Source organism: Mucilaginibacter sp. A5337 (assembly GCF_059690695.1).
In genome coordinates, this window is the sequence record NZ_JCAWEC010000003.1 from 749,731 (window position 1) to 865,073 (window position 115,343).

Below are 115,343 nucleotides of genomic sequence, written 5' to 3' on the forward strand. Positions count from 1 at the left end.
ACAATCCCGGCGAAATATTTTCATGCATCACCCTGAATGCTATGGACGATGTTTTTTTAAAGAATATTTCTTTTAACAATGTGCATGTCACTTTTCCGGGCGGGGGTACCGAAGAACAGGCCGCAGTAAGGGATGTTCCTAAAGTGGCGGGCGAATATTATCAGATTGGTATCCCTCCGGCTTATGGTATGTATGCCCGGAATGTGCGCGGCCTATCGCTTCATAACGTCAGGTTTACCATGGAAAGCCCGGATCTGCGCCCTGCCCTTATCCTGGATAATGTAGAAGATGCAGCGGTGAATGGCCTAAGTGCCCAGGGACAAAAAGGTGCTGAATCATTATTACGTTTCATCAACACGCGGGATGTTTTGGTAAGCGCCCTGCGTGTATTGACACCTGTAACAAATTTGCTGCAAGCCGAAGGCAAAGCATGTGCTAATATTAAAATAGAGGGCGGGGATATTTCAAAGGCTGATAAAGCATTGGTTTTAGCCTCCGGTGCATCTGCACAGGCGGTGAGGTTGCGGGAATAATATCTCCTGGTTATCATAACGATTTGTAACAATAATGATAGAGCCAATTGAGTGTATTAATTGGCTTTTCTATATTATTAAACCGCTGGAAAATAGAGCGATGTTAGTGGTATAGCATTCCTTAATCATCATAAAAAATTGTAATAATGTATAAGAAACATCTTCAAAGCTATATAAAAGCAGGAATTACAGGATTGGCTGTAGTACTTGTTACCTTACTGCTATTATCTTCAAAAACCCTTTTGGCAGGCACAGTTACTGTTTCATCCATTGCCGACCTGCAAAAGGCTATTACGCAAGCAAAACCGGGCGATGTTATTTTACTGGCCGATGGGGTATATCCAACCACTGAGGATATTATTGTTAATGAAAAAGGCCTGCAGGGTAAAAATATTATTATAGCTGCCCAACATCCGGGAGCAGCAGAAATTACCGGTAAAGGAGGTTTTAGTTTAATAAGCCCGGCGGCCTATATCACTATCCGGGGATTTAAATTTACGCATGCTGCATCAAGAGCCAAAACAGGTACAGGTACCAGCTTTTGCCGCTTCACGCAAAATATTTTTGAAACTCCTGGTGATGGGGAGGATTTGACCATCGCCGGCAGTGATCAGGAAATTGATCACAACACCTTTCAGAATAAGAATGCGATGGGCAGGTTTATCGCTGTTCGTGGTCAGGATAAGCAAATTGCCGAAAGGTTGCATATCCACCACAATTATTTCAATAGCCAGGCAAGCCAGGGCGGTAAAAATGGTGCCGAGACGCTGCAGTTTGGTTTAAGCGGGTTTAGCTTATCATCAAGCAACAGCATTGTTGAGTATAATTTATTTGAAAAATGCGAAGGCGAAAACGAACTGATCTCGGTCAAAGCCTCGGCAGTAACGCTCCGGTACAATACCATTCGTAACTGCCCTGCGCAGTTCACCCTGCGCCATGGTAATAAAAGCCTGGTTTATGGCAATTATTTCTTCAATACGCCTGGCTTAAGGATTTTTGGCGATGATCACCTGATCTACAGCAACTATTTTGAAAACTGCAGCTCTGCCGTCGTAATAGGTAATGGCGACGGAGAGGTAGCCGACGGGGCCCAGTTAACTTCGCATGACCGGCCCGACCGCGTGCTGATTGCCTTTAATACACTGGTTAATAACAAAGAAAACATTATACAAACTGCCCGAAAAAACGGTATGGGCGCCACTTCAATTACGGTGGCCAATAACATCATCCAGGGTGGTGGGCCTGCTGCCACCATTGCAGGCCCATATCCTGATCCGCAGTGGGCGGGCAATATCTTGTTTAATGTGAAGGACGCCGGCGATATGCCGGCCGGCAGCTATACAAATATCGATCCTAAACTGGCTAAAACATCAGCGGATGTTTATCACCTTGAGGCGGGCAGTCCTGCTGTAAATCATGCTATTGGTTCATATCCCGGTATTAAGTTTGATATGGATGGCCAGCCCCGTACTTTACCGCTTGATATTGGTGCTGATGAACTGTCTAACGCGTTTGTTCAGGCACATGTACTTAACCCTGCCGATGTTGGTTGTAATACTAAATAAAACATGAAAAAAATTACAGCACTTTTGTTAAGCTTGCTGGCAGCGGGCATAGCATCTGCACAAAAAGGGAAAAGTGAGTGGGTATACCGCGGTAGTGATGGCAAGCTGGTTTATAAAACCACACCAGCGGGCGATAAAATCATGGATTTTTCATATGCCGGGTATATGGGGGGCGGTATAGCGTTACCTGTTGTGCCCGTTAAGCGCCTCGTAAAGCCTTCAGGCACAAATGATGATACAAAGATCATTCAAAACGCCATTGATGAGGTGGCCGCAATGCCGATGAAAAACGGTTTCAGGGGAGCAGTTGAATTGGCGTCAGGTACATTCACCTGTGCCGGTCCTCTTATTCTGTCGGAAAGCGGCGTCGTATTGCGCGGCAATGGCAGCGGGGCAGGAGGTACTACCATTAAAATGGTTGGCGATCCGCACACGGCTGTGGTAATTGGCCGGGGCAATACCAAAGTTGCATTGGGCCGGACCGAAAAAGCAGATAGCAGTACGGTGAATACTACCAGCACATTAATAACCGATACCTATGTGCCATCAGGCAGCAAATCTTTTACCGTGGCAGATGCATCCGGGTTTGCGGTAGGTGACGTTATTAATATCAGCAGGCCTGTAACTGAAGCCTGGGTTCATTTTATGGGGATGGATAATATGTATCGTGATGGGAAAAAGCAAACCTGGATTAGAGCGGGGGCTCATGGAATAACCAAAAGAAAGATCACAGTAATTGAGGGTAATAAACTTACGGTGGATCTTCCGCTCGCCGATTCATATGATGCTAAATTTTTAAATCCGCCGGGCACAGTAGTTGCCAAAGTTATACCTGCTTCACGCGTTATGCAGGTTGGTGTAGAAAACATCCATATCCAATGTCCTCCGCTTGAAATTGACTACGGGCATGCGCCCTACGCAGGTGTACGCGTTGGCGGCGATGATTGCTGGCTTAAAGATGTGTATTGTGAGGAAACGATGAATACCACCGTACTTGCCGGCAACAGGATCACAATGGAAAAAGTTATAGTGAAGCATACTTATGCTAATCTTGGTGCATCCAAACCAACAGATTTTAGCCTGGAAGGCAGTCAAAACCTTATTGACAGGTGTGAAATTACCGGGGGCAATATGTATTTCGTATGGACTTCATCATTAATTCCGGGTCCTAATGTTTTGCTCAACTGTACTTTTAAAGGCCTCGGCAGCCGTATTCAGCCGCACAAGCGCTGGGCTACCGGGTTGTTGGTTGATAACTGTACAGTACCGGATGGCGGTATTGATTTCATGAACCGCGGTATTGCCGGCTCGGGCCACGGCTGGACAATGGGATGGGCAGTAGCCTGGAATTGCATAGCCAAAACATATGTAATTCAAAATCCACCCGGAGCGGTAAACTGGGCCATTGGCTGTATAGGCAAGCGTGAACAAACCGCGCGCCTGTTTGACAGCCAGCCTGTTTTGCCGGACGGAAATTTTGATTCGCATGGTTTCCCCGTGGAGATCCAAAGCCTTTACCTGGCCCAATTGACAGAGCGACTGGGCATACAGGGGATTAAAAATATAGGATATGCCGCCAATAATAAAAAAATGTTCCCCAACAAACTGGTAAAAGCGTTGCCTGTAAAAACAGACCGTGATAAAATACTGGGTATAAACCTTGCCTTTGGCCGGCCGACAAATACCAGTAACGTAAAAGGCAGTACCCGCGAATTTGGCGGCGAGAAAGCTGTAGACAGTAACGCTGATACTTATTGGTGTACTGCTGACGGTGTTACAAACGCAACCCTCGAAATTGATATGGAAGGCCCGGTAAATATGAATACCCTGCAGCTTAACGAAGCCATTGGCGGGCATGTTGAAGAGTATAAAGTTGAGGCGCAATTGGATAGTAACTGGAAGCTATTAGCTCACGGAACCACCATAGGGAAAAACCTGATATTGAAATTTCCGGAAACTATAGCCTGGAAAGTGAAACTAACGGTACTTAAAGCCAAAACAAATGTGGCAATAGGCAATTTGGGGCTCTATCTCGCAAAGGACGGCTCAGGTAGTAAGATATAATAGCTACTATAACGTTGTCGTAAATTCTTACCATAGTGTCATGGTACCAAACTCAAAGGTACTTGTATAACAATACAAAAGCGGCAATACCGCGTTGTACATGACCAATTAGCTTGCTAACAAACATTATTATAAACCATAGCAGATATGTTTCTGCTAAAAACACATCCTTATGAAAAAACTTTTTATAGCTTGTTGGCTATTTGTTTTTGTTGCGCATAATGTTTTTGCTCAAAAAGAGCTGTCCCGCGATGAGCGTATGAAATGGTGGCGCGAAGCCCGTTTTGGTATGTTTATTCATTGGGGGGATTATGCCGGGCTGGCCGGTATGTACAAAGGTTATGAGATAGGGCACGGCGGCGAGTGGATTATGAACAGGGGAAAGATCCCGGTAGCTGAATACCAACAGTTTGCCAAAAAGTTTAACCCGGTAAAGTATGACCCTGATGCCTGGGTGAAACTGGCTAAAGAAGCGGGCATGAAATACATCGTGATAACAGCCAAACATCATGATGGCTTTGCCATGTTTAAATCAAATGCCAGCAAGTGGAACATCGCCGACGCTACACCTTACGGCAAAGATGTTTTAAAACCGCTGGCTGCTGCATGTAAAAAATATGGAATTAAACTCGGATTTTATTATTCGCAGGCACAAGACTGGAATAATCCAGGCGGTGCGGCGGCACGTAAAGTAAGCAGCGAAGGCTGGCCAAATCCCGACTCGGCCAAAATAGATGCTTACACTAAAGAAAATACAGGCCATTGGGACCCGGCACAAACCTCGGCTACCATGGCCGATTATATTGACCGTGTAGCTGTTCCGCAGGTAAAAGAGTTGTTAACTAATTATGGAGAGGTCGCTGTAATCTGGTGGGATACACCAACCAACATGACAGATGAGTTTGCTCAGAAATTACACGACCTGTTAAAATTACAGCCAAACATTATCAGTAACGACCGGCTTAAGCGCCCCAATTTTGCAGGCGATTACAAAACACCTGAACAGAAGATCCCCAACCTGAGCGAGCTTGATGGAAAAGATTGGGAGACCTGCATGACCATGAACGGTACCTGGGGATATAAAAGCTATGACCATAAATGGAAAGCCCCTGAAACATTAATTCATAACCTCATTGATATTGCATCGAAAGGAGGTAATTACCTGTTAAATGTTGGCCCTAACGCCGAGGGGGAATTTCCGCAGGAAAGTATAAGTACCTTAAAAAAGATGGGTGAGTGGATGAAAGTGAACAGCGAAGCAATATACGCTACCAAGGCAAGTCCGCTTCAGCCCTTAAGTTGGGGCCGTTGTACGCTTAAGCCAAATGGTAAAAATACTACGCTTTACTTTTCGGTATTTAACTGGCCAACAGATGGTAAATTGACTATTCCCGGCTTAAAGAATGAAGTGGTAAATGCTAAAATGCTGGCCGGAAATACCGTGTTGAAAACTACGCTATCCGGCGATGGGCTAACTATAAATGTGCCTGACAAAGCAACAGATGGTATTGCCACGGTAATTAAAGTAGAGGTAAAAGGAACTATGGGAGCCCAAACTGCCAACCCAACCAGCAGTATGAAAACCGGTGCGCTTGATTAACAAATGAAACAGAAATTAACTATGTTTTTTAAAGGCCTTTTGATAATGGGTTTGCTGCTTTTTAACAACCTGCTTAAAGCGCAGGTTGTTTTAAAAGCGGACGGAAGTGATGACGCGTATCAGCAAATATCGCATGTGTTAGGCGGAGATGCCTGTGAAGTTCCGGATTGTGCACATCACGTTAAACACATTACCGAGGCCTTTGATAAGCAGTTAGGTGAATATGTTTTTGTTTTTCACAGCCATGCTAAAGAGGATAATGACCGCTGCCGAAATTATGACAGGGAACGTATAGAGATTAAAACTTATGGCCCTTCCGCCGCTAAATTGAAGGGTGAACAGGGTGAAACAGTTGTTTATAAATGGAAATTTAAAATAGATAGTGGTTTTAAAGCACAGCCAACTTTTACCCATATCCACCAGATCAAAGCAGGTGACGGAGATGCCGGAGCACCAATTATAACTTTTACGCCCCGCTTTGGTGAGCCTGATCAGTTTGAGATCATTCACACTGGCTCCACAAAAGGGACTTCGCAAGGGGTTTTAATGCGCGTTAACCTGGCCGATTTTAAAGGTAATTGGGTAGAGGTAACGGAAAAACTGCATTATGATAGCCAGGGTGCTTACACCGTAGAGATTAAAAGGATTGCAGATAATAAAGTACTACTCAGCTATGCCAATACCAATATTGACCTGTGGCGAAGCGGTACTTCATTTTGCAGGCCAAAGTGGGGAGTATACCGGAGCTTAAAAAGTCCTGCTTATATCAGGGATGAGGACGTAAGTTTTGCTGATATAGCCATTCTTGAGCAATAGTTACAGCTAATTTATTTAACCAATAAAAAGATCAAGTTGAATGAAGCCACATTTACTAAAAGTATCAGCGGGCCCTGCTCAATCCTTTAGCGTGAGGCAGGACTTTGTTCCCTGTATGAATAACCGCTGGCATTATCATCCCGAAATCGAGCTGATCCATTTTAAAAAAGGTAGCGGAACACAGTTCATAGGTGATAGTATACGTCAATTTAATGAAGGAGATATTGTAATGGTGGGAGCTTATCTGCCACATTACTGGCGGTTTGATGATATGTATTTTTCGCAGCACGATGAAAGAAGCAAGGTTGATATTCGGGTAGCTCATTTCAGTGAAAATTTTTGGGGTAATGGGTTTTTGCAGCTGCCTGAAAATAAGTTGATCAAAACTACCATTGAAAGGGCCAGGCGGGGGATTCAGATTACCGGCAAATCAAAAAAGATCATTGCTGAAATTATGGAAATGATGCTTACTGCCGGAGGGTCAAAAAAAATTATTTTATTGATGGAAGCTTTAGATGCGATAGCCGAGTGTGACAAGGCGGTTTGCTTGTCATCAATTGGGTTTAGCCCCAATGTGGAGAAATCGCAAAATGACTGTATAAATGCTATTTATGAATATTCATTGGCCAACTTCAGAAATAAGATACATATGGATGAACTTGCCGACCTGGTCGGGATCAGTCCAAACTCTTTTTGCCGTTATTTTAAATCGCGTACTAGCAAAACCTATTCTAAATTTTTACTGGAGATAAGGGTTGGTCAGGCCTGTAAATTGCTTATAGAAAATAAGCTGCCCCTGAAACAGCTGTGTTATGAAAGTGGCTTCAATAACTTTACAAATTTTCATAAGTATTTTAAGCTTATCACGGGCAAAAGCCCTTTAAATTATCAAAAAGAGTTTATCCAGGTAAAATCGAATTCATTATATGAATAAAGTAATGGCCATATCTATTTAATTAATAGCATTTCTTTTTATATTTATCAGTTAATATAATTGCATAAAACCATACAGTCCGTATCATTGTATGATGTTAAAAAGGCAGCAATGTTAAATTGATACAAATAATAGGATGCCTCTAAAAAGCTATTTTTTTAAACTTTTAATATTAACCCTGTTTTTACTCCCGTGGCGGTTATTGGCCGACACTCCCTACCAGGTAGTATACCTGAAAAATTATAGCGCACCTGATGGACTGCCCAGCTCACGTGTTAATTATTTGATGCAGGATAGCAGGGGCTTTATCTGGATAGCTACAGATAAAGGTGTTAGCAGGTTTGATGGTCAGCACTTCAAAAATTTCACATCGGCCGACGGGTTGGAAAGTAATGAGTGTTTTCGCATAGCAGAGGATAATTATCACCGGATTTTTTTTTACTGTAATAATTATCGCTTTTGTTATTACGAAAACGGACTTATTCATAAACTTGATTCGCAGCAAAAAATATTGGTGTTGCCTTTTGCCAATTTCTTTTTTAACCGATATAATGAACTTTGCGTAAATTATGCCCTCAGTACCAAAGTTTATCATTTTCCGGAGTTAAAATCAAGAACACATAACATACAGCATTTGGTTGGGTATACTTATGGCCCCCAAGGGGAAGAATTTGTCCTGTCTGAAAATGATCTTAACATGCTCGAAAAGGAGCTTTCGGGAGGGCTATTAAGTTATCAAACAGCCAAAAACAATACTAAACCTTACAGGTTGGCTTTACAGCAAAATCATTTGTTATTGTTAACTAAGGATTGGGTACAGGTTTATCAGATAAAAAAAAATGGCATTGTTCCTGTCAATAAAGTCTATTTTGCAGGCAACGTTACTTCCGTTTATCCTACCGGTAAAAATACTGTCGCCGTTACAACTGTAAAGCAAGGCACATACATTATAAACTATCTTACCGGCGAACGTAAAAACTATCTTAACAATAACATTACTACGGCTACGGTTATTGACCGCGAAAATAATATTTGGTTTGGCAGTTATGATAAAGGCTTTTTTTTAAGTACCAATCCCGAAGTCAGGGTTATTAACAAAGAAAGCGGCCTGGCAAATGAGGATGTTTTGAAACTGGGCATTGCAGGCGGATATCTTTTTACAGGGCATATTTTAAGCACGCTTGGCTACATGAAGCTCGGCGCCAATCAATGGTCATCAATAAGCAGCATAACTATAAAGCAGGACAGGTCCGATTTTAACAGGATAACCAGCCTGGTTACAATTCCGGGCAACAGGCTCATAATTGGTACAGATAATGGCATATTCGCATTAGATGTTTCTAATAATAACCCTTTATCGTGGCATCCTGTAAAATTCTTCTTTGGCCCTATAAAAGGAATTACTCCATGGCCTGATAAAGAAGTATGTTTTATTTCACAAAATTCTGTTCTTGTATCGTCAGGTCAACTCAGACATACGCAAGGCTATGCATTTGAAAATTTAAGATTGACATCTCTTGCCTGGTATAAAAATAACGTACTGGTAGGGTCACTTTACGGGTTATATAGGTTTACACCTAACGGCAAAGATGTTGGCTATTATGCCAAAATATTGGCTGATAAAGGGATAGATATTATTAAATGCCTGGCCTCAAATAATGAAGTATGTGCAATAGGTACCGAAGCAAAGGGGGTTTTTTTGTTGGTAAGAAAAAGAATTGTTCAGTTTAAATCTCCTGTTATTTCTCCTGGCGATATTCGCAAACTGGTATGGACAGATACTAATACACTATGGGCCTGTACGGCAAATGGTGTAAGCATTATCAGCTTTAGTAATAATTATCAAAATTACAAGGTAAGTTTGCTAAATACCAGTAATGGGCTTCCTTCAGATAATGTTGCCGACGTTGTGCAGAATGGCGCTGATTACTATATAGCCACAGATCAGGGGATAGCGGTGACTCAAAATTTAGGGAACACCAACCTGCCCAGACCGGTATTGATTAATGATGGAATACCCGGAACTCAAAACAGATTTACCTATGGCCGGCCCATCGTATTTAATTGCGTTGCCTTATCCTATAAAAGCCTGGGTAAAATACAATACCGGTTCAGGCTCAAAGGGGTTGATAAAAACTGGAGTATCGCGCCATCTGGCGAAAAACGGTTTGACTTGTTGCCGCCCGGTAGCTATGAGTTAGAAGCAGTGGCTGCCGATCGTTTTAACCAATTAAGCCCATCGCTTATTTTTAGATTTACCGTTATGCCTTTATGGTATCAGCAGTTGTGGTTACAGGTTTTGGCTGTGTTAAGTGCTGTAGTTGTAGCTTTTTTACTGGTACGAAAGTATTATCAGTCCATCATAGGCTTACAAAAAAAGGACTACGAAAATGCACTTGCCCTGCAACGTGAACGTCAGCGCATCAGCAGTGAGGTGCATGATGATTTGGGTGCAAGCATATCTGGAATTAAACTGCGGACCGAGCTGCTAAGCCGTAAGACAGCCGATCAGCCTGCTTTTAAGGAAATAGATGCCATTCATGAAGCGATTACGGATATCTCTACCCAGATGCGGTTAATTATATGGAGCCTTGACGCCGAAAATGATGAGGTGAGTAACCTGGCCAGCTTTATTCATAAACAAGCCATTAAGATATTTGAATATAGCAATATTGAACTTCATGTAAATGCATCTGTTAGCGAAACCTCGGTTACCATTAGCGGCGAAAAAAGACGGCAGGTATACCTTCTTGTTAAGGAGGTTTTAAACAACATTGTCAAACATTCGGAGGCGCAAAATGCATTTCTGGACATCAGTCTTTATAAAAACCGGCTGCAGATAAGTATCCGTGATAATGGCCGGGGCTTTGACCCTGATCTGCGCAAATACGAAACTATGGGGATCCGTAATATTTATGAGCGCGCGAAAATATTGGCTGCCGATCTGAAAATTGACACTGCACCAGGCAAAGGCACATCCATCAACCTTAAACTAAACCTTTAGACTACCCCATAATAGGTATAAAGAAAGCCGGGATAATTTAAGATATTAGCATTTTATATTCACCGCAAGCATGCTCCAGATAATTTTGTTAGAGGATAATTTACATTACCGGCGAGGGTTGGAACAGATTATTCACGATATGAGTGGAGTAAGTTTAATTGGGTCATATGCGAATGCCGAATCTGTATTAAAAAAAATAGATCAGCTTAAACCGGATATCTTTATAGTTGATATAAACCTTGAAGGCATATCGGGCATTGAATTTATACGGCAGGCTAAACCTTTGCTTCCAGATACTGAATTTTTGGTGTGTACTATAAATGATGACAATACCAATATTTTTGAATCATTAAAAAGCGGGGCAACAGGTTATATGCTTAAAGAATCATCGGCCGATGAGATCAAAAATGCTATTATCGAAATCGCGGCAGGTGGTTCGCCTATGAGTGCTTACATCTCGCGCAGGGTGATAGCATCTTTTAATAATGCCGCTACAGCAAAAGCAACCCCTGTTGCCACCGAAAACTTGACAGAGCGTGAGGTTGAGGTACTTAACCATCTGGCGCGCGGCTTGCAATACAAAGAAATTGCAGATCGCCTTGAAATTTCAACAGGTACCGTTAAAAAACACATCCGTAATACCTACGTCAAGCTACAGGTGCAAAACAAAGTAGAGGCGATTAATAAATTCCGTGCAATCTGATATACCACTTTTTCAGTATTGCAGAGGTCGGGAGTTACCCCTAATTTAGCGTCATAAAGAAACTAAATGGTGGATATTTAAAATTAGATACCACTTAGTGATTTAAAACCTGGACCTTATCATAAATCTAAACTAATTAACCGGCACGGTTGTGACGGTTTTTTTGTGCGTAATATTGCATGTAACGATATCGCCGCAGGATATATTTTTTAGTTACGGAACTACAGGGGCAACATAGGCTGGGGTGCCGTAACAGGCAATAATGGTTACGCTGTCTGGATAGTAGATCGGTAAACAAGGGCAGTTGTAGCGGCAAGCGCAATGCTGCTACAGCTGCAACGTTCGGTAATATTCCTATAAGCAGTTTTTCAGGTGCTTCCGGTGCATATGTTGTACAGATAAAGGCGCTTGGGGTGCCGGGCACAGCCTACATCATCTATGGCGAATAATCAATAAATATCAATCCGCAAAATAACATGAAACCAACTGTGTAAACAGTTGCTTATGCCAACGTGGCGCAATTCCCCAAGGTATGAAATATGAATGTACGGCTGGTGCCTGGTTTGGGCCGGATGCTTTCTTATGAATTATATGTTTGTGAAACGGCTATTTCGACAGATCAAATAATAGCTTTATACAATAAAAAAAGCCAGGTAACATTAAATATGGTTTATCATGAAATGAGCAGGTAGCCATTATCCGGGATACACTCTCCGGCTTCCTGGTGATTGAGGGACGGATTTTCCAAAAATATGATGATAAAACTTTAAGGATAAAAGTGGATGCTTGCTGTAATTTTCCTTTGTAAAGTGTTCGAAGAAATTGACATAGGAGATTTTTTGAACGCCTCCGTTATTGGTGTTTAGAGCAATATTTTGAAATTTCAACCTTGCTCCATTCAGCTGTGATTTGTTTTCATTCTTTGACCAACTGATACTTTGGACAATATTTTATTTATAATAATGAGTATCATTGCCATTGTGCATTGTCTAAAATAAAATCGACCTAATGAAAAAGAAACATCTCGCACTTATTACATTATTAATAATTATTAAAAGTTTAGCCTTTGCAAATACAAACAACCCTATTGCTGATACGCTTGTACACGGTAAGGTATTAATTGATACAGATGGGAAACCTGTTAATGCGCACGGGCCTGGTGTGATGTATCATCAAGGTGTTTATTATCTTTTTGGCGAAATAAAAAATGGGAAAACCTGGCTTGTTCCGGGGCAAAACTGGGAAGATTACCGGGTGCCGGCGGGCGGGATATCCTGCTATTCATCCACTGATCTTAAACATTGGCAATACAGGGGTGTGGCTTTAAAGCCTACACTTAATGACCCGGACAGCGATCTGGATACAGGCAGGGTAATAGAAAGGCCTAAAGTGATCTATAACGAACTTACAAAAAAGTTTGTGATGTGGATGCACATAGATAAAAATGATTATAACTACTCGCGGGGTGGTGTGGCCGTAAGTGATAGCCCGGCCGGGCCATACCAATACCTGGGCAGCGTAAAACCTAATGATCAAATGTTAAGGGATATGACCTTATATAAAGATGATGACGGGAAAGCTTACCTGGTGTACTCATCCGAGGATAACAACACGATGCATGTTTGCCTGTTGAGTGATGATTATTTAAAACCAACAAAAACATATTCAAGAATATTTGAGAACCAGAAAAGAGAGAGCCCGGCTATTTTTAAGAATGAAGGGAAATACTATTTAATTACTTCTGGTTGTACGGGCTGGTCGCCGAATGCAGCATCATACGCAGTTGCCGATCAGGTTATGGGGCCCTGGAAGCAGCAGGGTAATCCATGCAGGGGGGTAAATTCAGAGGTAACTTTCTTTTCGCAGGGGGCTTTTGTTCTGCCTGTTATTAACGAGCCGGGAAAGTTTATTTTTATGGGAGATGTTTGGAATAAAACCGATCTGGAAAAATCTACCTATCTATGGTTGCCTTTCAATATAAATAATGAGAAAATAGAAGTTTATAATCCTTAACCTATCGTATATAGCTTTTAGAACTAAGCTCCCCGAAAGCAAGAATGTGTTAATATAAATTATTAGTTAAGTTTCGTTGATTTGATAATTGATAAAATTTTAAATGATTTTATGCTATAGCTCTCCAATTGGGACATATTATCTGATTACGCGTACCAATCACACTGCACATTTTTTAAAATATCGTCATGATCAATAACTGCAATAAATTGGTATCTGATTTCAGATAGTTTCACTGCAGGCCGTATTTCTGTATTTTGTTACTAATAGTTTATTTTCTATAACGTTCTCACTGATTTACATACTGCAAACAACTGGCAGGTAGTTACCGATGGCAGTCCGCAGCAGAAATTCAGGCAGGTTGGGGGGATAAAAGTGAATGATTGCTGTAATTTTTCCTTTGTAAAATGTTCAAAGAAATTAACATGGGGATTTTTTGAACACACTCATATTGTCGAACCTATCCGCTATTAAATGATTTAAATTATTTTAATAACTGTGCCAACTAATGCAGCTATGCCGATAATATAAGGCTCCTGCATTTTTTTAATATACAGCAATGCCAGAACTGTTGCTATAGCTATTAGCGCGGTTGGAATATCTGTGATCGAACGCATTCCAATCACAATCACCGAACCGACCAAAGCACCAATCACTGCTGCGGTGATACCATCTACAAAAGCTTTGATGCTGGTGTTTTTGGCGATCTTTTTAAATGAAGGTGCCAGGGCAACAGTAAATAGATAACATGGCAGAAAGGTAGCCAAAGCTGCCACACAGGCTCCCGGAAAACCTGCGACGAGGTAGCCAATAAAACCAACCGTGATCACCACGGGCCTGGGTGTGATCATGGCCACTGCAACCGCATCCACAAATTGATTTTCCGTTAGCCAGCCAAATTCTTTAACTACACCTCCATGCAGAAACGGCACAATGGCCAGTCCGCTGCCGAATACAAAAGCACCGGCTTTGGCAAAGAACCAGCCAATCTCCTGTAAGGTCTTGCCATCATATTTCCAGAAGCCGGTAGTGATCAATATTCCGGCCGGCAATACTGCAGGTTTTTTGATCCATTGCGGTGGTGCTTTGATCAGCATATACAAAATACCACAGCCCAGGAACAATAGTAGCTCCCTTACTGCAAACGGCAGTTGGGGTTAATCTGCTCCGGTTTATGAATATGGCTTACCCTTTTGTTTTTTTTAAGATCTGGATCGTTCCAACCGAATACCCCGCAACCTGCAATGAATCAAGATCAGTTTTTAAATTAGGTACTACAACTTCGAAGCTATTCTGCTGAAAATATAATACTTTACCATCCTGGTTGATTTTCAAAGGGCTTTCGTGGTCATTATTCTCCAATATCACTTTCAGCAACGGATGGTCTTTGCTTAATTCCAGAACCGATTGGCCAATAACCGGCTTTTCGCCCAGGTTTAGGATTTTCTTAGCTTCATGATTGATGAACAGGAGCTCCTGTTTTTCATTGACTCCCAGCACCGCGTCCCGCATTTCTTCAATGAGCATTTTTATCCGTGATTCTGCTGCGATTACTTTAGTTAGGTTATCGTTTTCACGCTCGCCAAGGTTTCCCGCCATAGTATTAAATGCTTCGGCTAATTGGGTAAACTCCTCACTGGTATTAAACTTAAGCCGGGTGTCGTAATTTTTTTCACCAATCTGGTCAAGACCGTCTGCCAGTTCACGAAGTGGGTTCAGTATGAACCCGGGAAAATTGACAATTAAAATGAAAAGAATGAAAAATGTAATAAAGGCTGTACTTCCGAGGTATAAAGTAGCTTTGTTTACTGTTGAATGGGTGTATTCATTCTTAAGCTCAATGGCATGCATGTTTAACCCTTCAATTTGTTTTAGCTGCAAACGGGCATTTCGCTCCGCCTGTTGTTTTTGATTTAAATCTGAAGCCTGATCAGTCAGCGAAGTAAAGGCCTGCCGTAAGCTGTCGGTCGCTGCTTTTTCACCGGGTTCTGTAATATTATTTTCCTGTTTTTGAAGAGCCTGATCAAATACATTTGCGGAGCCGGATGATAATGGTAAATCATTTTCATCCAAAACAGAGCGCATCTCCCGGGTAAATGTTAATGTTTTATAATTATTTTTCAGGGTAACATTTGCAGTTTCGGATATCACCTTAATATAGTAAACAGAGATAGCACCAAAAATTAGCACAATGATAAACAAAAGGCCGAATCCCAAAAGAAGCTTTTTTTTGATTTTCATGATGGTACGATGAGTTAGTGGAAACGCTGTCCTAATTTAGCTAAAGATAATTAAATATCCCTTGTTGTTTTACCTTAAGAATTTAGCCTTGACGTAGCTGTTTGAGCTGAGTATGACCAACCCTGTACTACCTCGAAATCCATCCTTTCACTGCATCAGTCAGGATATAAGACTTTGCCGTTCTTTTTACGGAAGTTAAAAACGAAAAACTGCTGTGATTTTTCTTTCAGAAGGTGCTCAAAGAAATTAGCGTGGGGTATTTTTTGAACACCTCTAATATAAGTTGATATAGTCTTTATCCGGGCAAGTGGCTTTTATCTCATCCCTCTTGCTTGATCTATATAGTAATGCCCCTTTTTGTAGTTTGCTGTTAGTCAGTGGAGTGGAATAATATACTCTTTTGTTTTAAATAGATTTTATCAGGCATAATTGTGAATGATACTAAGCGTTTAGCAAAGTGTTATGGAGAAAATGATCACTATTGGCGGATAACTTTGAAATGCCCGGTCATAGAATTTGTCTAAAAAGAATTACTAAAAGTTTGTCAGATAAATCGAAGTACATGTTTTGCAGTTTTTATTAAAATTACAGTACATTCGTTATTTAAACCAGTTATGTCCCCTAATCAGATCCTTATTGACCAGGAGTTGATCACGTTGCTAAAAAACGATGACCGGGGAGCTTTTGCCACAATTTATAAGCGTTATTGGACCGTGATGTACATGCATGCGCTAAAGATGGTCAGGGATGAAGATGATGCCAGGGACATTGTTCAGGAAGTGTTCACTTCTTTGTGGATTAAACGGCAATCGATAAACCAGGATACCAACTTAGGTGGTTTTCTCTTCGTGTCAACAAAAAACAGAGTACTTGACCTGGTGGCCCGAAAGCGGGTGAAATTTGATTACCTCGATTCGCTTGCCACGTTTGCCAGCACCTACAATAACCAAACGGTGGAAAGTATAGAGGAAAAGGAAATAATGGATGCACTGGACAAAGAAATAGCATTGCTGCCCCCAAAAATGAAGCAGATATTTGAAATGCGCATCTATCAGCACTGTACATATAAAGAAATTGCGGATGAGCTCAACATATCCGATAAAACTGTCAAAAAACAGGTCAGTAATGCGATTAAGATAATTCGGCCCAAGCTCCATCATCTTTCATCAATTGTTTTGATCTTATCGGGCTTGTAAAAATTCTTAATTTTTTTTCATTTCTTCTACTACTTCATCCCGGGTTGGCCGTTTCACTAAATAATAGCCAAAATAAACCATGACCAGGGAACAAGCACAGGAATTACTAGAAAAGCATCAACTCGGTAAGTGTACGCCGGAAGAACAGCACCTTCTTGATCATTGGTATTTAAGTGAGGCCGCTAAACAACAGGTAGCAGAAGAACCAGCCAACCCGCAAAGGGACGAGAAACTGATATGGGACAGGATTACTAAAGAAATTCCTGAAGCAACCAAAATCGTACGTTTTAAAAAACGGTACTCTATTGCAGCCGCGGCAGCCGTTCTTATCTTTGTTTCCTTTGGGGCCTGGTTTTTTGTAAAGCGGCGTCAACCCGTTAAGCAGCTGGCCCAGCAATATTATATCAAAAATGATATTTTACCAGGTGGCAACAAAGCCATTCTTACGCTTGCTAATGGAAAACAGATTACACTAACCGGTGCCCATAACGGAACCCTTGCCGTTCAGGGTACTGTGGCAATTAATAAAACAGCAGACGGACAAATCGCTTATAATTCATCAAAGGGTTCACCGGCGTCGGGCGGTACAGAAAAGGTTGCTTATAACACAATGACTACGCCCCGCGGAGGGCAATACTGGGTTGTTTTGCCCGATGGCAGTAAAGCTTTATTAAATGCCGCTTCTTCGTTAACCTTTCCAACATTCTTTAATGGTAATGAACGTAAGGTTGAGCTTACCGGCGAGGCTTATTTTGAGGTGGCACATAATGCTGCTAAACCATTCAGGGTTTACAGTAAATCGCAGGTAGTAGAGGTATTGGGCACACATTTTAACATCAATACATATGATGATGAACCCAATATAAAAACCACACTGCTTGAAGGAAAAGTGAAAGTAACGTCTGTTGTTAAAAATCAGGTCCGAATTTTAAAACCGGGTCAGCAGGCGGTATTAAATCCTCTTGCATTTAATGTAAATGATGTTGATGTGGACGATGCGACAGCCTGGAAGAACGGGACTTTTATATTTGAAAATAATGATATTCAACAAATCATGCGCATGGTTTCGAGATGGTATGATGTGGATGTGATATATAAAGGCAATCTACCAGCCGACAAATTCACCGGCTCTGTATCCAGGTTCAGTAATGTTTCCGAATTACTAAATACACTTCAGCTTACCCGGAAAGTGCGGTTTAAAATAGATGGAAAACGAATAATAGTATCAGAATAAACTTAGACAAGCAATTAACTAACCAGAATAATTACCTAAAAACCGAGAAAAAATATGAAAAGAACATTACGAACGTAACCGCAAAAAGTGGGTACTACAAAAAACGTGAAAGTGTACCACCACTTTCACGTCAAAAATTTGAGTTAACCCATCAATCTGTCCGCCCGTCTGGCGAATAGAAAAAATTATTGGTCAATAAATCTTGTTTTAACCCAAACTATTCAAAAGTATGAAAATATCTGCTTTTAACATAGGTGTGCCCAAACTACGCATACCCAAAAAGTTATTATTGGTTGTGAAAATAACTACACTTGTTCTTTTAGTTGCAATAATGCAAGTCAGCGCATCTTCCTATGCGCAAAGGATAAATCTTTCTGAAACTAACGCTTCTTTAAAAAAGCTGTTTAAGGAGATCCGTAAGCAAAGCGGCTACAATTTCATTTATACTGAAAGTATGATGAAGGATGCTAAACCTGTTGATATACATGTTAGTAATGCCGGTATTATAGATATCCTCGATAAAGTGTTTCATGATCAGCCACTTTCGTATACCATAAGTAATAATACCATAGTCATTAAAGAAAAAGAAAGTGCTGTTTCGGATAATATCTTATCCTTCATCCCGATAACCGTTACCGGGACTGTTAAAGATGAAAAAGGCGAACCTTTGCCGGGTGTTACCGTAGTTGCAGAGGGATCTTCTAACGCCGTATCAACAGACAATAATGGTAAATACACCATCAAGGCCGATAGTAAGCAAACTCTGGTGTTTTCATTTGTTGGGTATAAAACGGTAAAACGAATTATCAACAATGAGCAGGTGATAGACATTTCGCTGGAGCCATTATCAAAGGATTTGTCAGAAGTGGTTGTAGTAGGCTATGGTACCCAAAAAAAGGTAAATTTAACCGGGGCCGTTGCCAGTGTTGGAGCCGATAAGCTGGAAAGCAGACCAATTACAAATCTTGGCGATGGTTTAAACGGGCTGATCCCTAATTTAAACGTCAATATTAACAATGGTCAGCCGGGTACAGGTGCCAGTTATAATATTAGAGGATATAGTTCTATATCACTGAAGCCAATTATCAATCCTAATCCTTTAATATTAGTTGATGGTGTACAGCGCGATCCTAACCTAATAGATCCTAATGATGTGGCGAGTGTTACTGTACTGAAAGATGCGGCATCGGCGGCAATTTACGGGGGCAGGGCTGCTTTTGGCGTAATTTTAATAACTACTAAAAATGCCAAAAAAGGGGCAACGCAAATCACTTACACCGGCTCGTACACCACATCAAGGCCAACCAAAATCCCTGACTACATTAATTCAAAAGATTATCTGAATATGTTCAACGCTGCGCAGCGGTCGGGGGCGCAAAGTGGCGGGTACACCTCGAATGATCCCTTTACTGCGCAGGACTCCACAAAGATCATGGCGTATTTTAATGATCCGGCACACAATCCTTCAGCATATGTTGATCCGGGTAACCCGCAGCGGTACCGTTATGTGGGTAACACCAATTGGATTAAGGTACTGTATCCGGGCTGGGCCCCCCAGCAGCAGCATTATTTATCAGTATCCGGCGGCGAAGGGAAAACCACCTATTCGGCTAATATGGGCTATTTTACCCAGGACGGTTTGGAAAAAGTGGCCAACCAGGTATATAAACGGTATACACCAAGTTTAAAAGTCGTATCCGAAGTTGCAAAGTGGTTAACGTTCAACTTCAATATGTCCATGACACATACGGATAATAACCAAAGTGCGTATACCAATCAAAGCAACCAGGGCGGAGCCTGGATCCCCAACGATTTAAGGCCTCTGATGCCTGTTTACAACCCCGACGGCAATTATTCGGGCCAGGGAAATTACACCAATCCGGTAGCGGTAATAAAACAAAATGGCAGAGATATTAATTCCGAAAATGATTTCTGGACTACGGGCCGTATTATACTAACGCCGGTAAAGCACCTTACTATAACATCAGATTATACCTGGAACAGCTATACTGCGTTTGACAGGGAACAGGTGATCCCTTTTAATGAATATGGTGTTGACGGTGCGTTTTTAAATATATTTCCGCACACAAATCCGTCACGCGTATCTGAATACAGGCATAACGATAATTACAATGCCTTTAACGCTTACGCTACGTATGAAAACACTTTCGGTACAAAAAATTACTTTAAAGCGCTTGCCGGATATAACCAGGAGTATTTTCACTATGTATTAAGCAACGCCACAGCCAGGAACCTGATAGACCCTACGCTGCCGGCAATTGGTACCAACAATGACCCGAAACCAACTGTTGGTGGTGCAGAAACGCAATCGGCTTTGATAGGTTCGTTTTTCAGGTTAAACTATATCTATGATAAAAAATACCTGCTGGAGGTAAATGGCAGGTATGATGGTACATCCCGTTTCCCGGCCGATCACAGGTATGCTTTTTCGCCATCGGTTTCGGCAGGCTGGAACTTAGCCGAAGAGAGTTTTATGGATGGGTTTAAAGGTACTCTCAATGAGTTAAAAATAAGGGCCTCTTATGGTCAGCTGCCCAACCAGCAGGCATCAAGCGGCGTGTCATCATCGTCACAATATCCTTATATAGCTACACAAAGTGCTGGTACAGTTGACTACTTATTCAATAATCAACCTGGTGTTACCGTAAGTGCGCCGGGCCTGATCAGTACCAATCTTACCTGGGAAAAAGTACAAACTAAAAACCTTGGTTTAGATTACGCTTTGCTGAACAGCAGGCTGAGCGGCAGCTTTGATTATTTTATTACCGACACAAAAAATATGCTTGTTGCCGGGCAGCAATTACCGGGAGTTTTGGGTACTGGAGCACCTTTAAGAAATGCTGCCGATCTCCGGACGAAAGGATGGGAATTGAGCATAAGCTGGAAAGACCGGATATTCAATAATAAGTTATTTTACAGCGCAACCCTGGGCCTTTCAGATTCAAGGAGCACCATAACAAAGTATGACCTTAACCCAACATTGAGCATTGGGGATTATTACCCCGGCCAAAAGCTTGGAAGCGTCTGGGGTTTTGTAAGTGATGGCTTTTACAAAACAGACGCCGATGCGGCAAAGGTTGATAACAGCGCGCTTGCGGGTTACACCTGGCTTGCCGGCGATATAAAATATACCGATCTGAACCACGACGGGAAAATTAGTTATGGCAGCAATACAGTAACTAATCCGGGCGATCAAAAAATTATAGGCAATACAACTCCACGTTACAGGTTTGGGCTCAACTTGAACCTGGCTTATAAAAACTTTGATTTTGCAGCCTTTTTACAAGGTGTTTTAAAAGCCGATTTTGTTCCTAACGATTATGTTTTTTATGGGTTTAAAGGTAACGAATGGAACATTCCATATGCATATGCTACTGATTACTGGACGCCGCAAAACCCCAACGCTTATTTTGCGCGCCCAAGGTTTAATGGTTCGGGAAACCAGCAAACGCAAACTATGTATTTGCAAAATGCCGCTTACTGCCGTATAAAGCAGCTAACGCTGGGTTATTCCCTCCCTTTACCGCTTATCAGCAAAATAAGCTTGCATAAGGTGCGTGTGTATGTTACCGGCGCTAACCTTTTTACCATAACATCCATGTTTAAAGGTTATGACCCCGAGATTGTGAGCAATGGCGGGAATTTCGGCACCTATCCTATTAATAAATCGGTATCGTTTGGCTTGCAAGCCACTTTATAAACCCTCAATCATTAAATAAGATGAAAAATAAGCATATTATATTCATGGTATTTTTTGCGATGATTGCATTGGCATCATGCAAAAAGGATAGCTTCCTTAACCGTTATCCGTTAAGCGACATCAGCCCGGAAAACTTTTTTAAAAATGAAACCGATTTGCAGATTTATTGCAATCAGTATTATGCAACGTTGCCTGTTCAAAATTTTGTGAATGCCGATGACAATTCTGATGATAAGGCAAACGCATCTATCAATACATTTCTTGCCGGCACGTCAACGGTACCTACCACCGGCGGGGGCTGGGATTTTAGCTTTATCCGTACCTGTAATTTTTTCCTGGCTAATTATTCAAAAGCAGCCATTGGCGATGATGTTAAGAATATTTACGTAGGTGAAACACTGTTTTTCAGGGCAAATGATTTTTGGGGTAAAGTAAAAACATTTGGCGATGTGCCTTATATTAATAAATATATTGTTGATACTTCCAAAAGTGTTTTGTACGGAACACGTATGCCTCACAAACAGGTAATGGATTCCGTTTTAAAAGACCTTAATTTTGCAGTTGCCCACCTCCCTGAAGAAGCGCCTGATGGCCGTTTAAATAAGTATATGGCGTTGGCCTTAAAAGCAAGGGTATGTTTGTGGGAAGGAACTTATCGTAAATATTTTGGCGTAGGCGACGAAACAGTTTATCTGCAACAAGCTACCGATGCTGCGGAACAGCTCATGAATTCGGAGAAATTTAATATTTACAGTACAGGCAGTCCCCAAACCGATTATTATAATCTGTTTATACAGGATGAGCTGCAGGGTAATCCCGAAGCAATTATGCCAATGCGTTACATTACAACAGTATTGACCAATAATTTCGACAGGCAGCTGGGCGAGGCCGGTGATGGTTACACCAAGGATTTTGCCCGCTCATTTTTATGTACCGACGGTAAACCAACCTCGCTTAGTTCGCTTTATAAAGGTGATGATACGCCTGATAATGAAGCCGCTAACCGGGACCCTCGGTATAAACAACAGATTGCCACAAGGGGCTTTGATTTCTTAAACGGAGACCTTATTACGCTGCCGCGAATAGGCACCTCAGTTACTTCAACCGGCTATCAGCCTATAAAAGGCCGTTCATCAAGCCTGGCCGCCTGGAATGCAGGTCAATCTACGTTTGATGTGTTTATTTTCAGATATGCCGAAACCCTGCTGATAGAAGCTGAAGCCAAGGCTGAATTAGGCCTTTGTACACAAACCGTATTGGATAATACGATCAACAAATTACGTGACAGGGTAGGGATGCCGCACATGATCATTACCAGCCTGGTTAAAGACCCTAAATCTGATTTTCCAGCCCTGCCTGTGCTGATAGACGAGATCAGGCGTGAAAGAAGGGTTGAACTGGGATCGGAAGGCTTCCGTTTTGATGATCTCCATCGCTGGCATGCAGGTACAATGATCAATAATCCTGAAACGGCCTTAGGTATGAAACTTACGCCAGCCCTAAGGGCCCAATACCCGGCAGACCAGGTTAGCAATATTGTTGTTGATGGAAATTATTACATCAAAGTTTACCCAAGTGTTACCCGCACATGGAATGATAAATTATACCTGAACCCATTACCAATACAGGAATTAACCCTAAACCCTAATCTGAAGCAAAATCCGGGGTGGTAATGCCAGTGAGCTGCATACTAACAAAGTGAAACCGGTTTAACCACAGCTTTACCCGTTTAGGGTAAGGTTGTGGTTATTAAACAAGTTAATTGAAGCTATTAACCATGAACGTGTAAATGAATTTATGCTTACGCGGAGCCAACTTCAAGGTCGGCAATATCAAATATAGGGTTTCAAAAGCCAGAATGTATTGTGCTGTAGATGCCAGATTTAAGCAACGCAAATGGGGCTACTTCAATTATTAACATTATTTATTCTGATGGATTTTAAAAAATTACTCACGTTTTGTTTCATTTTAACAGGCTTAAGTAAAACCTATGGCCAATTGCCTGATTGGGAGAATGAGCAGGTTTTTGGTATTAATAAAGAGGCTACACATGTAACGTATATTCCTTATGCCAGTACCCGGCAGGCTTTAAAAGATGTTACAGAAGTATCGCCATATTATTTTAGTATGGATGGACAGTGGAAATTTAATTGGGTAAAGCAACCATCTGAAAGACCTGTAAATTTTTATCAGCAGGGTTTTGACGATGCTGCCTGGAAAACCATTACGGTACCCGGTAATATGGAAATGCAGGGCTATGGAACTCCTATTTATACAAATATTACTTATCCATTTAAAACAAACCCGCCAAAAGTGATGAACCCTGCGCCGGCTGATTGGACGGTAAGCAAAGAGCCTAATCCTGTAGGATCATACCGGCACAATTTTGATATTCCTGTCAATTGGGGCGGAAGGGAAATCTTTGTCCATTTTAATGGTGTACAAAGCGCTTTTTACATTTGGGTAAATGGGAAAAAAGTGGGTTACAGTGAAAATAGCATGAGCCCTGCCGAATTTGATATTACCAAATACGTAAAGCCAGGTAAAAATTTGATAGCTGTTGAAGTATATAAATACAGCGATGGCAGCTATCTCGAAGATCAGGATATGTTCCGTTTCAGCGGGATCTTCAGGAGCGTGTTCGTATATGCTGCGCCGAAACTGCACCTGCGCGATTATTTTATGCAGTCGAATCTATCAGCAGATTTTACTTCGGCAAAATTTTCAGTAAAAGCGGCTTTACATAACTATGGAACAAAGACGGAAGCAGGTAACCTGGAAATTGCTATCTATCAGCCCAATGGTACATTATTAAATAACCAAACCTTTATTAAGCAGGATATTGCAGCAATTAACGGCGGCGCCGAAAAAAGCTACCAATTGCAGGGGCTGGTAAATAAGCCTGCGCTTTGGTCGGCAGAGGAACCAAATTTGTATAAAGCAGTATTTACGCTTAAAAATAAAAAGGGAGAAATACAGGAGGTAATGGCATCCGAATTTGGTTTTCGCAAAGTGGAAATAAAGGACAGCCGCCTGTTTGTAAACGGTAAACCTGTACTGCTGAAAGGCGTAAACCGACACGAGGTACATCCCAAATATGGTAAAACAATACCAGTGGCTACCATGATCCGTGATATTGAATTGATGAAGCAATATAATATCAATACGGTACGCACCTGTCACTATCCGGATGATCCGGCCTGGTACAAACTCTGTGATGAATATGGTTTATATGTTATTGACGAAGCCAATCTCGAAACGCATGGTATGGGAGATGAGCTTACCAAAAATCCCAATTGGAAACCAGCCTATGTTGACCGGGAAACGCGACTGGTAGAACGGGATAAAAATCATCCCTCGGTAATCATTTGGTCAATGGGCAATGAATCATGGGGAGGAGAGAATTTTGTGGCCGGCCGGGCAGCCATACTGGCGCTTGACCAATCGCGGCCTGTTCATTACGAAGGCCAGAACGATGTGGCTGATATTGAATCAAGTATGTATCCTTCCATCGGTGATTTAACTAAAGAAGGGGAAAAAAGCTCTCCCAAACCATTTTTTATGTGCGAATATGCCCATGCCATGGGTAACGCTGTAGGTGATCTTAAAGAGTACTGGGAAACCATCGAATCGCACAAACGGTTAATAGGCGGCTGTATCTGGGAGTGGGTTGATCAGGGCGTGAATAAGGCAATCCCCGGGGATACAACCGGAAAAACATTTTTTGCCTATGGCGGTGATTTTGGTGATAAACCTAATGACAGCACCTTTAGTGTCAAGGGTCTGGTTACATCCGACAGGCAGATAAAGCCAGAAATTGAAGAAGTAAAAAAAATCTATCAATATATTAGTATCAAGGCCCGGGACCTGTTGCAGGGTAGGGTGAGCATTACAAATAAATACGCTTTTATCAATTTAAACAGGTTCGACTTTGCCTGGACTTTAGCCGCAGATGGCAAAGTGGTTCAATCAGGTACGCTGCCCGCTTTGAACCTTCCGGCCGGGCAAACTGCAATTGTTGATATCCCTTACCAAAAGCCAGCGTTGTTTGCAGGTGCACAGTATTGGCTAACGATATCTTTTAAGCTTCATGAGGATAATTTATGGGCCGAACGAGGGCATGTGGTAGCATGGCAGCAGATGCCTATGTCTTTTGAACAAACAGAAGGCCCGGTAATCGATGTAACTACGCTTCCCGACTTAACAATCATGGAGAGCGATCAGAATTTAAACATTAAAGGCAAGACATTTACGCTGGCATTTGATAAGCATACGGGTACTGTATCGTCACTGGTTTATACAGATAAAACCATTATTAGTAATGCTCAAAACGGACCCATGTTTAACCTTTATCGTGCGCGGATGGACAATGACCGCACGAAGGAGAGGGGGCCTTATATTGAATGGATGAAGGCGGGTTATGACAGCTTGCAATATTCCCTTAAAAGTTTTACAACTGATAAAATTGATAATAAACATGTACAAATAACTACGGTTACAGATGCTATAACGCGCTCAGGGTTTAAGGTGACCACAACCATAATCTATACTGTTTTTGGTAACGGGTTTATCAATGTAGATGCAAAGTTTAATCCGGGAAAAAATGACCTGGATATACCCCGGCTGGGATTGAGATTGTTCTTAAATCCGGGTTTGGAACATGTGGAATGGTATGGACGTGGCCCACATGAAAATTATTCAGACCGCAAAGAGTCGGCTGATTTTGGGCAATATCAAAAAACAGTAACTGAAATGCTGGAACCCTATGAACGGCCCCAGGGAATGGGTAACCGTGAAGATGTACACTGGCTAAAGGTTACCGATGAAGAAAATGCAGGTGTAATGATAGTTGCTAATGGAAAACTGAATTTTACAGCACTTCATTATACCGATCAGGATCTGCAAAAGGCAGATCATCTGTTTCGATTAAAAGCACGCAGGGAAACCGTATTAAGTCTGGATTATAAGCAATTGGGCATAGGCAATGCCAGCTGTGGTCCAATAGCGCTACCTGAATACTATATTCCAGCAACACCGGCAGGCATTTCTTTTAATATAAGGCCCTATACGCCAATTGATGGAGATGCTGATGACTATGCCAGAACTTCAGTAAAATGATAACAAATACATTTATTTCAATTTCCTAACTATCAACCCATATGAATTTAAAACAAGTAATCATCCAAATAAGAAAGCAGATCGGATTAGTCGCGATAACCTGCTGTTTAATGCCTGCTGTAGCTAATGCACAAACAGCGCCGGTTCCGGTTGGCCCTGTACCTAATGCCAGGCAAATTGAATGGTACCATCGTGAAATAATAGCTTTTTTTCATTTCGGGATGAATACGTTTACCAATGTTAATGAAGGCGACGGCACTGCCAGTCCTCAATTGTTTAATCCTACTGCATTAAACTGCAACCAGTGGACAAGTGTACTTAAGGGTGCCGGAATTTCAACAGCTATTTTTGTTGCCAAGCATGCCGATGGTTTTTGCAACTGGCCTACAGCGCATACCAATTATTCGATAAAAAATAGCCCCTGGAAAGATGGTAAGGGCGATGTTGTTAGAGAATTTACGGAGGCCTGTAAATCCTCAGGGATAAAAGCAGCGATCTATTTAGGCCCGCATGACCGGCACGATTCAAGATACGGAACGCCTGATTATAGCGACTATTATGCAAACCAATTATCGGAATTGCTACGAAACTATGGCCCGATTTGGGAAATATGGTGGGATGGGGCAGGTGCCGATCAAATTAAATCGACCTTTTACGACCGTTGGGCCGATACCGTGCGCAAATTGCAACCCAATTGTGTTGTTTTCGGAACCAAAAACTCATACCGCTATGCTGACTGCCGCTGGATGGGTAACGAATCGGGATTAGCAGGAGATCCATGCTGGTCGACTATCAACCCGGTTTCCATTCGGGAGGAAGCAGCACATATCACGGAATTAAACCATGGCGAAGTGGATGGCTCCGCCTATGTACCGGCCGAGGTAGACGTATCGATCCGCCCAAGCTGGTTTTATCATGAAGAAGAAAATGCGCATGTTAAAAGCCTTGCCGATTTGTGGAAGCTTTATTTCAATTCTGTTGGTCATAACAGTGTACTGCTATTAAACTTTCCACCCGATAAACGAGGGCTGATCCCTGCCATTGATTCGGTAAGGGCCGATAGCTTACACCGTTTAATTAAAAGTACATTTAAAAATAATCTGGCAGCCGGCGCTGTTATTAAATCGCTTCATCCGCGCGGCGGTAACTATAAACCGGCCAATATGGTTGATACTAATGAAAATACTTATTATGCAACGAGTGATAATGCAGTTACGGATACTATAACTTTTAACCTTGGTAAAAAGAAAACATTCGACGTACTGATGTTACAGGAAGTTATCGAATTGGGTCACCGTACAACAGGCTGGTCTGTGGATTATTCATCTAACGGAAAAGATTGGGTACCTATTCCAGAGGCAACCGGCAAGCAGTCCATTGGCTATAAATGGCTTGTCAAATTTAAGCCGGTAACAGCATCAAAAGTAAGATTGAAAGTTACCTCGGGTAAAGCTTGTTTGGCAATTCATACTTTTGGTATTTATAAGCAGCCTTCATTAATCTTTAAATGATTCCCTAAAGATTCGGAGCAAATTGGAATGATCCGAGGAATGATAAAAGCAGTTTGATGCATCAGGCGGAATATCTTTTCTGCTTATCAGGTAAGTTGTAATATTGTTGGATCCCGGTTGAACCCACTAAAGAGGCTGTATCATAAATCAAATTGACAGCCCCTGATGTTGGGTTAGCTATAAATTGAAATTTAGCCGATATATTATACAAAAAGGGGGGTTAACACTTTTTTGGCATAAAAATCATTTAACTATTTGATTGTTAGTGATATATATAAATGTTAACCCTGAATTCTGTTAACCCTGTTAACCCCCCTTTTGGTAATAAAGTTAATTAAACAGAAACTATCTATCGCTTAAGTATTTGAAAACGAAAAGAGGCTGATCAGTGTATAGCCTCTTTTTTTATGCAATAGAAAACTGCTTTACAATCCATTGCCTTTAGATTCCTAAAAAAAGGTGTTTGAGATTTTTACACGAGTTTTTACCTTTCAATTTCGGCCTCTAACAAAATGTAAAGCCCGCCCTAACGCAGATCTCGTCTATCGTTTGGTTTTGAGTTGGTTATGTGCAATTTATTCCCTGATTTTGATCTCGCTTAAGTATGATCTGCTTTAAATATTTTGTTACATTTAGTTCATTGTAAATCCCTCTTTCAAAATGATTTGTCCCCCGAGTCCTATCGTTAATAAGATGTCTTATCAAAACATGTTCTGCCGCGCCGGTATTTTGATTTTAGCATTGTTACTGATTGTTTCCTGCAAAAAACAAAAACCTGAACTATCCACTGATAAATATCTTATCCAGTTTCGTTTACCAATATCCGGGAACCCATCTGTATTAGAAGATATCCATATCGGCGATGATACCGTGAGCATCAACATTTCTCCCGGCGTTTCGCTATCTGATATCACTCCAACCATATCGTTTGTAGGAAAAAGCATCAGCCCTTCCACAACCTCAAGTGAAGATTTTACCAAACCGGTTCGCTATACCATCACTGCACAGGATGGTAGTACTAAGACCTATGTGGTATCAGTCCGTTTTTTCTCATCGACAAAAAGCATTACTTCCTTTGTATTCAAAGCGGTGGATAACCCTGGTATATTAAGTAAAGACGTAACTGCTACGATCAAAAATGATTCTATTGTCGCGATGGTTCCGCCTGGTACCGACCTGAGTAAGCTCGTGCCTGACATTGCTTATAATAGTCATGTTATGAGCCCTGTGAGTAAGCAGGCCCAGGACTTTAGTGGAACGGTGAATTATACACTTACTGCCGAAGATCTTAGCAGCGTTACTTACAAAGTTTTTACCGGCGCAGCAGGCACAATATATTTTGGCGACAATAATGGCTATATCTATGCGCTTGATGCCGTTAGTGCCCGCGTTAAATGGAAGTTTCAAACCGGTGGTGCTATCGCCGCTACACCTACTGTTTATAAAAATACGCTGATAGCCGGAAGTAGTGATGCCTACGTTTATGCTATTGACACAGCCAGAGGAAAGCTGGTATGGAAAACATTTTTGGGTGGCGGAGTGGCCGAACCACCTTGTATAGCCAACGATATGATTTATGTTGGCGGAGCTGAGCTTTATGCGCTGGATGCCCGAACCGGCAAACAAATATGGACCGCGGGTACCGGTAGCCCAATAAGTATAACGGTGAATGGCAGTATAGCTTATGTTGCAGCCGGTACGTTGTACTATACACTTGTGGTCTACAATGCGTTAACAGGCGAACGACTACCGGCAAAAAGCGTTTCTAACCTTGGGCTGCCTAATCCGGCGGTGGCAAACGGAAGGGTTTACACACAAGGCAATGAAAGCCTGCTTCAGGTGTACACTGCCGATCCTGTCGAACCTTTGTGGACCTATTTCTTGCCCGGAGTGCTTGGAACTCCTGTTTCCTCCGCTCCGACTGTTGATAATGGCATAGTTTATTTTTGCGGATATGGTCAAAACTTTGGCGACTTCGGGATCTATGCCCTTGACGCCATTACCGGTACTCGAAAATGGTATGCGCCAAACACCTATCAACGTGCGCCACTTGTGCAAAACGGGTCTATCTGGACAACCAACATCAACCGGGATGCCATTTTCATCCTGGATGCTCAAAGCGGTCAGCAAAAAACAACCTTCAAATTGCCGATTACTACCAATGTTGATCCGTTTATGGCGGGCAATATCTTGTTCCAGCCGGATAAAGGGCAAAGCTTATGGGCATTTGATCCGCATAATGGTGCTACCAAATGGCAATTTGTAGCCACAGGAGCGGTTGCCGCAGCTCCGTTATTCATTGATGGAAACGGAAACATCACCCGCCCCGGAAATAGCGGGGAGCAAAATTAAATGGGAGATTAATGCTGCCCCCCGAAAGTTTATTTATTTTATCCGGCACGTTATGAAGGTAAATAAAACAACTGTTCTGCTTTTATAAAATCCGATCCATAATGAAATGTAAAATTTCAATTGTTTAAAACGGTAATTTTGAATAAAGCGGCGGGAAGAATTTCCAAACGTTTACTGAATATAAAACCGGTAGCACTGGCTGCCCCTTTTTTAAGTGCAGGTATTATAGAGCTTTGGAATTTTTCAACACCCTTTATTTGGCATGGCATAAATTACGTTGCCTGATACAGATAAATTGAACCCCTTGTTTTCTACAGAAGGAAGTACCAATTGTTTCCATGTTTTGCCCATGTCTGATGATCGGAATATACTATCTGAACGACTACATATTAAATATTTACCCATTTGTTTAATAGATAAAATATCCGATGAAGATTGAAGTAAGCCTATTTTTTTCATTAATGAACTACTCCAGGAAGGCTGAAGCTCTTCGCCGATAGCACTCCAGTTTTTTCCACCATCCAGTGAAATGTGTATGCTGTTTGTTTGAGTTATTGTGTTGTTTACTATAGCAGCAAATCCGCCATTAATACGTTCCACAGCGATGCCAACACCACCTTCGTTAAGCACATTATCCCAGTTTTGACCATCATCGGTCGATCTTAATATCCCCTTATAGCTGGTGGACAGCAATATGCCATTTGACTCTACCAATTTCATTCTACCGTCTCCAATATGCACTTGTTTCCAGGTTTTTCCACTGTTAACGGATCTAAAAAGCATGTTGTTGGAACCAATGAAAACTGTTCCTCCGGCAGTTTCAAAAACGCTGCGCACCTCCCTCTCTTTATAATTCTTATACATCCAATCTATCGTTTGGTCTATGCGTACGGCTTGCTCCTGGAAATTAGTGTACACGGGCGACCAATCACTCGTTCCATTTATTTTCTTTAAAAATTGACCCCTGAAATTATATGCGAGTATTCCATTCTTACCTGGGGCAATGTTACGTTGTTGACCAGGGAAAATCTCTTTCGTCCAAAAAGGAGTTGTGGAATTGGGGGCACTGTGGTAAACCCCGTTGCCAGCGCGTAAATAGAGCCCAAGGTCGTTTGCAAATAAACCATAACTCCATACACCTTCTCTCTGCAAATTTTCAGGCAGTCCTTCGCTAATGTTCTGCCATGTTTCTCCGCCATCAGTAGATCTGAAAACGATGTTCAAAAGCCCTGATTTTGTCCCTTCTGTTATTTTCTCCCCTGATCCCTTTTCTTTTAGCACAAAAGAATTAAGTAGAAATAATGCCAGGAGGATAGCCGGAACAAATACAAATAATCTTTTCATTTTTTTATTTTTCATATCCTACAAATTTGATGCAGCAAATCTACTTTGATGTTTTTCGGCTTAAGTAATCAGGATTGTAAATTAAAATGTAAACATTGTAAATAAATAGTAAATAGGATGTATTATAGCCGGGAGCTTCTCTCCGTGAAACGTAAATGCCTGTACTGATTGATATTTATGATCCGATTTCGGTATCTTTAATAATTTACAAGTAATGGATACTTTTTTCTGCTTGAAAGCAACCTAATACCACCCCGTCATTGAAAAATGGCGCAAACGATTGTTTAGCCCAATATCATAGCATAAACACATAAATCTTCGTCCTTAACAGGCAAATGGCTTTTGACCGGCTTTTTAACAGTAGACTATATTTTATATTTGTGTGCGCACACACTGATGTCTACTCACTGTTTTCTTATAATTTATAACCATGCTAAAAAAACTGTTGTTTTTAATTTGCCTCAGCCTGGCAAGTGTTTCCAAGGCTCAAAATGTTTTTCTTGCAGATGTAAAACCGGGTAAAGCCGTTGCTTTTGCAAACAAGGGAACTGTGATTTTAAAAAACAATTACTTGTGTATGAGATGGCTTGCCGGCAAAAAAACAATTGCCATAAACGAATTTGTTGCACAGCATAAGAAGATCTCTTTAAAAGGTGCTCCCATTTTCGAGCTTGAGTTAAAGGATGGTACCGTAATTAACTCTGCTGACTTTGAAATGAGCTCCTCATTAAAAATTGTTAACATAAAAGGCAATAGTGGGGCTGTGAAACTTTCAGAAAAGGAAAATGGGAAAGAAATTTTAGCCGGTTTTTCGAATGTAAAATATGGCATCCGTTTAAGGTGGGAGGCCATTTTAAAAGATAACTCCAATTATATCAGACAGGTTCTTACCATTAACAGTGTTACGGATTCTTTACGGATCCGTAAATTAAAACTTATAAAACTCCCTGTAGGATCGGGATTACGGCCGTCAGGAATTGTTGATGGATCGCCAATAGTATCAAAGGATTTCTTTGCAGCATGCGAAAGCCCAATTAGTAAATATGACACTAATGATAGGTGGGTGAGCGGCTATATTGATCGGCAGGAGCCAACACAGGAGCTGACGGCCTCTACAGTTTGGGGAGTGGCTTTACAGGGGCAGTTACGCAGGGCATTCCTTTATTACCTGGAACGGGAAAGGGCTGTGCCATACCGGCAAATGCTGCACTATAATTCATGGTATGATTTATCATGGGCCGACCGTAAACTGACTGAAGCAGGCTGCCTGGACCGTATTCAGGCATTCGGTGACAGTCTTACCGCGAGACGTCATATTTCCTTAAATGCGTTTTTGTTTGATGATGGCTGGGATGATAATCAAACGTTATGGCAAATAAGCAAAACCAATTTTCCTGCAGGCTTCGATAACATGAAAACACTGGCTGATAAATATGGTGCTTCATTGGGTGTGTGGATGTCGCCCTGGGGGGGATATGAGCAGGCCAAGGAGCAAAGGCTACAATATGGGCGAAAGCAAAATCCTCCGTTTGAAACAAACTCACACGGATTTTCCCTATCAGGTACTGTTTATTCAAACAGGTTTAAAGATGCCGCGGCAAGCTTTGTAACCAAATATGGTATCTCGATGTTTAAATTTGATGGCGTTGGGGCGGGGGATAAATCAACAGGTGCAACTCCCGAATACCAAACGGATATGGAATCGCTGTTAAACCTCGTGTCAACTTTGCGTGGGGTAAAACCAGATCTTTATTTCAGCCTGACCATAGGCACCTGGCCCTCACCTTTCTGGCTCAAATATGGCGATGTGATATGGAGAAATGGCTGGGATACAAATACAGAGGGGCAAGGAGATAACAGGCAACAATGGCTTAATTATCGCGATGGCGAAGTATATAAAAATGTTGTTCAACGCGCCTCGCTTTATCCGCTAAGCTCGCTAATGTATCATGGGATTTGTATTGCAGACAATGGTGCACCTGCCAAATTTGACATGAATGATAAAGATATTTCTGATGAGATCTGGTCGTTTTTTGGATCCGGAACAAGTTTGCAGGAATTGTATATTAATCCCCATAAATTAAATACCGCTAACTGGAATTGCCTGGCGGCGGCCATAAAATGGGCACGGAGAAATGAAGATATTATGCCCGATACACATTGGGTAGGTGGCGACCCATCAAAAGGAGATATTTATGGATTCGCTTCATGGTCGCCAAAAAAGGCAATTCTTACTTTAAGAAATCCGTCAAATAAAGCAAAAACCTTCCTTGTTGATACGCGTAAAGTTTTTGAATTGCCTTTAAATAGTAAACCTGCTTATCTTTTTTATAATGCTAAACTTTGCAGCCGGGAAACTAAAAATCCTTTATTTAAAGGAGCTACTTATGCAGTTACGCTTGAGCCGTTTGAAGTGATGGTGCTGGACGCGATGCCAGCTCATTAATGTCTTCATTCTTTTTTAGCCAACTTACATTATGAAAGTAGTGGCTGTATTTAAACAGATGTGCGCGCAAACATATAGCTTCGCCAGATTTTTGCTAATACTTTGTTAACGGCGAATATGCTGGCCGGTTCCGGGTTTTATCTGAAAATAGCCTTTTAATAAATTACCAATGAAACGGATATCAATACTCATTTTATTATTCTTTTGCTTTTTTTGTACTTTATCCTTTTCTCAAACTACTATAACATATAAATGGCTTGACCCGGCCAAAGCAGGTTTCCCTGTTATAGAGGGGCAGGCATGGCCAACGGAAACTGCGGCCACTTATGATAGGTTTCCGGCACGCGCCCAAAAGGAGCTAAATCCTAATGTGTGGAACACATCGCACAGCAGTGCGGGCTTATATATCAAGTTTAAAACAGATGCGGCTAATCTGGTTATTCGCTATAAAGTTAAAGGTGATCTCGCAATGTCGCACATGCCGGCCACAGGCGTAAGTGGCCTGGATCTTTACGCGTTGGATCCTAATGGAAAATGGTGTATGGCCCCCGGTAGTTTTTCATTTAAAGACACTATTACTTATCGTTTTTCTAATATAAAAGTTAGCGCTGCTTTTCCGGGAAGAAGCTATGAATACAGGCTTTTTTTGCCATTATATAATTCAGTATCCTGGCTTGAAATAGGTGTTCCTGCGGGCAATGCATTTAATTTCATGCCTCCGTCTAAAGAAAAACCCGTACTTGTATATGGAACATCTATTGCACAGGGTGCATGTGCGTCGAGGCCTGGTTTGGCATGGACCTCTATTTTACAACGCGCACTTGACCGCCCGCTGGTGAACCTTGGTTTTTCGGGTACAGGGCTACTTGAAAAATCGGTCATTGACCTGATGGCGGAGGTTGACGCAAAAATATATGTACTTGATTGCATGCCCAATTTAATAAGCTTTTCTGACAAGGAAATTGAAAAGCGCTTATTAGCGTCAGTACAAATTTTAAATGAAAAGCATCCACAAATTCCTATCCTGTTGGTAGAACATAGTGGGGGTAATGTTGATGACCTGTTAGATACAGCGAGGAATGCTGATTATAATCGTGTCAATAAAGTTCTTGATAGCATTTATTCAAAGCTAACTACCGCAGGACTAAAAAATGTTTATCTATTAACCAATAAGGAAATTGATCTTGATATCAATTCAACAGTTGATGGTTTGCACCCCAATGATATCGGAATGGAAAAATATGCCGGTGCCTATGAGAAAGCTATACGCACAATCATCAACGAACCAACGGGCAAATATTCAACTACTCAACCTGTTGTACAAAGCAGAGATGGCTATTATGACTGGCGAAACAGGCATAGCGAAATACTAACGCTTATTAAAACTGATTCGCCAAAAATTGTATTCCTTGGCAATTCTATTTTGAATTACTGGGGCGGCTTACCAAAGGCTCCGTTAGCAAGGGGAGGCGATTCATGGGATAAATACCTGGAGCCATTAGGTGTAAAAAACTTTGGTTTTGGCTGGGATCAGGTTGAGAATGTATTATGGCGCGTATACCATGAAGAGATTGACGGTTTTAAGGCAAACAAGGTGATGATCATGATAGGCACCAATAACCTATCTGTTAATAATGACCAGGAAATAATAGAAGGGTTGAAATTGCTGATACAGGGGGTAAAGGTACGCCAACCGGCGGCTAAAATTCTTTTGTCGGGCTTGCTGCCCAGAAGAGCCATGGAAAAACGGGTAAGACTTCTTAACAAAGCAATTTCTGAGTTGGCTTCTCAAACACAGGTCCGTTTTATCAACCCCGGAAAGTTACTACTTAATAATACCGGCAATATAGACGAGTCGCTTTTTGGCGATGGCTTACATCCAAACGGGGCGGGCTACCAAAAATTGGCGATCGCACTTGTTCCTTATCTCAAAAAATAACGGCTCCGCCTTTAGTTAAGTTCACTAAATTGTGGCAATAGTAATGCGATAAACTATATTAAATTTGCTATCTTTTTTACATGTAGATTTAATATGAAGAATAAAATTGTACGCATTAAAGATATTGCCGAAAAAGCAAAAGTTTCAACAGGTACAGTTGACAGGGTATTGCATAAGCGGGGGCGGGTGTCAAAAAAAGTAGAAGAGAAAATACTGAAGATTATTGAAGAAATGGATTATGAACCAAACCTTATGGCAAGGGCTTTGGGTTCAAATAAAATATATCAAATTGCCGCGTTAATACCCGATCATAAAAGCGATTCATATTGGTACGCTCCTAAAGCCGGAATTGAAAAAGCCGAGAAAGATTTGAAGCAATATGGCATAGTTGTCCAGCAATATGTATTTGATCCCTATGATGTTGAATCGTTTATAACCAATGCCAATCAACTAACCAATGATAGCCCGGATGGTATAATTTTATCCCCGATATTTTACCGGGAAACCTTACCGTTTTTTGAGAAATGGAAAACGGTCGGAATTCCGTTTGTGTTGTTTAATACCCAAATTGCCGAGTGTGAGCCCTTGAGCTACATAGGTCAGGATTCATATCAGAGTGGTTTTTTGGCGGGGAAACTTATACACTATGGACAGCCTGAACCTTGTTCTGTTTTAATCGCCCATATTGATGAAGAGATAAGTAATGCGGCGCATCTTTTAAAGAAAGAACAAGGATTTCGTAATTATTTTTCGCAAAATAACCTGGAGCACCAGTACAAAATTTTACGGATTGAATTGAACAGGGCTAATGCAGCTTTGTTTATCACACAGCTGGATGCCATTATTGATAGCACACCAGATATGACCAGTGTGTTTGTTACAACATCTAAAGCTCATGAAATTGCAAAGCATTTGGAGCAGCGTCATATAAAGCATATCAAAATAATAGGATACGATTTACTTCCTGCCAATCTCTATTTCCTGAATAAGGGCGCAATTAGTTTTTTGATTAATCAAAACCCAAAGGGGCAGGGTTATTGGGGCATTTATCAGTTAACAGATTACCTTGCATTCAAAAAAGAAGTGCCTATCATTAAATACCTTCCGCTTGATATAGTTACCAAAGAAAATATGAATTATTACATAGATGATGAAGATACTGTTTATTTAGATATCTAATTGACCGACAATTTTTCGGCAGTGTATTCCTTATATCTTTATCCATGATGAATTGTTACTTCCAGACAATTTATTATGGATTTGTTTTATTACCCCCCTCTTTTTACTGCAAAGAACACTTCAACATATCGGTTGTTGTAAAGCGACGCTGCCTCCCGGTTCATTATAAATTCACAACAGTAAAATCAATAGTCTTTTTTTGAACAAAAAAATCAAAAATGTGTGCGGGCACACAAATATTTTTATATTTGTATTGAAGCATTTATAGAATTTTAGTGTTTACGTATACACTATATATAGAATGCAATATAGTTGCCATAAAGGGGTAAGCATTATCTGGGGGGCTTACCCTATGCTAAGCCGGTAAAGCACTTAAGTGATACGTATTTTAAAAAGTAATTGAAACGAACTAAAACAGAAAATGTCATATAATATACCCGAAATCGTAGCTAATTTTTGCACTGAAGGAAACGTTGAAATTATTGTGCCGTTTGGTTCCGGGCATATCAATGATACATTTCACGTGAAGACTACCAACCCGGAATTGCCCGGCTACTTGCTTCAGCGTGTCAATCACCATGTATTTAAAGATGTACCGGCGCTGATGAATAATGTACAACTGGTAACCAATCATCTTAAAAAAAAACTGGCCGAAATCCCTCATTCTAACCCGGCTAAAGAAGTGCTTACCATGGTTTGGGCAAAGGATAAGCAGTGTTTTTTTTGTGATACAGCCGGCAACTACTGGCGGATGTATTTGTTTTTAAAGGATACTAAAAGCTATGATCTCGTGCTTACCGATCAGCAGGCCTATGAGGGCGGTAAGGCATTTGGTAAATTTCAATTACTGTTATCAGACCTGGATACTAACTTACTTTTCGAAACCATACCGGATTTTCATAACATCGCTATGCGGCTCGATAGGTTAAATAAAGCTGTGCTGGCTGATGTTGAAGGCCGGGTTAAAGAAGTTTTGCCCGAATTAACCTTTGTTGTTGAAAGGGCCGACGCGATGGTCACTATCCTGAATTTAGGCAAAGAAGGGAAATTACCTCTGCGCATTACACACAACGATACTAAATTCAACAATATACTGCTTGATATGAACGATCACGGGCAGTGTGTAATTGATCTTGATACAGTTATGCCCGGCTACGTTGCATATGATTTTGGCGATGCTATCCGCACTATTATAAACACCGCGTCCGAAGATGAAAGCGATATTACAAAAGTCGACCTGAATATTCCGCTGTTTAAAGCCTACACAGAGGGGTATTTTAAAAGCGCCGGTGGCTTTCTATCAGATATGGAAGTTAAAACGCTTGTAATGGGAGTTTTATTAATTCCCTATATGCAAGGAGTACGTTTCCTTACAGATTACATAGAAGGTGACGTTTACTATAAAACGAGCTTTGCCGAACATAATTTACAGCGTACCAGGGTACAGTTTCAACTGCTCAAAAAGCTCGAAGAGCAATATGTTGTTTTAGATCAAATAATTCAGGACGTAGCAAAAACATATACGCAATTAGCATCCAAAGTAGAATGAAAGAATTAACGGTACCATTTTTAGGGCTTGTAAATAAAGTAAGTCCCATAGCGCACGTATCTTATTTGTTAGATAATTATGAAAAAAATCATATCGGAATGGTGCCCTGGCCTGCCAATGGGTATAAGCCGGATGCGCATTTTGCCATAGCCTTTGGTGAGGATAGTATTTTTATAAAATACTATGTAAGTGAAAAATCTGTAAGGGCAATTTACAAGCAGCCTAACGAGCCGGTTTATAAAGATAGTTGCGTAGAGTTTTTTGTATCCTTTGGAGATGAAAAGAGCTACTATAGTTTTGGGTTTAATTGCGCAGGTACATGCATGTTGGGTTTTGGAACAAGCAGGACAAACCGCAAACTATTACCAGAGGCCGCCATAAGAACAATCAGGCACCAAACTAATTTAAAACTGGTTGATAGTTGCGGACAAGGCAGTATAGGCTGGGAACTGACGTTAATGATACCTTTAGAGGTGTTTTGCAATCATTCCATTACATCATTAAATGGCAGGCAATGCCGGGTTAATTTTCATAAATGCGGTGATGAACTGCCCGATCCGCATTTTTTAACCTGGAGCAATATCAAATCAGCAGATACCAACTTTCATTTACCCGAGTTTTTTGGAAAAATGCAATTTGAAAATTAAACCTCAGTACTCATCTAATTTACTGCAACATAGCGAGATATGAAAATGAAACTTACTGTAATCCTGTTATTATTTAGTGCTGTCGTTTCGGCACAGGTTAAAATGAGTGGGGCTTACCAGGAACTTCCGGACCCCAAACCTGTTCAGCAGAAAAGCTGGGATGAATTAAAACCAGGTGTTTATGTAAGTTTTGCGTCGCCAGATATTCGTTATGAGAAACGCAATGCCCCATCAATATTTCCATTGCAAACACAATGGCAAACCAAAGCATGGAAAGGAGAAAAAGTACATACGCAATTCCTGGTATGGACCACCCGTAACCTGGAACAATTAAGTTTTGAATGGAGCAAACTTGAAGATGATAAAGGCCATATAATTCCAAAAAAAAATATCAGCGCAAATTTTGTGCGTTACGTGATGGCCGATGGGCTGAATAATGAGGGGGGCGGCTGCGGTATTCAGGCAGGTCATGATTCCTCTCTTGTAGAGGATGTTATTGATCCTGTCAGATCCCTTTCTGTAGCTAAAAATACTACCCGGCCTGTTTGGTTAAGTGTTAAGGTTCCTGCCGGTGCTGTTAAAGGTACTTATAAAGGTTATGTGAAAATCAGGGAAGGAGGAGGGGCGAATACTTATATTTTGCATTATACTGTAGAAGTACTTAATCATACCCTGCCTGCACCCGAACACTGGAGATTTCATCTCGATCTGTGGCAAAACCCTTATTCGGTTTCCCGGGTGTACGGTGTAAAACCCTGGTCAAAGCAACATTTTGACATCATGCGCCCATATATGAAAATGCTGGCAAATGCCGGTCAAAAATCAATTACTACTACACTTATTTATGACCCATGGAATAGTCAAACATATGATATTTATGGATCAATGATAAAATGGACTAAAAACAAAAATGGTTCATGGACTTATGACTATAGCGTTTTCGATAAATGGGTGACTTTTATGATGTCGCTGGGTATTGATAAATTTATCAACTGTTATAGTATGATTCCCTGGAATTTAAAGTTTTATTATTATGATGAAACGCTGAAAAAGGATACTGCTATTATAGCTAAACCCGGCACAGCAGAATATAATGAGCATTGGCGTCCTATGCTGTCTGATTTTGCTAACCATCTAAAAAAGAAAAGATGGTTTAAAAAAACAACCATCGCGATGGATGAAAGGCCTTTGGAGGATATGCAAAAAGCGATAGCTTTAATAAAAAGTGCAGATAAAGATTTTAAAATTTCATTGGCAGGTAATTACCATCCCGAAATTGAAAAAGATTTAGTGGATTACAGTGTGGCGTCAAACCAGGTAATAGATAGCAGTGCTATCATATCACGTAAAAAGGCGGGCTTTAACACCACCTATTATACCTGCTGCACAGAAGGGAGTCCTAATACGTTTACCTTTTCTGCACCGGCAGAGTCTGTTTGGCTGGGCTGGCATGTAGCTTACAAAGGGTATGATGGCTATTTAAGATGGGCTTACAACTGCTGGACAAAAGATCCTTTACGAGATACACGGTTCGGATCGTGGTCATCAGGGGATGCCTACTTAGTTTATCCGGGGCTGCGGTCATCTATCCGCTTTGAACGATTGATTGAAGGCATTCAGGATTATGAAAAAATTAATGTACTAAGGTCCGGTTTTATAAAAAGAAACCAGCAAGGTAAATTGCGTGAGCTTGAAAAAATTTTAAGCGGTTTTGATATCGGAGGGTTAAGGAATAAAAATGCCGCCGAAATTGTACGCGTTTCCCAAAGCAGATTAAACGGCTTATAGGCGATTTAAAAACCTCTTACTTTGTCGCATTTTATTTGCCGGTGACTTTCATTTGACAGTTTTTTTGACTTTATTTACTATTATAAAATTACCCGAAATAACAAATTGGAGGCCTTAACCCAAGTACCCGCTTAATTGCAGATGCGATATAAATGGTAACAATTGATGGGCAGGCTAAAAAAGATCTCCGTACCGGCGTTGATCAGCAATTTGGATGGGAGCGGGTTTTAGATTAAAAAACAATAAAAAATACTTTCTTTGACGTTGCCAATTAGTTATAATGCGGAATGAATAGCCCCGAAGTTCAGTTATTGTCTGATGACAGACTTATAGCGTTGATTCAAGAGAATGATATTGTGGCATTTGAGCGCATCTATAATAAATATTGGTCAAAACTTTATCTTTCGGCATACAATATACTCAGGGACCGCCAGGTATCTGAAGATATCACCCAGGAGGTATTGGTAAACCTGTGGATGAAACGGGCTAACCTGCAGCTCACTTCTTTAAACGCCTATTTATATACCGCTGTCCGTTACCAGGTGTTTAATATTATACGTTCCGGCAAAGTAAAAGCAGACCTTTTTAACAGGCTGGAAGAACTTTTTAGCAAAAACGGTGGTGAAGAAATCCTATCTGAAAAAGAAATTAACCGTTTGCTGGAACAGGGAGTTGCCGAATTGCCTGAGAAATGCCGGCAGATATTCATTATGAGCCGCAGAGAGCATTTATCAACCAAAGAAATTGCAGAACGGCTTGAGATTTCGCCAAAAACGGTTGAAAACCAGTTAACCATAGCGTTGAATCGTTTGCGCAAAACGCTGGGCGATTTTGTTTGCCTTGCTGTTATCATGTCTTGTGGGCGTTGGTTTTGATATTGTTCCTATCTCCATTTATACTCTTTTTTCCAACTCGTTTTTTTATCTGATTCTCTGAAATTTCATGATTTGTTAATAGTCAGGAAATATTTACAATTTCTTTGGGGGTACCCCCGGTGTTGCGTTACTTACATGCAACAACTAACTAATGGACAAAGAACTACTGATAAACTTAATCAATAAATATCTTTCCAATCAGGCCACTGCCGATGAGGAGAAGTTTTTATTTGACTATTACGATACGCTCCAAAAAAACGAATTGAAATGGGATGAGTTTTTACTGGGCGATGAAAATATTGCTAAAACAGAGCTTTACAGCAAAATATTACAGGAAATAAAGGCTCGGGAATCTGCCTCTAAAAGGATTATTTTTTTGAGGAGCCGATGGTTTGTAGCTGCATCTGTAGCTTTGTTCCTGGTTGTCTCATCTTTATTGGCTCTTTACTTAAGACACAACAATTCTTCTTTATTAGCTAAAAATAACGCGCTGCCTGTTAGTAAGCATACGGTTGCTCCTGGCGGTAATAAGGCGTTATTAACTTTAGCTAACGGCTCAAAAATTACCCTTGATGATGCCGCTACAGGGCAGCTGGCCAAGCAATCAGGTGTAACTATTACCAAAGCTGCCAATGGCAAATTGATTTATACTATTGAAAATGCACCATCAAACTCAACAGGTTTAGCTCAACAGGCTTATAATACCATTGAAACCCCCAGAGGCGGCCAATACCAGGTTAACCTGCCCGATGGTTCAAAAGTTTGGTTAAATGCCGGTTCTTCGCTCCGTTTTCCAACAAACTTTACAGGGAACTTACGCAGTGTTGAATTAACTGGCGAGGCCTATTTTGAGGTAGCAAAAAATGCCCAAAAACCATTTAGGGTTCTGAGTAACAGCCAGGTGGTTGAAGTTTTAGGTACGCATTTTAACATCAGTTCCTATATCGACGACAGCTCGGTAAAAACTACTTTATTAGAAGGCTCTGTCAAGGTATTATCCACTAAATCAAATCAATCAAAACTGCTGAAACCGGGGCAACAATCAAATATCAATTATTCAGACAATTCAATTGATGTTCAGACAGTTGATACCGAAGAGGTGGTAGCCTGGAAAAATGGCTATTTTCTGTTTGTTGATGAAGACCTGAAAAGCATTATGAGTAAGCTGGCCCGCTGGTATAATGTTGATGTAGAATACACCGGTAATGTAGATAATTTAAGATTTGGGGGCATAGTATCGCGCTCAAGAGACTTGGCCCAGGCGTTGAAGATCATAGAACAAACAGGAAACGTTAAAACTAAAATTGAAGGAAGGAGGGTTACCATTATGCCGTGATATTTTACTTGCATTGAGGTAACCTTAAAATAAGCCGGAAGTGGTGGAACACTTCCGACTAAAGCGTTAGGGCTTACCATGAAACTAAATTCGTAGTCCAATTACACCTTAAACCCAAACAAGTTCAAATGTATGAAATGTTATGAAATAACATTATATGGGGTCCCCTGTATAAAAAATAAAGCTTTGTTGATTATGAAACTATCCATCATCTTGTTGGTAGCAACCATACTTCAGGCGAGTGCTTCAGGTTACGCACAAAAAATTACATTATCAGAAAAAAATGCTCCATTAGAAAAAGTCCTTAAAGAAATTAGGGAACAAAGCGGATATGATTTCTTCTATAATTCAAAGGTGATTAAGCAAGCTAACCCGGTAAGTATCAATGTTCTGAATACCGAATTAGAGGAAGTATTAAAGCAAACATTTAAAGGGCAACCGTTTATATATAGTATAAACGAGAAAATTATTATTATTAAACCTAAACCTATTGAAGCACAACCTCAATCAATCCCCATTATAAAAGTTTCAGGGGTTGTCACTGATTCAAAAGGCGTTACTTTACCCGGCGCAAGTGTGCGCATCAAAGGGACTGATAAGGGGGTAATAACTGATAGCGAGGGGCGGTTTACCATTGAAGCTAATGATAACAGCACCCTTGTTATTTCATTTGCCGGTTTCATTGCCAAAAAAATTACGGTTAACGGAGCAACATCTTTCCTGACCGTTCAGTTACTTGACGATACTAAGGGTATAAATGAAGTAGTGGTAGTAGGGTATGGTAAACAAAAGAAGCTGACCATAACCGGGGCTGTTACAACGGTGAATGTTGCTGATATAACAACTCCAAACCGCTCCTTATCTAATGCACTGGCAGGTAAGGTAGCCGGAGTTATATCGATGCAAAGAAGCGGAGAGCCTGGTTATGATAACGCGTCATTTACCATCAGGGGCATTGGCACTTTTACCGGTAATTCAAACCCGCTTATTATTATAGATGGCGTGCAGCGCGATGACGTAAACAGTACCTATGGAGGGGCTTATAACAACATCGACCCGGAGGATATCCAGAGCATTTCCCTGTTAAAGGATGCATCATCAACTGCAGTATACGGGGCTAAGGGCGCCAACGGCGTTTTGATCATCAACACTAAAAAAGGTGTCGCTGGTAAACCTAAGATCTCCTTTAAAACGGAAACATCCATGTCGGGCCTTACCCGAACGCCTAAAATGCTGGATGCAGTATCTTGGATGAGGCTGCATAACGAGGCAACTACAAATGATGGTAACCCGGCTGCATATTCTGAAGAAACTATCCAGAAAACAGCGAGCGGACTGGACCCATACCTTTATCCAAATGTCGACTGGATAAAGTCTGTATATAAGAATTGGGCCCCCGGCTACAATACCAACTTAAATGTTACCGGCGGCGCTCCGTCGGTAAGGTATTATGTTTCTGCTTCTTTTTATGACCAGGAAGGAAGTTATAAAGTAACCAAACAAAACGGCTACAACCCCAACCTTAACTTTAAACGTTACGATTTCAGGTCAAATCTTGACATTGATATCACCAAAACTACCTTATTGACCATGAACCTGGATGCGATGCTGGTGAGCAGCCGCTACCCCGGTATCTCGGCAGGAAATATCTGGTATGAATCGTACTTAACTCCACCTAACGCGTTCCCGATAAGATATCCCGATGGTAAATGGGCAGGCCCTTACAACAATGGCGGCTCCAACCCGGTAAATGATATCCAAAACTCAGGTTACAACAGCGAGTTTCGCCCTACCATACAGTCTGTTTTTTCCCTTAACCAGAAACTGGATGCTATCACCAACGGACTAAGCGCCATGGCCAGGTTCTCGTTCGACTCGTACAGCGAAAATGACAATGGCAGAACAGGCACCAATGATCTTTACTTAGCTTCTTCAAGAGACCCGCAGGGTAACCTGGTATTAGGCCAGTCGAGGTACGGAAGCCAGTTTTTGGGCTATACGCAGTCTTCATCTGCCGAAAAAACCATGTACCTGGAAACCAATATTAATTATGATCAGTCTTTCGGCAAACACCATGTTGGCGGGTTGCTTTTGTACAATATGAGGTCCAGGGTCCAGAGCACAGCAGGGAGTGTTATAAACTCTATCCCTTACAACAACCAAAGCTTGGCTGGCAGGGCAACCTATACTTATGCCGATAGATACCTGCTTGAATTTGATGCCGGTTATACCGGTTCTGAAAACTTTGAGCCGGGCAAAAAATTTGGCTTTTTCCCGGCTGTTTCTGCTGGTTGGGTAATTTCAAAGGAGCCTTTTTTTAAGAATTTTTCAAAAATGTTTAACCTGCTTAAAATAAGAGGTTCTCATGGCCTTGTAGGTAATGATCAGATTGGATCTCACTATCAAATCACCAGGTTCCCTTATATCAACCAATATGGCAGCGGCGGCTCTGTGGGTTTAGGCCTTAACGGAACTGTATATGGTGGCACTAAAGAAACTGTTATAGGTGTTGAGAACCTGACATGGGAAAAAGCCAGGAAAGATAATATTGGCCTGGAAATAGGGCTGTTCAATAAACTGAATATCACTATTGATGCCTATAAAGAGAGACGGACAAATATTTTAGTTCAGCGAAGCTCATTATCAGGGATCCTGGGTGTAAGCGGGGTTGTATTTGCCAATTTGGGCGAAATGAATAACCACGGTATTGAGGGTAACATTGAATATAATGACAATATAGGCAAGGTTGGCTTGCGTCTTTATGGCAATTTCACTTATAACAATAATAAAATTGTACAGCAAGACGAACCGAAACAGCTGTATGCTTATCAACAATCAACCGGGCGCAAATATGGCGATAACCTGATGTATGTTGCGGAAGGATTATTTACCTCGCAGGAAGATGTTGATAAAAGCCCTACACAGTTTGGCGCTGTGTTAAGGCCCGGCGATATCAAGTACAAAGATGTAAACGGTGATGGCGTGATCAACAGCTATGACAAGGTTTATACCGGTAAATCCGACATCCCTACCATATTGTATGGTGCAGGGTTTACGGTTGGTTATAAAAAGTTCGATCTTTCCCTTTTCTTCCAGGGAACCGGTAATGTAATTATCATGGCAAACGGTTCTTCTATAACTGGTGCAGGTGCAGAGGGCGCGGGTATAGTGCCGTTTACAGGCATGGGCACCTATCCATCGGGTATGCTTGCAATTCTCGAGAACAGGTGGACAGTTGATAACCCGAGTCAGAATGTATACTATCCACGCTTAGGCATTGCTAATCAAAACAGTAATAATTATCAGCCGAGCACGTGGTGGTCAAAAGACGCGAGTTTTGTCCGTTTAAAACAGGCTACATTGGGTTATACTTATAAGCCCTTGTTTCTTACCAGGGCGGGTATTAACTCAGTTTACCTTTATTTAACGGGGCAAAACCTGTTAACCTTCTCCAAATTCAAACTTTGGGATCCTGAACTTGGCTCTAACGGCGCAGGCTATCCACCGGTACGAATACTTGCCCTTGGATTAAGGGTTGCGTTATAGAAATCGTGAATTTAAATCAGTTTCAAAAGAATTTAAAGTGTGCCAAATGAAAAAAAACATACTAATAATGGTAGTTGGGATATGCGTCCTGGGTGCCTGTTTATCGTCCTGTAATTACCTTAATAAAAAGCCGGATAACCTGTTAACATCAGATCTGATCTGGAGCACCAGGGCTAATGCCGAATCGTATTTATATAATATATATGGTTATATCAAACAAACCGATGGGGGAGATTACAGCGCAATGGGGGCAAGTGACGAGTCGTCGGTATCCATCCCCGGTACCAATGTAAGGCAAATGGTTGTGGGTAACTGGAGCCCGGTAAACGCTTATTTTGATTACTGGGATAACTACTATACCGGCATTCGGTCGTCCTTCATTTTTGAAGCCAATATTGATAAGGTTCCGGCCACTCAGTTGAGCGTCAGCCTGAAAAATCAATATAAAGCCGAAGCCCGTTTTTTGCGCGGATGGTTTTACTGGCAGTTAATGAAACAATATGGCCCGGTTGTGAAAATAACCGAAGCGTTAAGCTTAAATGACGACTTTAACAAGTACCCAAGAGCGTCTTTTGACGAATGCAAGGATTACGTTAACCAACTGATGGATCAGGCTGCTTCGGGCTTACCTGCCCAATGGCCCTCAACCAGTAATTATGGCAGGCCAACAAAGGGCGCGTGCCTGGCGGTAAAAGCACAGCTGGCTTTACTGGCGGCAAGTCCGTTGTGGAACGGTAATCCGTCATTTGCCTCTTTTAAAAATCAGGATGGTACCCCACTGGCACCTACTGTATTTGATGCCGGCAAATGGAAAATAGCTGCGGATGCAGCGAAGGCCGTAATAGATCTTGGTGCGTACAAGTTATTTACAAATCTTGACAATGGCGGAACTCAGTTTGATCCTTATCTATCGGTTAGGGATCTTTTCTTAACAAACTGGAACAACGAGATCATCTTTTCAAGAAACTCCTGGAGTTACTGGGGATATACCAAATGTGTATCGCCGGGGCCGGGAGGATATAGTATGTACAACGCCACCCAAAATGTGGTGGATGCGTTTTATATGAATAACGGCCGCACCATTGATGACCCGCGTTCGGGATATACAGCTACAAGTTTTGCCCAAAGTAATGGTGCTAAATATTGGGAGCACAGTAAAGGGCAATGGAACATGTATGCTAATCGCGAACCACGTTTTTACGCCTATATCCAGTATAATGGCCGGCCGGTATTGCCTGCGCCAACTGTTGATGATAAAAACTATTATTCATCAGATGCCAATATTGACGGAACAGGCCGGGTTGAATTTTATTATAATGGTAAAGCCGGTGCAAAAGCCAGTGGTGCAAGTAATAATATTACCGGATATGATGTATTGAAAAACGTAAGTCCTGCCGATAATATAAGGCAGGATGCCACCAATTACCGGCCTTTTATACTCATGAGATACGCCGAGATATTGCTGGATTATGTGGAGGCTTTAAATGAATATGATCCCTCTAACTCCAATATCGTGCTTTATCTTGATCAGATCAGGACAAGGGCCGGCTTACCCGGTATAGAAACCGTTTATCCGGAAGCTGTTGGAAACAAGGATTTAATGCGGAAATATATTTTAAGGGAACGCCAGGTTGAGCTTTGTTTTGAAAGCGACAGATACTTTACCCTTGTAAGAAGGTTGTTGTTGGGTGCCGATGAAAATCAGACCATTTACGGGCTGAATGTCAACACGGATGATCAGGGACAGGGATTTGCTTTTACCGGTCTTTACACCAAAACGCTTTTTCAGAAAAGGGTGTGGAACAATAAAATGTACCTGTTCCCAATATCTCAGTACCAATTGGACCGCGATAGGGCATTGGTACAAAATCCGGGTTGGTAATGCCGGCTCTTATTTACCCAATAGGGTGTGAAAGATCTGGAAATAAATAATTAAACCTTAATTATTCAAATGAAAACATTCATAAACATATTGGCAAAAGGTATCAATCAATACCTGCTTGCCGGGGCACTTTTTATAATGGTAGCTTTTTTAAGCTGTAAAAAAGAAAAAGTTCCTGCACATGACCCTGCATCACCTATCAGCATCACTACATTTATCCCGGCACAGGGCGGTGGTGGTACCGAAGTACTCATCTCCGGTACTAACTTTTCAACAGATACCTCGCAAATTTCGGTTACCCTGAATGGGGTTAAACTGAAAATCATCGGGGCCAATACCAAACAAATGATGGTAGTAGTGCCTAAAAAGGCTGGTTCCGGGCCTATCGTTGTAACTATTGGAAAAGGAACCGCAACAAGTACCGATAATTTTACATATCAATATACCAGGACTGTCACTACATTGGCGGGGTCGGGCAAGGCTGGTTTTGCAAACGGCCAGGGTACAGATGCCATGTTTGATTTTAGCGGGCAAAGCTGGTACAGAAGCATGGGGATTTCTGTTGATGACAACCTGAATGTTTACGTTGCCGATCCCGGAAATCACTGCATCAGGAAAATTGACACTGCCGGTAATGTATCCACGCTCGCAGGTAATCCCCAGGTGTCGGGTTATGCCGATGGAAAAGGGAGCGCGGCAAATTTCTCCATACCTTATGATGTAGCTGTTGACGCCCAGGGAAACGTATATTCTGTTGATCCCGGAAATTATGATATCCGTAAAATAAGTCCCGATGGTACTGCAACCACCTGGGCCTGGGGTAACCAGTCGCCATGGAGTGTTGCTATCGACAAAACAACGGGTTATGTTTATTACTCCAGTTGTTCCAGCCCTGGAAATATCTACCAGGTATCGGCTCAGTGGACTACCAAACAGGTAATATCCGGCCTTAACTATCCCGCTGGAATCAAATTTGACAAAGCCGGCAACTTATACGTATCGGTTAACGGCGACCAGGTTATCAGGAAATTCAGTGCCGGCGACTGGAATGGCAGCATCATAGCAGGGCAACTTGGGGTTTCAGGGTATTTAAACGGAGCCGCTACAACTGCAAAATTTGCTTATCCATGGGGCATCGCGGTTGATAACAGCAACAATATTTATGTAGCCGGCAACGGAACATGGGACGGCGGAAGCTATAACCCTGATCAAAGCATCCGCTTTATCCAGGCCAATACTTTTGATGTAAGCACCTTTGCCGGCAGCGGTACAGCAGGATACGCTGATGCTATAGGCGGATCTGCGCTTTTCAGCGCGCCAACCGGTGTTGCAGTTGATAAAAACGGAACTGTTTATGTTTTGGATAAAATCAACAACCGGATAAGAAAAATAGTTTCGGAATAATGATGGTCCGCATTGAAAATACTATCACAGTTTGGTTTTCAACCCTGGCAATGTCCTTTTGTTGCCGGGGAAAATTTGAGTAGTAGTTAATAATTGTTTGGTTTTATTTAAGGGTACCCCGTAGCAGAAAACATGTTTCTGCTACGGGCAGGTACTGCCTGGCTTTTAGTGCGGATAAGCTTAAGCGGGTACGCTGATTTTTTAGAATAGATTTAATGAAACGTTATATAAATATCTTTTTAATACATGTTTTTGCCATTCAGGCTATGGCCTGCAGCAAAAAAACAGTGGGTAACGATGTAATCACTTCAACCGGTAATACACATATCTACTATGTATCGGTTAAGGGCTCTGATGCTAATTCTGGCAAAATCAATGCACCTTTCCAATCTATCAACATAGCCCTGAGTCATGCCATACCCGGCGACACCGTAATGGTAAGAGGAGGCACCTATTTTGATAAAGTGGCATTTCCCCAATCGGGTATCATGAACAAGTTAATTACTTTAAAAGCATATCCCGGCGAAAAGCCGGTGATAGACGGGAGTAAAATAATTGTTTCGGGTTGGGTGCCGCTGGTTATGCTAAGCAATGTAAGGTATATAACATTGGATGGCTTTGACATTTGCAATCTTACGAGCTCAACTTTTAATACCGATCCTGAAGGTATCGCTATCAATGGCAATTCGCACGATATCACTATCAGGAACTGTAATATTTATAACATAAAGAACAACGCATCCCTGAACGACTGGCGAAGCGGGCACGCCATACTGGCTATAGGCAACGGAACTACCGCCATTACTAACCTGGTTATTACGGGCTGTACTGTACATGATACGCAGACAGGTACAAGTGAAAATGTAACACTGGCCGGTAATATTGACGGTTTTGTTTTTAGCCATAATAAAGTATATGATACAGAGAACATCGGGATAATTGTTGCCGGTGGCGATGGTTTAAATCCCAAAGGAGATGTGGCTACCAACTACGCCCGCAATGGCGTGATAAGTGATAATATTTTTCACGATAATACCATGACCAGGACCCCGGAAACCTGGGGATCCGACAGGTATGGTGCTATCTCCATTTACGTTTGCGGCGGTGCTAATACTATTATTGAACGAAACAAGGTGTACAATAGCGACAGGGGCATAGGGTTGGTGAGCGAAAGCAACGTATATGCGACCAAAACTACCATCGTGCGAAACAATTTTGTATATAACTGCTATCGCACAGGTATATACATGGGCGACTACCTGAATTACACTTCGGGCGGAACTAAAAACTGTTATGTCGTAAACAATACCTTATATCAGAATGACCGTGTACCAGGCGCGTTTGGTGAAATTGAAGGAGAGATAAGGCTTACTGAGCATTGCGACAATAACGTGATCAAAAATAACATAGTTTATGCAAGGCCTGTTGATGTATTTATTCATAAGTATACCACAACAGGCAGCAATAACATTATCGACAATAATTTATACTATACTACAGGCACACCGCAATGGATCTGGAACAGCACTAACGGCGCACCATATACCGATTTGAGCGCCTGGAAAGCAGCCAGCGGCAATGATGTCGGTTCAACAAACGGGCAGGACCCTCTTTTACTGAATATTTCATCGCCTGATCTTCATATACAGTCGGCCTCTCCTGCAAAAAACACCGGAAATGTAATCTCTGCCGATATAAATGGAACTACAGATATTGATGGAAATGCACGCATTGTAAATAATAAGATAAGTAAAGGCGCACAGCAGTAAGGTTTTTAGTTAAAAAAAGTATGCTTATGAAATGTAATATCAATGTTTTTTTAATGCTTGGTTTTGCTGTACAGGCATTTGGCTGCAGCAAAAAAAACGATGCAGGCGGTAATGTTACAACTACCGGAAACACTCATGTTTATTATGTAGCTGCCAACGGGCAGGAGTCAAACAAAGGAACAATCGATGCGCCTTTTCAAACTATCAATAATGCGCTCTCCCGCACCATTCCCGGCGATACCGTAATTGTAAGGGGAGGGGTATATAGCGAAAAGGTTGTATTTCCCAAATCGGGGGTGATGGATAAATATATTACGTTAAAAGCATATCATGGCGAAACCCCTGTAATTGACGGGAGTGCTTTTAGTGTTAACGGGAGGGAAGCCCTGATAACTATTGATAAAGCAAAGTTTATTGTTGTAGATGGCTTCGAAATACGCAACTTCAAAACCGCTACAGGCGATCCTAAAGCCATTATGGTTGAAGGCGGATCTGATTATATTACCGTAAAAAACAACACTATATACGGCATTGATTATACTCAGCTGCCGCTTAACGGGGGCGGTAACGCTATTTTGGTTATTGGAAATACTTCTGATCCGGTAACTAATATTACTGTTACGGGGAATACCATTCACGATTGTAAAACCGGTTATGGCGAAAATTTAACAATCAACGGTTATGTTGATGGTTTTACCGTTACCAACAATACCATCTATAACGCTCAAAATATCGGCATTGATGCAGCCGGAGGCTATGCGGCCAATAGTGATCCCGCACTGAACTATGCCCGTAACGGAATTATCAGCGGCAATACCCTTTATAACATTGAAAGCAAAAGGGGGCCGCTTGGCGGGCATGGCGCTATAGGTATTTATGTGGATGGTGGCAGAAATGTGATAGTAGAAAAAAACAGGGTGTCTGTTACAGACAGGGGGATTGGTGCAGTGAGCGAAACCAATGGATTCCCAACCGACCACTTCACTATAAGGAATAACCTGGTATATAACTGTTGGTGCGCCGGTATTTACATGGGTGGGTACTTAAATTATACAGGTGCCGGTACAAGTAACTCGGCCGTTGTAAATAATACTTTATATAACAATAACCAGGCGTTAGGAGCCTTTGGCGAGATAGAAGGAGAGATAAGCATCAGAGAAGATTGCACTAATAATGTTATAAAAAATAATATCATTTACGGCGGGGCTGCTGATATGTTTATTCACAAGTATACCAACAGCGGATCGGGCAATATCATTGACTACAATCTGTATTATACAACAGGTGCCGCGCAGTGGACATGGAACGGCATTTCATATACCAGCTATAGTGCGTGGATGACCGCCATAAACGGGGACGCTAATTCAACAAATGGAGTAGCACCATTATTTATAAATACATCCACCCCCGATTTTCACCTTCAGTCATCCTCTGTAGCAAGGAACAGCGGTCAGGTGATATCTGAAGCTGTTAATGGCAATACCGATTTTGATAATAAACAACGTATTGTTAATAAGCAAATAAGTAAAGGTGCTTATCAATGATCAATCATTACGTTGTAAACGGATTATGGCTTTACTACACTGGTTTTAAGTTTTGAAATCCGTGAAAGTGATAATCCTTTACATCACCTAATCTAATGCTTACATGTTTTGGACTAAATAGATATACTCATTGTTTTAATCCCAATTACAAATGGAGAAGATTCCCACAATTAAAGAGATAGCTAAACGCTTGAAGGTAAGTACGTCTACTGTGTCCCGCGCGCTTCATGGCCATCCCAGTATTGGCCTTGTAACTACTATGCGGGTTAATAAGGTAGCAAACGAATTAAATTATGTGCCAAATCAAGCCGCCATATCCTTTAAGCAACGTAAAACATTTACTATAGGTGTTATTCTTCCGGATTTTTCCGATGCTTTTTTTTCTGCTGCCCTCAGCGGGATAGAAGATTGCGTTAGCAAACGCAATTATAACGTTTTTATCGGGCAGTCATCAGAAGATCCCGCAAAGGAAAAGCGCATTTTGGAAGCCATGAAAAACCAACGCTTAGATGGTATTATCATATCCATAAGCAAAAACACCACCGATTATGGAGTGTTTGAACAATTAAAAAAATATAATATCCCAGTTGTGTTTTTCGATCGCATTCCTGGCATGGAAGATATTCATTACTCTGCTTGTAATCTGCAGTCGGGAATGTTACAGGCCATTGATTGCTTAACAGACAAAGGACATCGTAGTATTGGGTTAATTAATGGCCCATCGCAATTGCTTGCAAGTAAAGAGCGCCTTGATGGTTATAAAAAAGGGCTCCATGAACACCAAATAGATATAAATAACGAGTTTGTTGTTTCGTCAGATCTGTCTCCGGCACAAAATTACTATGCCATGAGGAGACTTTTATCTTTAGAGCAAAGACCTACAGCCATCATCACTTTTAATGATTATGTAGCACGCGATGCAATTGCCGTGGTTAAAAATAGCAACCTGGTTGTTAATCGCGATATAAGCTTTATCAGTTTTGCAAATTCACCTATCTGGAGCTTTATGGATAATTCGCCACTTGCTTCCATCGAACAGTTTCCTAAAGAACAAGGGGTAAAAGCAGCGGAAATACTTTTCAAACTAATTGACTATCGAATTGAAGAAACGCCGTCAACCCCCGTTTTTCATCGGGCAGTATTTGATTCCAGTATGATATCCCACAAGGTAAATTTCAGGGCATAAGCGTAGTCCTTTAATATTCCAATACAAAAGCGCCACTATACTTTAAAGTGGTGCTTTTTCGTAGGGTCTTCGGTATTTGAATGTTTAACAGTCCGCTTTCGTAATTCCATTTTAGTTTTTGGACGCTGCCCAGCAAACTTATCTTTTTAATTTGTTTGATATCATTTACCGGGAAGGTTACGTTGGCCGGAAGGCTTACAATATCCTTTTCAGACAGCCAAAAAGCGTATAACTTTTTTTCGGTTTTCGATTTAGTAAAATAAATATTGCCTGCCGAGTAAGGCGCTACTGGTTCTGAGCCATAAATACCTTTCCCATTAATTTTTATCCAGTCGGCAATATCCTGTAATCGTTGATAGGCGATAGGGTTCCAGTCACCATCAGGTCCCGGGGCAATATTAAGCAGCAGATTACCTCCCCGTGATACTATTTTTATGAGCGTTTGTACCAGCTGACGGCTGGGTTTAAATTCATCATCAGGCACATAGCTCCAATATTTACCAATGGTCATACAGGTTTCCCATGGGTAGGATAGGGGTTTATCCGGCACTTCCTGTTCTGGCGTGGTATAATTTTCAAATTCACCGGCAACCGTGCGGTCTACCATGATAAGGCCGGGTTGATGACTGCGGCTCATTTTCGCTATTTTAGCCATATCAAGATCCTGGTTATAATGCTGCGGATCATTACCCTTTTTATGAGATGGCCTTACCCAACCGCCATCAAGCCATAAAATATCCACCTTACCATAACCGGTCATCAATTCTTCAATCTGGTTAAAGGTGAAATCTTTGAATTTTTGCCAGCGTTCAGGGTAGCGCTGCGGATCGTAATTAACGTTGTGGTCTTTTGGGGGATAGTAAGGCCACCAATAGTTTTGATCATGCCAGTCGGGCTTGGAAAAATATGCCCCGATCATGAAGTTGTCTTTACGAAAGGCGTTAAATATTTCTTTAGTTACATTGCTTCGCGGATTTTTTGAAAAAGGTGTTTTAGGGTCTGTAATTTTATAATCGGTTTGTTTGGTATCAAACATGCTAAAGCCATCATGATGTTTGGTTGTAAATACCACGTAATTCATACCCGCAGCTTTGGCTGCCCTGGCCCATTTTTCGGGGTAAAAGTTTACCGGGTTAAAAGTAGTTTGTAAGTTTTCGTATGCCTTTTTGTAAGTAAAATAATCATCACTATAAGGGCCGGTTCGTGTAACCCAGTCATCAGGACAAATAGTCCAGCTTTCTGCAACTCCCCACTGGCTGTAGGTGCCCCAGTGCATAAACAATCCGAATTTTTGGTCTTGCCATTGGGCAAGTTTTTGCCGCACCAGCGAATCTTTAGGTACCTGGTAAGTATTTGACATTTCGTGCACGTTTTGCGCGAGTACTACCTGGCTGCATACCAAAAGGCAAAGACCAAACATGAGTTTCTGAATCATGATTAATATAAACTATTGATGATAAGGGTGTTTAATTCAATATTAGCTCAATTACGGGAATCTCGCTATCGGGTTTAGCTTCAGGAAGGTTTAATACCAGGTCGTTTCCCTGTTCTGTTGCTTTGCTGTTTGCCTGTATCTCTGATGCATCGTGCAAAAATTGAATGTATTTTACCTTATCCTTATAACCGGGTAAAGTAATTGTTTTGCCCGGATACTCTAACAAATGAACATACAGTCGTTTGGTGGCGGCATTATAGGTAAGCATGGTGTGATCCGGGGCTTTGAATGTTTCCGGGGCTTCGGTACATCCGTAAACCGACCGGCTGTTGTATTTCATCCAGACTGCTATTCCGTCTAACCTTTCATTGGCCCGTTTATCAAATAAACCACGCGCAGTAGGGCCCACATTCAATAACAAGTTACCACGTTTGCTTACGGCCTCTATAAGCATTGTAATTAATTGTTTGGTGCTTTTCCAACTGTTCTCGTCCCGGAAATACCCCCAGGAGCCTGAAAATGTTTGGCAGGTTTCCCAATAGGTTTTATAATCGTTTTTCTTGACCCATTCACTTAAGTTTACCTGTTCGGGTGTCAGGTAATCCCAACCGTCCTGGTATTCGTTTAAATCAAGGCGGTTGTCAATAATAATATTGGGTTGTAGTTTTCTTATTTCTTTAACCAGTTCAACAGATCCCCAGTCTTGGGCCCCTTTGCCGTGTTTACCATTATCAGGGTATGAAAAATCGAGCCAGAGCATATCAATTTTGCCATAATTGGTAAGCAATTCTTTAATCTGGTTATGCATGTAGGTACGGTACCTGGCCATATCACGGCCTTTATTGAGCTTGTCGTAATCTTCATCCTTTTCGCTTGCGGGCTGTAAAGGGTGTAAAACATCAACTGTAAAATCCGGATGATGCCAGTCCAGCAACGAGTAATAGAAACCTATTTTTATACCCTCGGCCCTAAAAGCATCTACAAATTCTCTTACAAGGTCTCTTTTTGCAGCGGTATTTGTGGCCTTATAATCAGTATATTTTGAATCAAACAAACAAAATCCTTCGTGATGTTTGGTGGTAAGCACGGCATATTTCATTCCGGCCGCCTTGGCCTTCTTTGCCCATTCTTTAGGGTTAAATAAATCGGGATTAAACTCGTCAAAATAATGTTGGTATTGAGCATCTGTCATGCGCTCCCACCGTTTTACCCACTCATGCCTTGCAGCCTGCGAATAAAGTCCCCAATGAATAAACATACCAAAACGGTCGTTTGTCCACCAGGCCATACGTTTGGCTTTTTGTTCGGGCGTTTCCGTTCCTATTTTCTTTTGGGCATATAATGGAGAAAATGCGATAAAGATCAATAAAATAGCTAAAACGTGTTTTTTCATCGGATAGATAGAGGGCCGTTAGTTTTAAATAAAAGGAGTGTTTTGTGGATAAACCGTTTTTATAGCGATAAAATTTCATCAACCACTGCTTGCAAGGACCTTTGAGGTTTTTCGGGACGTAGCTTTTGATTTTCATCCACCCATTTACGCTCCCATGAAAAGTAATCAGGCTCCTGAAGACTTTTGCCCTGCAGGTTGCCGCGCAGGTACTCAAAATAAATCTCCCAGCGGGGCAGATAATATCCATCCATGAGGCCGGCCCATTCTTTGTAGGCATACTCATGCAGGTTATCCTCAGTGCGTACATTTTCGCCCCAATAAGTAATCTGCATTAGCATGTTTTTTAAGTTGTTTGCCTTTTCCTCTGTGGTATTGCCGTTATCTATTGATTGTCTAAGATAGGTATTGAGCCTGAAGTAATGATCGGTGTTCAAAAGATCATCAGTTAATTTGATCATGTTCAAAAACTTTCCGCTTGCCTTGTTGAAGGCCTGCAGGTCCTTGTTGTTATATGCTGTTACCAGATCATTAAAAACAAGAGTTCCTTTATTGGCCAGCACCTGCCTAACCATATTGATAAGGTCTATTTTATAAGTTGCTGAATTAATGAGCGCGGGAGAGGCTTTGGCAAATTCTCTTACGGCATTTTCAAACTTTACGGTATCATAATTACGGGTAAGCGTACCCCAACTGGAGATTGATTTAACTTTGAGTGCCGGCCTGGCGCAAAAGATAGATTCGCCTGCACCTTCCTGGTAGCCCGGAAGGCTTTGATAAATTGTTTGTAAAAAGCCTTGCCAGGCATTATTGGCATGTTCATTACTTTTACCGTAGCGATATTTTGCATAGTCATTAATCCAGTTACGGGTATCTACATGGTCTTTGCGCCAGCCTAATTCAAGCATCAAATCATAATCCGGAGGATTGTTATTAATGCCTTCGGGCATTATGCCTACGCCTTTAAGATAATTGCTGTAAGTGCTTTTTCGGGCTCTGTCTATTTCATCGGCAAAGCGTTGTAGTTTGCCATAAACGCCGGGACGTTCGCCAAAATTGTTAACGCTGCACCATATAAATGGGGTACCATCATAAGCCTTACGTTTTTCCCAGTTGTTTGTAAACTCACCAAAAAGTTCCTGTACCAATACTTTTGATTTATCTAAACCATCAAGCATGCCTTGTTTGGGGTTATCCTGCCAGCCCTGCAACACCCATGTTGAACCCGGATAATATTTTTGCATGGAAGCCTGTATGGCAGCTCCTGCTTTCATCAGGTCGACACCTTCTGTTTTACCACCCTCGTGAAAAGGGTCGCCTGCAAAAAAGTGAATATTTTTACCATATAAAGCCTGCATTTCGCTGTAATATATACCTGCTATACGGGCAAATTCAGGGTCGGTAGGATCAAGTATATCGGGTCTTTTAAAGGCTCCCCAGGTTAACTGATCAATGATATGTGCTTTGCTCTTGCTTTTTAATGAGCTTGGCACCATACCGTAAAAGCCCTGCAATACTGGTTCTATGCCCAATTCATGCATCCGCTTCATCATTTTTTGTTGAATCAGCTTGCGGTTGTCGATTTGACTTTGAGGCATAGGGCCTCCCCAGCCTTCGATATTACCCATTAGCCACCAGGCAGTATAGGCCGGCCCCACTATAAAATCGTTAATTTCTTTTTCGCTGTAGCCTGTCTTCCTCAGCGTGTTTTGCCACACTGCTTCTATGCCTTCAACAGTAAGCATGGTATTAACCCCATTCAATGCCATCCAATCCAGCTCCCGTTCCCAGTCGGCCCAGTTGTAGAAACTCATGGTGTAATTGTAAGTACAATAATTTAATGCGTAACGATACTTGGCCGCGGCCTGCACAGTCGTCTTTTTGCTAACAACAGGAAGAGGGAATACAGGTGCCAGGTTGTCGCCCATGTGCGACATAGAACGGTGACAATAGTATTTCAAATACCAGTTAACACCAACAGCGGCAGCATTTGCACCAGAGGCTGTGATAACCAGTTTGTTTTTTATGGTTTGCAGTTCAACTAACTCAGGGCTGGAACCTTTTAATGGCTTGAAAATAACATGTCCGCTTAACCAGGGGGCACGCCTTTTAACCAATCCTTTTACAGGATCAAACTGTTGGGCAAAAAGCTTTAATGGCAATAGTAAAACAAGCAGGCAAGTTAGTTTTCGCATAGAAATGTGTCGGTTTTTTCTGTTAATATGTCCGAAACTAACTAAAATTTAGTGGAAAGATGGCTTCTGGTTACATGTCCTATGCCCCTAAAAATTACGCAAACGTTTGTTATGGTGCACACAACCGATTGCGTAATTTTTCGCTATTTTTTTGGACTATAATTTTGTTACAATTGCAACTGAAAGGGGCTGGCCTATGCTTTTTTGCCGACGTCTTGCTTGCTCTGTACACCTTTTCCCTTTCTCCAAATCGGGACGCTATTACACCTGAAAAAACTTAATTGCTTTTGAAACTTACTTAGTAACACAGTTAAAATTGACCCTTAATGAAAAATATTATTATTAGCCTGCTCCTTTTAATATACTTGCTAATTGGTAAACCTGCTTTTGGTCAGCAGGAAATAAATGAACCGTTTAAAATTGGCACAGAATCATTTAGTTTAAACGGGAAACCTTTTGTTATTCGCTGCGGGGAAATGCATTTTGCCCGGATCCCCAGAGCCTATTGGAGGCACCGTTTAAAAATGGCTAAAGCGGTTGGCTTAAATACCGTTTGTGCTTACCTGTTTTGGAACTTTCATGAAACATTACCGGGAAAATTTACCTGGGAAGGGCAAGCGGATGCAGCCGAGTTTTGTAAAATAGCTCAAGAGGAAGGGCTATATGTATTGTTGCGCCCGGGGCCCTATGCTTGTGCCGAATGGGAGTTTGGCGGCTTGCCCTGGTGGTTGTTAAAAAAGAAAGATATCCGGTTACGAACGCAAGATCCGTATTATATGGAGCGTTGCCGGCAATATTTGAAAGAAGTTGGTCGCGTTTTAGGCCCGCTGCAAATAACCAACGGTGGTCCCATATTAATGACACAGGTTGAAAATGAATACGGCAGCTACGGGGCTGACAAAGAATACATTCTAAAAATACGCGATTATTTAAAAGAAGCAGGGTTTGTTGTGCCTCTGTTTACATGCGACGGTACTGTTCAACTAAAAAATGATGTACAGAAGGATATTTTTGCCGTAGTTAACTTTGGTAACAATCCTGAAGCAGCCTTTAAAGCCTTGCGGGAAGTTCAGCCCGCCGGCCCACTAATGTGCGGCGAATACTACCCCGGCTGGTTTGATAGTTGGGGCCAGCCACATCATACAGGCTCAAATGATCATCTTATAAAAGAAGTTGGCTGGATGCTTGATCATAAAGCCTCCTTTAGTATTTATATGATACATGGTGGTACATCGTTTGGCTTATGGGCCGGAGCAAATTCACAGCCATACGCACCCGAAACTTCCAGTTATGATTATGACGCACCAATAAGTGAAAATGGAAAAGCAACTGCAAAGTACGATGAACTGCGCAATACACTAAAAAAGTATCTCCAACCAGGTGAGGTGCTAACAGATGTACCTGCTGCTATACCTGTACAAAAAATTCCTCCATTTAACCTTACTGCGGTTGCTCCTATAATGGGCCAATTGTCTAAGCCGGTGCTCTGTGATACCACGCTTTATATGGAAGACCTGAACCAGGGCTATGGGATGATGGTTTATGAAACAAATTTGCCGGCCGGTGGAAAATGTAAACTGGATTTTACAGAGGTGCATGACTATGCGGAGGTGTTTATTGGTAACAAACTCATCGGTGTATTAAATCGGATGAAAAATGATCATGTAATTGAAATTCCTGGGCTATCCAAACCTACCAAACTGCGGGTTTTTGTTGAAGCCATGGGGCGTGTTAATTATGGTTATTACCTGCACGATCGTAAAGGTTTACAGGGCGAGGTTTATAGTATAGCCGGCGCAAAAAAGATAATGTTGAAGGGATGGAAACATTATTCAATTCCATTGGGCGAGGGCAATCCCGCTTTTAAATACAAGGCTATTGGTACAGTACCCACGCTGAACGAGCCTGCGTTTTATAAAGGGTATTTTAATGCAAAAAGCAAAAGAGATTTTTATCTGGATATGCGTTGGTTTAAAAAAGGAGTGGCCTGGATAAATGGACATTGCCTTGGCCGTTACTGGAATATTGGGCCAACTCAAACTATGTATGTACCCGGTGTATGGTTAAATAAAGGGAAAAATGAAGTAATTATACTGGATATGCACCGTCCAATTACTGCACGCTTGCAAGGGCTGGATAAACCCATTCTTGATAGCCTTACTGCAATAGAGGCCATCAGCAGTAATCATCGTAAACCTGGGCAGAAATTTGGGAATAATGTGAATAGCTTATTATATACCGGGGTAATGAAAAATACTGCTCAATGGCAAACATTTAGGTTCCCTTTAAAAAGCGGACGTTATGTTGCCCTTGAAGCGATGAATAATTTTATGGGCGACCAGTTTACGTCATTGGCCGAGCTTGAATTATTGGATGAAAATGGCGAGCAATTACCCCGCAATTTGTGGAAAGTAGCGTACGCCGATAGTGAAGAGTTGAAAGGAGAGGACGGTAAATCAGAAAACGTGTTTGATTTACAGTACACCAGTATCTGGCATACCCAATGGAAGGATAATGCTACTAAACACCCTCATCAAATAGTTATTGATCTGGGGTGTAAAACAGCTATAAGTGGTATAAAAATACTGCCACGGCAGGATATGGAAACCGGTAGGATTAAGGATTTTAAAGTTTATTTGGCTAATGAGCTTTTTAATGGGTTATAACTTTTATTTTAAAAGTTGTTAATGTCTGTTTTGAGCGTGATAGTTAACACGTAGGGGGTATGGATTTGGTGTGCAGGTGACAAGCCTATTCGGATTGGTTATTATTTACACAAAAAACAAATACTTTTTTTATGCGCCCACAATTTTTCTTCATGATCCAAGAGCATTCAAAATCGTTCAACGAAAAGCTTACAATATGCTGTATATCAACCTGTTCTATAGGTGGACATCTTGATAAAAAGGCCATTAAAATCGACATTTGTTTAACTTTTTTATTGAATGATTATGTAGGAAAAAAGCTTCGGGTTAATGTTCTTCATGCGCAAACCCAAAAACAGCCCAAATGGTATTTATCCTATCTACCTGAGAATTACAGTCGATGGTAAATCCAGTGAGCTATCTACCAAAAGAAAATGTCACACCTCTACCTGGAGTGCAAAGACCGGACGGTCAACCGGTAGCAAAGAAACGACCCGGGAATTAAGCACCTTCCTGGATACACTTACACAGCAAGTCTACCAGGCAAAGCGGCGACTGATGGAAGCTGATAAAGAACTTACAGCCGAGGCCATCAAAAAGAATATGACAGGTGCCGATGAAGATAAAAAAACAATCATTGAAGTATTCAATAAGCATAACCAACAATTGAAAGCACTTGAAGGGAAGGAATTTGCAAGCAATACCATCAAGCGATACGCCACAACACTGGAGCATACAAAAAGCTTCCTAAAATGGAAATATGGCGCAGATGATCTTGACATCAGAAAACTGAATCATGAAACGATAGCAGAATTTGATTTCTGGCTGAAGGGCATTCAAAAATGCAACCATAACTCAACCATGAAATATCTGTCAAACTTTAAAAAGATTGTTTTAATTGCGGTTAAAAACAAATGGCTGTCATCTGATCCCTTCGCAAACTTCAAATTCACTAAAAAGCCTGTTCAGCGGCACGCTTTAACCGAGCATGAATTAAATGCCATTGCCACCAAAAATTTTAAAAACGAAAGATTACAAAGTGTAAGGGATATTTTCATTTTTAGTTGCTACACTGGTCTCTCTTATGCTGATGTCCAAAAATTACGGACAGATGAACTCCATATCGGCATCGATAAAAATCTATGGATTTTTACAAACCGGCAGAAAACCGGCGCTTCGACAAGAATGCCCCTCATGCCGGAAGCCCTGGCCATCGTTGATAAATATAAAGCGCATCCAAGATGTGTTGTAAGCGGATTACTCCTGCCTATTTTAAGCAATCAAAAGATGAATTCTTATCTGAAGGAAATAGCTGATACTTGTGATATAGATAAACCACTTACATTCCATATCGCAAGGCACACATTTGCTACTACCGTTACGTTAAGTCATGGAGTTCCAATAGAAACAGTTTCTAAAATATTGGGGCATTCATCGATTAAACAAACACAACATTATGCTAAACTTACTGATAATAAAGTCAGCGACGATATCAACCAGTTGATTACCAAACGCCATCTAATGGATTGATATCAAAACATCCAGCGTTTACAATCACTATAAAGCTAAACTAATGGAGGACTTGATAGTACCGAAGAATATAGACAACCAAAAGCAGCATAAGGCGCGTTATCAACTTATGCTGCTTCAAAACATTGATTTAGATAAATTATTTTAATTAATTTTGTATGAGAACATTACAACAGATCATGCGCAGCACAGTAAAAGATGTACGTTCCAAATCGATATTTGAATTATCGGCACAGGAACTGGCCGACAGGCTTCGTCCGACCGCTGATGCCGTTATGCGCGAAACATTCAACAGGAACGGTTATCTCACCTACTTCGATAAAGCCGTCTGTCCCGACACCGATTACATGGTGCATGAGTATCGCGATAGAAAAGAGCTGGTACGAATAGATGACAAAGGCAACGCAAGCCTGATCAAAATCCTTTAGTTATGACTTTGGATAACCCGCAACTACTGATCGTAGCGGGGCCGAACGGTGCAGGTAAATCTACTTTTTCAAAAGATTTATCCGCAGCCGGTGCATTTATCTTTGACGCCGATAAAGAGGCTGCAAAGATTGAAGCACTTTATCCCGGCCTCCCAGGCGAAAGTGTTTCTTACGCAGTTGAGCAATATTTTCAGGACTGCATAATACAAGCGATAAGCAAAAAAGCAGATTTTACGGTAGAAACAAATCTCAGGGACACCGGACTAATGAATATCGTAAACCGATTCAAGGAAAACGACTATGTTGCCAGCATAGTTTACATTGGGCTGCGCGATGTTAAGCAATCCATGGACCGTGTGACTGCGCGTGTAAAAGGAGGCGGTCATTTTGTCGACACAGGTAGCATCCGTTATAATTATATCGAAGGATTAAAAAACTTTGAATACCTGGCAGACCGTTTCGGCAATATTGAATTCATCGATGCCAGTGGAAATTTATACGAACTAAAATCATTGCTAAGTCTGCAAAATAGGCAAGTTGTTTTTGTGAGTAATGATTTGCCCGAGTGGGCTAACTCTGTTATTTCATCAATTGTAAAGCGATTCAGTCGTATTTTGCCGGAACGAGACGACGACAAAGAATATCGTCCTGGTCCCCGGCGTTAGAGTAGGATTTAATGTAAATATATATATAATGTAAGGAGAATTGTTTGTTGGGTGACCCAGCCCCAAGTAATGCTTAGGGTAAAGCATTCTTCGGCTTAATTGTGGCCGGGTATCATTACTCGCATATTTTGTTGGGTGCGGGAAAATTCTTCACCCGCTTTCTGAACAATTTTTACGGATGGTTATGAATTGCGTGGATATTATCTCCCGCAGTAGCGTTATTGGCAATATTCTGTGACCAATACCCATTGTACGGCAATGTTATAATTTCGTGTTATTTCAGTGTCGCCCCGGTTAAGGTGGTAGAGGTAACTTAAATATTATTCCTGCTCTACCCATCCACAGTTGATCCTTTTTGGCTTTTTCCTCCAAATGGCGGATAGACAGCGATTCAAAAAACACTCAGCGTCGTGATATGCACTGCGGACGGCACTAATGTGCTCAACCTGGCGGGGTGAATATCGAAGCTGTTATTCCGAAAAATTGACATTTGCAGACTGTAAATTTTTCATAAAAACTGAATTTTTATCAGTAAATAGTCGCAACGAAGCTCATGGCACAATGCTTGATTAATTCGAAATAGTTTAATTAACATTATAAGTTTCAAATCATTAATCTAATAAGGAGGAAAGACCTATGACATTGGTTAAATTTAATCCCGCTAAAAACAACGGTTCATTAATTCCCGGTTTTAACGACGTATTTGATTCCGTATTAAATGACACTTTTTTTAATGACCGACTGACCAGCCGTGTACCTGCTGCTAACATTAGTGAAACTGAAGATCATTATCACGTAGAACTGGCTGCGCCGGGTCTGAAGAAGGAAGAGTTCAAATTGAACCTTGACGGTAATGTGCTAAACGTGGCTGTGGAACGAAGAAACGAAAACAATGATGCTGCGAAAAATTACAGCAAGCGTGAGTACAGCTACAATTCCTGGGTTCGCTCTTTCACCCTGCCCGAAAGCGCAAATGCGGAAAGCATCGAAGCGTCCTATATGGACGGCGTGCTGAAAATTGATATTGCGAAGCGCGAGGAAGCAAAAATCGTTCGTCGCCAGATCGAGATCAAGTAACCAGTATTGATGCTAATAATACGGCCCCGGTTTGGGGCCTAACTTATTTACCATGGAATCACCATTTTACTTATTGATTAGCCTTAAAACACCGGGAAGCTATGAGCCTTTTGGTGAATTCGACTTGGGACATGATCGGGAATTAGCTTATGCTTTGTTTGACAGTCTGGATGGAAACCCGGAAATAGATGATCTCTGCCATTTTCATGTAGACCTCATTGAAACCGTTGACACCCTGCCTGAAAAAATTCGTAGTAAATGCTGTAGGCTAGACGAATTAGGGCTAAACGCAGAACGGGTGGCTTTGGAAATATTCAGACAAAAAAACTTAAGGGGAGAAACATGATCACAAAAACATTATTAACCCTGCTCCTTTTCGCGGCAGTAATCATATTGTTCCGAAAAAATGACGATGATCTGGCCTGGTAGCCTGGAGTAGTTGCCGATATCCATAACACTACCCAGCAGATGTTTTGGATTCGGATTATTGTCAGAATTGCCTAATTATTAAACAAATGTTTATTAATTTTGTATAGTTATACTAAACCGATGTAATTATGGAAAAATTAGTAATATTCAGAATGTTCTTATGTTTTCCCCTCGCCGGCGTGTTGGTACCTGACGCCATGGTTGTATTATCAGGAACTTCTCCTATTATCCCGGCTGTCCACCTGGCTGTCGAATTGGCACTAATCACATTGATTTCGCTTTGTAGCGCTGTTATATACTACAAAAAAAAGAATGTTAATTCACCTAGAAATGAAACCTCATTTACCTGAAAAAAGTCCTCAAAGATAGTCAAAGCAAATATGATAGCTCGTCAAATATATCAATGAGTGCAGGCAGAGAATAGGGAAATTGGCGCTGGTTTCATTAATAATAGTTATTATATTGCTTATCTCCGTTTGATTTAACATTTACGGGCTGTACAATTTCAACAAGTGCTATTCGCACTATAGCTTGCGCAGGCCCCTGCAATCTTAAAGAGGGACATATTTTGTGCCCCCATTTAATGTTAGCGACGTCGTGACGCAGAAATATATCTGGATTTTGAACGTCTAATATTAACTAAACTTCTAACTGCGAATAACGCTGCAATCTTGAATTTAACATCGAATCGCTTTCCCAGAATAAACAGCCTTATCAATATTCTTGGGCTTTGGATGTAAAATGCTTTTTCAACTTCGAATCTCCCGGCGCATGAACAAGTAATAAGCTAAAGCAAAACAACAGGTCATAACAGCTAAAAGGCCGCAGAACTGTGGCCACACAACCATCAGGCTCTGTGTAAACGGTAGCGGTGATGGAATCGCGCCAGCCATTTGCTCCATCGTCAGGGGGCCGAGACTTCGAACTGATGGCATCAGCAGCGTCGTAACCGCATCAGCATAAAGCTGGTTGGGTGATATCCGCAGGATATTCAACGCAACATTATTATAACTTATCGCTTGCTCCTGCGTGAGTTGAGATGGATCGGGTAGCAGCGATCTTAAGATCAGGTTGACGACGATCTGGTAAAATACAGTAAAAAAAAGCCAAAGGCCTATACCTGTGATTGCAGAAGTGGCGGCTTGTCTGAATACTACCACAACTTTTCAGACTGATCCCGAATCGTTCAACTAAAACATGCGGTTGAATGAATCTTTTGGAGGGGTTTTAAAAGAAAAAGCCCCTAAATCATTTGATTTAAGGGCTTTTGAAGCGATTTTACTCTGCTTTTGTACTCAGAGCGGGAATGGAACTCTGGTATTAATTGCTTTAAAATCAATATTTTATGATGGGGTATGTATTGTACTCAATGAATCGCTCACTAAACATTAATTGGCTTTTACCAACGCGTCCATAAATTTACGGTTAATTGAAGACAGATCCAACTTTTTCCTGCTTTTTACGGATTAGAAGGAATCGGCGCGGACGATCCTGCTGGGGCTGAACCGGGAATGGGTAAAGAAGCAGGGGGATTTCTTTGTGGAATCGCCGATCAATTTTTTGACGGCCATTATCTGGTTTTTGCGTCGTTACCAGGGTAGGCAGTTCTGCACGCTGCCGCATGTGATCGAGCTCATGCAGGCGGAATATGATAAGCTGTTTACGGTTTTGCGTACGGAGCAGGAGATCGATGTGCTGATTAACCCTTTTTTCAGCGCTTATCTCCGGGACGCGGTGGAACAGCTGGAGGGGCAGATCGCTTCGGCGAAGATCACGATGTCACGGATCGCTTCGCCGCAATTGTATTATATCCTGTCAGGCAACGAGTTTACGCTGGATATCAATGACCCGCTCAATCCGAAGATCGTTTGCATGGGCAACAACCCGCAGAAGATACAAATCTATGGTGCGGTGCTGTCGTTGTTCGTGAATCGCCTGCTGAAGATCATCAACCAGAAAGACCGGTTGAAGTGCAGTTTGATTTTAGATGAGTACCCCAGCCTGGTGGCCGATGTGATCGCTACGATTGCGACCGGGCGAAGTAACCTGATCAGTACCTGTCTGGGCATACAGGATGCCAGTCAGTTGCGCAAAGAGTATGGCCGGGAAGCAGCGGATGTGATTATGAACATCGTGGGCAATATGGCGGTAGGCCAGGTAGCTGGTGATACGGCCAAAATGGTTTCGGAAAAGATCGGGCGCATCATGCAGGACAGGGAAAGTTTGTCGATCAACCGGAGCGATACATCCATCAGCCGGTCTAAGCAATTGGAGGCGGCGGTGCCGGCTTCGAGGATCTCGGCATTGAGTTCTGGCGAGTTCGTCGGGCTGGTTGCGGATAACCCGGATGAGAAGATCGAACTGAAGGCCTTTCACTGTGAGGTCGTGAACGACCATGAGGCTTTAAAGAAAGAGGCCGATGCTTATCAGCCGATACCTGCTGTACGGGTGATTAATGCGGGCATTGTCCAGCGCAATTATTTGCAGATTAAACAGGATGTTCGGGAAATTATAGAGGATATATTTGAGCGGTTGTTGAATGATCCCGCTAAGGCGCATTTGGTAATCAGGAAGGCTAAATAATATCTAAAGTTCGATGCCTTATTGTTTTTTATAATAGTAAACTAAATTTGGTTGTATAAACCTATCGCATTATGCAAATTAGAAAGCTTACTGTCAATAACTTTCGGCGTATTAAAAATGCCGAAATCTTATTCGAAGGCCATACCGTCCTCATCGGCGACAATAATGCCGGAAAAATCAAAAATACCTGAAGCGATTGATCTCGTTCCCGAGGCCGACCGACTAAATCGTATTCCTGTTATTGATGAGCATGATTTTTACAACGGGGTTTATCTTGACTTCATTGGATGATCCTGTTATAATCAGAGTGGAGTTGATCGTTGGAGAATTATCAGCGGAACAGAAAAGGAAATTCAGTAACAATATAGCGTTTTGGAATACAAACACCAAGACACTCGTTGCTGATCCTCCCTTAGAAAGCCTTGATGATGAAAATATCGAAGAGGTCATCAGGGTTGCTTTTAATGGCTCAGATGATATAGTGGATGATGATATTACGGGCGAAACATTCTTTTGCTCTATATCAGGACAAGACAATGCGTCCTCATAATTTTTAACGAGCTGTCTGACGGCCTTGTTTTCTTTCGCGGTGTCCGGTTGCTGACCGTAAGCTGTTGAAGCATAAAGCCAACAAACACCAATGACTATAATTTAAAAAAGGTTGATCTTTATAGTTGATAGATTTGAATTTAAAATGCTTTCAGGATATCGATAGGCGGCCCCACGCGCTCAAATCCGTGTTGTTTCCGGAACGCATCCTGCTCCGCTTCAGGCTTTCCCTTCATTTGACCCTGGCTGATCGCGATAAAACATTCTTCCATTTTCCCTGCCGGCTGAAATGTGGTTAGCATCCGGCCTACGCCATCGCCCAGTTTGGAAAAAGCATGTGGCACGCCCCGCGGGCCGAACACGCTATCGCCGGCTTTAACGGTGTATTTTGTCACCCACTTTGATCACGAATTCCCCTTCCAGTATATACCACCATTCATCCTGATCTGGATGCACGTGCAGGTTGGGCCCGCCCTTTTTGACGCGGGATGATTCATAAATATACAGGTCGCCGTCCGTGTCACGGGTAGATACCTTGGTATAAAAGGTATCCCCGTCAAACAGGCTGATGGGCTTTTGAAAGCAGTCCGCGCTGGCATCAGTCTTAAAACCGGTCTTTTCGCGGAACTTTTTATAGCTGCTGGCAATGCTGCCCAACGGCGAGACAAAAGCCACTACAGGAGGGGGTATTTTTTTATTTTCATTTAATAGATAGTAATAAATAATAGTTTGTCTTGGAAATAAGTTTGAATATTCATTAACTTGCAAGAAAAATTAGTCGCCTATGATTCGCAATTATTTCTATAAATCAATATGTTTTTTTGTATTAAAAATAGTATAGCCAAACAAAATCATACGAAATAATCCGGGCAGATGCCTGAAGCCTAATACCTTTTCCTTTATTGAACAATTCTACTTATAAATGAGATTCTTACTTTACTTATGCATCCTGCCACTAATTTTATTACATTTCAACACTTTTGGACAGGCTGCGTTCTCAGGGCAAGTCATAACCTCGTCGCGTGAATCCGTTGAGCTCGCGACAGTTCGCATCCTGAATAGTTCCAAGAAGGTTATTCAAGCTGGCGTAACGGAGAAGAATGGAACATTTCGAATCGTGGCAAGCATACAGGAGGCGAGGTTTCTTTGCGCGAGTTATTTGAACGACAAGTCAGACACCATAGGCATTGGAAAGGCAGACAGCAGCTACACGCTGATCATAGCTCAAAACAAGACGACTTTGTCAGAGGTAAAGGTTTCCTCTACCGCCCAAACTCTAACGCGGCAATCAGACCGATTCATATTTACACCGGACAGGCTGGTGACAAAAGGGGCGGCTGCCATCGACATATTAAAGATTACTCCGCTGATTCAATTTGACGACAAATCTGAGTTATTTTCCATCATAAACAAGCAGGGCACGACGATTTATATAAACAACAAAAAGTCCACGATGCCGAAAGATATGATACTTTCCATTTTGCGGTCAACGTCTGCCGACAACATCAAGAACATAGAGATAATTACGAATCCAGGAAGCGAGTATCGTGCAGCCATCACTGGTGGCATAATCAACATCAACCTTAAGCGGGCTGCAAATGACGGCTGGCAGGGAAACTTTTCTTTTAGTGACGAACAGGGTGCATTCAACACGGGAATATTTAACGGAACACTAAATTACCACAAACATAAAGTTGGCGTCAGGGTGTCGCCTTTTATTAATGATAGTTATAATTACAATACCTCCCAAAATACTATCTCTAATACAGATGTGCCCGCCCAAGTCAATAACATGACGTACCATCGCCGGTATCTAGTTTTAGGAGGCGGAATCGGTGTAGACTACGACATAGATCAGCGAAACATCCTGAGCTTTAACGGGTTCGCGTCTTCTGTGAACGGAAATAGCCGCCGCCGAAACATGACAGCATATTATTCCCAGACGTTATCCAGTCCGGACTCTGCATACCATACGTTGACAAGCGGGAAGGACAACTACCTGTATAATTTTGGAAACGTGTATTTTCAGCATCAGTTTGACTCCGTAGGCAAGCAACGTCTGACAATCAATGTTGACTATAACCAATACCATCAAACCGATAACGACTTGGTGGCGTTCGATAAGGTGCAGCCTGCGGTCGGCAGCGGCAGCACTTTATATAAGAACATACTTCCCCAGCGCTTTTTCAATATTTCGGAGGAGGCAGATTACACGAATGCGCTAAGCAAGTCATCCAGCATTACAGCCGGAGTGCAGGTCAGCAACACGACGATGAACAACGACCTGCTTTACCAAACATACGACTCACGGACCCAGTCTTATATCATTAATCGCACGATATCAAACAACTACAAATATGAGGAGAATTATTCAGCAGTATTTGTCTCTTTAAATAAGACAATTAGCAAAAAGCTCCAGGGTTCCATCGGGCTGCGGGGTGAAAATATCTACTATTCTTCAAGGAACAAATCCACCAGCGAGTCGGCCGACTCTTCATATTTCAATCTCTTTCCAAACTTATCGCTTCAATACGCCTTAAACGATAATGAGAACGTATCAATGTCGTTCGCGAAAAAGATCAAGCGCCCGGCCTTAGACCTGCTGTTTCCTGGCCGCACCTACTATACCCCGACCCTGTATTCCGAGAATAATCCTTTTCTGCGGCCAGTCAACCTGTACAGCGTTGATTTCATGTACACGCTGAAAAACCGATATTTTGTTTCAAGCGGATACGGTTTGTCAAAAAACCAGTACGCCCGCTTTGTAATCCCCGTTAGTGACACTACTGGCGCGCCTTTAAAAAGGACTTATCTGAACTACGGAAATTATTGGAACGCCTACTTGTCCTTTTATACAGCCCAGAGCTTTTTTAACGGGTTTTGGAATCTAAACTTGTCGGCAGTATTGAACTACGACCATTACTCTCTTAATGAGGGTTCGACTGTTATATCATCGGAAAAAGAGGTCGAAAACTGGAATTACACCATCTCCAGCAACAATACGCTGTTTTTGTCAAAAAAGAGGCAGCTATTTGGTTTCGTTACCCTACAGTATGTTAGCCCTACCAATAACATCTCAGTTAAAACAGAATCGTCCCTATTTCTCACTCAACTCGGCATAAGGAAGAACTTCAACGCGATCAGCCTAAGTCTTTTTGTGTCGGACCCATTCAACACCAATGGCAGAACGACTTCACTTGCCCATCCAAACCGGGCGTATGCCTTCAATGAGCTAAGGCAGAACAATTATACACGATCAGCGTCAATTAGCCTCAGATATACCTTTGGAAATAATAAGCTTAAATCCGTGAAAAATAAGAATTCGGCAAACGAGGATATAAAGAGAAGATTGTAACTGATAGGAAATTTAATTTTCATTTTACGGCAAATATATTTTTGGTTTTATTTGAAAATCTTATTAAAGTTATTATTTTTGAGTAAATAATAACCTGCCAAAAGCAGGTAAACTTAAACCTTATGAATACGAAATTCTCATCAAATCATTCTTTTATCTCCGTTTTCGAGGAGCTGACAGAGCAGGCCAGTGGAAATCTATTCGGTGGCTTCACAAGCAGCTATGGCTATAGTAGAACATCCGCCTACACTGGATCCGGCGAGACTAATAACTGCAATGCATCAAACTGTATAACTGATTGTGGAGTCGGCCAAAACCGAAACTGCAACGTGACGGCGCATTGCGGGACCCTTAGCTAAACTTATTAAGCTGTAATTATCATTAGCAAACCAACCAGAAGACAACGGTTTTATGGGCGGTAGTGATGGGATGTGCAATGCCCTAACGTACGTTTTGTGCCCAAAAAATCTATACTAATACGAGTTATTCTTATTAATTAAATCTTAATTGCATGAATATTCCTTCAATTACTTTCAACCTTCCGACCTACGAAATTCTTTCGGACATCAAGGGCAAAATTCAGGGTGGCTTCACTTCGAGTTTCGCGGTAACAACTTCCCTGGCTTTTCAGGCAAGTGAGGCTAATAACTGCAACGGAGCCAACTGCACAACTACCTGTCAAAATCAAATGTGTAATACGCGATCTCAGTGCGGGCCTGGCTTTTAAAGCATACAATGATTATTGAAATGTATCAATAATATAAACCACTTAAATTTTTATGAAAGTTAAACTAAACTTCGAGATCACTGGCTTTGAGACAATCAGTGAGGACTCCGAAAGCAAGTTGATTGGCGGCTTTTCGCCTTCGATCTCCGCTGCCTCGGTGACAGGCAATGAGACAGGCCCGGCAAACAACTGTGCAGGCGGCAACTGCGTCGCTAACTGCGGCAACGGACAAAATGTTGGGTGCAATGCAGTAGCAGGGTGTGGAACTAAACCGTGATTGTCTTGATGAACTTCAAAGGTCTGGTTGAGTCTATTTCAGAAATAGACAGCAACAACATTGTGGGCGGTTTTTCAGTAAGCTTTTCCACTTCAACCGCGATCAATGATACAGGCGGGGACACCAACAATTGTCAAGGCGGAAATTGTACATCCAACTGCGGCGCTTGGTCCAACATCAAGTGCAATACGGTGCCAGGGTGTAACTCTTAATTTTCAACCATTAAATTATTGAAAAAATGAAATCAGACATGAGAATGCTTAAAGTAGAGTTTGAGTTGCTCAGTGACGAGACAAGCCAAACACTAACAGGAGGCTTTTCGACGAGTTTTTCAACGTTACCTCTGCTGGCATTTACCGGAAGCGATAACAATACGAATAACTGCCAGGGTGGAAACTGTACCAGCAGTTGCGGATCCAGTCAGAATATTCAGTGTAATGTTGTTGCTCATTGCGGAACCTAAGTAAAACTTTTTAACATTAAAAAAAGCAACGTATGAAAGTAACGTTAGAGGGAGCTTTCGAAGTGTTAACTTCAGATTCCCAAAGCACACTTGTCGGGGGCTTTTCTGTAAGCCTTGCATCGGTGACCAAAGACACGACTTCCGGGAGCGGAGAATCTAACAATTGCCTCGGAGGGAATTGTGCTAGCGGGTGCGGCCCGTGGCATAACGTTGGTTGTAACGCCTATGTTGGGTGTGCATGATTTTAACCTAAAAATGCCTTATATGAAAAATCTATTGCAAAATTACGAGGGTCTGACGGAAATGCATGAGCATCAACTCGTCGGAGGATTTTCTAAGACTTATTCTGAGCATAATTATTCTTTTACAGAAGGGTCAAATAATTGCCTTGCTACTAATTGCGCGGCAAATTGCTCTACGAGCGACGGAAATAGTGACGCATCGTGCAGACACAATGCTCAGCCGCTTTGTAATTGACATTTAACTCATTTACCAGAACCTGTATTGGGTTCTGGTAATTTAACATTATCAGAAAAAATTAATCATGAAGTACAGTCAATTTAACTCAGTAATACCCTATGAAAATAGGTTCGCTTTATACAATTCTTACAACCAGAAGTTCATGGTTATCGATCCTCTGTTGAAAGAGCTTTTAGATGCAGCAAAGCACGAGGGCGTAAATTCTTTAAAGGATGTTCACCCAACGTTTTACGACTACTTGAAAACGGAAGAGTACTTAATCGATTCAAATATCGACGAAGTGCAAAAAGTAAAAGACTTGGTAAAACAAGTTGATGAAAATATCAGCAGTTTCCTTTTGACCATTAACCCAACAATGAACTGCAATTTCAAGTGCTGGTATTGCTACGAAACACACATAAAGAAATCCAGCCTGCATGTGGATATGGTAGATAAAATAGGCTATTTTATCGAGAAGACCGTGCGCAAGCCGGAAATGCAGTTTTTTAACGTTTCATTCTTCGGTGGTGAGCCGCTCTTATATTTCGAACGCGACGTCGTACCCGTTATCGTGAAGCTTAAGCAGGAGTGCGTTGCCCATTCGGTGGACTACGCAGTGAGCTTTACAACCAACGGATATTTAGTGGATGACGATTTTATCGCATTCTTTAAGCATAATGGCATAGTACCGGGCTTGCAAATTACGTTAGACGGATACAAAGAGAAGCACGACGAAGTTCGGTATGTAAGCGCTACAAAAGGCTCGTACGATGTAATAATCAATAATATAAAAAAACTGTTGCTAAATAAATTCCCTGTTCGGCTGCGGGTAAATTATACGTCGCTCAACATTGAAGACGCATACAAAATTGCCGAGGAGTTCAAGGATATTCCGCTTGACATCAAGAAGGAGTTTCTGTTGATGGATTATCACCGCGTTTGGCAGGATTCAAAGGTCGACGACATCGGACGGACTGTGGACAAAAATATTGATATGATCAAGAAGGAAGGAATCCAGGTAAAGCACATGTCACCAAACAACGTCCGGGACTCGTGCTATGCTGATAAGCGCAACAGCGCCACGATAAATTATAATGGCGACCTATTCAAGTGTACGGCAAGAGACTTCACAACGGCTAAACGCGCTGGATACCTCAGCGACGAAGGCGATCTGATTTGGGAGGACGATTATTTGGAAAAGCGCATGAATGTCAAGTTTAATAATAAGCCGTGCCTGACCTGCAGGCTTATGCCAATTTGCAACGGCGGCTGCTCACAACATGCATTGGAGGCTTTGGGAGAAAAGGAATATTGCGTATATTACGGGGATGATAGCCTAAAGGACGACGTCGTGCGGACAAAGATAAATGAGATAGTAGAGTCATTGCAGCTTAATGAGGTTTAAATTTGTCAGTCAGCTAGAGAGCAACGATTGCGGGCCAGCATGCCTCGCGATGGTGGCATCCTTTCATGGGTATTCGGTCAACTTGAAAAAGGCGAAGGAACTTTGCGCCGTGACACGAATGGGCGTATCGGTCAAAGATATCCTTGACGGCGGAAGGCATCTGGGAATGCAGTCGACCGGGCTGAAGCTCTTCCCTGCGCAACTAGCCGAGATTCCTCTGCCGGCCATACTGTTTTGGAAGCAGGATCATTTCGTCGTGCTTTACAAAATCTCGATGAAGCGCGGCAATACGCTGTATCACATTGCCGATCCAGGATATGGCAAAATAGCGATTGACGAGGACCTTCTGTCCAAGGAATGGCTTGGAAACAATGCTAAGGGGATAGCACTGGTTTTCCCAAAGGACGAAAGCGCCTTGCTATCGGAACCGGCTAACCGCGAGCAACAGAAGGAGAAAGGATTTCGGGCGGGTACCTTGTACAGTGAGTTAAGGAATTTCGTGTTTAAGCACAAGCTGAAGTATATACTGTCAATTTCGCTGCTCGCACTCGGTCTGCTCACCAATTGGGCGATTCCCATTTTTTTCAGGAGAATAATAGACGAAGGCATCGTTGCAAAATCGCTTAACGTTGTCATATTACTGCTTCTCGCGCAATTTGCGCTGTTTCTAGGAAATTCCGTGTCGGGCTTCCTCAGCGACCTTCTGCTTACACGTTTCAACTTTAATCTTGCGATTATGCTGAAGGGCAATTTTCTTAAGAAGCTCATTCGACTTCCGGTAAGTTACTTCGACACGAGACTGAACACTGACACGCTACAGCGGCTCTCCGACCTTTCAAAGGTCCAGTCATTCCTCACATGGAAAGGAATCAGCTTCGTAATAAACGTCCTGAACTTGATAGTTTTCAGCGCAATACTCCTATTCATGAACCAACTGATCTTTTCGGTGTACTTCGTGCTCAGCGCGATTTCCATCTTTTGGATTGGGTACTTTCTCAAACGAAGAGCGACACTCGAGTATTCCATGTTCATCCGGCAATCGGAAAACAGCAACAACTTGTATGAGTTTATAATGAACATGCCTGAAATAAAGGTCAACCAAGCGGAGCGGACGTTGATCGGTCGAATAACCGCACTTCAAAAAAAACTCCACGAGTTGGAGCTCGACTCGCTGTACCTGAACATGTACCAGTTGTCCGGCGCTAACTTTATTCTTAAAATAAAGGAACTGACAGCAATCGCAATTGCCGCTTACTTCATAATACACGGACAGATGTCGATAGGTACCCTTCTAAGCATTTCATATATAATGGGACAGCTAAGCGGACCTATAATCAACCTCATCACTAATATTAGGGACGGGCAGGATGCCAGCATATCAAACCGCCGTATCGAAGACGTGTATACGGTGCCCAACGAGGCTGAAGAACAAAACTTGAGGACGGAGCCTGTCAATGTGGAGGAACTTGCACTGAAGGACGTCAGCTTCAAATATCCTGGCAGCTTCAATAGTTTTGTTTTGCGCAATCTAACGATGACAATACCAAAGAACAAAATTACAGCCATCGTGGGCACGAGCGGAAGCGGGAAAACGACACTAATGAAGCTGCTGCTTTGCTATTATCCATCCAACGAGGGCGACATATGGCTAGGAAAGCGCAGGCTTTCGTCTGTCCACCCCGACAACTGGCGTACTAATTGTGGCGTTGTGCTACAGGACGGGCATATCTTCGCGGGTACTATCCTTTTTAATGTTGCCTTGTGCGAACCTGAAGAGGTCGACATGCCGCGGTTTATCGAGGCGATCAATGTCGCCTGTCTCGCGGAAATGCTTGAGGCTCTGCCAATGGGCCATAGCACCAAAATCGGCAGCATCGGCATGCAGCTCAGCGGGGGACAAAAGCAGCGAGTATTAATCGCGCGGGCGGTTTACAAGAACCCGCAGTTCCTATTCTTCGACGAGGCGACAAGCTCACTCGACGCGAACACTGAACGAGCCATTATGGACAACCTTTCGCATTTTTTTCAAGGAAGAACCGTTGTCGTTGTGGCTCACAGGTTAAGCACGGTTAAGAACGCAGATAAGATCGTAGTTCTTGAAAAGGGCGAGATCATCGAAATGGGAAGCCACGACGAACTCCTGAAGGTTAAGGACAAATATTTTTCGCTGGTCAAGAACCAGCTTGAATTGGGGGCGTAATATATTATCCCATCTTTGCGATGGAAGTACAATTAAAATATCATGAGAACGAAAGGTTTTTGGAGTGTGTTAACGCTAATAGGCATCACACTAACAACATTAACAAAAGGAGCTATAATGGAATCAAGAGTTATACATCTCTCAGGGCTAATAGTGGATGCGCAAACGCTCGCCCCTATTGCGTCGGTGCAGCTTTCCGACGGTCACGGCCACGTATTGGGCTCCACGGACGGCAGGGGCTATTACAACATAGCCATAACCTACCCAAAGCCAGGACAGATCTATTTCAAGATTGTCGCCGAAAAGAAGGGGTTTAAACCGTTCACTCAAAATGAGCACTGGGGCGATTTGTCCAGTAACATCAAAGGGCTGCTGTATATCGGACTCAAATCCGGAGAATATTCAGGTCAAGAGTTTTCCGAGATTTCATTTCAAGGCGGCTCTACGTATGAGGATGTTTTTGCCGGCTTTGAAACGGTAAAGAGAAGCAGGGTATTTGAATCCGCCTTAGCAAAAGCAAAGTCCAACAATGAACACGCCTTTGTTTACATTGACTCGAAGCCATACCTAGTGAATAACTCAAGTTGGATTGAGCTGTCATCAAAGGATGCTTTGATATCAATAAGTGGCAAGAAGGTGGTCAGAGCCGATTCTATCAATACCGTAATAAGGAGAAGTTCGATTAAGAAAATGACCCCAGTCGAGCCAGGGAAAGGATACGGGTATTTGGTTGAAATAAAGTAACGGAGCTTCGGAAGATTCAATCATTCACATACCATAGGGGAGGATTCCGACTAGATTTACTGTCGTCCATATGCCAAATACATAGTAGATGTCCCAGAAGGTCAACAACTATCCGCTGGGGCTAATGACGCTCCGCCAAACCGAGATGAGGAAGATTCCGGACAAAAAGGAAAGAAAGAGCGGGGAGGCGGGAGACAAACGATTGAGATCATCAAACGACTGAACTTGTGGAAATACACTGGCTTGTTACTGTTCGCCAGCTTACTTGTTTTGCTGATATGCCTTAAGCCCGTTCTGCCCGATAGGGTATATGTTTGTGACAGCAGCGGTGCAAAAAGATATCATTTACGAAAGAACTGCACCGGACTGCGCAACTGTAAGCACCAGATCATCGAGGTCAGCCTGGATAGCGCCAAAAAAACAGGCCGGACGCTTTGTCGTCTGGAGGGTGGTTAAGCCTCATTCCAAAATCAGAAATGCGGCAGGATACAAATCCCTTACCATTACTAACACGTTGACAGGCCTTAGAATTAATCGTTAATCTGATCAATTTAATATTTTATGATAAACTATTTATGTCGGCTTTTTTAGCATTCAATTCAGCAGTTGCCTGGAAGCTTCCGACGTTACTTTATTTTGGATAGTGAAAGGAGTAGGGGAGTTAGCTAAACGGTGACAGCTGGATAATATTAATATTTAATAAATATAAATAATAAACCAAGGGTTAATAAATTTATTACTATTTGAAAAACAGGTAATTATGTAAAAAAAATATTAAAAATACACCTAAAAATAAAAATGATTACCTTATCTTAGGTCAACCTTTATCGCTATTGCAATGAAAATATTAGCCAGACTTCTATTTTTAATCAGCCTGTTTCCCGTAACGGCTTTTGCCCAGGACGTACAGGACACCACGACCGCTCACCCTATCGAAAATCCCACCCCGAAGAAAAATACATCCGGCGAGATTTCACGCGTCCTGCAAATCAAAACCGTTTATGCCAACACCGAGCAGGACGCTGAAGAAAAACGCAACCGGTTGGAAACCGCTTATCCCGGTAATACCATCCGTTTCGTTATTTCCAATCCCGAAGCTTTCCTTAAGACCAAGCCTTTTGATAAAGCGAGGGTTGTGCTCTATGCCAACGGCGTCCAGTTAAGTGGTATCTGCAACGGCTGGTTCCTGCAGGTCAACCGCTTCGACATCAACAGCGGGCAACTGCCCGCACTCGGTCAGACCGCAACCATCGACATCAAACTCAAAAGGAATGACACTACCAAAGCCGCCTGGAACTTTTTATATAGCAGCGGGAAGAATTTTTATGATGACCACGTAGATATCGATGCCTCGATCGGATGGGAAGGCATGAGCGCACTCGACCGCGACAATGCCGTGAACAGGATACGTGTTGTTTACTATAAACAGGTATGGTTCTTCGTGTGGCTGGCCTTTTACCTGCTCATCCTCGTAGCAGCCTGCTTCCTGGCCGTTAGGACAAACGCTTTAAAAGTGCTTCCGCAGGGCCCGTTCAGCCTGTCGCAGACCCAGCTGCTTTACTGGACCGTACTCGTTGTTGGCGGGTTTATTTACACCCTCGTATTGACAGACATCCCCGATTCCCTGAACACATCCGTTTTATTGCTGCTGGGTATCAGTATCGCCACCACCGGCGGTGCTTCGGCCATAGATACCGTATTCCGCACCCAAAATCCCAATATCCCCGATAAAGGCAGCGACGGGTTTTGGATGGATATCCTGGGCGATGGTAAAACCATCACCATTCCCCGTATCCAGATATTTATATGGAATGTCGTATTAGGCATTTACTTTATTTTCTTCACCATCGGTAACAAAGAAATGCCCGTATTTTCCGATACCCTGTTGTACCTCGCCGGTTTTAGCTCTTTATCCTACCTTGGTGGTAAAATGCCTGAAAACAGCGAAACAAAAAAAGACGCGAAGAATAACGGCAATAACCCAGATCCGCAGCCCGATCCGAATCCAAACCCTGATCAGGCTCCCAATCCAAATCCGGACAACAACCCTGACGCGGATGTACCGCCACCCGGAGCACCTGAAGAAGTAAATTAATTAAGCCATAACATGAAACATAGGACCATAAACACCCTGCCGGCATTCTTTGGCCTGTGCCTGTTGTTACTGCTGCGCACTGCCGTCGATGCGCAAACCCTGCCACAGGCAGCCATGTATGCTCATTTCATCGATGTAGGACAGGCCGATGCCACCTTGCTTGAATTTCCGACGGGTGCCGTACTCATCGACGCCGGTGCGCAGGACCCTGAACACCGTACGGCCCTGCTGAAATACCTCCGGGATTTTTTCCAGCGCCGCACCAATCTTAATAATACGCTCGACCTGGTGGTCGTCACCCATTGCCACGTAGACCACGACTACGCATTGGACAGTGTGGCCGCTATTTTTCACATCCGCAATTATATCGATAACGGGGTGCAGACTGGTTCCGGAAAAAAGAACCAGCTCTGGATGGAACGCAACGCTAAAAACCTTGGCGCACGGTACCGTTCCTATACCTTTGAGGAAACCACTAGCGCAGGCTGTGACGGACTGACCGATTCAATAATTTCTCCAATCAATAGCGGTGTCGTTCACCCTATTATAAGTCTGCTGTCCGGCCGCTTTACCACCAAGCCCCAAAACTGGAAAGCGGAAGATTTTAATAACGGCAATAACCATTCGCTCGTGATCAAAGTTACTTTCGGAAAAGCCAGCTTCCTGTTTACCGGAGATCTGGAAACAGCGGCCATCGCATCGGTAATCGGAGCCTACAGTAATTGCACCGCCCTCGACGTAGACGTGCTGCGTGTCGGCCATCACGGTGCAGAAAATGCCACCACCACCGCCTTCCTGCAGGCGGTCACCCCGCTGACTGCCGTCATTTCCTGCGGACAATGGAACTTCGGCCAGGGACCGCCACCCAAAAACTTCACGACTTTCGCCTACGGTCACCCACGGGTAAATACCCTCGATGCGCTGGAAGCTGCTATCCCTGGTGACCGTACAGCACCAATCACCATTCATGCAGCGACCCGTAGCAAAACATTTCAGGATTACACCGTACACCGGAATATTTATGACACGGCCTGGGACCATAACATCGTCCTGCAGGCCAACAGCGATGCCAAATATTTCCTGTTGCACCAGTAAATCAAACCCGAAGGAGCGGCGGGACAGCAGGAAGTTGCCAGCCGCTCCTTAACGTTTTACCGTAGTGACCGTAATGCCGGACTCATCGCAAACATCATGGGTAAGCTTGGAAAATATCCGTCCATGCATCCGTTCTGCAGTCATCTTCTTCCCCATCAGTAGTTCGATGATCTCCGCCTCAGAACTGAACAGGCTGTGCCCACCAGGCTGGTAGCCCTCCGGTAATTCTTTGATATAGAACTAAGACTTTTTAATCAGTTCTCCGGCGATGTCTTTATGCCTTTTATACCGGGCATCCAATGCAAATCCTTTGATGTTGTTTTTCGTCTTAGGAGCGAGGCCGGCATCTGGCGTATCACATTTTTCCAGCGTCAGCTCGAATACAAGGGAATGTTCTAAGCCCAGCTGTTCCCGAATAGGCTTCAGTATATTCAAGGGTTTGAACGAGTTCAAATTTGCTTTGAACTATGAAATTTAAGATAACAGCATATGACTTTTTACCTGTAAGCTTTCCGGAATATTCCTTCCCGGCCTTCAACTGCTCCGGGGTATCTCCAAAATTAACCCCCATTTTTAGTCTTTTCGAGAGTAATTACCTTCAATTTGAATGTAAGCATAGGTGAACGCCGCATTTCGCGCAACATTTGCAGTACTATCAGACTGCACCTCCCGGGAAGACGCTTTTATCGAGCGTATCATCAAAAATAAGATGGACAGTATAAGCCTTATGGTTTATTAAAAATTCAATCTAACTCCATTTTTACAGATTGCAGCCTGATTTAAAACATTTTTGAGGCTATGCCGATGATACCGGTGAATTTTTCCAGGTAATATTGGATCGTCTTTAACTTAAAATCTTCCCAGTAGCCTGACAAAGGTAACAAGGCCGGGTCCATAGCTTCGAGTTTATCCAGGGCGAAACCCTGGGCATCCTGTTGCTGTTCAGCGGCAAGCCTCAGCTTTTCTTCATGGATAATCCCCGGCAATTTCGACAGAAATAACAATTGTACGGAAACCTTGTCCCGGACATTCAGTCTTGGAATTTCAACGATCTCAGACGCTTCGGAGTCGATGCCTGCTAAGCGTTCGCCAAGGCGTTCGGAGGCCGGAGCGGTCAGGGCGAGGCCGACCATATCAAATAAAACACCGGACCTTTCCGTAAAGAATTTTTTGGTATGGGCATCGTAAAAATATCGCTCTGCCGACGCTACCGGGGCAGTCATGGCATGGTTAAGCCAATAGCGGTTGAAACGTTCAATGTCGGTCATCACCCGCTAAGTTAGCTATTTTATTAAAGGGAGGCGAAATGCGGCTGCCTTTCGGAGGCGATGTGTTCAGCAAGTTTTTCCAAAATTATTTTCAACTTAGGATTGCGGGATTTTAACTGTTTATCCGTGCAGATATGTATCTTAGCCCTTGGTAAAACGTTTTATTAAATGAGAAAAACATACAAAGCTTTATTTTTTAGTTTGACGCTGGCTACGGGTTTTCTGCCCCTGGCAAAAGCCCAGCTTAATCATCACGCTCCCGGAGTTCCTTATTATCATGAAACCGCCGTTAAAATCAATGATTTGATAGATACCAGGTTGGATGTAAGGTTCGATTATCAAAAATCATATTTATACGGAAAAGAGTGGGTTACCCTGAAGCCCCATTTTTACCCTACAGATTCGGTAAGGCTTGATGCCAAAGGCATGGATATTAAAAGCATCGGGATCCTGGAAAACGGAAAGGTGGTGCCACTCCGTTACCGTTATGAAGACAGCCTTTCGTTAGCTATCCGGCTTGACAGGACCTATACCGAAAAGGAGCGTTACACCTTATTTATCGATTATACAGCCAAACCTAACGAGCTGCATGATAAACCCGGTTTTAAACTTGACGGAAAAGGTTTGTATTTTGTAAACCCTTTGGGCAAAGAACCCGGCAAACCAACCCAGATCTGGACACAGGGCGAAGCAGAAAGCTCATCTTGCTGGTTCCCGACCATCGACAAGCCTGATCAAAAAACTACTGAACAGGTTAGTATGACCGTACCTGCAAAATATACAACACTGTCGAACGGGTTGCTTATCAGCCAAAAGAAAAATGCTGATGGTACCCGTACGGATACCTGGAATCAGTCGCTGCCACATTGCCCTTACCTGTTTATGATGGCGATAGGCGATTTTAAGATCTATAAAGATAAATGGCGGAATAAAGAGGTTTCCTATTACCTGGAGCCGGCTTATGCACCCTATGCTAAACAAATATTCGGGCAAACGCCTGAAATGATCGAGTTTTATTCGAAAGCCTTAGGCGTTGACTTCCCGTGGGAAAAATATAGCCAGGTTGTTGTCCGCGATTATCCGCTGGGCGCTATGGAAAACAGCTCGGCCACTTTGCACGGCGAATATGTACAAAAATCACCCTGGGACCTGATTGATGATCCGAACGGCTCGGGAGGAACTACGATTGCTCATGAACTTTTTCACCAATGGTTTGGCGACCTGGTTACCTGCGAAAGCTGGAGCAACGAAACACTTAACGAATCGTTCGCGGTTTTTGGTGAGAAATACTGGAACGAAAAAAAATACGGTAAAGACGATGGAGATGCCAAGCGATATGATGAATTGCAGGCTTATCTCAATAATGGTACTGCTTATAAGCAGGCCCTGACGCCATTTGTGTATACTGACGAGGAAGGGATCAATGGTGCTAACATTTACGATAAAGGCGGATTAGTCCTGATTATGCTTCGTAATTACCTTGGAGATGAGGCGTTTTTTAAAGGGTTAAGGCTTTACGTCAAGAGCCGTAGCTTTAAAAATGGTGAAGTCCATGACCTTAGGTTGGCCATGGAAGAAATATCAGGAAAAGACCTGAATTGGTTTTTTAACCAGTGGTATTACGGCGCAGGTCACCCGGTGTTGGACATCACTTATCAATGGAACGAATCGGATCATCAGCAAAAGGTATTTATTAGCCAAAAGCAGGAGGGGCAAATATTCCGCGTTCCTATAGCTGTGGATTTGTATGCAGGAGGGAAAGTCACAAGAAAACAAGTCTGGCTTACACAAAAGAACGATACTTTGATCTTTAACAGCGCTGTGAAGCCGGATCTGGTTAATATTGACGCTGATAAGATGCTGCTTACCAAAAAAACAGACCATAAAAGCTTAACCGAATTTTGCTATCAATATCATCATGCCCCGCTTTATCTTGACCGGCTGGAGGCGCTGAACGCTGCGATCAGGCAGGAAACCTCAAAAGAGGGTTTGGATATAGTTATTGCTGCTTTAAAAGATCAATATCACGGTGTGCAGTTAAAGGCGATCAAGTCGCTTAAAATGGATAGTGCGGAAGTAGCAAAAGCGGCGTTGCCAATCCTGACTGGTATTGCGCAAAATGATAAAAACTATCCTGTGCGGGCTGCCGCTATCGGCATTTTAGGAAACACAAAATTCAAAGCATATGTTGCTATTTATAAAGCATCGCTTTCCAGCCCATCCTATACAGTTAAAGGGGCTGCTCTTGTTGCCTTAAATAGTGTAGCACCCGATGATGCCTTTCAAGCCGCCAAAAACATGGAAGCGGATGACAAAGGGAAACTGGGACAAGCCATTGTCCAGGTTTATGCTGTAAACGGCTCGGATAAGGAATGGCCGTATGTGATCAATGCTTTCGGGAAAGCTTCTGTCCAGGTTAAATTTGATTTGGCACGTGGTCCATTCCCTGCAATGATAGGTAAAATGGAAAATTCGCAATATGTATTGCAGGGTATCCGCGCCATTAAGGAACTTGCTGTAAGTTTCAAAAAGTATGGTATCGCACCAAAACTCATTGCTGCGTTACAGCAAATTGAAGAGGCCCGGAAGAAAGTTAATGATACCGCGTCTGCAAGTGTCGCGGAAGATGCTGTTAATAAGATCAATAATGCAAAAGCATAGGTGTTGACAAGAGGCTGTTTAAAAATGAAAGAAAATATTTGTAGAGACACATCCCGTATGACGAGCCGATTTCAAAAGCCTCTCAGTTGAAGTTAACTGCAAGCGTGGGGCTATATCGTAAGTCAATTTTATAGATAGAATAAATAAAAAAAATCCAACTTCAATGAGACGGGACCCATATATTGTTACGCTTAGCGATACACGTGCGGGTATCAACGACTAATTCAAAATGGAGTGTTTTAAAAAACAAAACGCTTCATTCACTCGCTGAATGAGGCGTTTAACTAAAACTTTTTTTTAACTTCCTAAAAATATCAAGTATTTAAGGTTCAGGAAATACCTAAATAGTAGTAGAAAATAGTTCGAAGGATCTCTTGCCTTAACTTAAGCCTATCAAAATCCGATAGTTGAGTTACCCACAAACGTATCTCAAAAAATTCAAATGATCGCAATCCGACATTTTTGAGCATCAAAATATTATTTCCCGCAGATAATGGAATAATCCGCAAGCTCACCGATAGCAATCGCTTTATAACACCCATAAAAGACCGAACTTTCGCAAGAGCTGGCATTAAAAGCCTCATATGTACTTCGACTTCATCTTTCGCCGTAAAAAGATAAATAAGTACAATCTTGCATATACAATATTTGCCTTTTTTCATATTTCATCCATAGTTATCGGGCCTACGGTCAAAAAAAGAAGGTTGAATTATTAATTTATTAAAAAAAATACTAAAAGAAGGCAATTATTAAAAACATTTATAAAAATTATTGAGAATTGTTTAAAAGAAAGTTGCAAATTATTATATTTGGTAACTAAAGTAAAACGATTTACCGGAGCCTGTCACATTCAATCATGATTAAAAACATAGTATTAGCTGTCAATCGAGTCAAATGAATTTTACGAGCCGCCGAATTCATAGGTATTTGTTTATGCAATCGGCCCGGTTTGCCCAATAGCTTTTTATAGCCCTCTGTATCGTTCACAGGTTATTTTTTGTCCAAATAGGTAAAACGTTTTACTTGTCCCAATACTTAACATTAAAACCCCAGCGTATGAAGAAAAAAAGAGCAAATTGAGAAGAATCACAGGAATGCTGTCCAACATTTCGCCACACAGTATCAGAAACTGTGTGATTAATTATTTATCATCCATCTATAATTTTTATGAACATATTTTTTTACAAAAAGAAAATCTTCTATTACACATGCATTGTCCCAATTTTACTCTTGTTGGGCGCTCGCAGCATACAAGCACAAACCGCCACACCCGGCGCCGTTATTGTTACCGTATCCGGAGTGGTTAAAGATGCCAGCGGGCTGCTTCCCGGGGCCTCAATCCTGGTGACCGGTTCAAATTCAGGGGTATCTTCCAACAGTTCGGGCGCGTTCACGATCAAGGTAGAGACAGGAAAATCTATCACCGTGAGAATGTTGGGTTACCTCCCGCAAATCATTAAAATAACGGAGGCAAAATCAAATCTTATCGTCGTACTCAAAACAGATCAGCAAACACTGAAGGATGTAGTAGTTATTGGTTACCAGCAGGTATCGCGCAAAACAGTGAGTGCTGCGGTGACTTCTGTCGACCCAAAAACAATCGCAGATATTCCTGCGCCAACTTTTGATGCGCTGTTACAAGGCCGCGTTGCCGGTCTCAACGTCCAGAACTTTTCCGGCGAACCGGGCGTCAGGAGCAACGTCGTTCTCAGAGGAAATACAGCTGTCAGCCGAAATATCGATAATAATACGGGTAGTGCATCGGGCAAAGCCAGTCTGGCAAGGGCTGTATCAGGCCCGCTTTATGTCATTGATGGCGTACCGCAAAGTACGGAGGATATCGCTGCAATTAATTACGGCAGCGGGACCAGCACAGATGTACTTGCAGGTATCCCGATAGGAGATATTAATAATATTGATATATTAAAAGACGCATCTGCCGCCGCAGTATACGGCTCAAGGGGCGCCAATGGCGTTATTCTGATCACGACTAAAAAGGGTACAGCCGGCAAAACAAGGATTAATTTTTCGACCTATCACGGTATAACTGATCAACCAAGTTTGGATAAGGTACTCACGGGTGCTGCAGAAACCAGGGCAAAGCTGGCCCTGATACAACATTATGGTAATTACGATAACCTCAGGAACATCCCGCAGATATTAACGGACACCCTAAATCCAGCATTTAACAATGCGAATGACTACCGGGGACAACTTTATCAAAGAGGCGTGGTTGATAACTATCAGTTGTCATTGACAGGAGGTAATGATATCGTCACTTATCGTTACGGCCTAAATTATTACAATGAGTCTGGTATCATCAAGAAAACAGGTTTACAGCGGTACTCGATCAACAGCACGGTTGGCATCAACGTTTCACCAAAATTAAAAATAAGTACGCAGATCCGGTTTTACAGAGTCGACAGGCCTACATCCCTAAGCGACATCAGCGGGAACGTAAATCCGTTTACCGGAGGATATTACGCGAATAGTCCGCTCCCTCCGTCGAACCTGTACCTTACTCAGGATAATAAAGACTTCCTGTTCGGCAGCACAAAAAACGCAACCGATAACAATACCAATAACAGCGTCACCATAAGCCCGACTATTGACTGGAAGATCTCTGATCACTTCTCCTTCAATAGTGTGTTATCCTATGAAAGCGCGGGTAGCAGAAAGGATACTTTTACCCCGGGGATCGTAAGGCAAAGTGGTTATGGTTACGCATCAAGCTTTGTTGATAACTCCGCCAATTATTTAGTAAGCAGTAACTTCCAATACAGTACAACGTTGAACAAAGACCATCACCTCAACGTATTACTGGGCCAAAATATGGAGTATCATTCCTACAGGGCAACCAGCGCAACCGCCGATGGCATCCCTAATGATCAGATCTCTGTAGTAAAAGTTTTGGACAAAAACAGTTCTACAGCGTTTTCCGATTTAATAGAAAGTGGTATTGCTACGGAGTTTGTACGCGTCAATTATGACTATAAGGGACGATACCTGGTATCGGGTGTTATGAACGCCGATGCTTCATCAAAATTTGGTCCGGGTAACCGGGTGGGGTATTTTCCATCCGTGTCAGCAGGCTGGATCATCAGCGATGAGCCTTTCATGAAATTTGCCAAAAACTGGCTAACGTTGTTTAAACTCCGCGGCAGTTACGGTATCACTGGCCGCCAGCCGGATGGCGGCGACAACTACCTTTCGTTTAATTCTTACAATATCGGCGCAGGGGGATTTCCGGGTAGCAGCAGTCCGCAAACAGGACAAAACCTTTCCACTACTTATAATGGCGTCGCGGCAATCTCTCCTAACTTCAATGGCGGCTTAAGTAATAAAGACCTTACCTGGGAGCATTCCAAACAACTGAACGTTGGTTTTGATATGACATTCCTGGATGGGCGATTCAATTTTGTGGCTGACGCTTATGTAAAAAACACAAGCAAGGGTATTTTTACCTTAAACCTGCCTGTTACAACCGGTTATCAAACGATCGTCACGAACTCTATAGGAACTCAAAACCGCGGTCTTGAGGCATCGTTTATTGCCCATTACTTTAACCCGAAGAGCGCATTTCAATGGGAGACGGACTTCAACATAGCCTACAATCAAAACGAGATAACATCCCTGCCAAATGGCGGCCGCGATATTTATCTGGATAAATTTTTGCTAAGGCAAGGTCAGCCAATTAACGAATACAACCTGTTTCAACAGACCGGGATATATAAAACCGATAAGGACGTTCCAATTAACCCGGTTACAGGGGCGCCTATCAATTTTTACGGCTATCCGTTTAAAGGAGGTGATCCTATCTGGAAAGACTCCAATGGAGACGGTACGCTTGATCAAACAGATTATGTGCCGGCCGGCAATCCGAACCCTAAATTCACAGGTGGTTTCAATAACGTATTCGGATATAAAAACTGGACCCTTTCCGTATTTTGTACCTTCACTTTAGGACGTGATATTTATAACGATTACCTGGTTGGTAAATTATCGCACCTGGTGCCAAATGATGACGGCGATCCCGACCCTTATCATGATATCACGCATAACGCGTTTCCAGACCTGAGCGGTATTAATTACTGGCAGAACCCGGGCGATAACGCCAAATACCCTTCTCTCAGCTCAGTAAGCGGCACACATTACAAATATGCGGCCGTTAGTTCCGTGTGGGTTGAAAACGGCGACTACCTGCGCGTTAAAACGATCTCATTGGGTTATACATTTAATCAAAGTATTTTACAAAAATTGCACATCAGCCGTTTACGCGTTTATGGCATGGTTGACAACCTGCACATTTTTCAAAAATCACATGTGCCTGATGCTGAAGAGGTTGATGCTTTTGGTATTTACAACGGCAGCGGCTACCCGATCCCCAAGAAATTTACACTGGGCCTTGACGTAAGCTTATAATATTAACCAGTTGAATAAAGGAAAATAAATGAAAACGAAAATATTTAAATACATAACGGGAATATTGCTGGTATCAGGACTGATTGGTGCAACATCCTGTAAAAAGGTGCTCGACCTTGATCCGCATAACTCAACGTTTACCAACGCTTATTTTTCCAATGGCGTTGATGCCAATACCGCAATTGCCGGCGCTTATGCGCTTCTGCGCTCGGTATTGCTCAATAATACATCCTTTCACGTATATGGAGATGCAACGGCCAAAGAGTTCAGCATTCTTTCCGGGTCGGACGATGCAAACTATAATATCTCAAACGGAGAATTTACCGGGCTAAATGTGGGCTCTGGGTACTGGAACTGGCAAAATTACTATCAGCTGTTACAGCAAATAAACCTCATTATTGTCAAGGTACCGCAAATTCCGATCAATACCTTCGCCAACCAGGATGATAAGAATAAGATTATTGGCGAGGCCTATTTTTTAAGGGCCTTCACTTACTTTTATATGAGCAGGGTTTGGGGGGATGTACCATTGAAGCTTGCGCCGGATCTGGATATCAGTCAGGCAAAAAACCTGCCGCGCAGCCCGGCAGCAGATGTCATGAAGCAATGCCTTGCCGATTTAAAAATTGCCGAAGCAAACCTGGTATTTGGTTATTCAGATGATAACCAGCGAGCCGTCCGGGCCAATAAAGGCAGCGCGCTTGCACTAGAGGCCCATATTCAAGCATGGATCCACAACTATAGCGGCTGTGAACAAGCTGCCGCACAGGTGATCAATAGCGGTGGCTACAGCCTGGTTACCGACACCTCCCAGTTTAGTAAAATATTCATCGGTAAATCTGTCGAAGGGATTTTTGAAATTAATATCAATTATGGTCAAAACGAAGGCGGATCACTTAATAACCCTAACGGAAGTCTTTACGCTCCAACGCTTGGCTACCCGTTTGTAGCGACCAAGGGAATTGCGGAGTGGCCGCTTAACACAATTTATGTAAATAAATTATACACCGACACCGCCGATCTCAGGTACCGGAAATACTTTTTTCAAGCGCAATCCAATAATGGCCAAACCATCAAATATTCCAATATTATCTACGCTGACGGATCGGCTAAAAATGACCCGAGGTTATCCAACAATATCATCATTTTCCGCCTGGCGGATATCATGTTGCTGAGAGCAGAGGCCTTAAATCATTTAGGACGGGACGGCGAGGCTGTTAACCTGGTTAACCTGATCCGGCGCCGTGCAGGGATTGCTGATTACAGCGGCGTTGGTGACGAGCTGAACCGGACCATCCTCGAAGAGCGCTTGCGTGAACTGTTTTATGAAGGTCATGCTTTTTACGACCTGGTGCGCATCAAGCATATCGGTCAGCCCAATTCAAGTTTTATAAGCGATTACAATGAAAGCTTTAATGATACAAGGATCAACGCCGGAGGAAATTACTGGCCTATTGATCCCGCCATGTTTAAAGATGACTTTGTATTAACCCAAACTCCTTACTGGCAAGGTAAGCTATAACATTAACCATTGCAAAATGAAAAAAATAAAAATATTGATACTACTCCTGTTTGCTGCAACGGCTTTTGTTTCGTGCAAAAAGAGCTATACTGAAGGTGGCGACCTGTTCAAAGCGAACGTCAACATGACCACCTATGATTACCTTAAAACAAACCACGCATTTGATACGCTGGTCATGATGATTAACAAAATGCAACTGAAGGATGAGGTGAATAGTAGCGGAACATTTTTTGCCCTCACTAATTATTCTATTCACAACTTTGTTCTGGCCAAACAAGCGCAGCTGCGAATCATTAATAACGATGAAAACCTGGTATTTACCTTTGACTCATTGGACTTTGTTTCGCTTAAAGATTCGTTAAGGGCTTACATGTTCAAAGACAAATACACTTTAGACAAACTGACACAAAAAGGTGTATACGTAAAAGCGAACGACGGTGAATGGAGGCTGATCAATAAAAGGCCAACGGCAGATTACACAAACGGTATTTTTACCACAAACCCACAGTATATATTTCTTACAAAGGTAGTGCCCTTAAGACCAGGCGGCCCGGTCCCGGTCGACATTGATGGAGTAGGAGAGGTCGACCCGAGGCAATTACTGACGACGCTCTGCCAAACTACCGGCATAATTACTACCACGGGTATTTTGCACGTACTTAATAATAATCACACGTTTACTTATTTTAATGACGTGTTCAATTAATTGGATTTTTAGAAAGACTAAGAAAATGAATAAGAAATATAAAATTTTACTTGTTGTTTTAGCGGCTGTAAGTGTTGCGGCGTGTGTTAAAGCCCCGCACGGATTTCTAAGCACGCAGATTCGCTATCGGGATAGTCCTATACAGGTTCAGCGTGGCAACGTGGTGCAGACATCCGCCGTTGATAATGACGGTTCGAGCGCGCCGGTTACCTATAAATTGTTAGATATCAGGGATGCGGTTACGCACAAACACGCTGATTCTATTTACAAAAACCGCGACAGGTATGTATACATATCACAATTTGATCCTAATGTTGATACGACCGTTGCATTACTGAATAGCAGACGTAAAATTGTGAGTACGCCGGCTTTTGAATTTAATGAACACACCGGTGGTTTCACATTTTTTGGCACCACAGCCAACGCACCGGCAGGAAAATATGAATTTGATATCAGTGCAACCAATGAAAATGGCACAAAAACCTACCCCAATGTGGCTAATTTTAACTTATTCGACGGCGACGTTGCAGAAATTGATGCCGGCGGTGGTGCCTGGTTTAAGGATGGGACAACCATAAGCGGTGATATTGGTGAACCCAAAGTTACGGTAACAAAGTTGTCAACTAAAGGCACATTGGCGATTTTAAAAATAGTTGACAAAAATGGCGTACCCTTTAACCCTAAAAATAACGAATATATCAAAAGGGGGGACAGGAGCGATTTTGAAACCTTCGCAAAATTCCATCCGCTTGTCGTTTCTGACACATCGTTAACCTGTAATTTTGAGGTGATCCCATTTCCATTCCAGGGTGCGGCACAGGGCTTCACAATTTATTACCGGATTCCTGGGAAATTTGCCAAGATCGATCCCGGGTTTACGCCGACGCCGGATCGGGGGTACAGTGCAAATCCAAGGTTTACGGTTAGGGTGTTTCAGGAAGGCACTTATTTGATCACAGTCAAACTACAACATGTCGTTCGCGACCCTATTTAAAAAAAGTGTGATATATTATCGGTACAGTACCATGGCGTACTGTACCGGTTATTATTTGAAGTGCGAAAAACGAATTATGACCCTGGATAACCAAAATAGAAATTTCAATTAATTTCCTTCGCTTTTCGTAGTTTATCCAGGTCCATTGCGTATTCAATCGATTTGTAGTTGGTGTAATAGTAATTACGTTGCTATTTTCATCAAGCCCGTGAAGACTTCCCCCTTGGGCTTCACAATTTTTAATTATTGGAGCGTCCCAATCTGCTACAAAAGATTCGTTATTTAACTCTGGCGATGTACAAATATTTTTTTCATTTAAAACTAATCAAGATCAATACGGGTTATTCTGCTACATCATCTGTGGCCTATGAGCCCTAAAATCAACCTGCAGGGAAAAACTATAGTCATAACCGGGGCGTCAAGTGGAGCGGGAAGGGCCGCCGCGCTGGCTTTCGCGGCAGAAGGCTCGAACCTGGTACTGGCTGCACGCAACGGGGCTGCGCTGAGTGAAGTAAAGGCCGAATGTGAATTGCTGGGCGCGCAGGCCCTTGCAGTTACAGCCGACACCAGCGATGCCAAATCGATGATCAGACTGGCGAACGAAGCTGTAGACTGGCAGGATAGGATTGACGTCTGGATCAATAACGCCGGTGTACTTGCGGCCGGGGATTTTGATAGAACGCCTATGGCGGTGCATGAACAGGTGATCAAAACCAACTTATTGGGTTATATGAACGGGGCACATGCTGTCCTTCCCATTTTCAAGGAGCAGGAGTGGGGAACGCTCATCAACAATATATCTGTCGGTGGCTTCCTTCCGGTTCCTTATGGTGCCGGATATACGGCAGCCAAATTCGGGTTGCGCGGTTGGTCGGAGGCGCTGAAAGCCGAATTGATGGCTTGGCCGGAAATTTTTGTGTGCGATCTGTTTCCTGCGTTCCTCGATACGCCGGGTATCTCCCATGCCGGCAACTATACAGGCAAAGTTTTAAAACCGGCGCCTCTCGTTTATGACCCGGCGAGGCTTGCGCAGGCCATGGTAAAGGTTGCTGCCTGTCCTGCTTCAAACACTTATGTAGGAAGTATATCCCGGTTGTTTAAATTATCGCACGCGCTTTTTCCTGAACTCACCGTGAAGGCAACCGGGGCTATTATGAGGCGTTATTTTGAATCGGCCAGGCCGATCAATTTGACTGATGGAAATGTTTTTACAACAGTTGATTACGGCATGAGCACCCATGGCCAGTTCGGCTTAGCTGGAAAGCCCAAAGTTCATCGCAAATATATTGCCGCAGCGTTGTTGGCCGGCCTGGCTTTCGGAGCTGCTTTTATTGGCAGCAAGAGATGATCGCGGCTTATAGCCAATCTCGCCTACTTTCTTTAACCCTGATTTCGGCGAACTTATTGAACAGTATAAACCTATCCCGAAGTTAAATATTTGGCTGCGATCAGCAGCATTAGCGTGCGGTCAGCCCTTGCTTCGTCATAATTTTCCTTGATCAGTTGCTTGATGTGTTCGTTTTTAAGCTTCACGGCAGCGATTTGCAGGATCTGGAACGAGGCCATCTCCATACTTTCAATATTGCTCAGGTAAAAAAGAATCGACATATCCCTCAACTCCGGATTTTCGGAATGCAGTTCGATATCGGTGAATGAATCATCCACTAAACCTGATAATCCGCTATAATTTCCGGGCGCGATATTTTTGTCCAGCAAGGCGTAGATTATTTCCATGCGTGCCATTTGCTTTTCAACGTCCTCTATGGTTTCCTGTATGGCTAAGAACAGATCTTTAAAATGCGCCTCCCCGGCAATTTTTGGTAAATGACTAACCAGGTGCTTTTTGGCTGAATAGATTTTATCGAGGTGATTGATAAAAAAGGTTTCTAACTCGGTACGTGCAAGACTGATTATTACCGGCCTGTTCTTGCTGTTCTCATCCATAGGGCGACATAATTTGGCCTAAGATAAATATTGTTTTACAGAAATCAGCAAATCATAAATATCGAACGGTTTTGCTAAAAATAAATCTGCACCACAGTCGCGGGCAATCATATGAAGGTCGGTTTCCGTAGAAACAAGCATCACGGGCAAATGGGCGGTTTCATAGCTCTCCATTGCTTAAAGCCGTTTCATCTATACTCAGGTACGGCCCTATATTATTTGCAAACAACATCCAGTCTTCCGCATATTCCTTTTGATCCCAGCTATAAAAATCACTCAGATGCTCCTTGTATTGCTGGCCAAGCTGTTTCCCATCCACCTGGTATAACTTCCCTAATAAATGGCTGCTGATAGCGTTATTATCCAAATATTCCTTTTAAAAAAGTGCCGAATTCGGTTGTCATTCGCGTACCTTTTCTTACTAAATCCCAGTCTCTTGTGATGATCTCTCCGCTTGCCTTTACTTCCCACCTGCGCCTTTTGATGCACCAAGCAACCTTATGGCCCCGGATAGAAAAATCCTGAATAGCTGTTTCCGGTAAGAAGCCTTGCGACTCTAACTGTGATTTATCATAACCGGATGGAGCAAGGTTCTTTTCCTCCAGGTAAATATTCAATTGTCCACTCTCGGCTGATCGAACATCTGTAAGTTCAAAATATTCTAAAAGGCCTTCTGGTAATATTAAACGGACAAGGGTTTCGTAAGCGGATGACAAGGGGATGCGTATTGATTAGTATATCCACAAAACAAATACTTTTTTTATTCCCCCACAAGATTTTTGCTTGATCCAACTTTTACGCTTGATCCATAAATTTTGAAATGTTTCACCAATGTTTCACCAGGAATTTATGAAAACTAAAAAGCGATTAGTGTCTTTCACCTAATCGCTTGATTTTCAAGTACTCAGAGCGGGAATCGAGCTGAGTGTTGAAGTCTTTGATTATCAATATTTTATAGATATGTTTTGAAGATGCTCAATGATTAACTCAATAAACATAAAGCGGCCATTACCGATTGCTTTTTAAAGGTATTAAAACTCCTGTACACTTCAAATTATTTAAATCATATCCTTAGCAGAATCAATTTGTTCAGCGGCCCGACAAGGCAATTGAATAATTATTCTTCGATGATGAACCTAAGCTGCGTCTCCCGAGAAAAATTAAATGCATAACTTAATACCGATTCGAGCGCAGTCTAAGGATCCAAAATGCCTTAAAACGTTCAGAATGTACATTTGATGTAAACGTCGTTCGAATTTCGCTGAGTAATAAAAGCATCAGAAGATTTGTGAAACTCCACTAAAATCATTTCATAATGCAGGTTTTTCCGCAGTATTGTCATTGCTCTTTATTAGTCAATTGTAGAATTCAAGCATTGCTTGCAAGGAGTTTTTGCTATGTTTCGCTTCCTTATAACATAGTGCAATTAATCTTGAGATATCCTTCGGTTTAATTGATTTTGAAAGCCCCGTGAGGATTTTAAAAGAGTCGATTTCTATTCCCTCCGCGATAATCAGATGCGCCAGGATTATAGCATCAGTTTCAGGACATTTGGCGTTCACGTGCTCTTTAAGAAACTCTTTTAGGTTTAGACAACCATTTAACATAGGCGGCTTACCAGAGAAGCTTAAGCCCAATAATGTCTTCGCCAAACACACCCGGATGATTTGTCCGTTGATTATGGTAGCAGATTCAAGCATGAGCAACTTCACGTCTTTAGCAAAAGCCATAGAAGAGAAAAAAGGAAGACTTTCGATAAGAGCCAATTTAGAACTGTGAATGTTAGACAGAATAGTTATAAATAGACTTTTTGTTTGTGATGCAGTTAACCTTGTTTGTCTTAATGACAGCTTTTTGTCGAGATTTTCCATTGCAATCAATTTGGTGAATATAGATAGCCAATAAAAAAGCAACGGAAAAACAAATATAGGTGATTGACAAGCTGTCTTTTATCAATACGTTTCAGATCAAAAAAGTTTTAGATGATCTAAAATATTTTTATTTTACAAACTGAAGGTAAGCGGGTTACGATACAGCTTCATAGCGCCAATCCGACTGATGAACGGTCAACGTCGATATTACAAGGTGCGTTGATAAACCAAAGCTTAAAAGGTATTTTCTGATTACGAATGTGTCGGCCTTTTTTGCAATACCGTTTGATATCTTGACTGGTAAATACCGATAGGCTTAGACTTATCAAGTTACTACTGTGAACCTGCAGGTTTCTACTTAAAGCGGATAGCACAGTTTTTAGTACATCATTGGCCAAAACAGGAATTAAACAGGATATGTGTGTTAAAAGAAGCATTGGTAAAAATTAGTAATCTTTCTCTGAGCCAATGACCTGCATATTGGTGTGCCGCCGCGAAAATGAACCCCGCCAAATCCTTTCACGCCCTTTGCTGGCATGATAATGGCAGAAGTAATGAATCCGACGTATAATACGCTACGCTATGATCGGGTTGAAAATAAACTTCCTTTTTTCCGCAGTACCCGATCTTAATTGATTAAAACATGACGAATTATAATCCCGCAGCTCTACAAAAGGCTTTTGCATTGAACCAAATAAACAGGCTTTATTGTACGCAATCTTATTTGTGTGAGCGGTTAGAGGAAATCAATGATCATCTTGAATGTATTTATAAAGCACTAATTGTATGAATGACTACAAGGATCGGCTGTTAAACGTAAGTGTGCACGACAGGCTTGAAAAGCTGCCGATAAATACATGTGATAAATGATGAGATAAATGATGAAAGTAGAATGCACGACCTGAATCCTGAAACATAGTATAACAGACTAAATCGTATTTACGTGTTAAAGATTAAAAATAATTCTTTCTCTAATAGAGTAAATCAGCTATCATGGGTAAAATAAAATTTGCGTTTTTTTGATCACCCATGACCTGTATTTTAACTTACAGTTATTAACTTCCTAAAAACAAAACAATTTGTATGTCAGTTGGTTTTAGCTTTAGTACCATTTAAAACAAGGCACTATCCTAAAAGTCTTGTTGATCTTTAACAGGCAGGCGCGGAATTAAATCGGGCCCTAATCTGTTTCTATTTAAAAAGTAATTCAATTACCATCCTCTACTACGGTAATTTCCTTTTCTGACAATTATTCAAATTATTCAAAATGGTAAAGAACAATTATACCCGCTATTTTCGGGTGTTTAAAAATGATACCGTAGTAACAGAAATTTCTACAAATGATTTCCGGAGAATAAAGCTCAGGCCTGTAAAAGAGAACTGGCTCATCGGCGATACAACGGAGGTACTTGGCACTATAGCCGATGTGTCATATGCCCTACCTGTTAACAGCCCGTTATTTTACGGATACGCGACCCGTTCTAAAGCAATGGAAATGGCCAAGGCCGGTGCGCTCAGTTATATCGATAAGCTTATAGATGAAGGAACTCCCGGGGAAGAAACATTACTCCAGTACCGGCGCGATCATTACGAAGACCTGCATATCAATCTGGTGTACGATATGATCGAAAATGTAAAACGAACTGAAAGGGGCGAGGGTGAAATCATACCACAACATGTGCCTTTATGGTCTTAACAATAAACGCCGGTTCATCCAGCATCAAATTCGGACTCTACGAAGAGTGTAGTAGTCCCGAGAAAACATTTGGCGGCCAAATAAACAGGATAGGATTGCCCGGTTCAAGGCTTAGTTATACCAATTTTAAAACAAATCATAATGCCGATACTGCGTCAAAATCAATGGATTACGTTTCGGCAGTCACATTCCTGGTAAGCTGGCTTGAAAAACAGATCAATTTCAGCGAAATAAATGCTATCGGGCACCGTGTAGTGCAGGGTATGGCGCATACCAAACCTGCCATGATCAGTACGGAACTGCTGGATGAACTCAAACTTATTATTCCTTATGACCCCGATCATTTACCTGTTGAGATCGCACTGATAGAAGCATTCCAAAAATATCATCCGCGGATACCACAATACGCCTGCTTTGACACTGATTTTCATGCAGGCATGCCGCGGGTGGCCCAACTCCTGCCTGTGCCGCGCTGTTTTGATCAGCGCGGTATCCGTCGCTATGGATTTCACGGTCTGTCGTACAGCTATTTATTGCAGGAGCTGGAAAGCCAGGTTGGTAAACAGGCCCTTATGGTTCGCATAATCTTCGCCCACCTGGGTAATGGCGCCAGTGTCACCGCTGTTTATGATGGGAAAAGTATGGATACCAGTATGGGTTTCACTCCCGCGGGCGGTTTGCCCATGAGCACACGTTCGGGTGACCTCGATCCTGGAGTGGCCTGGCTCATGATTCAAACCGAAAATCTATCTGCTGAAAGGTTCAATCACCTTATTAATCACGAATCGGGAATGCTGGGTATCTCGCAGACAACCGGCGACATGAACGACCTGCTTAAGCAGCAACATAATGATATCCGGTCGGCAGAGGCTGTAGCATTGTTTTGTTACCAGGTAAAAAAATGGATCGGCGCTTATGCTGCTGTTCTAGGCGGTGTAGACATCCTTGTGTTTTCAGGCGGCATAGGCGAAAATTCTCCCGAAATAAGGGCGAGAATTTGTGATGGTCTTGAGTTTTTGGGTATAAGTCTGGATGCCTCGCGAAATGATGAAAATGAGCCCCTGATTTCTTTAAAAGAATGCAGGGTTATGGTAAAAGTCATATCCACCAATGAAGAGTTAATGATAGCACAGATCGTAAACAAAATGCTTATTCATAAACAACTATTAGAATCATAAAACATGAATATTACCGAAGATATAATCATAGAAGAGCGGACCTCGCTTACTGCGGAGATGTTGAATAAAATTAACGCCTATTGGCGCGCGGCTAACTACCTTTCGGTTGGTCAACTTTACCTTCGCGACAACCCCTTGTTAAAAGATCCGCTGAAATTAACGCACGTTAAAAACATGCTGCTGGGACATTGGGGCACAACACCCGGGCAAAATTTTATTTATACCCACCTCAATAATATCATCAAAAAATACGACTTGAACATGCTGTATATTTCCGGCCCCGGGCACGGTGGCCCGGCTGTGGTTGCCGGGACATACCTGGAAGGAACCTACAGTGAGGTTTATCCGGAAATTACACAAGACACAGAGGGTATGAAGAAGCTTTTTACGCAATTTTCATATCCGGGCGGCATCTCCAGCCATGCATCTCCTCAAACCCCGGGTTCTATACATGAGGGCGGCGAATTGGGTTATTCACTTAGCCACGCTTTTGGAGCGGCATTAGATAATCCTGATCTGATAATCGCTTGCGTGGTAGGTGATGGAGAGGCCGAGACCGGGCCATTAGCTACTGCCTGGCATTCCAATAAATTTCTGAACCCGCTGGGAGATGGTGCAGTTTTGCCTATCCTGCATCTTAACGGGTATAAAATCTCCAACCCGACAATTTTAGCCAGGATTTCGGGCGAAGAACTTGAACAGCTGTTTCGGGGATATGGTTATGTGCCCATTTTTGTGGAGGGTTCAGAACCAGAACTAATGCACCAGGCCATGGCGGCAGCTCTGGAACAAGCCATGCACCTGCTTAAACAGATAAAATACAATGCCTATGAGCATCCAAACAGCGTGCACTCTAAATGGCCAATGATCATATTAAGATCGCCAAAAGGATGGACTGGGCCGCAGGAAGTTGGCGGGCATAAGATAGAAGGCACATTCAGGTCGCACCAAATCCCGTTGTCGGTTTCGGCGGCAGATCCTGAAAGTCATCTTCAATTGCTGGAAAAATGGATGAAGAGCTATAAACCCGAAGAACTGTTTGATGAAAACGGCAGGTTGATGCCGGAACTGGCTGACCTTGCCCCTAAAGGCGACAGCCGGATGGGCTCCAATCCCCATACCAACGGTGGTTTATTGCTGAAACCCCTGCGGATGCCGGGGTTTATGAGTTATTCAGTGCCTGTTCCTGAACCTGGGGTAAAAGGTGAAGGCGATGTTCATGTAGCAGGGCGTTTCCTGCGCGATGTCATTAAACAGAATCCTGCTAATTTCCGGATCTTTGGCCCGGATGAAACAGTATCAAACAGGCTGGAGGCTGTTTTTGAAACAACCAATCGTCAATGGAATTCTGAAATTAAGGATGATGACGAATGCCTTGCCCCGATGGGCCGCGTCATGGAGATGCTAAGTGAGCACCAGTGCGAAGGCTGGCTGGAAGGTTACCTGCTTACAGGGAGACATGGCGTTTTTAATTGCTATGAGGCATTTATCCATATTGTGGATTCGATGTTTAACCAGCACGCTAAATGGTTAAAAACCACGCGGGAAATCCCATGGAGAACAAAAATAGCATCATTGAACATTCTGCTTACCTCAACGGTGTGGCGCCAGGACCATAACGGTTTTACCCACCAGGACCCCGGCTTTATTGATCATGTAGTCAATAAAAAATCGGAAATAGTACGGGTATATCTTCCGCCCGACGCCAATTGCCTGCTTTCTGTTATGGATCATTGTCTACGCAGTTATCATTATGTAAACGTGGTTATTGCCGGTAAGCATCCATCGCCACAGTGGCTTGATATGGACGAAGCTGTTGATCATTGTACGCGGGGTATAAGTATTTGGGACTGGGCCAGTAATGACCAGGATTGTGATCCCGATGTTGTAATGACATGTAGTGGCGATGTCCCTACATTGGAGACGCTGGCAGCAGTATCTATACTTAAAGAACATTTGCCCCAAATAAAGGTAAGGGTAGTAAATGTGGTTGACCTTTTAAAATTGGAAAGGCAGTCAGAGCATCCGCACGGTTTGAACGATCATGATTTTAATGAGCTTTTTACCACGGACAAGCCGGTTATTTTCGCCTTCCATGGTTACCCTTGGTTAATACACCGCTTAACTTACAACCGAACTAATAATCCTAATATTCATGTGCGTGGCTATAAAGAAGAGGGGACTATAACAACATCTTTTGATATGACTGTTTTGAATGAAATGGACAGGTTTCACCTGGTTATAGATGTGATAGACCGGCTGCCGCAAACCGGCAGTAAAGGGACTTACTTGAAACAAAAACTGCAGGATAAGTTAGTTGAACACAGACAGTACATAAATGCCCATGGGCAGGATATGCCAGAAATAACGAACTGGAAGTGGGCAGACTGAAGAAGTTATTAATTATATATTCGATATCCATTTAATAAGTATTAAATGGTAAACCCCAAGGTCATTAACAGCTGTGTCGCAGCTTATTACGCGAGCGAACGGGTCAAATTTTCCCGGATGTTTAGCCCGAACATAACTCGAATCATAAACTGTGCGGTTCGAAAACCGCACAGTCAGGGATCGTTAAAAGTGTTCTAATTCGCTTAAAACGCGCATTTGATCAATGAAGTGGTTCGAATTATGAACAATTAGGAGAACGCAAGATAAAAGATGGTCGCACGGTATAAGTACGGTCACTTTTAATTTCGGCCGTTAAATAAACATATATTTCCAGCCTAATAAAGTACATTTTGGGTTCGAGCTCTATGTCGTTTTTAAGAATATCTAAACCAAAAGCTGTTTGTTACTCCTTTGCTACTTTGACATCTAAAATTTTCTGATACTCAAACCACAATAAATTTCTGGATGGAATGTGAAAATTATTAAAACTAACTCAAAGACCTATATTCTACCGGCATATATCCAGCGCTTTTTGAATGCCTTGGTAAAATGATTAGATATTTAAAACCAAGCTCGCGAGCAACTTCGCTAATAGAACGGCTGGTATCCAGCACGCGTTCCTTGGCAATATCCATTACCTTGAGGCTGATATATTTAAAGGGTGATTTGCATGTTTCCTTTTTGACCACATCACCAAAATAATTGGGTGACAGATGCAGTTGATCGGCACTGTAATTAACTGCAGCAAGGCCGATGATGTGTGGTTTATCGCAACGAAAGTACTCGTTTAGTAAAGCTTCAAATTTGTCAATATTACTGTGCGTAAAGCAAAATATAAGAAAGAACTTGATATACTAGCGCACTCATCACGTAAATTGGCGCTATCTAAAATCAGAGAAAAAATCTCGTGCATCAATCTCAAGCACCTCAAATAAGATAAACAGATATTCTATGGAAAAATCGATAGTGCTATCCTCAATACCTGTCAGTAAGGCAATTTCAATAGCTGTGCGTTCCGACAATTGTTCCAAACTTAAGGCACGATATTTCCGCTCAAGCGCAATCTTTCGTCCGAATAGTTCCCGATGTGTCCTGGCTTTTGCTTTTTCATCCATAAGTGCGTCTTTATACGCTGCAAAAATACATTTACAACCTTAGGTTGTGAATAAAGATAAATATTTCTGTAAAGGTGAGCAAAGGATATCAAATAATGATGTCATCATACGATTGGAAGACCTGTTCGTTTGAAATAATTAGGAGCATTAAGAATGAGAAGACAAAAGCTACCGGCTTAACATCAAGAGAAGTGTGGGTCATAGCGAGGCTGGCTATTTATGATGACAGACACCGATGATCGTTCGATGGTTGTCATTGGTTTTGATTGTTTTTAAAACAGGCATAACATTAGCCGGGTTCCCTTGTTGTTTTATCGATGCAACACCCCAGCTACCTGAATTTTGACCCAGATAAGTATCCCTGGAAGCCGGATATTGATTACAGGAAATACCCTGAACGCTATCAGGTAGGTAAAGGTGAACAGGGCGTGTTGATCTGCGAACCTTACAAAAGCGAGATCGGGCATTATTGGCGTTTTAAAACAAAAGCGATCGCCGAGGAAAGCAGTGAGCGGATATTTAATTTGTTTAATAAATATTTAGCCTCCGGTGATTTTGTTGGTGCAGATATGGCGCGCAAATATTTGCAGATGGGTTACACACGTGCCCGTCGTTACGCGAATTATAAGGGCGGCAGGAAATATGACGGGCAACGGGACTACGCCTTGCTGGAGCGCGGCACCGGTAATCCCGAAAAGGCGGAGGCGGCTAAAGTATTTTATGCCAGATGGAAAGCAGCGGAGGCTAATGAAGTTTACGCCGCTATGAAAAAAGATTGGAAGCTTGCGAGGGGTTAAAAAGGAAAACTTACCGCAGAAGCTATGCGTTACATGCGGCAAACCGTTTCATTGGCGGAAAAAATGGGACAAAGTTTGGGAAGAAGTCAAATACTGTTCAGAGAAATGCAGACGGAACAAAACCCACTGATATTGACCCTTAGGTTGGATGAGGAAAGCCAGGCATTCTTTGATGAAATGCGGAAGAGGCATTTTCCACAGGAGCGTAATTTTCTTAAAGCACATTTGACTTTATTCCACCAGTTGCCGAGCGATTTGGTGACTGGGGAATATTTCAGGAGTTTGCAATACCGCACTTTTGAAATGAAAGTGGTTGGCTTACGTCAGCTCGGCGCGGGAGTTGCGTACCAAATTGATTCTACAGAATTGCAGGAGTTGCATAAACAAGTAAGCGTATATTTCCAGAAGGCATTAATTCCACAAGACCGTCAACCATTCAAGCCACACATTACTATACAAAATAAAGTGACACCGGCCGCATCCAAAGATTTGCTGAACGGGCTAAGCGCCCGTTTTAAACCGTTCAACGTTTATGCCACCGGACTGGATTTATGGGAGTACCTGGGAGGTCCGTGGCAGCACATTTTCGGATATGAATTTATATAATGAATTAGAAGCTGGAGTTTCGTTCTAATATAAATATTTTCAAACAATTTAAGAATAATGAAGTTTCTTCAATGAACAGATAATCTTGTAAAAAGAATGACAACGGCATCAGAAACTAATAGAATGGAAACGTCAGAATGCCAGGAATTTTGTGCAGATGAATTGAAAGACATCTATTGAACGGAAAAAAATCTGTCGAAGACCTTATCAAAAATGAAAATGATTACCACCAGACCGGAATCGGCTCAGGCATTTGAAAAACACATGGCAGAAAACGATGGCCATATTATCATTTTGAATGAAGTTTTTGGACTGCCCTATGAAAAGCCGGCCGATGAGAATTACGATGCGATGACAAGTATTCTGGAAGAAGCTAACGGAATCGTCCGAGAAACGGAAAAAGGTACGATGATCGGCGGCTTCGGATTGATACCGGAGGCGCAAAAGGTTGAGCATCCTGAGGTTGTTACTTACGGCAAGTTTCGCCGGTTGGCAACTGACATGGGCCGCGATCATGTAGCTGTATTGCTCCAAAAAACGTTGTACAATAAAACGCGACTGACCAAGCGCTGACTTTTTGTGCCGAGGGCTGGTAAACAGTCAAGCCGAAGTTGAATATTAAAATATATTGATCAGGATACCCCGATTCATTTCTCGGGATATTTTTTAACCGAAAATAATGGAAAAGAAAAATACGCCACCCAAAAAGGGTACTGAAGATGTTATTGATAAAAAGCTTGCGCCGCAGCCGGAAAACGCCAAAACGGAAAGCTTAAGGCCTCAGACGGCCGATGCTACAGGAGCGCAAATGACTACCAATACGGGCCTTGCCATTAATGACGATCAGAACTCCTTAAAGGCAGGAGATCGCGGGCCAACCCTGCTGGAAGATTTTATATTGCGGGAAAAGATCACCCATTTTGATCATGAGCGTATTCCGGAGCGCGTAGTCCATGCACGGGGATCAGGGGCGCATGGCATTTTTAAAGCCTATGGAAATGTATCGAACATTACTAAAGCCAAATTTTTACTGGAAACCGAAAGAGAAACTCCGGTATTCGTGCGGTTTTCAACAGTGGCGGGCTCGAAAGGCTCTACTGACCTTGCCAGGGACGTCCGGGGTTTCGCAGTGCGATTTTATACCGAGGAAGGGAACTTCGATCTGGTAGGTAACAACATGCCCGTATTTTTTATACAGGATGCTATGAAATTTCCTGATCTCATTCATGCCGTAAAGCCGGAACCTGATAATGAGATACCGCAAGCCGCTTCCGCTCACGACACTTTCTGGGATTTTATTTCACTTACACCGGAATCGGCGCATATGATCATGTGGGCGATGAGCGATCGTGCCATACCGCGAAGCCTCCGGATGATGGAAGGGTTCGGAGTACACACCTTCCGGTTCATCGACGAAGCAGGTAAGGCCTGTTTTGTCAAATTTCACTGGAAACCCTTATTAGGTGTTCATGCCGTCGCATGGGATGAGGCGCAGAACATTTCCGGTAAAGACCCCGATTTTCATCGCCGTGACCTTTGGGACGCCATCGAAAGTGGTGCATTTCCCGAATGGGAACTGGGTGTGCAGGTCATTCCGGAAGAAGATGAATTCAAATTCGATTTTGATCTCCTTGATCCGACTAAATTGGTTCCGGAAGAATTGGTGCCCGTTCAACGTATCGGTAAAATGACCTTGAACAGGAACCCGGACAACTTTTTTGCGGAAACTGAACAGGTAGCTTTTCACCTGGGACATATCGTGCCTGGGATAGATTTTAGTAATGACCCTTTATTGCAGGGCCGGCTATTCTCTTACACCGATACCCAGTTGAGCCGCCTCGGAGGACCTAACTTCCAGGAAATCCCGATCAATCGCCCGCTCAACGCTGTCCATAACAACCAGCGTGACGGGCACATGCGCCAAACAATAAATAAGGGAAAAACGAGCTATGGACCAAATTCATTAGGCAATAATGACCCGCAACAGGTAAAGGAAACTGATGGCGGGTTTGTGAGTTACCAGGAGCGGATCGAGGCCCGAAAGATCCGAGCAAGGAATAAAAGTTTCTTTGATCATTTTAGCCAGGCCACACTATTTTTTAACAGCCAGTCGCAACCGGAAAAGAACCACATTATCGACGCATTGACCTTTGAACTTGGTAAAGTAAAAACGGTCGCGATCCGCGAACGGATACTGGGTATGCTCCTGCAGATCGATGCGGGACTAGCCAAAATGGTGGCTGACGGTCTCGGCCTACAGGTGCCTGAAGTTCCTGTACTCAATCAAAATATACCGGCAGATGCCGACCCGGCGGATTATGCTTCTGTGAAAGGCAAAAGTTCGGTAACAAGCTCACCCGCCTTGAGTATGGCGGCTACCGTCAAAGATACGATCAAAAGCCGGAAGATCGCGATCCTGGCATCAGAAGGTGTAAACGCGAAAACGCTTAGCGCTGTCAAAGCGGCATTAGAAGCTGAAGGGGCGGTTGCAGAAATTATCGCTCCGAAGTTGGGTATCGTCAACGATGGCATTGAAGTCGACCAGAGTTTTCTTGGCGCTGCATCAGTATTGTTTGATGCAGTTTACGTAGCGGGAGGTAAGGGCTTGGACACTGAAGCCCATGCCTTGCATTTCATGAACGAAGCATTCAAGCACTGTAAACCCATTGCGTTTGAAGACGGAACAGAGACGACATTGGCGGCTACCAATTTTGCAGAAAAAGCAAAAGATGATCCGGGTGTCGTTAAAGGTCCCGATTTAATAAAGAACTTCGTCACTGCCATCCAGGGGCATAGGGTTTGGGAGCTTGAAAAATCAAGACTAATACCTGCCTGAGATGGATGTTAATAGTATATTGTGTTTTCAGGCATCCCGAAGCGGTGACCTGGATACCCTGAATCGCCTGCTTCAGGAGGGTGTCGCTGTGGACATTCGTGATGAGAAAGGTTATACGCCGCTGATCATCGCCTGTTACAATAACCAGTGGGATGCTGCAAAGCTGCTACTCGATTCTGGTGCGGACGTTAACTCCGGAGATGCCGGTGGTAACACTGCCCTGATGGGTGTATGTTTTAAAGGATTTCCGGTTATTGCCGAATTACTGATCCAATATGGTGCGGACCTTGATATTCAGCATGGAAATGGTGGTACAGCCCTGATGTTCGCCGCCATGTTCGGACGCAACGAAATGCTACGGTTATTAATAGCAAACGGCGCTGACCGGAGTTTAACGGACAACAGAGGGCTCAGCGCATTTGATCTGGCCGCACAGCAGGGAAATGAAAGTGGAATTGAAATTTTAGAAAGTCATTAAGGTCTTCATTTGTCCAAACAGCAACTGTATAAAAATTATTAAAAGCCCCGCGGAGCCCTCTGCGAGGCTTCTTGATAGAAATTATGAAACGAAGGAAAAACTTTTTCGAACGCTTTTCAGAATGGGCCACTAAAGCTACTGGTAGTTCTGCGGCATTTATCCTGGCCGTATCAGTAGTGGTCGTCTGGGCAGCCAGTGGTCCGGTCGCTAAGTATTCTCAAACCTGGCAGCTGATCATCAATACGGGAACAACAATCATCACTTTCCTGATGGTTTTTCTGATCCAAAAATCACAAAACAAAGATTCCAAAGCGATCCATTTGAAACTAAATGAACTAATTGCTTCCCATGAAGGCACCAGCAACCGGATGGTTGACATAGAAAATCTGACCGAAAGAGAACTCGATCAGCTACATAAGTTTTATGTGCAGATTTCTCAGCTGGCGGAAAAGGAGGGCGACCTGACCTGTACGCATTCAATTGATGCGGCCGAAGAAAATAATCGTAACAAGTCTGTAAGCCTTAAAAAAAGGCAGTCCTACATCAAACGAAAAAACTAAAAACGGCTGAAGTAAACGAATGGTTCATACCTGTTTGGTTTATCAAAGGTCCACTTTATCACAACTTGAATGTCTTTTTTCCAATGTACAAAAGCAGTTTTCAACAAGTAGCTATTCTCGGCGGGGGGCCTTCCGCACTGTTCATCTTCAAGCGTTTTGTAGCCTGTACACTACCAGAACTATCCATCACCATTTTCGAAAAAGATGACCGGCTCGGCTATGGTATGCCTTATGGTCAGAACGGGGCTGCGGATGAACATGTAACCAATGTTTCCGGCAACGAGATACCGGAATTGATGAGTGACCTGGCTGACTGGATCAAAAAAGTCCCTAAGGATACGTTGGACAAATACCATATAGACCCGGATAACTTCAATGATTATAAAGTTTTACCGCGTTTGCTTTTTGGACAGTACCTGAACGAACAGTTTAACCTCCTCCTCAAACAGGCTAGGGAAAACGGGATCGAGACCACGGTTTACTATAAAAGCAAAGTGGCTGATGTCATTGATGAACCAATAAAAAAAAACGTAAAGGTTTTGCTGGAGGACAAACGCAAGTTTGATTTTGACCGGGTCATCATATGTACGGGACATCTTTGGCCGGTCAGGAATGAAGGAAACGTCAGGGGGTGGTTCGATTCACCTTATCCACCCGCCAAGATCAGTATAAAAGCAGATCACGCTGTCGCCATACGTGGTTCTTCACTTACAGCCATCGATGCGATCCGGACTTTAGGCAGACATAACGGTACCTTTGAGAAAATAGACGGGAAGTTATGCTTCAGGGCAGATACCCCCAATTTCAAAATCGACATGTATTCCCGCAACGGTTTGTTGCCCGCGGTAAGGTTTCATTTGGAAGACTCACACTTGGGCAAAGAAACGGTGTTGCCCGTGGATGAGGTAAAAACGATACGGGACCAAAATGAAGGCTTTTTGCCTTTAGACTATGTTTTTGAAAAAAATTTTAAAGCCGGAATTTTAAAGCAGGACCCTGAATTTTATCAGCAGATCAAAGATATGGATATGGAAACCTTCGTGGACTGGATCATGGAACAGCGTGAGCAGGCTGACCCTTTTGAATTGTTGAAACAGGAGTACGCCGAGGCAGAACAGTCTATCAGGAAACGAGAGTCCGTTTACTGGAAAGAAATGCTTGCCATTCTGAGCTTTGCCATGAATTACCCCGCTAAATATTTTTCAGCAGAAGACTGGCTACGGTTGCAGAAAAAGTTAATGCCCCTGATTTCTGTTGTAATCGCATTTGTACCACAGAGCTCGGCTGAAACTTTACTGGCGATGCACCAGGCTGGGAAACTGGATCTTCACGCCGTAGGAGAAGATGGATCTTTCGAACCGGGCGAGGATGGGGGCGTAGTAATCGACGGCATCCATTATCAAACCTTTGTAGATTGCATCGGTCAACCTCATTTGAAATACGAAGAATTGCCTTATCCAAGCCTATTGAAAAACCGCACCCTCAGCCCGGCGCGTTTAAGGTTCAGAAATCCGGTAAGAGGCAGGGAACTAACAACAGTTGGTCAGCAAAAGGCAGTTAGCGATGATCAGGGTCATTATTACCTGACGGTGCCAGGTGTAAGTATCAATGACAGCTTTCAGGCAGTTGATGAGTTCAATGCATTGAACGAACGAATTTATATCATGGCCGTTCCTTTCATCGGAGGCTTTAACCCGGATTATTCCGGCCTGGACTTTTGTGAAGCGGCCTCTAAGGCTATTATTGACAGTTTATGAAATTATTTATGGTCTTACTGGGGGCTAAAAGCTCCGAAACGAAATGTCGAACAGCATGATTTCTTTTTTCAGCATAGCTGAAAAGCTTGGCGACCTCAAACAACAATTCATCGATTTCAGGCGGGATGCTGGTGATAGCTTGCATATCGAACGTGTTTTTTTATCAACCAGGGCAGCTATACTTCCGGAATACTGGAAGAACAGCATAACAAGGTATTGACGGTACAAGACGGCCGGCTGTCTGCGCTGAAAGCCAGTATGATCACCGGATTCTTCAAAAATGCGATCATAAAAAGATTAAAGGGGCAAAACGCCCATATCGATGAAAATACGGGATCGATGTAAACGACATTTACCGGATCGAAGATTTATCGTCACCGGACACAAAAGCCCACTGACATATTATTCGCTTGACCGTGGTTGAAAATGCCTATGCGGACGAAATATACCTCTGCTGTTTAAAGATGAATCAGCAAGATTAGCGCTTATTTATCCTCGTCACTCTCAGCCCTGGCGCTGGCTTCGGCTTCCAATAAATTGGTTTCAATAGGGTTTTTCGCAAGCAATTTGGCGAACCAGGAGAGATTTTCCGTCATAAATCGCAGACTTTTGTTCGTATAGAAGTAGCGTTCGCCTCCGGCTTCTACATAATCGTCTTCGCCGCCCGCCAGCCCTACCCAATAGGCGTTCGCATTTGGCGGGATCGTAAACCCTACCTCCTGCATGGACCATAATACCTGGGCCGCACAACTGTGCGCACCGTCTTCATTGCCTGTAACCAGGCATCCTGCCACTTTATTATAAGGCATGAACTGGCCGGTTTTTTCGTCGATCAGGTTTTTGTCACGAAACACCGCGTCCAGACGTTCAATAACTTTTTGGGCGGGAGAGGCGAGATGCCCCATCCATATAGGAGCGGCAATTACAAAAATGCTGCAGTCCCTGATCTTTTCAAGCAAGGCGGGCCATTCATCGCCGTCGCCTTCATCGGACGAGTTTCCAGTCAGCACATTATAGTCGTTCAGCCTGATGATTTCTGTTTCAAATCCTTTTTCCCTTAACTGACCAGCTGCTTTTTTGGCAAGTGCTTCGGTATTTGAGAATTTCGGCGCACGTTTAAGCGTACAATTGATAAATAATGCTTTCATTGATATTAAAAAAAAAGAGCCGCCATTCGGCAGCTCCTGAAATCTGATTTTTTTACTTCGAAGCGTCACGCAAAACCTTTACCTCGTCGTGAGCGGCGTTTACACCACTCTGCTGACGTCCAATGATCTCGCGGGCATTTGCACTCAGCTCCGGATCTTCCAGTGCATCACGGTACGCTTTTTTGATAGCATCTTCTCCTCGTTCCGCTTCTGATAAAATGCTTTCGCGCGTATTACCGCCAAATACGGACTTCACGTCTATCCATACACGGTGCAGGCTGCCCGAAACGCTTGTTCCGGTTTCCACTTCACCTCCTTCAGCACCAACCAATGTGGAAAGTTCCTGGCTGTTCTCGCGGCTTTGGGCTGCATATCGCTGAAAAATTTCTTTCAGGTCAACGTTTTCGTCTTTAATATCTGCTATCGCTTTCTCAAAACCGGCTATCCGGTCATTGTTGATCTCGATCAGTTCGTTAAGAACTGAAGTTGTTTTGGTTTCCATAGGTTTGATTTTAATTGAACATTTACTATCTGATACAACGTCCCGAGAGCTTGATGGTTTTAATTAAAATTAATTATAAAGAAATTATTTATGGTATGATAATCGCTAATTAATAATTATGAAAATCGTCAAGTTGATCCCTAAAGCAAAAACCGTTATTGAAAGTTCAGTTTCGAAGTTATTTATAGACAGTGACGCGACTATTTTTGCGGGCACACCACGTCAATTCTTAAAAAATAATCCCAAAGTATTTACACCCAATAATGGATTCATTGCCTGACTTAGTTTACCATGAAAAGAATTTCCACATCAACTATCCTATTAGTTTCAGTGACGGCTGGTACAGCCTGTTGGCTGATATTCGGTAGTATTTTAAAAAGAACGGTTAAAATACAAGTCAAAAAACTCACGGCTGGAATGATCAGTTATGACTCGGGTATTTCTATAGAATTAACACGTCTTTTAATGGACATGATTACAAGTTAAGGTTGGACAAGGAAACGTTTTGAGGATGGCAGGTTTTGCAGCGCAGCACCCGCTGTATTATTGAAATAAGCATAAACAGTTTTTCCCTCATTTATCCATTCCCGGGTACAGGTTGCATACTCGAAAAAAAAATCAACACCGTAATTGCCCTTGTATCGGCCCTGGCCCATGAAACCAAAGGTAAATCTAATTGTCCACCTTCAGTTCCGTTGGGAAGGCAGAAGCAGGCACATCCTGTAAAACGCTGCAAGCCTGGTACCTGTTTAATAATTCATATATATGGCCGTTATGCCACGAGGGGAGACGAAATTCGACCGCCAATGGCCAATCAGTACTTGTTAACATGCCCAGTAATTCATCTAACTGGGCTGACGCCCGGTAGTTCACACCGGGCGGAAACTTGATCAGTAAGGTCCCCTGTCTCTTCTTAGCAGGCGATATCGCGTTCATAAACTCTGTTAAGGCAGCTAAAGAAAACAGCAAGTTCTTTTGACGCGTGATCTCCTTCCATAATTTAAAAGAACCGAAAGCCAGGCGGAACTTCCTCAACCCACCTGTTGATAGTTTTCGCTCTCGGCAGTTTGTAAAAAGAACGGTTCACTTCCAGACTGTTCTTTAGCAGCGCGCAACAGCTCAGCCTCGCCAGGTCTGCATGAACTTAAGTAAAATCCCGCTTAGGTATGGATAATTGCAAACTACCCGCCCCACCATAAAAAAAAACATTTTTGCAACAAGCCGGGATACAGGATGTTTTGGTGAAAGGATGATTAGTAAATCAGAATTTCTATTGAATTGGGTGAAGAAAAAATATGGAGGAAAGATCATTCCCGTAAGTGATGTGCCCTATATTGATCACGTAATGGCGGTTGCCGAAATTGCAGCAAATTACGCGGTATTCGGTTATGAAGCGGGCCTGTGCCATGATATGCTCGAAGATCATATTTGTACCGATGTTGAATTGATCGATGCTTTGTCCTCCTGTGCCTACAGTTTAGCGGAAATAAATACTATTATGGTTTTAGTACTTGAATTGACTGATAAGTATACAAGTGGAGCTTTCCCTAAACTAAGCAAGAAAGAACGACGGCGAAAAGAGAACAAGCGACTGAGTAAGGTTAGCGCCACTGCACAAACCATCAAATATGCGGATCTATTATACAATATGGACTGGAAGCTGCGATATGAGCCTGAAAAAGCGAAACGTTACCTGAAGCGAAAAATCCGATTATTACAGCGTATGGATAAAGGCAGCACTGCTTTGCGGAAAAAAGCATTAGACCATGCGTATAGCTGCATATCATGCATGTAGCTATATTTAACGAATAGAGCGCCTGTAAAATGAATTGGTAAACCTGCGTTAGTGGCTGGTGGAGAAAAAGGATGAAGTTATTGCCGAAATCATCGCTGAGACGCTACGATTTATCACGTGTTCCAATGTTTGTCTAAAAACCCTTGGGGAACTACATATCATCACCGGGAATAAGTGCAAACTGTCTCAACCGATCTGGGCGTTCTTCCTGCATTTTTTAGAGGACTGGTTAAAGTATAATAGTGACGCACTTCATTGCGCGCTCTTAAGTCTTGAGCGCAATATACGGCCAGCAAAGGTTTTAAGAGATT

85 protein-coding genes and 2 pseudogenes (1 of these 87 running past the window's edge) are annotated in these 115,343 nt (G+C 42.4%); 65 read left to right on the forward strand and 22 right to left on the reverse strand.

Features of this window, described 5'->3' with window-relative positions; translation table 11 throughout:
* The 9 genes from AC59JO_RS13160 to AC59JO_RS13200 all read left to right on the forward strand — a co-directional run.
* Positions 1–533 carry the 3' portion of a glycoside hydrolase family 28 protein gene (locus AC59JO_RS13160; protein WP_497305806.1) on the forward strand. Its footprint begins 1,159 nt before the window's first position, so only the last 533 of its 1,692 coding nucleotides appear in the window; its start codon lies beyond the left edge, outside the window; the stop codon is at positions 531–533.
* A gap of 146 nt (positions 534–679) precedes the next feature.
* Positions 680–2,098 (forward strand): polysaccharide lyase 6 family protein, encoded by a 1,419-nt coding sequence (locus tag AC59JO_RS13165; RefSeq protein WP_497305808.1) that lies wholly within the window; start codon positions 680–682, stop codon positions 2,096–2,098.
* 3 nt (positions 2,099–2,101) lie between these two features.
* Positions 2,102–4,162 (forward strand): discoidin domain-containing protein, encoded by a 2,061-nt coding sequence (locus AC59JO_RS13170; protein ID WP_497305810.1) that lies wholly within the window; start codon positions 2,102–2,104, stop codon positions 4,160–4,162.
* A 172-nt stretch (positions 4,163–4,334) separates the two neighbouring features.
* The gene (locus AC59JO_RS13175; RefSeq protein ID WP_497305812.1) at positions 4,335–5,762 is read left to right on the forward strand and encodes an alpha-L-fucosidase; all 1,428 of its coding nucleotides are present in this window, start codon (positions 4,335–4,337) and stop codon (positions 5,760–5,762) included.
* 3 nt (positions 5,763–5,765) lie between these two features.
* Entirely contained in the window at positions 5,766–6,578 is an 813-nt protein-coding gene (locus tag AC59JO_RS13180; RefSeq protein ID WP_497305814.1) for a hypothetical protein, read from the forward strand.
* A gap of 40 nt (positions 6,579–6,618) precedes the next feature.
* A complete protein-coding gene (locus AC59JO_RS13185) occupies positions 6,619–7,512 on the forward strand; it encodes a helix-turn-helix domain-containing protein (protein WP_497305816.1) in 894 nt (297 codons plus the stop codon).
* A 136-nt stretch (positions 7,513–7,648) separates the two neighbouring features.
* Positions 7,649–10,516 (forward strand): sensor histidine kinase, encoded by a 2,868-nt coding sequence (locus AC59JO_RS13190; RefSeq protein WP_497305818.1) that lies wholly within the window; start codon positions 7,649–7,651, stop codon positions 10,514–10,516.
* Between the two features lie 70 nt (positions 10,517–10,586).
* The gene (locus tag AC59JO_RS13195; protein ID WP_413666648.1) at positions 10,587–11,219 is read left to right on the forward strand and encodes a response regulator; all 633 of its coding nucleotides are present in this window, start codon (positions 10,587–10,589) and stop codon (positions 11,217–11,219) included.
* A 1,008-nt stretch (positions 11,220–12,227) separates the two neighbouring features.
* Positions 12,228–13,232 (forward strand): glycoside hydrolase family 43 protein, encoded by a 1,005-nt coding sequence (locus tag AC59JO_RS13200; RefSeq protein WP_413666649.1) that lies wholly within the window; start codon positions 12,228–12,230, stop codon positions 13,230–13,232.
* Positions 13,233–13,711: 479 nt separating this feature from the next.
* Here the strand turns inward: AC59JO_RS13200 and chrA are convergent, their stop codons facing one another.
* Both chrA and AC59JO_RS13210 read right to left on the reverse strand, forming a co-directional pair.
* Entirely contained in the window at positions 13,712–14,329 is a 618-nt protein-coding gene (gene chrA, locus AC59JO_RS13205) for a chromate efflux transporter (protein ID WP_497305820.1), read from the reverse strand.
* Positions 14,330–14,417: 88 nt separating this feature from the next.
* Positions 14,418–15,473 carry a HAMP domain-containing protein gene (locus tag AC59JO_RS13210; RefSeq protein WP_413666651.1) on the reverse strand — a complete coding sequence of 352 codons (1,056 nt, stop codon included), beginning with the start codon at positions 15,471–15,473 and terminating at the stop codon, positions 14,418–14,420.
* A gap of 614 nt (positions 15,474–16,087) precedes the next feature.
* On the opposite strand from AC59JO_RS13210, the gene AC59JO_RS13215 reads away from it, so the two are divergent.
* From AC59JO_RS13215 to AC59JO_RS13245, 7 genes are all read left to right on the forward strand, one after another.
* Entirely contained in the window at positions 16,088–16,669 is a 582-nt protein-coding gene (locus AC59JO_RS13215; protein ID WP_413666652.1) for an RNA polymerase sigma factor, read from the forward strand.
* Between the two features lie 79 nt (positions 16,670–16,748).
* Positions 16,749–17,903, forward strand: a complete 1,155-nt coding sequence (locus AC59JO_RS13220) for a FecR family protein (RefSeq protein ID WP_497305823.1) — start codon at positions 16,749–16,751, stop codon at positions 17,901–17,903.
* Positions 17,904–18,132: 229 nt separating this feature from the next.
* Positions 18,133–21,624: a TonB-dependent receptor gene (locus AC59JO_RS13225; RefSeq protein WP_497305825.1), complete on the forward strand. Its 3,492-nt coding sequence runs from the start codon at positions 18,133–18,135 to the stop codon at positions 21,622–21,624.
* A gap of 20 nt (positions 21,625–21,644) precedes the next feature.
* Entirely contained in the window at positions 21,645–23,297 is a 1,653-nt protein-coding gene (locus AC59JO_RS13230) for a RagB/SusD family nutrient uptake outer membrane protein (protein ID WP_497305827.1), read from the forward strand.
* A 259-nt stretch (positions 23,298–23,556) separates the two neighbouring features.
* A complete protein-coding gene (gene lacZ / locus AC59JO_RS13235) occupies positions 23,557–26,742 on the forward strand; it encodes a beta-galactosidase, LacZ type (RefSeq protein WP_497305829.1) in 3,186 nt (1,061 codons plus the stop codon).
* A 41-nt stretch (positions 26,743–26,783) separates the two neighbouring features.
* Entirely contained in the window at positions 26,784–28,253 is a 1,470-nt protein-coding gene (locus AC59JO_RS13240; RefSeq protein ID WP_497305831.1) for an alpha-L-fucosidase, read from the forward strand.
* Between the two features lie 693 nt (positions 28,254–28,946).
* Positions 28,947–30,605: an outer membrane protein assembly factor BamB family protein gene (locus tag AC59JO_RS13245; RefSeq protein ID WP_497305833.1), complete on the forward strand. Its 1,659-nt coding sequence runs from the start codon at positions 28,947–28,949 to the stop codon at positions 30,603–30,605.
* Between the two features lie 243 nt (positions 30,606–30,848).
* Here the strand turns inward: AC59JO_RS13245 and AC59JO_RS13250 are convergent, their stop codons facing one another.
* The gene (locus AC59JO_RS13250) at positions 30,849–31,964 is read right to left on the reverse strand and encodes a WD40/YVTN/BNR-like repeat-containing protein (RefSeq protein ID WP_497305835.1); all 1,116 of its coding nucleotides are present in this window, start codon (positions 31,962–31,964) and stop codon (positions 30,849–30,851) included.
* Between the two features lie 415 nt (positions 31,965–32,379).
* On the opposite strand from AC59JO_RS13250, the gene AC59JO_RS13255 reads away from it, so the two are divergent.
* From AC59JO_RS13255 to AC59JO_RS13320, 14 genes are all read left to right on the forward strand, one after another.
* On the forward strand, positions 32,380–34,395 hold the full coding sequence (locus tag AC59JO_RS13255) for an alpha-amylase family protein (RefSeq protein ID WP_497305836.1): 2,016 nt from the start codon (positions 32,380–32,382) through the stop codon (positions 34,393–34,395).
* A gap of 169 nt (positions 34,396–34,564) precedes the next feature.
* Entirely contained in the window at positions 34,565–36,334 is a 1,770-nt protein-coding gene (locus tag AC59JO_RS13260) for an SGNH/GDSL hydrolase family protein (protein WP_497305838.1), read from the forward strand.
* A gap of 93 nt (positions 36,335–36,427) precedes the next feature.
* Complete coding sequence (locus tag AC59JO_RS13265; RefSeq protein ID WP_497305840.1) at positions 36,428–37,513, forward strand: substrate-binding domain-containing protein; 1,086 nt, start codon at positions 36,428–36,430, stop codon at positions 37,511–37,513.
* A 421-nt stretch (positions 37,514–37,934) separates the two neighbouring features.
* Positions 37,935–39,062, forward strand: coding sequence for a phosphotransferase enzyme family protein (locus tag AC59JO_RS13270; RefSeq protein WP_497305842.1), 1,128 nt, complete (start codon positions 37,935–37,937; stop codon positions 39,060–39,062).
* Entirely contained in the window at positions 39,059–39,709 is a 651-nt protein-coding gene (locus AC59JO_RS13275) for a carbohydrate-binding family 9-like protein (protein ID WP_413666665.1), read from the forward strand. Before AC59JO_RS13270 ends, AC59JO_RS13275 begins: the two co-directional genes overlap by 4 nt.
* 45 nt (positions 39,710–39,754) lie before the next feature.
* Positions 39,755–41,497: a DUF4091 domain-containing protein gene (locus tag AC59JO_RS13280; protein WP_497305844.1), complete on the forward strand. Its 1,743-nt coding sequence runs from the start codon at positions 39,755–39,757 to the stop codon at positions 41,495–41,497.
* A 287-nt stretch (positions 41,498–41,784) separates the two neighbouring features.
* Positions 41,785–42,372, forward strand: coding sequence for an RNA polymerase sigma-70 factor (locus AC59JO_RS13285; protein WP_413666667.1), 588 nt, complete (start codon positions 41,785–41,787; stop codon positions 42,370–42,372).
* Between the two features lie 151 nt (positions 42,373–42,523).
* On the forward strand, positions 42,524–43,708 hold the full coding sequence (locus AC59JO_RS13290) for a FecR family protein (RefSeq protein WP_497305846.1): 1,185 nt from the start codon (positions 42,524–42,526) through the stop codon (positions 43,706–43,708).
* A 195-nt stretch (positions 43,709–43,903) separates the two neighbouring features.
* On the forward strand, positions 43,904–47,254 hold the full coding sequence (locus AC59JO_RS13295) for a SusC/RagA family TonB-linked outer membrane protein (protein WP_497305848.1): 3,351 nt from the start codon (positions 43,904–43,906) through the stop codon (positions 47,252–47,254).
* A 46-nt stretch (positions 47,255–47,300) separates the two neighbouring features.
* Entirely contained in the window at positions 47,301–49,136 is a 1,836-nt protein-coding gene (locus AC59JO_RS13300) for a RagB/SusD family nutrient uptake outer membrane protein (RefSeq protein WP_497305850.1), read from the forward strand.
* Between the two features lie 69 nt (positions 49,137–49,205).
* A complete protein-coding gene (locus AC59JO_RS13305) occupies positions 49,206–50,540 on the forward strand; it encodes an IPT/TIG domain-containing protein (protein WP_497305852.1) in 1,335 nt (444 codons plus the stop codon).
* Positions 50,541–50,755: 215 nt separating this feature from the next.
* Complete coding sequence (locus AC59JO_RS13310) at positions 50,756–52,309, forward strand: right-handed parallel beta-helix repeat-containing protein (RefSeq protein WP_497305853.1); 1,554 nt, start codon at positions 50,756–50,758, stop codon at positions 52,307–52,309.
* Positions 52,310–52,335: 26 nt separating this feature from the next.
* Positions 52,336–53,853: a right-handed parallel beta-helix repeat-containing protein gene (locus AC59JO_RS13315; RefSeq protein WP_497305855.1), complete on the forward strand. Its 1,518-nt coding sequence runs from the start codon at positions 52,336–52,338 to the stop codon at positions 53,851–53,853.
* 151 nt (positions 53,854–54,004) lie between these two features.
* Complete coding sequence (locus AC59JO_RS13320; RefSeq protein WP_497305856.1) at positions 54,005–55,039, forward strand: LacI family DNA-binding transcriptional regulator; 1,035 nt, start codon at positions 54,005–54,007, stop codon at positions 55,037–55,039.
* 10 nt (positions 55,040–55,049) lie between these two features.
* Here AC59JO_RS13320 and AC59JO_RS13325 read toward each other — a convergent pair whose 3' ends face one another.
* Genes AC59JO_RS13325 through AC59JO_RS13335 form a run of 3 tightly spaced genes read right to left on the reverse strand, consistent with a single transcriptional unit; the run spans position 55,050 to position 60,059 of the window.
* Positions 55,050–56,474 (reverse strand): alpha-L-fucosidase, encoded by a 1,425-nt coding sequence (locus AC59JO_RS13325; RefSeq protein WP_497305858.1) that lies wholly within the window; start codon positions 56,472–56,474, stop codon positions 55,050–55,052.
* A gap of 31 nt (positions 56,475–56,505) precedes the next feature.
* Positions 56,506–57,867, reverse strand: a complete 1,362-nt coding sequence (locus AC59JO_RS13330; protein ID WP_497305860.1) for an alpha-L-fucosidase — start codon at positions 57,865–57,867, stop codon at positions 56,506–56,508.
* Between the two features lie 59 nt (positions 57,868–57,926).
* The gene (locus AC59JO_RS13335; protein ID WP_413666677.1) at positions 57,927–60,059 is read right to left on the reverse strand and encodes an alpha-N-acetylglucosaminidase; all 2,133 of its coding nucleotides are present in this window, start codon (positions 60,057–60,059) and stop codon (positions 57,927–57,929) included.
* Positions 60,060–60,385: 326 nt separating this feature from the next.
* On the opposite strand from AC59JO_RS13335, the gene AC59JO_RS13340 reads away from it, so the two are divergent.
* The 6 genes from AC59JO_RS13340 to AC59JO_RS13365 all read left to right on the forward strand — a co-directional run bounded on the left by AC59JO_RS13340 (position 60,386) and on the right by AC59JO_RS13365 (position 66,750).
* The gene (locus AC59JO_RS13340) at positions 60,386–62,725 is read left to right on the forward strand and encodes a beta-galactosidase (protein WP_497305862.1); all 2,340 of its coding nucleotides are present in this window, start codon (positions 60,386–60,388) and stop codon (positions 62,723–62,725) included.
* 318 nt (positions 62,726–63,043) lie between these two features.
* The gene (locus AC59JO_RS13345) at positions 63,044–64,234 is read left to right on the forward strand and encodes a phage integrase SAM-like domain-containing protein (protein WP_497305864.1); all 1,191 of its coding nucleotides are present in this window, start codon (positions 63,044–63,046) and stop codon (positions 64,232–64,234) included.
* A 158-nt stretch (positions 64,235–64,392) separates the two neighbouring features.
* A complete protein-coding gene (locus AC59JO_RS13350) occupies positions 64,393–64,662 on the forward strand; it encodes a hypothetical protein (RefSeq protein WP_497305866.1) in 270 nt (89 codons plus the stop codon).
* 2 nt (positions 64,663–64,664) lie between these two features.
* Positions 64,665–65,327 carry a zeta toxin family protein gene (locus AC59JO_RS13355; RefSeq protein WP_497305868.1) on the forward strand — a complete coding sequence of 221 codons (663 nt, stop codon included), beginning with the start codon at positions 64,665–64,667 and terminating at the stop codon, positions 65,325–65,327.
* 636 nt (positions 65,328–65,963) lie between these two features.
* Positions 65,964–66,404, forward strand: a complete 441-nt coding sequence (locus AC59JO_RS13360; protein WP_413666682.1) for an Hsp20/alpha crystallin family protein — start codon at positions 65,964–65,966, stop codon at positions 66,402–66,404.
* Positions 66,405–66,456: 52 nt separating this feature from the next.
* Complete coding sequence (locus tag AC59JO_RS13365; RefSeq protein WP_413666683.1) at positions 66,457–66,750, forward strand: hypothetical protein; 294 nt, start codon at positions 66,457–66,459, stop codon at positions 66,748–66,750.
* Between the two features lie 832 nt (positions 66,751–67,582).
* On the opposite strand, the gene AC59JO_RS13370 is transcribed toward AC59JO_RS13365, so the two are convergent.
* Positions 67,583–67,993 carry an ABC transporter permease subunit gene (locus AC59JO_RS13370; protein ID WP_413666684.1) on the reverse strand — a complete coding sequence of 137 codons (411 nt, stop codon included), beginning with the start codon at positions 67,991–67,993 and terminating at the stop codon, positions 67,583–67,585.
* A 313-nt stretch (positions 67,994–68,306) separates the two neighbouring features.
* Between AC59JO_RS13370 and AC59JO_RS13375 the strand changes: the two are divergent.
* From AC59JO_RS13375 to AC59JO_RS13385, 3 genes and pseudogenes are all read left to right on the forward strand, one after another.
* Positions 68,307–69,416 (forward strand): annotated as a pseudogene (locus tag AC59JO_RS13375) (type IV secretory system conjugative DNA transfer family protein); the annotation flags it as partial.
* Between the two features lie 71 nt (positions 69,417–69,487).
* The gene (locus AC59JO_RS13380) at positions 69,488–69,607 is read left to right on the forward strand and encodes an AAA family ATPase (RefSeq protein WP_413666685.1); all 120 of its coding nucleotides are present in this window, start codon (positions 69,488–69,490) and stop codon (positions 69,605–69,607) included.
* A gap of 53 nt (positions 69,608–69,660) precedes the next feature.
* Positions 69,661–69,966, forward strand: a complete 306-nt coding sequence (locus tag AC59JO_RS13385) for a hypothetical protein (protein ID WP_413666686.1) — start codon at positions 69,661–69,663, stop codon at positions 69,964–69,966.
* A gap of 139 nt (positions 69,967–70,105) precedes the next feature.
* Here AC59JO_RS13385 and AC59JO_RS13390 read toward each other — a convergent pair whose 3' ends face one another.
* Positions 70,106–70,360, reverse strand: coding sequence for a cupin domain-containing protein (locus AC59JO_RS13390; protein ID WP_497305871.1), 255 nt, complete (start codon positions 70,358–70,360; stop codon positions 70,106–70,108).
* Entirely contained in the window at positions 70,341–70,733 is a 393-nt protein-coding gene (locus tag AC59JO_RS13395) for a cupin domain-containing protein (protein ID WP_497305873.1), read from the reverse strand. Before AC59JO_RS13395 ends, AC59JO_RS13390 begins: the two co-directional genes overlap by 20 nt.
* 154 nt (positions 70,734–70,887) lie before the next feature.
* Here AC59JO_RS13395 and AC59JO_RS13400 point away from each other — a divergent pair, with 154 nt between their 5' ends.
* From AC59JO_RS13400 to AC59JO_RS13425, 6 genes are all read left to right on the forward strand, one after another.
* Positions 70,888–73,320 carry a TonB-dependent receptor domain-containing protein gene (locus tag AC59JO_RS13400; RefSeq protein ID WP_497305875.1) on the forward strand — a complete coding sequence of 811 codons (2,433 nt, stop codon included), beginning with the start codon at positions 70,888–70,890 and terminating at the stop codon, positions 73,318–73,320.
* A gap of 2,011 nt (positions 73,321–75,331) precedes the next feature.
* Entirely contained in the window at positions 75,332–76,651 is a 1,320-nt protein-coding gene (locus AC59JO_RS13405; protein WP_413666692.1) for a radical SAM protein, read from the forward strand.
* The gene (locus tag AC59JO_RS13410; RefSeq protein WP_497305877.1) at positions 76,641–78,851 is read left to right on the forward strand and encodes a peptidase domain-containing ABC transporter; all 2,211 of its coding nucleotides are present in this window, start codon (positions 76,641–76,643) and stop codon (positions 78,849–78,851) included. The genes AC59JO_RS13405 and AC59JO_RS13410 overlap by 11 nt, the downstream gene beginning before the upstream one ends.
* Positions 78,852–78,893: 42 nt before the next feature.
* Complete coding sequence (locus AC59JO_RS13415; protein ID WP_413666694.1) at positions 78,894–79,595, forward strand: hypothetical protein; 702 nt, start codon at positions 78,894–78,896, stop codon at positions 79,593–79,595.
* 838 nt (positions 79,596–80,433) lie between these two features.
* On the forward strand, positions 80,434–81,690 hold the full coding sequence (locus tag AC59JO_RS13420; RefSeq protein WP_497305879.1) for a hypothetical protein: 1,257 nt from the start codon (positions 80,434–80,436) through the stop codon (positions 81,688–81,690).
* Positions 81,691–81,702: 12 nt separating this feature from the next.
* Entirely contained in the window at positions 81,703–82,785 is a 1,083-nt protein-coding gene (locus AC59JO_RS13425) for a ComEC/Rec2 family competence protein (RefSeq protein ID WP_497305881.1), read from the forward strand.
* 240 nt (positions 82,786–83,025) lie between these two features.
* Here the strand turns inward: AC59JO_RS13425 and AC59JO_RS13430 are convergent, their stop codons facing one another.
* Positions 83,026–83,220, reverse strand: a complete 195-nt coding sequence (locus AC59JO_RS13430) for a hypothetical protein (protein WP_497305883.1) — start codon at positions 83,218–83,220, stop codon at positions 83,026–83,028.
* A gap of 344 nt (positions 83,221–83,564) precedes the next feature.
* Positions 83,565–84,053 carry a hypothetical protein gene (locus AC59JO_RS13435; RefSeq protein ID WP_497305885.1) on the reverse strand — a complete coding sequence of 163 codons (489 nt, stop codon included), beginning with the start codon at positions 84,051–84,053 and terminating at the stop codon, positions 83,565–83,567.
* A 168-nt stretch (positions 84,054–84,221) separates the two neighbouring features.
* Here AC59JO_RS13435 and AC59JO_RS13440 point away from each other — a divergent pair, with 168 nt between their 5' ends.
* The 6 genes from AC59JO_RS13440 (at position 84,222) to AC59JO_RS13465 (ending at position 95,706) form a co-directional block, all read left to right on the forward strand.
* Entirely contained in the window at positions 84,222–86,714 is a 2,493-nt protein-coding gene (locus AC59JO_RS13440) for a M1 family aminopeptidase (protein WP_497305887.1), read from the forward strand.
* 1,167 nt (positions 86,715–87,881) lie between these two features.
* On the forward strand, positions 87,882–91,136 hold the full coding sequence (locus AC59JO_RS13445; protein WP_497305889.1) for a SusC/RagA family TonB-linked outer membrane protein: 3,255 nt from the start codon (positions 87,882–87,884) through the stop codon (positions 91,134–91,136).
* Between the two features lie 28 nt (positions 91,137–91,164).
* The gene (locus tag AC59JO_RS13450) at positions 91,165–92,658 is read left to right on the forward strand and encodes a RagB/SusD family nutrient uptake outer membrane protein (protein WP_497305891.1); all 1,494 of its coding nucleotides are present in this window, start codon (positions 91,165–91,167) and stop codon (positions 92,656–92,658) included.
* 16 nt (positions 92,659–92,674) lie between these two features.
* Positions 92,675–93,364: a hypothetical protein gene (locus AC59JO_RS13455; protein WP_497305893.1), complete on the forward strand. Its 690-nt coding sequence runs from the start codon at positions 92,675–92,677 to the stop codon at positions 93,362–93,364.
* A 25-nt stretch (positions 93,365–93,389) separates the two neighbouring features.
* Positions 93,390–94,358, forward strand: coding sequence for a DUF5007 domain-containing protein (locus AC59JO_RS13460; RefSeq protein ID WP_497305894.1), 969 nt, complete (start codon positions 93,390–93,392; stop codon positions 94,356–94,358).
* 367 nt (positions 94,359–94,725) lie between these two features.
* Positions 94,726–95,706, forward strand: a complete 981-nt coding sequence (locus tag AC59JO_RS13465) for an SDR family oxidoreductase (protein WP_497305896.1) — start codon at positions 94,726–94,728, stop codon at positions 95,704–95,706.
* Positions 95,707–95,777: 71 nt separating this feature from the next.
* On the opposite strand, the gene AC59JO_RS13470 is transcribed toward AC59JO_RS13465, so the two are convergent.
* The 5 genes from AC59JO_RS13470 to AC59JO_RS13490 form a co-directional block, all read right to left on the reverse strand.
* Positions 95,778–96,302 carry a DUF892 family protein gene (locus AC59JO_RS13470; protein ID WP_497305898.1) on the reverse strand — a complete coding sequence of 175 codons (525 nt, stop codon included), beginning with the start codon at positions 96,300–96,302 and terminating at the stop codon, positions 95,778–95,780.
* Positions 96,303–96,320: 18 nt separating this feature from the next.
* Entirely contained in the window at positions 96,321–96,476 is a 156-nt protein-coding gene (locus AC59JO_RS13475; RefSeq protein WP_497305900.1) for a hypothetical protein, read from the reverse strand.
* On the reverse strand, positions 96,463–96,669 hold the full coding sequence (locus AC59JO_RS13480; RefSeq protein ID WP_497305902.1) for a hypothetical protein: 207 nt from the start codon (positions 96,667–96,669) through the stop codon (positions 96,463–96,465). The genes AC59JO_RS13475 and AC59JO_RS13480 overlap by 14 nt, the downstream gene beginning before the upstream one ends.
* Positions 96,662–97,018 (reverse strand): ISAon1 family transposase N-terminal region protein, encoded by a 357-nt coding sequence (locus AC59JO_RS13485; RefSeq protein ID WP_497305904.1) that lies wholly within the window; start codon positions 97,016–97,018, stop codon positions 96,662–96,664. Before AC59JO_RS13485 ends, AC59JO_RS13480 begins: the two co-directional genes overlap by 8 nt.
* A 639-nt stretch (positions 97,019–97,657) precedes the next feature.
* On the reverse strand, positions 97,658–98,173 hold the full coding sequence (locus AC59JO_RS13490; RefSeq protein ID WP_497305906.1) for a DUF892 family protein: 516 nt from the start codon (positions 98,171–98,173) through the stop codon (positions 97,658–97,660).
* Between the two features lie 1,267 nt (positions 98,174–99,440).
* Between AC59JO_RS13490 and AC59JO_RS13495 the strand changes: the two genes are divergently transcribed.
* Genes AC59JO_RS13495 through AC59JO_RS13505 form a run of 3 tightly spaced genes read left to right on the forward strand, consistent with a single transcriptional unit; the run spans position 99,441 to position 103,438 of the window.
* Entirely contained in the window at positions 99,441–99,869 is a 429-nt protein-coding gene (locus AC59JO_RS13495) for a hypothetical protein (protein ID WP_413666698.1), read from the forward strand.
* Positions 99,860–101,047, forward strand: a complete 1,188-nt coding sequence (locus AC59JO_RS13500) for an acetate/propionate family kinase (RefSeq protein WP_497305908.1) — start codon at positions 99,860–99,862, stop codon at positions 101,045–101,047. Before AC59JO_RS13495 ends, AC59JO_RS13500 begins: the two co-directional genes overlap by 10 nt.
* Before the next feature lie 3 nt (positions 101,048–101,050).
* Entirely contained in the window at positions 101,051–103,438 is a 2,388-nt protein-coding gene (locus AC59JO_RS13505; protein WP_497305910.1) for a phosphoketolase family protein, read from the forward strand.
* 488 nt (positions 103,439–103,926) lie between these two features.
* On the opposite strand, the gene AC59JO_RS13510 is transcribed toward AC59JO_RS13505, so the two are convergent.
* Together AC59JO_RS13510 and AC59JO_RS13515 are read right to left on the reverse strand one after the other, a co-directional pair.
* Positions 103,927–104,289: a helix-turn-helix domain-containing protein gene (locus AC59JO_RS13510; protein ID WP_413671146.1), complete on the reverse strand. Its 363-nt coding sequence runs from the start codon at positions 104,287–104,289 to the stop codon at positions 103,927–103,929.
* 30 nt (positions 104,290–104,319) lie between these two features.
* Complete coding sequence (locus tag AC59JO_RS13515; RefSeq protein ID WP_497305912.1) at positions 104,320–104,553, reverse strand: hypothetical protein; 234 nt, start codon at positions 104,551–104,553, stop codon at positions 104,320–104,322.
* Positions 104,554–104,870: 317 nt separating this feature from the next.
* Here AC59JO_RS13515 and AC59JO_RS13520 point away from each other — a divergent pair, with 317 nt between their 5' ends.
* The 9 genes from AC59JO_RS13520 to AC59JO_RS13560 all read left to right on the forward strand — a co-directional run bounded on the left by AC59JO_RS13520 (position 104,871) and on the right by AC59JO_RS13560 (position 111,807).
* Entirely contained in the window at positions 104,871–105,350 is a 480-nt protein-coding gene (locus tag AC59JO_RS13520; protein ID WP_413666702.1) for a DUF4385 domain-containing protein, read from the forward strand.
* Entirely contained in the window at positions 105,337–105,480 is a 144-nt protein-coding gene (locus AC59JO_RS13525) for a DUF2256 domain-containing protein (protein ID WP_497305914.1), read from the forward strand. Before AC59JO_RS13520 ends, AC59JO_RS13525 begins: the two co-directional genes overlap by 14 nt.
* On the forward strand, positions 105,456–105,956 hold the full coding sequence (locus AC59JO_RS13530) for a 2'-5' RNA ligase family protein (protein WP_497305916.1): 501 nt from the start codon (positions 105,456–105,458) through the stop codon (positions 105,954–105,956). Before AC59JO_RS13525 ends, AC59JO_RS13530 begins: the two co-directional genes overlap by 25 nt.
* Positions 105,957–106,169: 213 nt before the next feature.
* The gene (locus AC59JO_RS13535; RefSeq protein ID WP_413666705.1) at positions 106,170–106,529 is read left to right on the forward strand and encodes a DUF892 family protein; all 360 of its coding nucleotides are present in this window, start codon (positions 106,170–106,172) and stop codon (positions 106,527–106,529) included.
* Positions 106,530–106,635: 106 nt separating this feature from the next.
* Positions 106,636–108,792 carry a catalase gene (locus AC59JO_RS13540; protein WP_413666706.1) on the forward strand — a complete coding sequence of 719 codons (2,157 nt, stop codon included), beginning with the start codon at positions 106,636–106,638 and terminating at the stop codon, positions 108,790–108,792.
* A gap of 1 nt (position 108,793) precedes the next feature.
* The gene (locus AC59JO_RS13545; protein ID WP_497305918.1) at positions 108,794–109,270 is read left to right on the forward strand and encodes an ankyrin repeat domain-containing protein; all 477 of its coding nucleotides are present in this window, start codon (positions 108,794–108,796) and stop codon (positions 109,268–109,270) included.
* Between the two features lie 83 nt (positions 109,271–109,353).
* Positions 109,354–109,830: a low affinity iron permease family protein gene (locus AC59JO_RS13550; RefSeq protein WP_413666708.1), complete on the forward strand. Its 477-nt coding sequence runs from the start codon at positions 109,354–109,356 to the stop codon at positions 109,828–109,830.
* Between the two features lie 83 nt (positions 109,831–109,913).
* Entirely contained in the window at positions 109,914–111,587 is a 1,674-nt protein-coding gene (locus AC59JO_RS13555; protein ID WP_413666709.1) for an FAD/NAD(P)-binding protein, read from the forward strand.
* 43 nt (positions 111,588–111,630) lie between these two features.
* Positions 111,631–111,807, forward strand: a complete 177-nt coding sequence (locus AC59JO_RS13560) for a hypothetical protein (protein ID WP_413666710.1) — start codon at positions 111,631–111,633, stop codon at positions 111,805–111,807.
* A 265-nt stretch (positions 111,808–112,072) separates the two neighbouring features.
* Here AC59JO_RS13560 and AC59JO_RS13565 read toward each other — a convergent pair whose 3' ends face one another.
* Both AC59JO_RS13565 and AC59JO_RS13570 read right to left on the reverse strand, forming a co-directional pair.
* Positions 112,073–112,735 (reverse strand): flavodoxin family protein, encoded by a 663-nt coding sequence (locus tag AC59JO_RS13565; protein ID WP_413666711.1) that lies wholly within the window; start codon positions 112,733–112,735, stop codon positions 112,073–112,075.
* A 52-nt stretch (positions 112,736–112,787) separates the two neighbouring features.
* Entirely contained in the window at positions 112,788–113,237 is a 450-nt protein-coding gene (locus AC59JO_RS13570; protein WP_413666712.1) for a ferritin-like domain-containing protein, read from the reverse strand.
* Positions 113,238–113,528: 291 nt separating this feature from the next.
* On the opposite strand from AC59JO_RS13570, the gene AC59JO_RS13575 reads away from it, so the two are divergent.
* On the forward strand, positions 113,529–113,723 hold the full coding sequence (locus tag AC59JO_RS13575; protein ID WP_413666713.1) for a hypothetical protein: 195 nt from the start codon (positions 113,529–113,531) through the stop codon (positions 113,721–113,723).
* On the opposite strand, the gene AC59JO_RS13580 is transcribed toward AC59JO_RS13575, so the two are convergent.
* Complete coding sequence (locus AC59JO_RS13580; RefSeq protein WP_413666714.1) at positions 113,720–113,893, reverse strand: DUF72 domain-containing protein; 174 nt, start codon at positions 113,891–113,893, stop codon at positions 113,720–113,722. The genes AC59JO_RS13575 and AC59JO_RS13580 overlap by 4 nt on opposite strands.
* A gap of 16 nt (positions 113,894–113,909) precedes the next feature.
* A pseudogene (locus AC59JO_RS13585) lies at positions 113,910–114,324 on the reverse strand (DUF72 domain-containing protein).
* Between the two features lie 195 nt (positions 114,325–114,519).
* Here AC59JO_RS13585 and AC59JO_RS13590 point away from each other — a divergent pair.
* Positions 114,520–115,032 carry a hypothetical protein gene (locus AC59JO_RS13590; protein ID WP_413666715.1) on the forward strand — a complete coding sequence of 171 codons (513 nt, stop codon included), beginning with the start codon at positions 114,520–114,522 and terminating at the stop codon, positions 115,030–115,032.
* Positions 115,033–115,343 lie beyond the last annotated feature (311 nt).

What these genes read in the sequence shown, in the direction of transcription:
- AC59JO_RS13290 (WP_497305846.1), top strand. Translation starts at nt 42,524, where the DNA reads ATGGACAAAGAACTACTGATAAACTTAATCAATAAATATCTTTCCAAT.
- AC59JO_RS13285 (WP_413666667.1), top strand. Translation starts at nt 41,785, where the DNA reads ATGAATAGCCCCGAAGTTCAGTTATTGTCTGATGACAGACTTATAGCG.
- AC59JO_RS13415 (WP_413666694.1), top strand. Translation starts at nt 78,894, where the DNA reads ATGAGAACGAAAGGTTTTTGGAGTGTGTTAACGCTAATAGGCATCACA.
- AC59JO_RS13575 (WP_413666713.1), top strand. Translation starts at nt 113,529, where the DNA reads ATGAAAAGAATTTCCACATCAACTATCCTATTAGTTTCAGTGACGGCT.
- AC59JO_RS13405 (WP_413666692.1), top strand. Translation starts at nt 75,332, where the DNA reads ATGAAGTACAGTCAATTTAACTCAGTAATACCCTATGAAAATAGGTTC.
- AC59JO_RS13305 (WP_497305852.1), top strand. Translation starts at nt 49,206, where the DNA reads ATGAAAACATTCATAAACATATTGGCAAAAGGTATCAATCAATACCTG.
- AC59JO_RS13295 (WP_497305848.1), top strand. Translation starts at nt 43,904, where the DNA reads ATGAAACTATCCATCATCTTGTTGGTAGCAACCATACTTCAGGCGAGT.
- AC59JO_RS13385 (WP_413666686.1), top strand. Translation starts at nt 69,661, where the DNA reads ATGAGCATGATTTTTACAACGGGGTTTATCTTGACTTCATTGGATGAT.
- AC59JO_RS13265 (WP_497305840.1), top strand. Translation starts at nt 36,428, where the DNA reads ATGAAGAATAAAATTGTACGCATTAAAGATATTGCCGAAAAAGCAAAA.
- AC59JO_RS13315 (WP_497305855.1), top strand. Translation starts at nt 52,336, where the DNA reads ATGAAATGTAATATCAATGTTTTTTTAATGCTTGGTTTTGCTGTACAG.
- AC59JO_RS13470 (WP_497305898.1), bottom strand. Translation starts at nt 96,302, where the DNA reads ATGGATGAGAACAGCAAGAACAGGCCGGTAATAATCAGTCTTGCACGT.
- AC59JO_RS13190 (WP_497305818.1), top strand. Translation starts at nt 7,649, where the DNA reads ATGCCTCTAAAAAGCTATTTTTTTAAACTTTTAATATTAACCCTGTTT.
- AC59JO_RS13325 (WP_497305858.1), bottom strand. Translation starts at nt 56,474, where the DNA reads ATGATTCAGAAACTCATGTTTGGTCTTTGCCTTTTGGTATGCAGCCAG.
- AC59JO_RS13210 (WP_413666651.1), bottom strand. Translation starts at nt 15,473, where the DNA reads ATGAAAATCAAAAAAAAGCTTCTTTTGGGATTCGGCCTTTTGTTTATC.
- AC59JO_RS13350 (WP_497305866.1), top strand. Translation starts at nt 64,393, where the DNA reads ATGAGAACATTACAACAGATCATGCGCAGCACAGTAAAAGATGTACGT.
- AC59JO_RS13280 (WP_497305844.1), top strand. Translation starts at nt 39,755, where the DNA reads ATGAAACTTACTGTAATCCTGTTATTATTTAGTGCTGTCGTTTCGGCA.
- AC59JO_RS13570 (WP_413666712.1), bottom strand. Translation starts at nt 113,237, where the DNA reads ATGGAAACCAAAACAACTTCAGTTCTTAACGAACTGATCGAGATCAAC.
- AC59JO_RS13380 (WP_413666685.1), top strand. Translation starts at nt 69,488, where the DNA reads ATGCAAATTAGAAAGCTTACTGTCAATAACTTTCGGCGTATTAAAAAT.
- AC59JO_RS13230 (WP_497305827.1), top strand. Translation starts at nt 21,645, where the DNA reads ATGAAAAATAAGCATATTATATTCATGGTATTTTTTGCGATGATTGCA.
- AC59JO_RS13450 (WP_497305891.1), top strand. Translation starts at nt 91,165, where the DNA reads ATGAAAACGAAAATATTTAAATACATAACGGGAATATTGCTGGTATCA.
- AC59JO_RS13185 (WP_497305816.1), top strand. Translation starts at nt 6,619, where the DNA reads ATGAAGCCACATTTACTAAAAGTATCAGCGGGCCCTGCTCAATCCTTT.
- AC59JO_RS13420 (WP_497305879.1), top strand. Translation starts at nt 80,434, where the DNA reads ATGAAAATATTAGCCAGACTTCTATTTTTAATCAGCCTGTTTCCCGTA.
- AC59JO_RS13565 (WP_413666711.1), bottom strand. Translation starts at nt 112,735, where the DNA reads ATGAAAGCATTATTTATCAATTGTACGCTTAAACGTGCGCCGAAATTC.
- AC59JO_RS13550 (WP_413666708.1), top strand. Translation starts at nt 109,354, where the DNA reads ATGAAACGAAGGAAAAACTTTTTCGAACGCTTTTCAGAATGGGCCACT.
- AC59JO_RS13475 (WP_497305900.1), bottom strand. Translation starts at nt 96,476, where the DNA reads ATGGAGAGCTATGAAACCGCCCATTTGCCCGTGATGCTTGTTTCTACG.
- AC59JO_RS13260 (WP_497305838.1), top strand. Translation starts at nt 34,565, where the DNA reads ATGAAACGGATATCAATACTCATTTTATTATTCTTTTGCTTTTTTTGT.
- AC59JO_RS13555 (WP_413666709.1), top strand. Translation starts at nt 109,914, where the DNA reads ATGTACAAAAGCAGTTTTCAACAAGTAGCTATTCTCGGCGGGGGGCCT.
- AC59JO_RS13220 (WP_497305823.1), top strand. Translation starts at nt 16,749, where the DNA reads ATGACCAGGGAACAAGCACAGGAATTACTAGAAAAGCATCAACTCGGT.
- AC59JO_RS13445 (WP_497305889.1), top strand. Translation starts at nt 87,882, where the DNA reads ATGAACATATTTTTTTACAAAAAGAAAATCTTCTATTACACATGCATT.
- AC59JO_RS13465 (WP_497305896.1), top strand. Translation starts at nt 94,726, where the DNA reads ATGAGCCCTAAAATCAACCTGCAGGGAAAAACTATAGTCATAACCGGG.
- AC59JO_RS13275 (WP_413666665.1), top strand. Translation starts at nt 39,059, where the DNA reads ATGAAAGAATTAACGGTACCATTTTTAGGGCTTGTAAATAAAGTAAGT.
- AC59JO_RS13435 (WP_497305885.1), bottom strand. Translation starts at nt 84,053, where the DNA reads ATGACCGACATTGAACGTTTCAACCGCTATTGGCTTAACCATGCCATG.
- AC59JO_RS13460 (WP_497305894.1), top strand. Translation starts at nt 93,390, where the DNA reads ATGAATAAGAAATATAAAATTTTACTTGTTGTTTTAGCGGCTGTAAGT.
- AC59JO_RS13175 (WP_497305812.1), top strand. Translation starts at nt 4,335, where the DNA reads ATGAAAAAACTTTTTATAGCTTGTTGGCTATTTGTTTTTGTTGCGCAT.
- AC59JO_RS13500 (WP_497305908.1), top strand. Translation starts at nt 99,860, where the DNA reads ATGGTCTTAACAATAAACGCCGGTTCATCCAGCATCAAATTCGGACTC.
- AC59JO_RS13335 (WP_413666677.1), bottom strand. Translation starts at nt 60,059, where the DNA reads ATGCGAAAACTAACTTGCCTGCTTGTTTTACTATTGCCATTAAAGCTT.
- AC59JO_RS13545 (WP_497305918.1), top strand. Translation starts at nt 108,794, where the DNA reads ATGGATGTTAATAGTATATTGTGTTTTCAGGCATCCCGAAGCGGTGAC.
- AC59JO_RS13520 (WP_413666702.1), top strand. Translation starts at nt 104,871, where the DNA reads ATGCAACACCCCAGCTACCTGAATTTTGACCCAGATAAGTATCCCTGG.
- AC59JO_RS13580 (WP_413666714.1), bottom strand. Translation starts at nt 113,893, where the DNA reads ATGGGCCAGGGCCGATACAAGGGCAATTACGGTGTTGATTTTTTTTTC.
- AC59JO_RS13495 (WP_413666698.1), top strand. Translation starts at nt 99,441, where the DNA reads ATGGTAAAGAACAATTATACCCGCTATTTTCGGGTGTTTAAAAATGAT.
- AC59JO_RS13365 (WP_413666683.1), top strand. Translation starts at nt 66,457, where the DNA reads ATGGAATCACCATTTTACTTATTGATTAGCCTTAAAACACCGGGAAGC.
- lacZ (WP_497305829.1), top strand. Translation starts at nt 23,557, where the DNA reads ATGGATTTTAAAAAATTACTCACGTTTTGTTTCATTTTAACAGGCTTA.
- AC59JO_RS13345 (WP_497305864.1), top strand. Translation starts at nt 63,044, where the DNA reads ATGCGCAAACCCAAAAACAGCCCAAATGGTATTTATCCTATCTACCTG.
- chrA (WP_497305820.1), bottom strand. Translation starts at nt 14,329, where the DNA reads ATGCTGATCAAAGCACCACCGCAATGGATCAAAAAACCTGCAGTATTG.
- AC59JO_RS13300 (WP_497305850.1), top strand. Translation starts at nt 47,301, where the DNA reads ATGAAAAAAAACATACTAATAATGGTAGTTGGGATATGCGTCCTGGGT.
- AC59JO_RS13195 (WP_413666648.1), top strand. Translation starts at nt 10,587, where the DNA reads ATGCTCCAGATAATTTTGTTAGAGGATAATTTACATTACCGGCGAGGG.
- AC59JO_RS13400 (WP_497305875.1), top strand. Translation starts at nt 70,888, where the DNA reads ATGAGATTCTTACTTTACTTATGCATCCTGCCACTAATTTTATTACAT.
- AC59JO_RS13535 (WP_413666705.1), top strand. Translation starts at nt 106,170, where the DNA reads ATGAAAATGATTACCACCAGACCGGAATCGGCTCAGGCATTTGAAAAA.
- AC59JO_RS13540 (WP_413666706.1), top strand. Translation starts at nt 106,636, where the DNA reads ATGGAAAAGAAAAATACGCCACCCAAAAAGGGTACTGAAGATGTTATT.
- AC59JO_RS13455 (WP_497305893.1), top strand. Translation starts at nt 92,675, where the DNA reads ATGAAAAAAATAAAAATATTGATACTACTCCTGTTTGCTGCAACGGCT.
- AC59JO_RS13180 (WP_497305814.1), top strand. Translation starts at nt 5,766, where the DNA reads ATGAAACAGAAATTAACTATGTTTTTTAAAGGCCTTTTGATAATGGGT.
- AC59JO_RS13200 (WP_413666649.1), top strand. Translation starts at nt 12,228, where the DNA reads ATGAAAAAGAAACATCTCGCACTTATTACATTATTAATAATTATTAAA.
- AC59JO_RS13530 (WP_497305916.1), top strand. Translation starts at nt 105,456, where the DNA reads ATGCAGACGGAACAAAACCCACTGATATTGACCCTTAGGTTGGATGAG.
- AC59JO_RS13490 (WP_497305906.1), bottom strand. Translation starts at nt 98,173, where the DNA reads ATGGAAAATCTCGACAAAAAGCTGTCATTAAGACAAACAAGGTTAACT.
- AC59JO_RS13270 (WP_497305842.1), top strand. Translation starts at nt 37,935, where the DNA reads ATGTCATATAATATACCCGAAATCGTAGCTAATTTTTGCACTGAAGGA.
- AC59JO_RS13170 (WP_497305810.1), top strand. Translation starts at nt 2,102, where the DNA reads ATGAAAAAAATTACAGCACTTTTGTTAAGCTTGCTGGCAGCGGGCATA.
- AC59JO_RS13310 (WP_497305853.1), top strand. Translation starts at nt 50,756, where the DNA reads ATGAAACGTTATATAAATATCTTTTTAATACATGTTTTTGCCATTCAG.
- AC59JO_RS13255 (WP_497305836.1), top strand. Translation starts at nt 32,380, where the DNA reads ATGCTAAAAAAACTGTTGTTTTTAATTTGCCTCAGCCTGGCAAGTGTT.
- AC59JO_RS13425 (WP_497305881.1), top strand. Translation starts at nt 81,703, where the DNA reads ATGAAACATAGGACCATAAACACCCTGCCGGCATTCTTTGGCCTGTGC.
- AC59JO_RS13320 (WP_497305856.1), top strand. Translation starts at nt 54,005, where the DNA reads ATGGAGAAGATTCCCACAATTAAAGAGATAGCTAAACGCTTGAAGGTA.
- AC59JO_RS13250 (WP_497305835.1), bottom strand. Translation starts at nt 31,964, where the DNA reads ATGAAAAATAAAAAAATGAAAAGATTATTTGTATTTGTTCCGGCTATC.
- AC59JO_RS13360 (WP_413666682.1), top strand. Translation starts at nt 65,964, where the DNA reads ATGACATTGGTTAAATTTAATCCCGCTAAAAACAACGGTTCATTAATT.
- AC59JO_RS13410 (WP_497305877.1), top strand. Translation starts at nt 76,641, where the DNA reads ATGAGGTTTAAATTTGTCAGTCAGCTAGAGAGCAACGATTGCGGGCCA.
- AC59JO_RS13505 (WP_497305910.1), top strand. Translation starts at nt 101,051, where the DNA reads ATGAATATTACCGAAGATATAATCATAGAAGAGCGGACCTCGCTTACT.
- AC59JO_RS13515 (WP_497305912.1), bottom strand. Translation starts at nt 104,553, where the DNA reads ATGGATGAAAAAGCAAAAGCCAGGACACATCGGGAACTATTCGGACGA.
- AC59JO_RS13340 (WP_497305862.1), top strand. Translation starts at nt 60,386, where the DNA reads ATGAAAAATATTATTATTAGCCTGCTCCTTTTAATATACTTGCTAATT.
- AC59JO_RS13560 (WP_413666710.1), top strand. Translation starts at nt 111,631, where the DNA reads ATGTCGAACAGCATGATTTCTTTTTTCAGCATAGCTGAAAAGCTTGGC.
- AC59JO_RS13225 (WP_497305825.1), top strand. Translation starts at nt 18,133, where the DNA reads ATGAAAATATCTGCTTTTAACATAGGTGTGCCCAAACTACGCATACCC.
- AC59JO_RS13355 (WP_497305868.1), top strand. Translation starts at nt 64,665, where the DNA reads ATGACTTTGGATAACCCGCAACTACTGATCGTAGCGGGGCCGAACGGT.
- AC59JO_RS13240 (WP_497305831.1), top strand. Translation starts at nt 26,784, where the DNA reads ATGAATTTAAAACAAGTAATCATCCAAATAAGAAAGCAGATCGGATTA.
- AC59JO_RS13330 (WP_497305860.1), bottom strand. Translation starts at nt 57,867, where the DNA reads ATGAAAAAACACGTTTTAGCTATTTTATTGATCTTTATCGCATTTTCT.
- AC59JO_RS13245 (WP_497305833.1), top strand. Translation starts at nt 28,947, where the DNA reads ATGTCTTATCAAAACATGTTCTGCCGCGCCGGTATTTTGATTTTAGCA.
- AC59JO_RS13165 (WP_497305808.1), top strand. Translation starts at nt 680, where the DNA reads ATGTATAAGAAACATCTTCAAAGCTATATAAAAGCAGGAATTACAGGA.
- AC59JO_RS13215 (WP_413666652.1), top strand. Translation starts at nt 16,088, where the DNA reads ATGTCCCCTAATCAGATCCTTATTGACCAGGAGTTGATCACGTTGCTA.
- AC59JO_RS13440 (WP_497305887.1), top strand. Translation starts at nt 84,222, where the DNA reads ATGAGAAAAACATACAAAGCTTTATTTTTTAGTTTGACGCTGGCTACG.